The organism is Bradyrhizobium sp. HKCCYLRH3097 (assembly GCF_051167875.1).
Lineage (GTDB): Bacteria > Pseudomonadota > Alphaproteobacteria > Rhizobiales > Xanthobacteraceae > Bradyrhizobium.
Map to the genome: position 1 here is coordinate 457,417 of NZ_JBNPTX010000002.1, position 109,412 is coordinate 566,828.

A 109,412-nucleotide genomic window follows, 5' to 3' on the forward strand; every position below is an offset into this window, starting at 1 on the left:
AAGCTGTCATCGTCAGAGAAGCGGAGGCAGTATCATGGCCGACTCGCAAGCATCTCTCGTCCCATCCCACGACGCGCCCGATCCGCACCGTCAAATCGATTCAGCCGCTTGGGCCGTCTTCTTCATCTGGCTCGGCGTGGTCATGCTCGCAGGGCTTCCCTGGGGCTGGTTCCTGGTGGGCGTCGGCGTCCTCATCCTGGGCGCACAGATAATGCGGACGCAACGGAGCCTAAAGGTCGACAGGTTCGGCGTGGTCATCGGGGTCATCATTCTTGCGGCCGGCCTGTGGGATCTTCTTGCCTTGCCGTTGCCGCTCATGCCGATGATCCTGATCGTGCTGGGCGGATATCTGCTCTGGAAGACGCTCTCGACGACGGAATCCCCCTAAACGGCGCACGAAACATCAGCAGGCTCGGACGAGCGGGATAGCCCGTAGGGTACGGGCGGTTCGCAATGGTGGGCACGCGCCGCCTTGCGGCGGCGCTTTGCCCGCCCTGCGGCGCTACTTGAAACACACCGACGTGTCGTTCGGGTCGAACGAATTGCCCGGCATCGGCCGCAGCGGGGTCAGCTTGGGGTTGGCGTTGATCAGTCGCTTCGAATAGGCCCCCAGCGCGGCGTTCATCGTGTTCAGGCGGTCCTGGGCGTCGGTGCGTTGCAGCGGCAGGGTGACCACGCCAGAGTTGTAGACCTCCGCCCGCGACCATTGCTGGCCCTGCACGATGCGGCCGACGAGGCGCGACTTCAAATCGGCAGCGCTGTCACCGGCCGCGCTCTTGGCCCCGACGACATCAGGCGGCAGCAGACTGGGGTTGGCGATCCAGCCGCGCGGCTTGGCGACGGTGTTGCCGAACAGGATCAGCTCGTCGACGGTGTTGTTCAGCGCCACATAGTCGCGCAGCGGCAGGCTGGTGTCGCCCGTGCCGGTCTCCTGGACGTGGCTCGCCAGATGCGGCCCGGTGGCGCAATAGGTGCCGAAGCTGAGTTTGATGCTGCCGGAGCTCATGGCCATGTAGCTGCCGACGTCCGAGCCGCCCGGCGGCGACGGCGCGTCGTCGCCGCAGAAGGTGCCGTGCGACGAGGCATCCTGCAGGGAGTGCAGATAGAGCCCGATCCGGGCGATCTGCACCGGCACCGGCGGCTTCCTGGGGTCGTCGAACAGCACGCCGGTCGTCCGGCTCTTGTCGTCCAGCCAGGACTTGAGCTGGGTGTAGTCGACGACGCCGTTGCTGTTGTCGAGCACCTTCGGTCCCGAGGTGATGTTGATGGCCGGCCCGATGGCGTAGTTCTCCAGCAGCGGCACGTTGCCGCTGATCGGCACGTTCGCCAGGCATTGCGGGCCGCTGAAGTTCGAGGAGCCGTTCGGCACCGTGTATCCGGCGGTGCACAGCAGGCCCGGGCCGTCGTCGGGCTTCATCGCCCATTGCCGGAGATCGTACAGCGTGCCCTGATAGACGCTGTCGATGGTCACGGGATAGCCGGGGGGCGGATAGTGGAACGGATACACCGCCTGCACGCCGCTGGCGCCGTGCACGTCGGTGCCCTGCCCGTTCGGCGAGAAGTTCAGCAGGTAATGATACAGTGGCCCGTCGGTGGTGTTGTTGGTGCGCTGGAAGCCGTTGAACTTGGCGGTGATGTAGCTGGCGCCGGAATTGGTCGATGTCGCCTGCCCGCCGCACTGGTCGATCGGCGCATATTGTGCGTAGTCGGAATTCTCGTTGTAGGCGGCGATCCAATAGGCCACGTCGGCGCGATAGCCGAGCGCCTGGGCGATGAAATAGGTCGAGTCGGCGTGGATCATGCTGCGGCCGGGCGGAATGACGGCGAACTGCACCGCCTCGAGCAGGCAGCCCCGGTTGAGCGCTTCCGCCGGATTACGGCACGCGCTGGCCGGCGCGAGACAATTCCTCAAGCCGTCCTTCACGCGCGGGATACAGATGTCCTCCAGGAACGCCTGCGCGGGGTGCGGCGCGGTCAGGCCCCAGCCGAGAACGGACGATCCCACGACGACGGAGAGGGTCGACAATGCAAAGCCAATGCGCATGAAAAACTCCTTGGTGATTGAAATCCAGCCGGTCGGGAGCTGAACCATGGCCAAACGCCACGTCTCTCAAGCCACGCGAAACGCTGCGTGAGGCTTGCCTCGCGGATTCGGCGAGGATGATTTGTCCCCATCTCGATCAAAATATCAACCTATAGTTGTTATGACAAATGCATCGCCTTCGCAAAGATGCGCGCTGCTTGGCCCGCCGACGGCTCGCCGTTGACGCAGGTCTTTCAGACTCGCATCATCACGCCCTGATGTATCGCGATGTCACCGAGCCGCCGTCGGAGGTGCGCTATCGCTGCCCGTGCTGCCGCTTCCTCACCCTTGGGTGAGCGCGGCGGGTTCGAGATCTGCCCGGTCTGCTATTGGGAGGACGACGGCCAGGACGACCACGATGCCGACCTCGTCCGTGGTGGTCCCAATGGAGCGCTGTCGCTGACCGAGGCACGCGCCAATTTCAAGACCCTCGGCGCCTCGGAGGCGGCGCATCGTGCGTGCGTCCGTCTCCCCCGGCGGACGGCGGACGGCGAACGCTAGCTCGTCGCACGATGCGGGACCGTCATCGGCCCGACGGGAGACGCCGGATGTTGTCATCGCTGGATGCCACCACGCCAGCATAGCGATCGCAGGCGAGCACCAAGCGCTAGCGTCATGTCGCAGGGAACGAGCCGTTCAGCTCGCTCCGTCTCGTTTGCCATGAGCGTCGTTCTTCTCGCGCTGAGGAGAGATCTTCCAGTCGCGACCTGCCTTACGGTGGTCCCAATCGATGCCGGGTCCCATCCGATGCAGCGTGTGCTGCTTCTGACGTTCGCTGGTCGACTGCCCCTTCTCTCTTGCCGGCACGCCTGAACTCGCTTTGGTCTCCGCGGGATTGGGGGAAGGTTTTCCTTGCCCCTGAGCGAACAAGGGATTGAGGCTGACTGACGCCAGCAAGACGATCATGAAGGCAAAAGTACGCATGGAACGGCTCTCCCTTTGCATGTCACATCGACCATCCGGCCGCGACCTCGACAGGAGCACTCTGAAGGTCGCGGGCGGCTGCGGATTGATCTGGATCAGATATCCCGCGGGACCAGGCAATCGCGGCTCGCCGGAGCGGATCGACCAGCGATGGATGGAACATGCCTTTGCCTGAGCCGTTCCTGGCTGAAGTGCGGATCGCGGCTGTTTACAGAGCAGACAGATGACCAAGTTTGCGAAGGGCGACCACGTCTCCTGGAACTCGGAGGCCGGCCGCGTGACCGGACGCATCGTCGCGGTGCATGTGCGCGACTTCGACTACAAGGGCTATCGTCACCGCGCCAGCAAGGACTCTCCGCAATACGAGATCAAGAGCGACAAGAGCGAGCACATCGCCGCTCACAAGGAGAGCGCCTTGACCAGGGTGAGCGGCGATGAGGCTCGCGGTTCGCAGGGATGACCGAGCACTCACCCGCCAAGACCGCAATGACACGGGCGCGCGACGCGCTTCCCGTCTTCACCATCGGGCACTCCACGCGGACGATCGCCGAGTTCGTCACGCTGTTGCGGGCCGGCGAGGTTCAGCTCGTCGTCGATATCAGGCGCATCCCGCGCTCGCGGACCAACCCGCAGTACAATTCGGAGGTGCTGCCGGCCGAGCTCGCGCGCCATCAGATCGGCCATCTGCGCATTGCCGAGCTCGGCGGCCTGCGCAAGACGAGCGGCATTTCACCGGACACGAACGGCTTCTGGACCAACAAGAGCTTCCATCATTACGCTGACTACGCCCTGTCCGATGACTTCCGGCGCGGCTTCGATCGCCTGCTGACCGTGTCGGCCGCGCAACGCACGGCCATCATGTGCGCGGAGGCGGTGTGGTGGCGCTGTCATCGTCGCATCGTCGCCGACTACCTGATCGATGCCGGCCGCGCCGTGTATCATCTCATGGGCCACGACGAGGTTCGTGCGGCGACGTTATCTGAGGGTGCGGTGCGAGCCGGCGACAGATTGACCTATCCCGGCTCGAACAACGAATGACACGCAACTCGCGGCGCAGCCGACGCGCTCCGCAGGCTAGGTCTCCTCCTCCATCGTCACCGCGACGGCGCCGATGGCCGACAGCCGCACCTTGTCGCCTTCGACCTCGGCGACGAGACCCTTGTCGATGAAGTGATGATGCCCCTTGTGGCTGCCCTCGCCGCTGTCCTTCCTGGTCAGCTTGATGCGGTTGCCGTCGACGCGGTCGACGGTGCCGACATGCGCGCCGTCGGCGCCGATGACTTCCATGTGTTCCCTGATGTCCTGCATGACGCGTCTCCTTCGTGGCTGATGATGGGTCTGAAACTGCCTCAACCGGCGGGGTGCCCGAACTGTTCCGTCCGCGTACCTAGGCGTCGGGCGGATCAGCGCAGCGTGATCCGCCATTCCTCCGCAGGCAGCGGTTACGGCTGCGCCAAACCCCGCCCTACGGACTCTCGTCATTGCGAGGAGCCGAAGGCGACGAAGCAATCCAGGGCGGCACGAGAATTCTGGAGTGCCGCGGATCCTGCCACGGGCTGGGCCTCGGCGCGGACCCGTCGGCTGACAATGACGCGAAAATCCGCCTGCGCCGACAGGCCATTTTCATCAGCGGCCTCAAGCTGATCTGGCCTGTCCAGTCCTTCGGTGAAAAATAAATCACTTTCGCTTTTTCAAAAATCATGATTGTCTACGCCCATCCCGGCCCGCCGAGAGGGGCGTATCGCGATCGTCACGAGACGTGGGCCGGAGATGCGGTGGCTGTGAGTGTGCCGCAGCGGGCTTGAGGCCCGCCGACGAACGGCACGCTTGCGGACGTGAAGACGCGTGGTCCTGGCGCCCCGAAGCTGGCGCCAAGTGCGGTGGTGATGATGATCGCGCCGCGCGACGGTGGCTAACAAGCCGGACACCGGGGAGATCGCGACATAAGCGTGAAAACCATCGCGCGGGGAATGCCGGGATGCCTCGGCTGAACCTGTGGTGACTGCCGCCTGCTTATCTTCTGCAGGCGGGCCATGGGTGCGGCCAGCGCCCGGCATTCCCCGCGCCCTCTCCCTTCAGAGGGCCAACGACCGGCAAGGCTCGGGCGCCATCTGCGTCGCGGGATCGCGCCCGCTTGGCGATGCTACGCCTTGCGCACGGTGCCGAGGAAGCCCTCCACCGCCACGCGGAAACGATCGGCATCCGTCGACATGCGGCGGACGGAGTCGACCATCGCCGCGCCCGCATTGCCGGTCTGGCGGTTGAGCGCTGCGACCGAGCCGATCGTGTCGGTCACGGCGCGGGTGCCCTGGGCGGCATGCTGGAAGTTGCGCGAGATCTCGGTGGTGGCGGCGCGCTGCTCTTCGACCGCCGCGGCGATCGCCGTCATCTTCTCGTCGATGCTGGAGATGTTGTGGCTGATGGCGCGGATCGCCTCGACCGACTCGCCGGTGGCGGCCTGGATCTCGGCGATCTGGCGGGTGATGTCGTCGGTGGCGGTCGCCGTCTGCGCCGCGAGGTTCTTGACCTCGCCGGCGACCACGGCGAAGCCGCGGCCGGCTTCGCCGGCGCGCGCCGCCTCGATGGTCGCGTTGAGCGCCAGCAGGTTGGTCTGCGCGGCGATCGCGGTGATCATCTTGACCACCTCGCCGATGCGGTTGGCGGCGCGGTCGAGCATCTCGACGGTGGCGTTGGTCTGCGCCGCCTTCTCCACCGCCTGGCGCGCATCGGCCGCCGAGGCCTGCACCTGGGCCGCGATCTCGGAGACCGACGCGGTCAGCTCCTCGGTGGCGGCGGCGATGGTCTCGAGATTGGTGGTCGCGGTCTCCGCGGCGCTGGCGACCGCGGCCGTCTGCTCGGTGGACTCATCGACCAGCTTGCGGACCTCGCCGGCGCTGGAATCGAGCTGGCCGGTCGAGTTGCCCATGCTGACGATGACCGCCTGCACGGTGTCGTCGAAGCTCTTGCAGGCGCTGTCGATCGCCTGCGAGCGCTCCAGCCGGCGGCCCTGGTCGAGCTCGCGCTCGCGCGACAGCTGCTCGGCGGTGGCGGCGCTCTCGCGCAGGCCCTCGAGGGCGGCAGCCATGGCGCCGAACTCGTCGGCATGAGCGAACTGCGGCACCGGCGTCTGGTAGTCGCGCTGGCCGATGCGCTGGATCGCCTGCATCAGGACGCCGACCGGGCGCATCAGGCGGACGCGCACCGCGCGCAGCGCCAGGCCGGCCACCACGAGCGCGGTGATGAAGGCGAGCGACTGGACGATCAGGCTGCTCAGCGCCGCGGTCTTGATCTCCTCGGCGCGCGCGATCGAGCCGTCGAGCGCGGTCATGCCGATGGCGATGATGCCGGCGAACGGGCCCTGGCAGAACGCGTTCCATTCCGGCGCCGGCATCGCCGGCTTGCCGCTGCCGTCAAACCCCTTGGCGAGCTGGTCCATGCGCTGATGCGCGGCATCGACCTCGGCGCGCGAGGTCTTCACGGCCCCGGCGAGCCCGGTGCTGCCGCCCCCCGCCAGGAGGTCGTCGAGCCCGGACCAGCCGGCCGCGACGGTGCCGCGCCATTGCGCGATCGCGCCCTTCTGGGTGTCGTCGAGCGGCTTGGAGGCGTTGATGTTGGGACGCAGCGCCGAGCATTGCAGGCCATAGCGGTCGCGGACCTGCCAGGCCAGCCGCCGCGCCTGCACCATCTTGGCGATCGCCGGATCGGTCATCCAGGCGCGGTTCGAGACGGCGAGCGAGGCAGCGTTGGCGACGTCCAGCGTCTTGGTCATTGCCTGGTACCAGGCCTGCGTACGCGCCAGCACGCGTTCGGAGCGCGGCTTCGCGGCTTCATCGAACAGCAGCTTGAACTGCGGAACCGTGGCGTCCCAGCTCGATTTCAACCCGGCCATGAGGTCGTCGCGCTCGGGCATGTCGACGCCGGCGAGCGCGGCGACGATGCCGTCATAGCCCTTGGCCTCGATGCCCTGATATTCGGTGAGCTTGGCGCGCGGATCGTCCTCGCTCAGCAGCACGCTCTGGATGTCGCCGCGGTGGGCGCGCATGACCAGGACGTTCTGGAAGATCGCCTTGTCGGCCGCGGTCAATTGCTCGGTCGCGACGCTCTCGCGATAGCGGCCCGCGGCGCCGCTCATCAGGATCGCCGTGGACACCAGGATGCCCGCCGCCAGCACCGACAACAGCACCATCAGCAGAGTACTGACCGATTTCTTCATCACGCCCCGCCCCACACCAGAAAGTGGCAGGATGACGCGATTGCGCAAATTCTTCCTTAACCATGGACCGGCACACCGGCGGCCGAGGTAATCAGTTGCCGAAATCCCTGCCCCACGCCAACAAAAAATGCGCAAGCCGCAACGCGGCAGCCGCTGGCGCGCGCTGCGGCGCGATGCGAAGCGAATCGCAGGGCGCGGTGCGCAGTGGCTGGGCCGGACGGTGGGCGCGGCGCCGCGATGGATCAAGATCGCCTGCGGCGCCTTGGTGCTGCTCGTGACCTTCGCGCTGGTCAATCTGGCCTATCACGTCCTGCGCAAGCCGACCGAGCTGTTCGTGGTGACGGGTCATTCGCTCGACAAGGAGCCGGAAGAGACTTGGCGCCAATATGGCGCGCTGTTCCGTGAGAGCTCGACACGATCGATCACGCCGGAGCTGCTCGCCGCCCTGGCGCAGACCGAGAGCTCGGGCAATCCGGTGGCGCGCACCTATTGGCGCTGGCGCTTCGCATGGAATCCGTTCGCGCTGTATCAGCCGGCGTCCAGCGCCGTCGGCTTGTTCCAGATGACCGACGGCGCCTTTGCCGACGCCGCACGGTTCTGCATCCGGGATCGCGAGGTGGTCAGCGACGGCTGTGGGTCGCCGAGCCTGTACGTCCGCGCATGGCCGGCGCATGCGGTGGCGCTCACGGTGATCTCGCTCGACCGCCAGGTCGCTGCCGTGCTCGCGCGGCAGCCTGCTGCCAAGCCGAGTGCGCAGCAGCGGCAGGATCTCGCGGCCGTCATTCATCTGTGCGGCGCCGGGCCGGCGGCCGGGTTCGCGCGCCGTGGCTTCAAGCCGGCGGATGGCGAGCGCTGCGGCGACCATTCGGTCGCCGGTTATCTCAGCCGCGTCAATGCGATGAAGAAGCAGTTTCAGAAGCTCTCGACGGCGGAGCAGAGCTAGCGCATGGCGCCCGCTCGGCAACATCGCAGCCCGCCCGGTTCCGCGTTAAGCACGTCGGATTCACTGATGTGGGCAAAGCGCGCCCGTTAAGACATTGGCAACGAACTGCCGCGCATTTTCTCCGTCCCATTAGTACAGGAGTCACCATGTCAGAGATCGGCATTCCCGGCGCGCGCATCCGGTCCTTCATCGAGCGGATCGAGCACCTCGATGGCGAATTGGCGGAGCTGAACGAGCAGAAGAAGGAAGTGTTCGCCGAGGCCAAGGGCGAAGGCTTCGACGTCAAGATCCTGAAGGAGATCATCAAGCTCAGGAAGCAGGACCAGGACGAGCGCGACGAGCACGAGACGCTGCTCGACACCTATCTCCGGGCGATGGAAGCGGCCGAGACCGGGCCGGCCAGCAAAACCCCCGAGCGCAAGGCGGCGTGACGCTGCCGACCGACGATGGCGGCGCGCAGCCCATCTGCGCCGCGCGCTGCCCTCCCCCGGGATTTTCCTTGCCCGGTTCCATCCGAGCCTCTAACGCTGCGCTACGCTTCTGCCCGCGCCCGAGGATGAGATGACCGACGCAATGACCTGCCCGCAATGCCGCTCCGAGCACGCCTATCAGGACGGCGCGCTATGGGTCTGTCCCGAATGCGGCCATGAATGGAGCGGCGACGCCGCCGTTGCGGCATCGGCCGGCGACGACGCCAGCATCCGCGACGCCAACGGCAACGTTCTGGCCGACGGTGACAGCGTCATCGTCATCAAGGACCTGAAAGTGAAGGGATCGTCGTCGGTGGTGAAGGGCGGCACCAAGGTGCGCAACATCCGCCTGCAGGAGGCGAGCGACGGCCACAACATCGCCTGCAAGATCGACGGCATCGGCCAGATGAACCTGAAGTCGGAGTTCGTGCGCAAGGCGTAGAGCCTAGTGCTCCCGGAACATTCGCGACGCCATGGCGTTCGGATCAACAACGGGAGGATGGCCATGCTGACGGACGACCAGATCGCGACGCTTTCGGATATCGGCCAGGCGATCGCCTTCTCGCCCGACCGGCAGGACGAACTCGATGGACTGATCCGCGAAGGTTATGTCGCCAAGGACGGCGACATCTACGAGCTGACGGCGAAGGGGCAGAAGATCCTGACCGATCGAGGTGCCGGATTGAACGAGGCCTGACGGACCGGAGGCTCGCAGCACCGGGCATCGGGGCGTCGGTATCAGCGCCACCGGAAAGTCTGGCATCCGGCCAAATATCATGCGGGGAATCGGCGGTTCGTCTGCAGACACCCTTGCGAATCGAACTCTGATTCACCCAATGAACGGCGATATTCCGCCCGAAGACCGAAAACAATGTCCGCGGGCGCCGCAGGACTGCGCAGGCGCTGCCTGTTATTTGACGCAACAGGTCCGGCTCAGGCCCGGCACTCAGGCCGAACAGCACAACACGGGCAAATCGCCAATTGATCGAGCAGCAAACGCAGGCCGGTTGCCCAACGCTGCGTGATCCAAGCAGTGAATCCGTCACGCTTCTGTGGTCATGAAGTGACACCCGTAGCAATCCGTTCCGTAGCAGCACGGCGTGGATTCATAACTTGGCATGAACTCTGCTTTCCCGATCCTGACCGGGTCCCACTCTTTGGAGGCAGAATCAACGTGCTCGTCACTCTCGTCGCAATGCTATGCAACGGCCAGCTCTGCATGGAGAAGGTCGTCACCAACAGCGAGATGTCCGGCATCACGATGACATCCTGCGCCGTCAGCGCGCAGATCGGAATCGCAGACTGGATGTCCAAGGGTCCCTATCACGAGTGGCATCTGCAGAGTTACAAGTGTGTCGCCGGCAAGTACGTGCCGAAGACCAACGCCTGATCCGCTTTGTCCGTCCGGCTGGCGCCCGGATATCCGGGGCCGGCCGGCCAGGCGGAAGAGCTCTGCACTGCTGTCGAATGTTCGACCCCAGTCGCGTCGCATTCGGGACATGCGCAGCAAAAAACGCTGCCGTCAGCGTGCAAACGCGCCCTGAATCGGCGAATTCGATGCGCAATGGCGCTGGCCCGCTTCGTGCAACGCCCCTCAGCGACAATGAGGGATGACGTCATGCCGTTCTACAGCTTCCATTGCGCAGCCTGCGCAGAGGATATCGAGTTGCTGATCGGGATTTCTGAAAGGCCGGTCTGTCCGACCTGCGGCAGTCGCAAGCTGACCCGCCTGCCCTCGCTACCGGCGCCGCCAGCGCGCAGCCCCGGCCTGATCAAGGCGGCGCGCAGCCAGGCAGCACGCGAGGGGCACCTCAGCAACTACAGCCGCGCCGAACGGAAGAAGCGCTGACCCGGCCGCGGCCGCCGGCCCTCGGCCTCAGTCCGATGTGATCTGCACCTCGGGCACGTCATCCTCGGGATCGTCGATGTCGAGGCCATCCTCCTCGTCCAGATCGATCCCGGAGAGGCAGATGTCACCGTCGTCGATCACGAGCTCGACCGGGGACAACGTCCGGCCCTGGCAGGGCCCGATGAAGCATTGTCCGGTATCGAGGTCGAACTGCGCACCATGCTCGCCACAAACGAGGAAATTGCCTTCCTCGTCCATGAACTCGCCCGGATGCTTGTCGAGGCGGGCGCCCTGATGCGGGCAGGCATTCTCGAAGCCATAGAAATTGTTGCCCTTGCGCGTGACCAGGATCGGCCAAGGCTTGGCGCTGCCGTCGGGCTCGCGGCGCTGGAGAACGAAGCCCCGCGCCGCGCCATCGTCCACCTCATAGGTCGCGCAGATCGCAAACAGCGTGCTCATCATCCGCCTCTTCTCGCCTCGCCCGGCGTTCTTGGCGCATCCGCGACATCACAGGCGCGCTGAAGAGGGTCGCAGCAAGCAGCATGCCAGCCAGTGCCTGACAGGCAGATCGCGGGCCTCAGACCGCTCGCATGCCGAGGCGGCCGATCCCGGGAAATTTCAGCGCCGGCCGACGCAGATCGACGCCGAGAACTCCCCCGAAGAAGTTCAGCTCGACGCCCTCGATCCACCCGACGGTGACACCGAGATAGCCGCCGAGCGATACGAACAGACCGGTCCCGGAGGCCGTGCGCCCCCACCAGCCGTCAAAGGAGAAGTCCTTGCCGATTGCGGTTGGCGGCAGCACGGCGTTCAGCTCAGGAACCGCGTTCAGCGCCGCCTGCACGAAGGTGTTCGAATTCGGCCCCGGCCAGGCGTTGTAGTCGCCATAGGCGCGGAAGCGGTAGTTCTCGATCACGCTGCGGATCCTCGGGATCACCCGCTCGGCTTCATCGCCGTCGACGGCCAGCACTGTCTCCGGCAATGCACCGAACCAGCGACCATCGGGCGCGAAGCCATCGACCCGGATCGGCTCACCCCACGCGGTGTAGTCGTAGCGGGTGTAGCGCGGGCCGCCCTTCTCCTTCACGACGATCCAGGTGTGGACCGCGAAGATGCCACGCCAACGCACCGTGCGCGCAGCGAATACGCGCACCATCGCGTCGGCATGCTGCGCCGGCGATGGCAGCAGGCCCGCGCTCGAACGGTCCGCAGTCTGCCAGCTGCCGCGACGATCGCCGCGCAGATAGTTCGCGGCCGACAGCGAGATGGGCACGAAGATGAGCAGGAGGAAAGCGAGCACGGGCTTTTTCACGATGGGCGAGAACAATGGAGGCACCGAGGAATGACAGCCATGTAGTCATCGCGCCCGCCGTCGCCAGCGCCGGCCGGCCCGCCACCTTCACAATCCGGACACCAGGGCAGCGCTGAAGACTCAGTGCCGGCGGAAACCACCGTCCGGGCCGGAACGCCCGCCGCCGCCGCGAGGGCCGCTGACGCCGACACGCGCAGCGCCCATGGCGGGGCCGCCCCCGATATGCGCCAAACCGATTTGCGGCGAAGTCCCGATCATGCGCATGCCGCCCATCTGCGCGCGGGCGCTCTGCGGCGCACCGCTGCTTCGGCTCATCAATGGCTGCACCATGGGTGGCGTTGCAGCTCGAGCGGGAGCACCAGCCACGACCGGAGGTGCGCCGGGGCCGGCGGCAGTCGCAGGCGGCACACGACCTTGCATGCCCGAAGGCGGTCCGGATCGTTGGCCCGTGCCGGCGACCGCGACCGCTCCGGCGCCAGGCTGGATCATCCCGCCGGGACCACGACCCGGCATCCCCGGGGTCATGCCAGGCTGAGGCGGATTTTGCGCCATGACCGGCGGATGGCGATGCCAGTAGCGGTTCCAGAACGCGTGCCGATGATACCAAGGCCGTCCGAAATAGAAGCTGCTCCAATAGGTGGTCAGCGTGAAGCCGACAGTCGGCACGTACTCGACATATTCGGGCAGGTAGACGTACTGCTCACGATACAGATAGGCGAGCGTCCGCGCCGCGACCCAGCCGCGTTCGCCTCCGAAGCTGACATCGCACCATGCGCCGCCTTGAATGCAGCCATGGATGGTGATCCTGGCACCGACTGGAATGCGCTCGACGACGGGAAAACCGGGGCCGGGTCCTGCGCGCATGGTGGCCGCGGTGCGCACCAGGCCCGGCGCGGCCACCGCCAGCGAGGCGGGCGTGACAATCAACAGCGCAGCAACAAGACACGGTCTGAGTTTCACCACGGGCGCCCTCCTGTCTGTTTGCCCGAGCGAGCTCGGGCGCGAGACTCTCGCGCCCCGCATGCGCGGCTCAGGCATCCGGTCCACGGGGATGGTTGCAGACTATCGCGGCAACCTCACGGCGCTCCGTTGTCGGAGAGGAGTTGCGCTGCTCCACCGAGAGCACGGCGAAATGCCTCGTCGAACGTCACGCCACGGAATTGCCACCGATCTTGCTTGCCAGCGCGATCGAGGCGCCATTGCGTGACCCAGCCCAGTTCGGCATCGTCCCAGGTGAGATCGCCAAAGAGCATGACATCAGCGCCGGGAAACCACGACGCAACCGCCGCGGGCTGGACATCGTTCAACTTGGTCCGCTCAATAGCGGCCTTCGAGACCTCGGAGGCGCTTGGCAGAGCGATCTCGAGTCCACGCTTGACGGCGGCTGCGCGCAGCGCGTCGCGCTGCAGATCGGACCTCCGGTCGTCGGATGCAACGAAGAAAGTACGACCGCCCGACGTCATCGCCACGATCACGGCAATCGACGGGCGCGGCGCCGGCCACGGCTTGATGTTCAAGCTCGCAAGCAACTGATCGATCCGCGCGCGATCGAATGACACAGTCAAGTCATACGGACGGTCGCGCGTGCCCTGCTCGTCGTGCTTCGGCTTGCCCGACATCTGATCGTGATAATCGAAGCCGGTGACGAACTCCGCTGCCCGCGCCTCGAGTGGCGCGAGCCTTGCGTCGTTCCTGAGCTGAAATGCACCGGACACCTTGATCAGCACGTCTTCCAGACATGCTGCAAATGCCGCCCGGCGATTGTCCTCGCCCTGACCGGTCACGACCGTCTGCGCCTGGTACAGGTCGGTCGGAGCCGCATTCGCAATAGTGCAGGCCCCGACGACCATCATCGCCCAGAGCCCGAGACGCCATACGCCCCAACCGCGGAGAGCACCGCACTGCCTCTGCCTCATCGCGCCCTCGATCCGGCTATGTCGGCTATTTCTGCCGGTCGAGCTTGACGATCGTCGGTGTGGCGGCGTCGGACGTCGAGAACGTCACGCGATCGCCGGCGTGGATGTTCTCGATCATGGCATTGTCCTTGATCTTGAACTCCTGGGCCGCTCCGGCCGTGTTGGCACCGACGGTCCCGTTGGGAACGCGCTTGATCGCGATCGTGCCGTTGAGACGGTTGATCCCCGTGACCATGCCCGCCGTGTCTTGCTCCGCTGCCAGAGCGGGCCAAGTCCCCGCAAACAGGGCGACCGTCGCCAGAGTAATGCCAACTGCTCTCATCGCTGTTCTCCTGCCTTGCTTCTCGCGGCAAACAAAACACCACGAATTCTTTGGTTCCCGGAACCTTCAGCTTCGTCGCTGACGACTTTGGGCCGTCTAACGCGCCACATCAATGCGCCGTGCAGCCCGTTTGTCGCCCCCAAGCACTACGCCTACATAAAACATGCTGATCGTCTCCGCCGCTGCGGACGACGCGCGCTCGACCGGGCGCAATCGCGAACCTTCTTCGACCGACACGGCTCGGCCACCCTCATGTAGTGATTTGCACGGATTTGTCATCAGACCAGCGCGTGATCAAAGTTTTCCTGCACTCGCAGTATCGACGCCCCGTAACGCCGAATTCATCAATGCGTCAGGATGCGCCTTGACAGCACAGGCAGCCGGGAGGACGATAACCGCGTCGTCCAATCTCGGTGGCCGTTCCTGACGACGCCGCGATGTCCGAACGACAACAAACCATCTGATTGCAGGGAGGTTCTATGACTCCACCTCCGTACCAGATCCGCTGAGTGCGACGGGACTCGCTTCGGACCATCGCATAGCGGAAAATCACGAACGGCACGCCGGGTCGCGGCTTAGTGGGCTGCATCAGCGAGGCATGGCCCCTTGCCCGCCCGGCGCTGTGCCGTCCATCTGGATCACTTCAGCGCGAGCTTTGTAGCTATCTGCGGCTCGAGGCCCGATACTCGGGTTGATACTGCGCAACGCGAACATTGGAACGTGTGATCAGTCGATCGCGTGCAGCAATCAGTTGACCAATGGCAGCCGAGATACCCGCTCGCGGCATCGCCGCATTCCCAATGTCCCCGACCAATGTCCCCGAAACGAAATCCTTCATCGCCTGATGCACGGCGGGTGCAGGCGTCACCCGCCGCCGACGCAATCTGCCGCAGCTACTTGCTGTAGTCGTAGAAGCCCTTGCCGGTCTTGCGGCCGAGCTGGCCTGCGGCCACCATCTCCTTCAGCAACGGCGCCGGCCGATACTTCGGATCGTTGAAGCCGTTGTAGAACACCTCCATCACCGACAGCATCGTGTCGAGACCGATCAGATCGGCCAGCGCCAGCGGACCGATGGGGTGATTGCAGCCGAGCTTCATGCCCTCGTCGATGTCGGCCGCGGTCGCAATGCCTTCCGAATACGCGAAGATCGCCTCGTTGATCATCGGGCACAGGATGCGGTTTACGGCAAAGCCCGGGCTGTTCTTCGCGGTGATCGCGACCTTGCCGATCCGCTTGGCGAAATCGGCGGCGGCCGCATGGGTCGCATCCGAGGTCTGCAGGCCGCGGATCAGTTCGAGCAGCGCCATCATCGGCACCGGATTGAAGAAGTGCATGCCGATAAAGCGGTCGGGCCGGTCGGTGGCGGTGGCCAGCTTGGTGATCGAGATCGAGGAGGTGTTGGTCGCGATCAGCGCCTCGGGTTTCAGACCGGCAGAGAGGTCCTTGAGGATCTTGAGCTTCAACTCCTCGTTCTCCGTGGCGGCCTCGATGACCAAGTCGCAGTTCGACAGCTTCGCCTTGTCGGCGGTGCCGGTGATGAGCGACAACGCCCTGTCCTTGTCGGCGGTCGTCATCTTCTCCTTCTTGACCAGGCGATCGAGGCTGGAGCCCACCGTCGCCAGCCCGCGCGCCACGGCCTGCTCCGAGATGTCGACCATGACGACCGGAACGCCCGCGGCGGCGCACACCTGCGCGATGCCGTTGCCCATGGTGCCTGCTCCGATGATGCCGACCGTCTGAATCATTGCCGCTTCCTCTCAATCTCGTATCCGCGGGGACCGCCCCGTCCTGCGCAGTTGCTTAACAGGCTATCGGCCGGCCGGGTAGACCCAAGGCGGCGGGCTGAGAAGGGGCCGGCTGCCCCGCGGTTCGACGGCACCGGGAGCGAACGGTCGCCCCGGGGTCCAAACCAAGAGCCGGCAGACAACTGGCACGGCGCCCAGCCAGAGCCAGCCGCCCGCACCCGCGCCGACGGCGCCGCGCAACGACGCGGCCGGCGACAGCGCGCGCGGCACCGGTCCGCTGAACAGGACCGCTGACCGACACGCCGGCACGGGCGCCCGGGCGGCGGCGGCCGTCGCGTGACGTTGCGTGAGCGCCACGCCAAATCCGTCGGTGTCATCGGAACACCTGTTGAGGCCGACGGTTCTCCACGCTGCAACAGGTCCAATCGAGGAGACGGCCGTGGCGACCGCCGAAACCACCCGACCATCCCCGGAGCCAACGGCGCAGATCGCACGGCATCCGATCCATCCGATGCTGGTGCCGTTCCCTATCGTCTGCTTCATCGGAGCGTTCGTCACCGACATCGCCTATTGGCGGACCGCTGAAATCATGTGGGCGGATATCTCCGCCTGGCTGCTGCTGGTCGGACTGATCATGGGCGTGCTGGCCGGCATCGCCGGGCTCATCGACTTCCTTGGCAATCGGCTGATCCGGTCGCAGGCACCGGCCTGGCCGCACATGGCCGGCAACCTCATCGCCCTGGTGCTGGCCTTCTTCAACAACTTGGTCCATTCACGCGATGCCTGGACCTCGGTCGTGCCGACCGGCCTCATCCTGTCGCTCGTCACGGTGCTGATCCTGCCCGTCACCGGCTGGCTCGGTTGGTCGCTCGTGTATCGTCACAGGGTGGGAGTCGCACGATGACGCCGTCCGGCTCCTCCCGCCTCGCGCCTCTGCTCACAGCCCTCCTGCTCGGAATATCCGCGCTTGCTCTCACCGCGTGCAACGAAGGCGGCGATCCGAACGCCGAGATCGGCGCCAACGTCAAGCTCCCCGCATTGACGCAATACCTGTTGCCGCCGATGAACGTCGCCACGGTGGTCGGCTGGAAACAGGGCGAGACTCCCAAAGTCGCGCCGGGCCTGAAGATCGAGGCGCTCGCGACCGGCCTGCAGCATCCGCGCTCGCTCTACACGCTGCCGGACGGCGACGTGCTGGTGGTGGAATCGAAAGCGCCGCCCCCGCCGCCGGCGAAACGGCCGAAGGACATCGTGATGGCTCTCGTCGAATCCTGGGCCACATCGGGCGGCGACACCGGAGCGAGCAACCGCGTCACATTGTTGCACGACGCCAATGGCGATGGCATTCCCGAGCAGCAGAGCCTGTTCATCGACCATCTCAATTCGCCGTTCGGGATCGCTCTGGTCGGCAACGATCTCTACATCGCCAACACCGACGCCATCGTTCGATATCCCTACACGCCGGGCGAAACCCAGATGAAGGACGCGGGCACGACGCTTGCCGCGCTGCCGGGCGGCCCGATCGATCATCACTGGACCAAGAGCCTGGTGGCGAGCCCCGACGGCCGGTTGCTCTATGTGGGCGTCGGCTCCAACAGCAACATCACCGAGAACGGCATCGAGACCGAGAAGAACCGTGCCGCCATTCTCGAGGTGGATCGCACCACGGGACGCTGGCGGGTATTCGCGAGCGGCCTGCGCAATCCGAACGGATTGAGCTTCGAGCCGCAGAGCGGCGCGCTGTGGACGGTCGTGAACGAGCGTGACGAGATCGGTCCGGACCTCGTGCCCGACTACATGACCTCGGTGAAGGACGGCGGCTTCTATGGCTGGCCATACAGCTATTACGGCCAGCATGTCGATCCCCGCGTGCAGCCGCAGCGGCCGGACCTGGTCGAAAAGGCCATCGTCCCGGACTACGCGCTCAGCTCGCATGTCGCGCCGCTCGGCATGACGTTCTACACCGCCAGCGCACTGCCGCAGGCCTATCGCGGCGGCGCGTTCGTCGGCGAGCACGGCAGCTGGAACCGCACGCCGTTGAACGGCTACAAGGTGGTCTACGTCCCCTTCGATGGCGGCAAGCCGAACGGCGAAGCCCAGGACGTCGTGACCGGCTTCCTCAATGATCGGAACGAGGCGCGCGGCCGGCCGGTCGGTCTCGCCGTGGACAAGACCGGCGCCCTGCTGATTGCCGACGATGTCGGCAATACGGTCTGGCGCGTCACGGCATCCGGCGGCTGACGGCCTTCAGCCCAATGACGCGAAGAATGGAGGACGATATGGGACTGGCTCAATACGCCATCGTTGCGGTCGGCGATCATTGGAGCGTGCTGCATGACGGCAACGCCCATGGCGACTACGCGACCAAAGAGGCTGCGTTCGAATCCGCTGCATCAGCTGCGACGCTGGCCATCAAGCAAGGCCACGAGGTGCATCTCAGCGTTCCGGGCAATGACCCCGATCGCTCGAACAACTAATCAGCACCACAACACTCATCGTGAGTTCCGACGGGACCTCCAGGGATAGTGAAGTGCACGCTAACGTGTGTTAGCGACAGCCCCTCGGCAGGGCAGCAGACTCATGTTCGGAGGATCAACAGGAGTTTCGCCATGAAGGTCACCCGGAACCGGCGCAAGCAGACAGTGTCGTTCCGCCAGCGGCTGCAGCAGGCTGCAGCCGCTGCCCGCGAGGCGGCAGCACGTCTTCCCGCAGGCCCCGAACGCGACATCATGCTGAAGAAGGCGATGCAGGCGGAGACGGCGGCGCATATCAACGAGCTGTTGAGCGCGCCGGTGCTGCACGCCGCGGAGCGCTAGACCACGCGCCGTATCGTCTGCTGCGGCTTTGAAAGGAACCCGAACGCCATCACGACGCTTTGCTTTCGAGGTCTTGTCTCGGCGAGAGGACGATGATGGCCCGGGTCGTGATAGGCACATCGGGATGGCACTACGAGTCCTGGCGCGGCGCGTTCTTTCCGCCGGGACTGCTGATCAGACATCGGCTGCCCTACTACGCCAGCCAGTTCGAGACCACCGAGCTGAATGGCGTGTTCTACAGGACACCGACGGAAGCTGCCGTCCGCGGCTGGCGCGATCAGACCGGGCCCGATTTCGTTTTCGCCTGGAAGGCCTCCAAGTTCATCACGCATTGGAAGCGCCTGTCTGCGCGCTCGGTCAACAGCATCGCGCTGATGGAGAGCCGGCTGTCGCTGCTCGGCGACAAGGCCGGCCCCGTGCTGTTCCAGCTGCCGCCGCAATTCGAAGCGAATCCAGAACGGCTCGAGTCGTTTCTGCCGCTGCTGCCGACGCACCGGCGCTACAGCTTCGAATTCCGTCACCCGAGCTGGTACACACCGGCCATCATGCGCCTGCTGAGGGATTCGAACATCTCGCTCTGCCTGTCGGACCATCACGACGCGCCGGCACCGTGGAGGCGCACGGCCGATTTCGTCTATGTGCGCGGCCATGGTCCGGGCGGCCGCTACAAGGACAACTATCCGGACGCGACACTCGAGGCCTGGGCCAAGCGCATGCGCGCCTGGGCGTCGCGCGGCATCGACGTCTACGTCTTTTTCGACAACGACCAGAAGAGCGCGGCACCCGCCGACGCTCTGCGGCTACGTCGGCTGCTCGCGGCGTCTTCTCACCGGGCAGGCCGCGCAGCGCGCGCCAGCTCGTCCGAACATCGTGCACATCTCTCGGTTTAGGTCTGCAACCAACGAGAGGAACGATCCGCGCGACGCACACTCATCACGCTCGGCTGCCTGGTGCTGGCGGGCCCTGCCCTCGCCCAATCCGTCGGCGAAAAGACCGGGGTGAATTCGGCGCTCGGCATTGCGCCGATCACCGAGGACTTCGTCAAGCAGGTCGCCATCAGCGACATGTTCGAACTGCAAATTGAACCAGTTCGGCGAGCAGAAGGGCAACGCGCAGGAGAAGAGCTTCGCCGCGCAGATCGTCAAGGATCACACCAAGACTTCGACCGGGCTGAAGAGCATGGTCGAGAGCGGCAAGGTCAAGGTCCAGCTGCCCGCCGTTCTCGACAGCGCGCATCAGAGCAAGCTCGACAAGCTGAAGGCAGCGAGCGGCAAGGACTTCAGCTCGGATTTCGACGACATGCAGGTCAGCGCCCACAAGAACGCGGTGTCGCTGTTCGAGCGTTATGCGAAGGGCGGCGACAATCCGGCGCTGAAGGAATGGGCCGGCAAAACCCTGCCGGCCCTGCAGCATCATCTCGAAATGGCGCAGAACCTCGACAAGGGCAAGCGAGCGAACGATATGAGCGCCGGTCCGAGCTGGCCCTCATGATGTTCGGATGCCGTGCCGTGCAGTCCCGTCGTCAGGCGGCGCGGACGGAGGATTGCCGAGTTGATCGATGCTCGACTCGATCCGTTCGCGATCGACCTCGATCCGGCCTTGCGGCGCGGTCGACCATCGTGCGCACGTCGGTGAGCTTTGCCTTGGCAGCGCTCAGTCCGTCGAAGATGGCTTGGCTGTCGGAGAGCGTCTCAACGGCCGCTTTCGCTTTGGCGAAGGCGGCGTCGGCCTGCTGCCCGGCCTTGTCGACGGACTTGATCGCTTCGGTTCTGCTCGCGTAGGCGCGATAGTGAGATACCAGCACCTCGCCCCCCGAGAACACAGGCAAGCGCCGTGACCGAGAGCATCGATGCCGCAAAGAGCTGACCGGCTCGCATTGATGCATTTCCAGTTGCTTGTTTTGATCAACCCAGAAGCCGGAACTAAGGGGGCCTTAACTACACAGGTTTCGCCGAGCGCCAGATCGCCGCGATCACGCATCGGGTCCCGTAATTTCACGGGCTTCGACGGTGATGCCGCATCAGATTTCATGAGAGTTCCACGACAGGGGCGCGAAGGACTGGTCGGACTCGCGCGATGTTGCCCAGCTCCGAGCATCGCTGAGGGCAGGAGCATCGCCAAGATGCCGCAGCAGTCCCCGGCTGCGGGCCGCACTTTGGTTCCGCGCGCAGGTGCAGAAAGATCAGCGGTCAACGCGGTATCATGCTAACATAAGTTATTGAAGTCGCACCGAATGGAACCCCAATAAACCAACTCGGGGGAACCACTCTTTGAGTCATCTGGTCCGCAAGCTCGAGAATTTCGTCCGCCTCTCTGCGGCCGACCGCCTGATGCTCAACCGCGCGGCGGCTCAACGGGTAAGGACCTTCGCGCCACGCACCGACATCGCGCGCGAAGGCGAGAAGCCCAAGGACGTGCATCTGATCCTGAACGGCTGGGCCTGCCGCTACAAGCAGCTCGAGGACGGCCGCCGCCAGATCGTCTCGTTCTTCCTGCCTGGCGATATCTGCGATCTCAACATCTTCATCCTGCGCGAGATGGACCATTCGATCGGCACCATCACGCCGGTGTCGATCGCCGACCTGCCGCGCGAGTTCTTCGACGAGATCAGCGCCGGCTATCCACGCATTGCGACGGCGTTCTGGTGGGAGACGCTGGTCAACGCCGCAATCCAGCGCGAATGGACCATGAATCTCGGGCAACGCACCGCGTCCGAACGCATGGCTCACCTGTTGTGCGAACTGTTCTTCCGGCTGCGGCTGGCGGGCCTGGCCGACGACAGCAGTTGCAGCTTCCCTCTCACCCAGGCAGATCTCGCCGAGGCGACAGGCCTGTCGAAGGTCCACGTCAACCGCACGCTGCAGGAACTGCGCGCCAGCAACCTGATCGTGCTCAAGGGCAAGATGCTGGTACTTCCGGACCTCGAGCGCCTGATGAGCGCCGGCCTGTTCAACGCGAATTACTTGCATTTGGACCGCGAAGGCCGTCAGCTCGACGCGAATGAGTGAGAGGTTCGGAGCGCTGGCGCTTGCGCTATGCTGACCGTGTCGGCACTCTGCCGGGGAAACGGCGATGGTCGAACAGCGCATGGTGGACGGACCCTTCGAGCAGGAGATCGTGCAGCGCCTCGGGCTGATGCCCAACCTGTTCAGGTCGGCGCCGTCGGCGCCTGAGGCGACCCGACAGCTCTGGCAGTTCGCCAAATGCGCCTATCTCGACACCCCGCTTCCGGCCCTTTTCAAGGAGCGGCTCGCCGTCCATCTGTCGCGCCTCAACCGCTCGCCTTATTGTCTGACCCGGCATTTCGGATTTCTGGTCGGATTGGGCAAGCCCGCGGGTGACTCGACGTCTCGCCCGGAGACGATCGATCGGGCGCGTCACCTGCTCGCGCGGCCGCTCGCGGATCCCGCGCGCGCCGCGGCGGCGCTCGACCGGCTTGAACTCGTCCAGCCCCCGCTCGACATCCCGGAGCCGGGCAGCGATGGTGAGGCGGACCTGTTCGAGGCCGCGTCGGTGCTGTTCATGCAGCGTGCTGATTCCGACCGCTCGCGGCGCGCAATCCGACATGCCTTCGGCAACACCAGGTTCGATCTGCTGGCGGCCTTCCTCGCCTATCTGCGCACAGCCCATTTCTGGGCCGATGTACACCTGCTTGCGATCGATTCGGACGTGCTTGCCCTCGCACAGACCGATCCCGAGCTTGCCGTCTGCCTCGGGTGCAGCGAGCTGCCGGAGGCAGGGCCGTCCGCACGGCAGCCGCATTCGAACGGCGGCGATGCCGGCGATCATCGGCTGCGCCGCCTCCTCGAGATCGATTCGGTCGGCGTGCTGTTCTTCGATCATGCAGCCGGCACCCTGATCGACGCCAACGAGGCCTTCTTGGCGATGACAGGCTATTCGCGCCAGGACATCGACAGCGGCGAGCTGACCTGGAAGAGCCTGACACCCCCGGAATGGATGCGCACATCGAGCGACCAGATCGAGCTGCTGCGGCAGACGGGCCGGATCGGTCCCTATGAGAAGCAGTATTTTCGCAAGGACGGGGAACGCGCCTGGATGATGTTCGCCGGCCGTGACCTCGGCGACGGCACCCTGGTCGGGCTCGCGATGAACATCGACGACCGCAAGCGCACCGAGGCCGCGCTGCGCGACAGCGAGGCGCGCTTCCGCCAGTTCGGCGAAGCATCCTCCGACGTCGTGTGGATCCGCGATGCCGAGACCCTCCGCTGGGAATATCTCAGCCCCGCATTCGAGACGATCTATGGCGTCCCGCGCAGCGCTGTGCTCCGCGGCGACCATCTGGCATCGTGGACCGAGCTCATGCTGCCGGAGGACCGGCCCCGCGCCATCGAGAGCCTCGAGCGCGCCCGGCGTGGCCAGCGCGACAGCCTGGATGTCCGTATCGTCAGCCAGCCGGACGACGTCACGCGCTGGCTGCGCATCCGTAGTTTTCCCATGGTCGACGAGCTGGGACGGGTGCAGCGCATCGGCGGCATCACCCAAGACATCACGGCGCTGGTCTCGGCCTCGGAGCACCAGAAGCTGCTGCTCGCCGAGCTGCAGCACCGCGTCCGCAACATGCTCGCCGTGATCCGCTCGATCATCCGCCGCACGGGCGACTCGAGCGACAGTGTCGAGGATTTCGCCAGTCACCTCGAAGGCCGCATCACAGCGCTGTCGCGCATCCAGGCGGTCGTCACGCGCGATCCCCTCGCCGGTTTCGATCTGGCCGAACTGATCGCCGATGAGCTGCGCGCCGGCGCCGCGCGCGAGGACAGGCAATTCTCGCTGTCGGGCCCCCAGGTGCGGCTGAAGCCGAAGGCGGCCGAGAGCATCGGGCTTGCCATGCACGAGCTCGCGACCAATGCACTGAAATACGGTGCGCTGACAGTGCCGCGGGGCTTCATCAGGATCGAATGGCGGCTCGATGAGCGCGACGCGGCCGACTGGCTGGTCATCGACTGGACCGAGACCGGCATGTCCGGCCGTCCGCTGGGTGCGCAGCGCCAGGGTTTTGGAACCGTGCTGCTGGAACAGATGCTGCCGTACGAGGTCGGTGCCCGCGTTGTCCGGCGCTTCGAACCGAGCGGCCTCTGCTGCGAGATCCGGGTGCCCACGGGCGACATTCTCAAGCGTTGACGGGCCGATCGACGCTTCATTTCGCGGCACCGGTCGGTAACAATGGCCAGGATCTCGCCGGCACGGCGAAACGCCGTCGGCATAGCCTTCGCGGTGCATTCGGGGTATGCTCCGCCTGCGGCCAGAGGTGGAGGTCGCATGGGTCGCGCAACCGCCATGTCTTCGCCTTGGTTGGGGCGGATATGACCAAGTGTCGATGAGAATGGGAATCAGCAGAGCGTCGGCGCGACGGAACGATGATGGGACGTTCCCGAGTATGCGGCTCTGGCCAAGATGGATCACCGTGAACATGCAGATGCGTGGGCACGAGGGACAACCGGTATCCAGGTTCTGTGCTGATGCGGCCGGAGAGGCCGAGCGTTTCGTGGCGCAGTCGTCATCCGACGTTGGTGTCACGAAGCGTCAGTACGATGCAGCGTGAGTACGCGAAGCGTGGGTGCACGAGGCGTTGGTAGGACGACGCATCGGAACAGAGCCGAGCGCCGCCTGCGAGGCGGACGACAACGGAGGACGGAGCGTCAATGCTTGCAACGACGACCAAGGACGGCGATCAGCAGCCTCATGCCGTGATCGATCCCGAGATCGTGCTGGCGGCCCGCGCCGATCGCACTGCCGCCGAAGCGGACAGGCGCAGCTCGCAACGGCCACCGGACGTGCCCTCGCCGAAGATCGACCCTGACTACAGGACGCAGGCGACCAGCGACTTCGCAGTCACCGGAGAGCGCAGCACGTTCGCCACCTGGGCCGTGCGCACCATTCTGGCGGTGCTGTTCGCGGTCGGCAGCGCCGTCGCCGCAGCCGCCTGGCAGAGCTATGGAGACCAGGCCCAGGAGATGATCGCGCATTGGATGCCGCGGATCTCGCTGGCTTCGAACGCCGACAAGGATGCCGCGGCACAGCCAGCCGCGACCGCGCCCCAGCAGGCGGCCGCAGAAGCGCCGGCCGAGGTGCAGGAGCACGCAACGAGCGCGGTTGGCGCGACCTCGCAGGAGCAGGCGCAGTTGCTGCAATCGATGGCCCACGACCTCGCTGCCTTGAGCCAGCAGATCGGCGAGCTGAAGACGAGCCTCGCACAGCTGAAGGCCGGGCAGGAGCAGATGGTCCGCGACATGGCGCGGGTCGCCGAGGCCAAGTCCAGCGACAGGCCCGCCGAGCGGCCGAGCGAGCGGACCGCGGAAGCACGGTCGTTCGATCCGCGCGCCATCGAGCAGACGATCCGGCCGCGCCCGGCCGCGCGCCCTGCAACGGCGGCCGTGACCCCGGCACAGCCTGGTGCGGCGGCACCGCACCGGCCGCGCATGCCGCCGCCGGCCGCAACCAGCATGGCCCCTCCGCCGCCCGCCCCGATGCCGCTGCCGTCGGCGCCGGTCGATCCGGATCAGCCCGTGGTGCGCCCGCCAATGCCGGTGCGCTGAAGGATCCGCACAGGCGCCCGCGCTGGTCCGCGCCGATCGGCGCGGCGGTGATCGATGTCGTCGATCCACTTGTGGCGACGCGGCTTTCCGAGCTAAGGAACTGCGCCTGACAATGCGCATCCCCGAGGGGTTCATGAGCCTGACCGATCCGACCGTCCTGTCCGCCTCCGACCTCGCAGACCGCATCGCGATCCTGCGCGACAACATCCGCCAGATCACCGAGCAGGCCGCCTCGCAGTCGGGTGCCGCGGACGAGGAGCGCAACGCCGACCGCCTCGCGCAGCAGAGCGAGGAGCTCGACGTTCTGCTCAAGGAGCAGGAGCGGCGGCTGAACAAGTAGCCGGCGCCCCCTTCGATCAATTCGCGCGTGCTGCACTGCGCTCGTTGTTGCCCGCGCTTCGCCCACAGGCTAGCCTCGCCGAAAACAAGCGGGAGGTAGCCAGAGAATGCGAAACGGTCTGCTTTACACGTCAACCCTTGCGGCATTGACCATTGCGGCATTGCTGGCGGCCCTGACACCGGGCAGCGCCGAGCCACGCCACATGTATACGACCATGGTGCTGGAGGCGTTCGCCACCAAGGTCGAATGTCCCGGTGTCGATGTCGTCTATCAGGATCTGGTCCAGAAGGCGCAGGACATGAAGATGCCTGACGGCACGACCGAGAAAGTGCGCAAGGCGATCGCCTATATGCACACCGGCGGCAAGATGGGCGAGAAGCAGGACGACGAGCTGATGGCGGAGGTCGCCGTCGCCACGCAGGCCATCGACATGGATCAGCGCCGCCTCGGCATGACGAACTGGTGCGAGGAGCAGAAGAAGACGCTGGCCGGCTTCATCCGTCCCAAGGGCTGACCCCGGAGCGGCCGCGAGGCTGGCGGAAAGACCTCGCGGCGCGTTGCCGGCAATGGCCGAATGACGCGCCGGTCGTCGACCAGCGCACCGCCATAGCGGGCACCGGCACAGCCCTGCGGCGGGCAGGAACCCGGATGGCCGCTGCCGCTTGGCCTTGAGCTGCTACGCAGCAGACATCCAGCCCGGAGCGAGCCATGTGCATCGAAACCGCCTTCCTGTTCGACCTCGACGGCACGCTGGTCGACAGCGTCTATCAGCACGTGCTCGCCTGGAAGACGGCGCTGGATGCCGAGAACATCGAGCTCTCGGTCTGGCGCATCCACCGCAAGATCGGCATGAGCGGCGGCCTGTTCACCAATCAGTTGCTGCGCGAGACAGGTTTTGCCATCGAGTCCGAGCGGATCGAGCGGCTGCGGAAAGCGCATGCGGCGGCCTATCAGAAGCTCGGAGGCCAGGTCCGGCCCCTGCCCGGCGCCCGCGAGCTGCTGGGTTTCCTGACCGATGCCGGCATCCCCTGGGCGATCGCGACCAGCGGCAGAATGGAAACGGCGGCCGTCAATCTCGCCGCGCTCGGCGTCGACCCCAAGACCAGCGCCGTCGTGACCCGCGACGAGGTCCGCTACGCCAAGCCTGATCCCGATCTGTTTCTCGCGGCCGCCGCCCGCCTCGACGCGCCGATCGAGCGCGCGGTCGTGATCGGCGACAGCATCTGGGACATGCTTGCCGCAACCCGCTGCCGGGCGCTCGGCGTCGGCCTGTTGAGCGGTGGCTATGGCTCGGAGGAATTGCGCCAGTCCGGCGCCATCCGCGTCTACGAGGACCCGGCCGACCTGCTCGACCACATCGACGAGGTCGGCGGCCGGCGTTGACTCCAGCCAGTCAACTCTGCGGGCCCGACAGCGAGATGTCGCGTTCGGCGCGGAACACGTTGGCATAGAGGTTGGCGATCCACTGGCGCCCCGTCGATGTCATGTTGAGATAGCGGATCTCGGTCTGGATGTGCGGGGCGACGCTGTTCCAATAAAACTGCGGATAACGATTGACGATGTCGGCCGGTGACTCATAGCCGAGCTGCCGGTTGATGCCGACCTCCTCGAACTCGTGATACAGCGCGTTGGCCTTGCGGATGTAGTTGGGGTCGCCGAGCTGGCCGATCAGGTCGGCGGCGCGCACGATCGACTGCTCCTCGTCGAACTGCTGGCCGGCGAGCGGCGGAAAGCGCGTGCCCTCGATGGCGCGGGCGATGCGGTCCTTGTCCAGCGGCGCCATGCCTTCGATGCGGTTGATCACGTACAGCTTCGAGCGGTCGACGTGATACGGCATCAGGCTGGCATCGGAGGAGCCGCGCGGCAGGCAGATCTTGCGGCCGCCGCGATCGACGACGAAGCCATTGACATCGTCTTCCCTGAACAAGCCGCGGACATAGCCGATGTCGTGAAGCAGGCAGGCCAGGATGACGTGGACGTAGTCGTCCGCCGTCATGTGGCTGTGCAGCGCACGGCCGCGCAGGATCTCGTGGCCGGCCAACGTCACCAGCAAGGTGTGCTCGACGTTGTGATACAGCGCATCGCTGTTGCCGATGCATTCCAGCGCAATGCGCGCAGCTGCCGGAAGCATCTCCGTCAACTGGGTATGAGACGATCCGAAACGGCGTCGCATATAGGAGCTGAGGAAACGCTCCAACGCCGCTGCCGCGAGCTCCGGTAAGGTCATCATCGCCGCTGCCCCGCCTCAGACAGCCCAAACACAACGTCAAAAGACATAACGCCCGAAAACACAATCACGATAACGCGGCTCGTGGCACGACTGAGACGTCACGATGATCCGGCTCGGGACGGCCAGCTTCGCACGGACACGCGCGAGATCGGCCTCCCGGAGGCGTCGAGCACCTTGGCCGACGAGCATAGCCCAGGTCGAGGATATCGGCCACACCCGGACGGGCACACACCGGAAAACTGCGGGCCGAGCGGCTGCACCTGAGCAGCTCAAATTCGATCGCCGCGGCCCGTTCACCTCACGTGACGAGAGAGGCGGAGCGCGACGTGCAGCGCGATCGCTAACGTCCCCGCACCGGCAGCGGCGGCCGCGGCGGTCGTGTCTCACCACGATGGGCCGGGCGCCGCGAAGGGGGACGGCGGGCCGGCGCGGCTGCCGGCGCATCGACCGACTGCAGATAGGTGCTCAAGGCCGACGCGGCGTCGTCGCTGCTGGTGTAGTGCTTCTGCAGGAACAGATAGAGCGTCAGGCGAAAGCGCCCCTTGGCGAGCCCACGTGCCGAGCGATGACAGGTGGCGCAGCTGTCCGCAAACAGCCGCGCACCGGATTTGCCGGCATCGAGATTTTCCGCCCGTGCAGCGCTGATGACAATCAGCAGCAGCACGGCCGATCCAACGAGCTTCAGCCGCGCTCCGGCGCGCCTGCGCGCTTGGACGCGCTCAGGCGACATCAGCCTGCGGGCTTTCCTCGGCCTGCGCACCCAGCGCATCGAGATCGACCAGCGCCGGATCGTCGGGCATCGGCTCGCTCTGCTGCTGTCCGCCGCCATGGACGTGCATCAGCGTCTGGACCCGGCGCGCGTTGAGATAGTCGACGTGCTGATGCGCCAGCGCCAGCGGCAACAGGGCCTTGGGCAGCGCCGTCATGGTGAACGCGGCGACGCGCTTCACCTCCTCGCCCTCGCGCCAGGTCAGCGGGCTCAGCGTATAGATCATCTGACGGTCGGTCTCGGGCGCGGGCAGTTGCCGCGTCTCGGGCGGCGCCAGCAGGGCCACGTTGATGTTGCCGGCCCGCGTGCGGCTTGCGGCGGCGCGCAGCTCCCAGCAGATCAGCTCCGCGGCGGAGAGCACCTCGCGGCGGATGTCGTCGACATCGGACGCGAAACGACTGGCCTCGCTCAGCGCCGCGCGGCCGCGCGTGACCGCATCGACGAGCGCCGCCGCACCGATTTCGAAGCGAGGAACCGCCTGCTCGATGGCGGTGGCGACGGCCTCGATGTCGTTGGCGGCGCGGTCGCGGTCGCGCTGCGCCACCGCGTCGGCGAAGGCGCGCTCCGCCAGGATGATCTGCTCGTCGCATTCGGCGACGGATGCGCGCAGCGCCTTGGCCTTCTGCTCGACGGCCTGCATCTTGGATTCGGCACGATCGAGCTGCCCGTTGCTGGCGCCGGCCTTGGCGAGCCGCTCCGCGACGACGCGCTTCTCGTCCAGCGCCGCCTCGGCCACGCGGAGACGGTCCGTCAGCCGCTGCCGCGCGGCCTGCTTGTCCTTCAGCGCACGCTCGAAGATCTCGACGGGGCTCAGCTCACGCTTGAAGAAGACCATGGCAATAATCCCTGGACGGCGGGCGCGCCGGCAACGTTGGTCAGCGGCGAATCCACTGCCGAATCATGTTGCCCGATTCTTGCGTGGAAAATGGGTCGGAAACCAGGATGAGATGCGGCACACGTTCCCTTGACGGAACGTATCCACCGCCGGCTGGTGCGGAGCAGAGTCGGCGGATCCGACGGACCGCGCGGCGATATTCGGTAAAATGGAATCCGATGTCAGCTCTGATGCGGACCGCGCATCATCCTCATGGCGTCCGCGATGTGGCGCCATTCGCGGGCCTCCTCGGCCTCGCCACTGGCTTCGCATTGCTGCGCCTTCTGCGCAGCCTGCGCGACGGCCGAGGCGCCGTGCATCTCGAGCATCTGCCGGGCGATCGCGTGGATCTGGACTTCAGACATCATGTCGAGCTCCTGTCGCCGGATCGAATGGTTCGCGACAACTTCCTCTGCGCCGATGCGTTCCGTGAGCTGGATCACTGCACGTCCGGTTCCACCGGCCCAGACTGCGCCCCGTAATTTACCTTACGTGATCAATCCGATTTCGCGCGCGCCGCCACGCTGTTACTTCTGACTGAGATTCGCCGGAGGGCGATTGAGGAGACGGACATGACGCAGGTCTTCTTCCACTGCTCCAATCCCGATGAGTTCCTCGTCGATCGGCGTGGAACCGCGGTCATCGATCTCGCCGAGGCCTGTGATCACGCCGAGCGCGTCATGCAGTCGCTGATCTCGTCCGAGAGCGAGGAGGATTGGCGCGACTGGGTGCTGCACATTTCCGACGATCTCGGCGAGGAAATCATCGCCATGCCATTCACGTCGGTGCTCGGCCCGATGCATTGAACGGAGCTGCGCACTGCGCCCTCCCCGGCGCTGAGACATTGTGTCCGCATTAGGGTTACCGGCTTCCTTACAGGTTCCGCTCCTCGCATTCTTCTCGCCACATTTGTCCGCCATTTCGGCGCTGTTGCGACGGAGGGGACATCTCATGACCAGACTGCTGACGGCCGCGGCCTTGGCGCTGACATTGACGGCATCGGCGGCGATGGCCGACGAGCACCGCGGCGGCGATGCCGCACTGGGCGCCTTGTCGGGCGCCGTCGTATTTGGACCGGTCGGGGCCGTTGCCGGCGCCGTCGTCGGCTATACCGCAGGTCCTTCGATCGCGCGCTCCTGGGGCTTCCGCCGCTCGCGTGCAGCCCGGTCGCAGCAGGTTCGGCGTCCGGTCAGGGACAGCCAGGCTGCGATGACCGAGTCTCAGCAGCAGCCGCAGGCCGCGCCGCGCAGCGCACCCCCGCCTGCACGGACCGTCGCTGTCGCTCCGCCGGCGCCGCGCGGCCCGGTCGCGCCGCCGGTGCAGACACTCGAGTAGACACGCTGGTAAATCAGTAGCCGCGGGCGCGATCGACGACGTTCCGCAACGGCTCTCCGCGCAGCAACCGCCGCGCATTCTCCGCGACCTGCTGCGCGATCACCTCCCAGGAGGCGATCGCCGCCATGTGCGGCGTCACCAGCACGCCCGGCTCGCGCCACAGCGCATCGTCCGCGGGCAACGGCTCATGTGCGAAGACATCGAGCACCGCGCCGCGCAGATGGCCGCTGCGAAGCAGCGCGACCAGATCCTCCGTCGCCAGGTGCTCGCCGCGGCTGCACAGGATCAGCGCGGCGCCCTTGGGCAGCCGGCCCAGGCGCCCGGCATCGAGCAGGCCCTCGGTCGAGGCCGTCAGCGGCAGCAAGCAGATCAGGATCTCCGTCTCGCCGAGGAAGGCGTCGAGCGCATCGGCGCCGCCATAGGTCCGCACACCGGCGAGCGCCTTGGGCGAGCGCGACCACGCGCTCACCGCGAACCCCAGCTCGACGAGACGGATCGCCGCCGCAAAGCCGAGCTCGCCGAGACCGAGAATGCCGACCCGGCGGTCCTTCGCGGCGCGCTGCTCGTAACGCCGCCACACGCCGTTGCGCGCATTGCTGACGACGCGATCGAAATCGCGGTGGAAATACAGCGTCCCCCACAGCACGAACTCGGTCATGGCCGCGGAGATATCGGGATCGACGATCCGGCACAGCGGCACGTCCGGCACGGTCGGATCGGACAGGATGTTGTCGACGCCCGCTGCGATCGAATGGATCAGCTTCAGCTTCGGCATCGCCGCCAGCGCGCCGGGCTCCGGCTTCCAGCACACGGCAAGGTCGGCGTCGCGTGCCGCCGACTCCGGCCATGACGCGACGGTCACGCCCGGCAGCTCGCGCGCGAGCAGCGCCTGCATCGGATCCATCAGTCCGGGACGGCTGAGGAGCGCGACCGTGATCATGCCGGCCGCAGTCCGCACCATTGCGCGACGAACATCGCGATCGACAGCGTGGTCTTGCGCACGCTGTCGAGATCGACACGCTCGTCGAACGCGTGCGGACCGATGCCATAGGGCCCGTAGCACAGCGCCGGGATGCCATAGTCGACCTGATAGTAGCGGGTGTCGTTGACCGCCGTAGAGAGCCGCACGTCGAGCGGCTTCTCGAATACCCGTGCATGTACCTCGGCCAGCGCCGCCTCGGCGGCGCTGCCGGGCTCGCACACCGCAGGATCGGCCTGGAAGCCGCTCCACACCAGCTCGACCGGATTCTCCGACAGGAAGCTGTCTGCGGCCTGCGCCTTCGCGAGACACTGCTCGATGCCGGCCATGGCCTGCGCCGGCGTCTCGCCCGGCAGCACGCCCAGCCGGCAATCGAGGTCGCACCAGGCCGGCGTCGAGCTCGCCCAGTCGCCGCCCTTGATGATGCCGACGTTGAACTTGATCGGATCCTTGACCGCAGCGAACCAGGCGTTCGACTTGGCACGCGCGTTGATCTCTTTCGTGTGCTCCTGGAAGGCGCGGATCAGATGCATCGCCGAGAGGATCGCATTGGTGCCGGTCTCGGCATAGGCAACGTGGACCGGCGTGCCGCGGACGCGCAGCCGGAACCAGATCGCGCCGACCTGCGCGCGGGTCAGCGTGTGGCCGGTCGGCTCCGGGATCAGGCAGGCATCCGCCGTGTAGCCGCGCATCAAGGTCGAGAGCGCGCCGTTGCCGGTGCTCTCCTCCTCGGTCACGGTCTCCAGGTGAATGCGTCCGTCCGGCACGAAGCCGGCGGCCTTGATCGCGTCGAGCGCGAAGATCATCGCGGAGACGCCGGCCTTCATGTCCTGCGCGCCGCGGCCGATCATCCAGCCGTCGCGCACGATCCCCTCATAGGGTGGATCGTCCCAGAGATCGGTCGGCCCTTCCGGCACGACGTCGATGTGGCCCTGCAGAATCAGGCTGCGGCCCTTGCCCGCGCCGTCGAGCGTCGCCACCACCTGCTGCGAGCCGTCGAGCGCGATGCTGTCCATCGGCGCCGCCTTGGGATGGCGCATCAGGTCGACATCCTCGAGGCTGAAGCGGTCGACCTGATAGCCGCGGGTCGCGAACTCGCGAGCCAGCCAGTCCTGCGCCGGCGCCTCCTCGCCACGCAGGCTGCGGAACTGGACGAGTTGCTGCAGGAAGGCGACCTGCTTGGCGAAGTTGGCATCGACAGCGGCGGCGAGCCGCTCCATCACGTCATTCGGCACAGCCGCCGCAGCGTCGGTCACGTCTCAAACCTCCAGCCTTCCAGTTCACCTCGGCCACGCGTCAGGCGGCCAGGCACTTCTCCAGGATCGCGAGCCCTTCGTCCACGATCTCGTCGGACGCGGTCAGCGGCACCAGGATGCGGATGGTGCTCGCGGTGACGCCGCAGGACAACAGGATCAGTCCGTTCTCGTGCGCCACGCGGGTCACGCGCTTGGTCATTTCGGAATCCGGCTCGTCGCTGCCGCGCTGCTTCAGGATATCGAATGCAACCATCGCGCCAGGACCGCGCGGCCCGGAAACCGGAACCAGGTTGTTGGCGCGCGAGAAGCGCTCGATCGCCGCGCGCAGCCGCTCGCCGATCGCATTGGCGCGGTCGAGCAGCTTCTCCTGCTCGAACACGTCGAGCACGGCGAGCGCCGCCGCGCAGGCCAGCGGATTGCCGCCATAGGTGCCGCCGAGGCCGCCCGGCTCCGCGGCGTCCATGATTGCGGCACGTCCGATCACGCCGGACAGCGGCATGCCGCCGGCGAGACTCTTGGCGACGCAGATCAGGTCCGGCTGCACGTCGTAGTGCTCCATCGCGAACATCTTGCCGGTTCGGCCGAAGCCGGTCTGCACCTCGTCGGCGATCAGCACGATGCCATTGCTGTCGCAGATGCGGCGCAGGCCGCGCATCAGGTCCGGCGGCGCCTGGTGGAAGCCGCCCTCGCCCTGCACCGGCTCGATGATGATGGCCGCGACCTGCGAGGCGTCGATGTCGGCCTTGAAGATGAAGTTGATGTAGGACAGCGTATCCTCGACCGTCACGTTGCTGCCGGAGATCGGGAACGGCGCGTGCCAGACGCCTGGCAGCGGCGGCCCGAAATGCTTCTTGTACGGCATCACCTTGCCGGTCATCGCATTGGCGAGCGCGGTGCGGCCGTGGAACGCGCCGGTGAAGGCGATGATGCCGCTGCGCCCCGTGGCCGCGCGCGCGATCTTGATGGCGTTCTCGGTCGCCTCCGCGCCGGTCGTCAGCAGGATCGACTTGGCCGGCCCCGAAATCGGCGCCAGCGCGTTGAGCCGCTCGCTCAGCCGCACATACGGCTCGTATTGCAGCACCTGGAAGCAGGTGTGGGTGAAGCGGTCGAGCTGCGCCCGGATCGCGGCAACGACATGCGGATGGCAGTGGCCGGTGTTGAGCACCGCGATGCCGCCGGCAAAGTCGACATAGCGCTTGCCCTCGACGTCCCACACCTCGCTGTTGAGGGCGCGGTCAGCAAACAACGGCGTCGCATAGCTCACGCCCCGGACGACGGCCTCGTGTCGTCGCGCCAGCAGGTCTTCGTTCGCAGCCGAATTCGCAACCATGGCTCAACTCCTCGTGGGAAAATCGAGCCGCAGGCTACGCCGAGAGCCGTCGCGATCAATCAGCTTGTTCCCGACGACAGGTGCCTGCAATGCACCGGACCCAGCGGGACGAGCGCGCAGCTACGCGGCGAGCACATTCTTCAGCCAAGCCCGCAGCGCGACGATCGCGGGCTCGTCCCAGCGCTCCCGCAGCGCGACGAGCTGATAGGCTCCCATGTGGAGTGCCGAGGGGATCACCTCGACCAGCGCACCGCTGCGCAGATCATCGGCGACCAACACCTCGTTGGCGAGCGCGACGCCCTGGCCGAAGCGGGCGGCTTCGATGGCGAGATGCGCGTGCCACAGCCGCTGACCGCGCAACGTGACCGGCTCCCGATACCCCGCCAGCTCGAACCATTGCTCCCATTGCGCGGTGGATTCCTCGTGGATCAGCGAGGCCCTGGCGAGGCCCGGGAGTGTCGCGATCGCCGGAAACCTTGCCAGATAGGCCGGGCTTGCGACCGGGAATACGCGTGGGCGCACCAGCTCCTCAGCGACCAGGCCGCCGCTCCGGTCGACCGCTTCGGCATAGACGATCTCCGCATCCGCTTCGCCGCGCTGCAAATCGGGGTGCGCCAGCGTCGGCTGCAGATTGATGTCCCAGTTGCGCGGCGGGCCGCTCAGCTCGGGCAGCCGCGCCAGCAGGCGGCGATTGGCGAGGCCCGGAATGCACCAGATGTTCAGGGTCGGACGCGCCACGGGCCGCACCGAGATTGTCGCGCGGGCGATGATGTCGAAGGCCTGGCTGACCTCGGCATGAAACTGACGTCCGGCCTCGGTCAGCGCGAGGCCCCGCCCCTCCGCCCGCACCAGCGCCACGCCCAGACTGCGCTGCAGATTTTGCAGATGGCGCGAGACCACGGTGTGGCTGACCGCGAGCTCGTCGCCGGCGGCGCGCACGCTGCCCTTGCGGCCGACGGCCTCGAAGGCACGCAGCGCGATCAGGGAGGGCAATCGGGGTCTCGTCATGCTCGCACAGTTCTCAGCCTGCGCGATCTCCCTCCCGCCCTGAAGCGGAACCGCCGCGATCCGTGATCGCGCGGCTGATGTCGGAGCGCCGGCTGCCATGGCGGCGTCCGTTGTCCGCACAAGGCGTTCCGGGCGGAGCGCCGCATCGCGGTCACGAGGGCGCTTGCGCGCGTCACGCCGCTCTTAGCGTCAGCATTGGCGCAACGCCAGCCCAGAGAAAGCCACGCGCGCGGCCGGGAGCTCCGCGGACGTCTTAACGAGGCAGGCCACGTCGCAAACGATCCTTAAGCCTCCCGCCATGGCAGGCGCCATTTGCCTAAAAGTTTCCACAATTCGACTTTGAATCGAGAGTGCTTCGAGCAGGAGAACCCCCAAGATGCGGATCAGCCAAATGATCTACGTCGGTTCGCTGGCAGCCCTCGTCGCGACGGCCGCCCCCGCACTGGCGAAAAGCTCCCAGACGCCCAAGCCGGATGATCAGACCACGTCGTCCCTGCCGTGCCGCGCCTACCAGCAGGCCCCCGACGGAACCTGGATGGAGCGGCCATGTCAGGGCCAGGGCGCAAGCGCCCCGGCGCGTCAGCGCGCGGTCACCAACGGGACCGGCAGCGCCGAACAACGTTAGCGGATCTGGTTCGCGGACGTGGCGCAAGAGCCGGAGCGCTTGCGCTCCGGCCTGCACTGATGCCCGCGCTCAGTAAGGTGGCGCCCGGCGCGCCCGCTGCTCCCTGCCCGCCTCGACCCACCACAAGAGATCGTCGGCAAAACGCGGAAACGCGCGTTCCAGCGACTGGCCGGAATCGCCGGTCGGCCTGCCGTCGGCGGACAGCGCCTGACCGATCGGGCCGACGGCAAGCGTGCTCGACACCACCACCATGCCCATCTCCGACAACGTGCCGTGCCACGCCGTGGCGGCCCGGGCCCCGGAGAGCCGGCCGGCGGAATAGCTCGCGATCGCCGCCGGACGCCAGAACCATTCCTCGAGAAAGTGGTCGGTGAGGTTCTTCAGTCCCGGCTGCATGCCCCAGTTATATTCGCCAGTGACGAACACGAAGCCGTCGGCGGCACGGATCTTGGCCGCAAGCTCGGCCATGGCCGCTGGCGCCTGGCCGGGCGGATATTCCTTGTACATGCGGTCGAGCATCGGCAGGCCGACCGCCTTGGCGTCGATCAGCTCGACGTCCTGGTCCTTGGCGCGCAACCCGTCCACGACGAATTGCGCGAGCCGGATGCCCATCCGGTCGGAGCGATAGGAGCCGTAGAGGACGAGGATGCGGAAGCTCATGGCGGGTCAACTCCTGGCCGGACGATCCGCGCCAGACTACCACGCCGTCATGTCATGGAGGTCATTATGGTCACGCCGCAGATCGATGGACCGGCGGCGCGTGGTTGCAGAAACGAGACGAGGCAGGCTCAGCGCGTCACCGTGGCCGAAGCGGAGCGCTCGGATGGCCGGCCGAACACGCTGCGGCAGCCGTCGCTGAGGCTGGCGCGCTGCTTCATCATGCAGGCAATGATGCGGTCGCGATCGGGAATCTCCGACGAGCACAGCCGGAACACGTCGCCCGTGCACAGCCGCCGCTGGTCGTCCTCCGTGAAGGCATGGCCCGCGCGCGGGCTGGCGACCATCGCCAGCGCAAGCCCTGCCATCGCCACATTCCAATTCCGCATCCTGAACAGATGAGTTCGCATCGCCGTCCCCAATTCGCCCGCTGTTTGTCCGGTTCACCCGCTGCTTTCGCTGATGTCGCGAAGCAGTTGCCGCCGCAGAATCAAATGATGACACGTCGCGGCGCGCCTTCAACAAGCGCTCTCGTTCCTGCACCACAATTTTGCGGCCTGTTGCATCTTCGACTCCTTTTGCGCTGCCGGAACCCGTGAGACGCCGCCAAATTGTCATTAGGCGAACGCAATCCGGCCCAGCCGCGCTCACACTCTCACGGCGTAGTGGCGGCGTCCTGATGGTGCTTCGGACCATCACGTGTCCCGAGTTCAGGTGTGGGAGTCAGGTTCATGGCGTACACGATGGTGGCTGAGCGGGAGCAGCAGACAATCCGCAAGCAGCGCGAAAGCGCCCTCATCGTTCTCGCCAACGCACAGGTGATGGAGGCGGAAGGCTGGCAGGTCGTCATCACCGACGAGGACGGCAACAGCATGCCGCTCGCCGAGTTCGAAGCTGGCATCTCGCAGAAATTTTCGTCCTGGTACAAGGCCAAGCAGCGGCCGGTGGTGCCCACCACCATTCCCGCCCCCAACCTGTTCTCGACGCCGGCCAATGACGACGCCGGGCCGGAGGCCGTCGTGGCCGCCGAACTCGCCGCCGAGCAGGTCGAGACGGCCGAGGTCCAGGAGGCTCCTGTCCAGGAGATCGCCGAGGACGATTTCGAAACGGCCGAGACCGCCAACGCTCCGACGGCCGAGAAGGCCGAGCGCGAGGAGATCGCGCTCGACGCCGCCGAGATGGCCGACTGACGCTGCGGCCGCGCCGCAGCATCAGCGAGAGTCACTCGCCGCCTTCGTAGAACAGCTCCAGCGGCAGCCCGGCCTGGGCCTCGCCGATCCATTCCCGTGCAATGATGTTGGACGGCCCAGCGCGTGCATCGCGGCATGCAGGCGAAGACCATCCCCGGTCGTTTCGCGTGGCGCGGATCGAGCGTGCTTCGGCCTGTCGTCGCTTCCTCGCGCGATCAGCGTGCGCCGGGCGACTAACAAACATGTTCGCCCCGCGGCTCTCGGTCGAACAACGATCATCGGAACGAAGCGACCATCTGCCCGTCGGGCAAATCAAGGCGCATTTCCATCTCGCGGCGTCACCTCCAGGGCCTGAATCGGCAGCAACGGCGGTGCGCGCGGAAACGATTTTCCGCAGGCCCATCAAGCTGATTTGGCCTGTCCAGTCCCGCCGCCAAAAATATTCTGCTTTTCCTAAATCTAATTCAGTGCTTTTGTCGCGCCATCTCCCGCTCGCAGGAGGGGCGGTTCGCGGTCGTCACGGACGTGGAGCGGGAGGAGCGGTGGACGCGATGGCAGCGCAGCGCATCTTTGCGCCGACGAACGCTGACGTCGCGTACGGTCAAGTCGCGTGGTCCTGGCATCCCGACGCTGATGCCCCCCACGGTGGCGCGCCCAAAGCGCGTTGTCGTGCACGGTGACCAGAACGCCCGGCGCACCGGGGAGCGCGCGAAGCAGCCGTTAAGATCATCGCGCGGGGAATGCCGGTTGCCCGGCTGAACCTGTGGTGACTGCCGCCTGCTTTTTTTCTGCAGGCGGGCCATGGGTTGCGGCCAGCATCCCGGCATTCCCCGCGCCCTCTGCTGTGCGGAGGGCAAGACGGATGGATCACTCGGGCGCATCAGCGCGGCGAGAACGCGAGGGCGTGCGTGAATGAGACTTCGCAGGACGGTGCTTCAAATCGCTCGGTGTCATTCCGGGGCGCGCGGAGCGCGAGCCTGGAATCCATACGCCGCAGCAGAACTGATGGAGCACGCTGGAGCGACACACCTGGCCGACACGCCCGCTCGTGGTTATGGATGCCGGGCTCGCGCATGCGCGCGCCCCGGCATGACGATGTTGAGAGACCGTGGCGCCACCCACCGCCGTCATGCCCCGCCCCCGGGTCTCGCCTTCGGCGAGCCCGAGGACAGGCTCCGGCGGGACATCCACTACGCCGCGGCCTCTCGATCAATCACGACTGCGGCGGCGTACTGGGTCGCCCGGTCCCGTCTTCGCCCGATGGGCTTCGACGCGGCAACGAGCGCCAGGGCGCGCCGCAGCTTTAGCGGAGGCGGCAAGCCGGGCGATGACACCGAATGTAAAGCAGGCATCAACACGAGCCAGAGGCCGCGGGTGCCCTGGGGGATGATCCAGTCTCACAACAGCTTCGCGCTCACGAACAGCGTTCGCACGGCGTTGGTGGCCTGCACTGTCATGATGGCGTTGTCGGCCGCGGCCTGCAGGGCGGCCATGGCCTGGTCGTGCAGCGACTTGAACTCCATCCACTCGACGGCGTTGAGGCTGGTGAGGAACTGATGGGCCTGCCCGACCGTCGAAATCACGACCGGCTTGCCGTTCACCTTGATGTTGAAGGTAGTACGCAGACGCGTTTCCGAGTTTGCGGGATCAATCATGGGGACCTTCCGGAAGATGCGACGGGCGTCACCGCCGAGGTCGCGCCGAGGCCCAGCAACAAAACGTCACTCGGTCTTTTGCGCGGTCCGCGTCGGGGTGCCAGCCTCGAGCCCGACGACGACAACGAGTCGGTTGAACTCGCCGTCATCATACGCCTTCAGGAAGCGATCGTAATTCTTGATCGAGACGCAGCCGTTCGAATCACCCTCCGGACCCAGCATATAGGGGTGGGTCAGCAATCCGCTCCGGCCGAGCGTCGATCCTTCCACCACGTTCATGCGCAGGGCGCGAACGCCGTGAAACGGTTTTTCGCGCGGCTTCAGGTCATAGGTGGCGGGCGGGGTCGCGCCAACCATGCGCTGATTGACGTGCTCGGGGTCGTCGCGCAGGCTGCCCATGCCGGAATGGGCCTCGAGCCCGATGCCGGACGGCAGATACACCATCTTGGCCTTGATGTCGTACACGGCGGTCTTGTCATAGCCGAGCGCACCGAGATCGATTCCGGATCGGACGATGCCGCTATCCGGACCGAGCGAGGCGAACTTGGTCGGGCTCGGCAACAGGTCGGACAGCTTCTGCAGGATGGAGCGATCGTCGACGCGTCCGACCGCTTCAGGCGCACTGGCCGAAACCAGGCTGGTCGGCAGGTTGGCGACGGACGGGCGCGGGCGCGGCAGCGGCACGCCCGGTGCAGGCATCGTGACGGTATTGCCCTCCGTCAACATCGGCCGCCAATCGCTGTTGCTGGGGTCGCGAGCGCCCGGATCACGCGCTTCCATGCCCTTCACCAGCGCGGCCCGGGCATCGAGCAATTGGCGGTCGATCGCGCCGCGAAGGGCGAAACGGTCGAGCGCGCGAACCGCGTCTTTTTCCGAATAGGCCGTGGCCGAGGCGGAGGCCGGCGCGAAACGTGTTTCGAAGGTCATGGACGGCGCGGCGGCGGCCGGAATCGCCGCGCTCGCAAGCGACGTCTCATCGCTGTTGGCTCCGACCCATGCGGCCGCGCCCGCTGCGACCGCAAGTGCTGCAAGCACGAGTGCGATCGCTTCGGAGCGCCCGAAGCGGCCTTGCGACAACAGAACGTCTACGCTTGCTTCACTGGAAGCCATCACGTCCCCGATATACCCCCCTTTTCGGACCACCCGGGAAAGGTGACCGACCCCAAGGGGTACGATTCGACCCGTCATGACATAGGATGGCAAGAGTGCGGCATAATCTAGACAAACGCCAGCCCGGAGTGATCCGGCGTGAACCGACGCCCAAGCCTGGCACGGGCTGCGCCGCGACCGTCCCAGAAAGCCGATTATATCGATGAATCAGCCGGTTGGAGGAATGTATGAACGCCGAATGGGATGATCTCGGCCGATTTGCCGACGCACAGGATTCGATTTATTCGCGCGTGACCGCCGAACTTGCGGCCGGCGCCAAGCAAAGCCACTGGATGTGGTTCATCTTTCCCCAGGTCGAGGGGCTCGGCAGCTCCGCCATGGCGCAGCGCTACGCGATCCGCTCCCGCGCCGAGGCCGAGGCCTATCTGGCGCATCCCCTGCTCGGCCCGCGACTCGTCGAATGCACCCGACTGGTGCTCGCAGTGCAGGGCAAGTCGCTGCGCGACATTCTGGGTGTTCCGGACGATGCCAAATTCCGCTCATGCATGACGCTGTTCGATTCGATCAGCCCGAACGGGATCTTCGCGCAGGCGCTCGATCGCTATTGCGACGGTGCGCGCGACCCGGCGACGCTCGCGTTTCTGCAGCACAGCACCGCATGAGCACACGGTTACCGCAGATGCGCATCTCGGCCTCATAGGGCTGACACGGTAATGAACCAACTCTGCCCTGCGGCCGGATTTCGGGTGACAAGCCCGAACAGGAAACTTGATCGCGCCAAGATTTGCGGGTCCCATCCGCCGCGTTGTTTGTCCCAAGGAGACACACTCATGAAGAAGTTTTTCCTGATTGCCGCGCTCGCGACCTTCGCCGCCGGATCTGCCTTCGCCCAAGACAGCTGCGAGACCAAGGCCGTCGGCAAGGACGGCAAGGCGCTCGCCGGCGCCGCCAAGACCTCGTTCATGAAGAAGTGCATGGCCGAGACGTGTGAGACCAAGGCGGTCGGCTCCGACGGCAAGAAGCTCGCCGGCGCGGCCAAGACCAGCTTCATGAAGAAGTGCGAGGCCGGCGGCTGACGCGCTGGCGGCTGACGACACTGGCGCCCCGCCATGATGCTTGGCGGGGCAAAGCCATGCCGGCGGGCTCCATCAGCGCGAAGCGTATCGGCAAGCTACGACGCGGGCGGCGGGCGCCTCGATGTCGAACGGCTTGGTCAGCAGGGCGCAGCACGCCGCCATAGAGCTCGACCCAGCCCTCGGCCGGCACCATCTCGCGGACCTTCTGCCCGATCACGTTCTGGATGCCCGCATGCAGGGCGTAGGCCGGGTTGGCTTCAACGTGGACGTAATCGCTCAGCGGGCCCTGCGGACCGTCGAAGAACTCGATGGGCGAGTGGTGGAGAGCTGAGGAGGACCGGCACACTGTTGAACCGAGGGGAACCCGCAGGACACCACTGCATGTCGCCCGCCCTGGCGGGCCCATGCGAGATCAACATGCTCACCGCATCCGCCCTGCTCTGGACCCGTGTCGCCGCCGGCATCTTCGGCTTTCTCGCCCTCAATTCCGGCTACGGACTCTGGCTTCAGCGCAAGAGGACCAGCGGCGGCCGCGCCTGGCCGGTCGTCGAGGGCGAGATCGTGGCCTCGGCGGTGTCTGTCGCGGCGACGCATCGGTCGGCAGATGACACCGATGCCAAGCCTGACATTCGCTACCGCTACGAGGTGTCGGGCAAGAGCTACGAAGGTCGCCGCATCCGTTTCGGCAGCCCGAGCCGCGTCACGCGCCTGCAAGCCGACGAACTCACCGGCAAATATCCGCAAGGCGCGAAGGTCCGCGTTTTTTACGATCCGAAACGCCCCTCGCAATCGGTGCTCGAGCCTACCAATGCCAGCGGCACGGCGGCGCTTGTGGCGCTGTTCGTCGTGCTGTCGGCCGTGACCGCCGTGTTGGTGGCGCATTCGCTCGCCGGCAAGGTGCTCACGACCGAGGCTGGCGTGCCGCTGTTCGCCTTCCTGATGCCGTTCGCTCTGTTCGGCTTCGGAGCCGTCGCACTCGCCTCCTACTGGAAGCTGCGACAGGAGCGCCTGGCGAGCCGCTCCTGGCCGACTACGCCGGGACGCATCACGCGCTCCGGCGTGACGATGGAGATCACACGACGTGAGGACGATCGCGGACGAGAAACGGAAGAGGAGCGTTTCCGGGTCACGATCGAATACAGCTACACGGTGGATGGTCGCTCTTTCCACAGCACGCATTGGAATTGGGGCTGGACCGCGCTGCATTCCGACAGGTCGAGCGCTGAAGCCGTCGCCGCCAAATATCCGGTCAACACCGACGTCACCGTCTACTACGATCCGCTACAACCCGAGACGGCCGTGCTCGATCCCACAAACAAGAGCGGCGTGGCGGCGCCGCTCTGGGCCGGCATCTTCCTGATCGCGATCGGCGCGCTGTTCCTGTTCGTCTTCACCCACGTCCAGATGAGCTAGCCGGGGATGATGCGAACAAAGGGCAAGCAGAGCACGAACGACGAGTATGGCCGCGTCGTCAGCTGCGCAGGCCCGGCGCTTCGTGGCCGCTGCGGGCGACATACTCGGTATAGCCGCCGCCATACTGATGGAGGCCGTCAGGGGTCAGCTCGAGCACGCGGTTGGAGAGCGCGGCGAGGAAATGACGATCGTGCGAGACGAACAGCATGGTGCCCTCGAAGTTCGACAGGGCCGCGATCAGCATCTCCTTGGTCGCCATGTCCAGATGGTTGGTCGGCTCGTCCAGCACCAGGAAGTTGGGCGGATCGTAGAGCATCTTGGCCATCACGAGCCGTGCCTTCTCGCCCCCCGACAGCACCCGACATCTCTTTTCGACGTCGTCGCCGGAGAATCCGAAGCAGCCCGCCAGGGCCCGCAACGAGCCTTGACCGGCTTGCGGAAACGAATGCTCGAGCGACTCGAACACGGTCTCGTCGCCGTCCAGCAGGTCCATCGCATGCTGCGCGAAGTAGCCCATCTTGACGCTGCCGCCGATCGTCACCGAACCGTCATCGGGCTCCGCGCTACCGGCGACGAGCTTCAACAGGGTCGACTTGCCAGCGCCATTGACGCCCATCACGCACCAGCGCTCGCGGCGCCGGATCATGAAGTCCAGCCCGTCGTAGATGCGGCGGCTGCCGTAGCTCTTGGACACGTTCTTCAGGGCTACCACATCCTCGCCCGAGCGCGGCGCGGGCAGAAAGTCGAACGCCACGGTCTGGCGCCGCTTCGGCGGCTCGACCCGCTCGATCTTGTCGAGCTTCTTGACCCGGCTCTGCACCTGCGCCGCGTGCGAGGCCCGCGCCTTGAAACGCTCGATGAACTTGATCTCCTTGGCGAGCATCGCCTGCTGGCGCTCATATTGCGCCTGCTGCTGCTTCTCGTTCAACGCCCGCTGCTGCTCGTAGAAATCGTAGTCGCCGGAATAGGTCGTGAGCTGGCCGGCGTCGATCTCGATCACCTTGTTGATGATGCGGTTGATGAATTCGCGGTCGTGCGAGGTCATCAGCAGCGCGCCCTCGTAGCCCTTGAGGAAATGCTCCAGCCAGATCAGGCTCTCGAGATCGAGATGGTTGGACGGCTCGTCGAGCAGCATCACGTCGGGGCGCATCAGGAGGATGCGCGCCAGCGCGACGCGCATCTTCCAGCCGCCGGACAACAGGCCGACGTCCTTGTCCATCATCTCCTCGGAGAAGCCGAGGCCGGCCAGCGCCTCGCGGGCGCGGCTGTCGAGCGCGTAGCCGTCGAGCTCCTCGAACTGCGCCAGCACCTCGCCATAGCGCGCGATGATCTCGTCCATCTCGTCGGCGCGGTCCGGATCGGCCATGGCGGCCTCGAGCTCCTTGAGCTCGGCGGCGACCGACGACACCGGCCCGGCGCCGTCCATCACCTCCGCCACCGCGCTGCGGCCGGACATCTCACCGACATCCTGGTTGAAATAACCGATCGAGACGCCGCGATCGATCGAGACCTGCCCCTCGTCGGGCTGCTCGCGGCCTGAGATCATCCGGAACAGCGTCGTCTTGCCGGCCCCGTTGGGGCCGACCAAGCCGATCTTTTCGCCGCGCTGGAGGGCGGCGGAGGCTTCGATGAAGAGAATCTGGTGGCCGACTTGCTTGCTGACGTTATCGAGGCGGATCATGAGGTCTCAGGACATGGACAGGTTGCCGCCGCTCTTAGTCGATGCGCGCCGCCGGTGGAAGGCGCAATTTGGGCGCCCTCCGCCGCTCTGTCCGCCCCGTCCCGGTCAGCGGCCCTGAGGCCGAAAATCCTGGTTGCCGAACGGTTTGTCGGTCGGGATGCGGATCGCGACGTAGCCCCGATCCATGGTCGCGTGGCAGGCGTTGCATCCCGACGTCAGCTCGGTCACGGCGGAAGCGAAACGCTTGCCATCCTTGGCAGCGATGGCGTCCGAGATCGACTGGATCGGCTGGCCGAGCGTGGTGACATTGTTCACCGGCAGGCCCGAATAGAAGACCGCGGCGTCAGTCAGGCTCTGCCTCAACTGGGCGAGCTCATAGGACGCGAGATCCCAATTCTTGGACTGTCCCGCGAACCAGAGCTTCGCGTGTCTGACCTGAATCAGATTCATGATGTCGCCGAGCCGCGGCAGATATTGTTCTGCACTGGACTGCGACTGCCCTGCAGCCAGGGAGATGGCCGAACAGGCGATCAGAACGCCTGAAACCCACTTGCGATAGCTCATTCCATGCCCCGCTTCCAAACAAACCGCTACGGAAAGACATACCGCTGCGATCGAAACCGGACTTGCGATTGATCAAGGCCAAGGCCGCCTCCGATCGTTCGAGCCCGCCAAACGAATGATCCGCCGAAGCGGCTGCTCCGGCGGATCATCATATCAGCCCCCGGCCCCGGGGTATTGTGGTCGGCGTCTTAGGCTGCGGCTTTCGCGCCGGTCGGAACCATCGCGATCGTCTTCAGGACCTGAGACGCGATCTGGTAGGGGTCGCCCTGGGAGTTCGGACGGCGGTCCTCCAGATAGCCCTTGTAGGCATTGTTCACGAAGGAATGCGGCACCCGAATCGAGGCGCCACGGTCGGCCACACCCCAGCTGAAGGTGTCGATCGAAGCGGTCTCGTGCTTGCCGGTCAGGCGCATGTGGTTGTCCGGACCGTACACAGCGATGTGGTCGGCGCGAGCTTCCTTGAAGGCGTCCATCAGCTTCTCGAAATACTCCTTGCCGCCGACTTCGCGCATGTACTTGGTCGAGAAGTTGCAGTGCATGCCCGAGCCGTTCCAGTCGGTGTCGCCGAGCGGCTTGCAGTGGAACTCGATGTCGATGCCATACTTTTCGGTCAGGCGCAGCATCAGGTAGCGGGCCATCCACATCTGGTCAGCAGCCGTGCGCGAGCCCTTGCCGAACACCTGGAATTCCCACTGGCCCTTCGCCACCTCGGCGTTGATGCCTTCGTGGTTGATGCCGGCCGCGAGGCAGAGGTCGAGATGCTCTTCGACGATCTTGCGGGCGACGTCGCCGACGTTCTTGAAGCCGACGCCCGTGTAGTACGGGCCCTGCGGCGCCGGATAGCCGTATTCCGGGAAGCCGAGCGGACGGCCGTCCTTGTAGAAGAAGTACTCCTGCTCGAAGCCGAACCACGCGTCTGGATCGTCCAGGATGGTGGCGCGGGCGTTCGACGGATGCGGGGTCTTGCCGTCCGGCATCATCACTTCGCACATCACCAGCACACCGTTGGTGCGGGCGGCGTCGGGATACACGGCGACCGGCTTCAACACGCAGTCGGAGCTATGGCCTTCGGCCTGCATCGTCGACGAGCCGTCGAAGCCCCAAAGAGGCAGCTGTTCCAGGGTCGGAAAAGAGGAAAATTCCTTGATCTGTGTCTTGCCGCGCAAATTCGGCACCGGCTTGTAGCCGTCGAGCCAGATGTACTCGAGCTTGTATTTCGTCATTGAGCCTCTCTGTCTTATCGAAAGGTGGGAGCCCAGCAATCGAAGGCTCCCCGCTTACCCGGCCACGATCGGCCAGCGCACTCTTAAGCATGGAATGTGCCAAGTCCCGCGACGTCCCGTCGCATGGACGAAGACCGATCGGGGCCGAGCTGCCGGCCGGTTTTGCACGTCAGGGGTGCGGCAAAGCAGCGCGACCGGGATTGCACGGAGCGCATGGCGGAGCGGAGAGCTTGTCGAAAACCCGCTTGATTCCTTGGCATTTGCGGCGACGCGCAAGAGAGGCCGAACAAGCCGTCAGCAGTTCCGGGACATTTTCGAAAAGAGTTGGAGCTCTGTCCGCAACCTTTGGTCCAGCCCAAGTGTTGGTCAGATGAACATTGCTGCTGGGGGAGCACATGCATAAATGCCTGCAAAACGCGCAACATGTGATTTCGTTTTGATCATGTTGCATTCCCTCCGGGCAGCACTGATATCGACGCTGGTAACCACAACGGAACGAGTCGGGCGCAACCTGATGTGTGGCCGACGGAAGGAGAATGAGGAATGGGCACCAATGTGGACGAGGGATCCGCAACGATCTACCAATTTCCGCGCGGAGGGCGAGCGGGTCTTGCACCTCGCCAGTCCGGATCGTCGCCTGAGCGGCCGATCGCGCCGTCGATCCAGCCGACGATCTACAGCGCGAGCTGGTATCATGACGAGGCGATCCAGGAAGCCAAGCCGGTGTGGGACCGCTGATGTCAGACTGTACCGTGACGCCAGCACGCCTTTGCTGAAGGGTCGGACCGACAAGGTTCCGGCCCTTTTTTCTTGCGCCGCTGTCTGCATGTCTCTCGCCGCTGCTGACGGCCGCCGGCGGGCTCGACGTGCCAGGGTCAAACAGGCCGCCGTCGTGACCCGTTTCATGGTCTTCCCTATCCTGTCGAAGGCTACGCATACGCGTCGCGTCGATGAAACGGCGTTTCACATCGAAGCCCGCATCCCCTAGAATGGGTTGATGTCTGCCCATCCGCTCCGCCATCTCGGCCTTCACGGTGCCAGCAATTTCAGAGATCTCGGCGGATATCCCAGCAGGGACGGCCGGCACGTGCGATGGCGGCAGCTGTTTCGGTCGAACCATCTCGGACAGCTGACCGAGCCCGACGTCGCGGTCCTGCGGGAGCTTGGCGTTCGGACGGCGTTCGATTTCCGCGGTCGCAACGAGCGCGCTGCCGGTCTCTGCACCATCGCCGAGATCACCGTGCATTCCGTGCCGATCGAGCCGAGCGTGGTGCCGGCGCTGCGGGCTCTGGCGACACGAGGACAGCTCACAACCGACCATGCCTTGGAGCTGATGCGCGAGTCCTACCGCAACTACGTCCGCAGCTACACGCCGCGCTTCCGCGCGCTATTCCAGCATGTTCTCAATGAGGACGCCCCGTTGGTGATCCATTGCACGGCCGGCAAGGATCGCACCGGTGTGGCCTGCGCGCTGGTCTTGCACGCGCTCGAGGTTCCGGATGACGCCATCTTGGAAGATTACCTGCTCACGAACCAGCTCTATCGTCGCGAGACTGCAGCTCACCCGGATCTTCCCGCTGATGTCGTCCAGACGATCGGGACAGTCCAGGCCTCGTTCCTGGCAGCTGCGTTCGACGCCATGCGTGATGATTTCGGCGACGTCGACACCTACCTGCGCGACGGTCTCGGCATCGACGGCGCGGCACGGAAGACAATACAGGAGCGCTATCTCACGCTGTGAGCCTGGGCGGCCCGAATACGCTTGAGCGATCAGGCCGCTTCGATATCGGCTGTCTCGGCGGCTTCCATCGCGTCGAGATCGGCAATCACCTCCTCGAATGCGGAAATCGCCTGTTGAACCGCCGCGATCTGCATCAATTCCCAGCCGGTCACCGGACCTGCACGGTTCTGCAAGGCGACCACCAGATCCCGCCGCTGCTCCTTCAGTTGCACCAGCGGCAAACCATGGTCCGGCAGATGTCTCATCATGTCAAAGCTCCAACGCCCCTCAAGCGGCATAGCGACAGGCTAGCGGGCCGCGCTGGTAATCCACTTACGAAAGTCCGGCTAATTTTATCGATCAGGCCAGCGCGACCGGCGCCGCCATGATGGCGCTGGCCAAAACGTCGCTGATCTTCGCGGTGGCGGCTTCGCTCACATGCAAGCGGTCGCCGTGCCCGTCGTCGAGCGCCGACAACGGAATCTGGCCGGCCTCATGCCAGCTCTTCATCAGATTCCAGCGCCTGAAGACATTGACGTCGGCCGCAGACGTGACCTTCTCGATGCGCCGCTGAATGTCCTCGGCACGCGCCAGCCTGCTGGGCACCGTCACGATGGCAGCCGTATATTGCAGGTCCATCACGATGGCATCGATGGCCAGCCCCGCCAGCCATCGAAGGCCGACGCGCAGCGCCGCCTCGACGTCATCGGGACTGTAGACCTCGGGCCTGTAGGCGGCGTTGGTGCCGACCTGCCAGATGACGAGCGAGGGCTGCTCCGCAATCACGTCGCATTCGAAACGCGAGAGCTCCTCCGGGGATTCCTGTCCGCCCACACCCCGATTGAGGACGTCGATCAGGCAGCCGAAATTGGTCTTGCGCAGCGACTGCTCGATCCGGGCCGGAAAAGCGACAATTCCGTTGGTGCCGGCGGTGGAAGATGAGCCAAGCGCCACGATCCGGGTCTTGCGCTGCGCATCCAGACTCTCCCTGAACCGTCTGATCGGACGAGGAAAACCGGTGGAAACGTCGGGAAATTCGAGAGAGCCTGTCGCGGTCATGGTCACCTCTGACGAACCACGCTTTCTGATTGCAATTGCATGCCCCGGCCGCCCGGCCATTGCAACTCATCGGCAGGGCCATAGTATAACGAGCGGCGCTGTGGGGCGCGTCAACGGAGACCAGGGACGGAATGAACGGAGCAGTGATTGTCATTACGGGTGCGCAAGGGGCGCTCGGACGCAGCGTGGCCGATCTCGCGCTCGCACGGGGCGCGCATGTGGCCGGGATCGATCATGCCCAGGCCGAAATCCCGGCGAGTGACGACCGCATCGAGCTCGGAGGCGTCGATCTCTCCGACCCCGAGCAGGCAAAGGTCGCGATCGACTCCGTCGCCGCCCACTTCGGCACTCTGGATGCGCTGATCAACATCGCCGGCGCGTTCGCGTTCGAGACGACTGCCGACGGCGACGATTCCGTCTGGGAGACGATGCATGCGCGAAACCTGATGACCGCGCTGCACGCATCGCGCGCGGCGATTCCGCATCTCGTCCGCTCCAGCACGGGCCGCATCGTCAACATCGGCGCCATGGGCGCGCTCCAGGCCAGTGCCGGCATGGGCCCGTATGCGGCCTCCAAGTCGGGAGTGCATCGCCTGACGGAAGCACTCGCGGCCGAATGGAAGGGCAAGATCACCGTCAACGCCGTCCTGCCGTCGACGATCGATACGCCGGCCAACCGCGCCAGCATGCCCAAGGCCGATTTCGACAAATGGGTGACGCCGCAGGAACTCGCGGAGGTCATTCTGTTTCTAGCCAGCGACGCCGCGAGCGGCGTGACCGGCGCGCTGCTACCGGTTGTCGGCCGGGTGTAGCGAAGCCAGCCGTTCACCCCGACTTGGCGCTGACATCACCGGACTCGGCGGGCTAGACTCGCGCGCGCTCTGAGTCGCACACATCGGACGGCCCCTTGGAAACCGCGCTCTACCTTCCCGTCAAACGCTTCCTCGAAAACCTCGGCTTCTCGGTCAAAGGGGAAATCGGCGGTTGCGACGTGGTGGCGCTCAAGGGCGACGACCCGCCGGTAGTCGTCGTCTGCGAGCTGAAGCAGGTCTTCAACCTGGAACTGCTGCTGCAGGCAGTCGATCGGGCCGGTGCCTGTGACGAGGTGTGGGTTGCGGCGAACCTGTCGGCACGCGGCAAGGGCCGCGAAAGCGACTCCCGCTACCGCAATCTGTGCCGCCGGCTCGGCTTCGGCATGCTGGCCGTGACCTCAGCCGGAGACATCGAAGTGCTGGTGCAGCCGCCCACTACGGCGCCGCGCAAGAACCCCAAGAAACGTTCGCGTCTCGTGATCGAGCATCAGCGGCGCAAGGGCGACCCCGTCGCTGGCGGCTCGACCCGTGCTCCCATCATGACGGCCTATCGGCAGCAGGCGCTGGCCTGCGCCTCGGCGCTGTCGGGCGGGCCGAAACGCGTCCGCGACCTCCGAGCGGACATTCCGGATGCGCCGAAGATCTTGCAGCGTAACGTCTATGGTTGGTTCGACCGCGCCGAGCGCGGCGTCTATGTCCTCACGAAAGCCGGGCTCGCGGCCTTGCGCCGCTGGCCCCAGGATATCCACATGACGCAGGCAGCGTTGCCCAATCGCGACATGGTGAACGCATAGCTGGGCTGTCCCGCGGAATATATATTGCAATGCAACAATTCTGCTTCTAGGTATCCCGGACGATTCACGAGGCCCCCATGAGCGAAGATTGGAACACCAAGTACGGTCCGCGTCGCGTCAGGCGTGATCCCCCGACACTGGAAGAAGCGATCTTCGCTGCGTCAGGCATCACCGACGACGTGCAGGCTCAGGCCGAGATCGCGTCGGCGCTGATGGGTCTGCCGCTCGAGCAGGTGCTCCCCGAGGTGAAGAAGGCAGTCCGCGTTGCCGCGCGCACCAACACGCGCGTCATCACGGCCGACCAGGGCACGCAGCAGCGTGCCGTCGTGGTCGAGCGCCGCACCGTGCGCCGCTTCAATTTCGACAAGCGCACCGGCACCTGAACGCCGCCCTCCGGGGCGCATCGGCAATGCAATCAAACGAAAAGGCGCGGCAGCGGTGATCGCTGTCGCGCCTTTATCGTCGCAGCAACGGCTCGGCTCAGGCGGCGCGCTTGTCGCCGTACATCCGGGTCACGAGCTTCCAGCAGGCGCGATTGAGGGTGAAGAACGCCCGCGCTGCCGCGATCGGCGCATCGATCACGAGCTTCGCCAGCTCATCCTGGGGCTGCTCGGTCAGATCGATCGTGCCGGTCGATTCGCCGTGACGGAACGCCAGATGCGCACCGAACTTGGCCGCCAGCGCCCGCATCGCATGGTTCTGCGATCCCGTCGTGACGCGGAGCTTGCGATAGCCCTTCCACCGCGCCTCCGAGATCACGCGCTGGAACAGCAGGCTGCCGACCCCGCGGCGACGCACGCAAGCCTCCACGCTGAACGCAATCTCCGGAAGCCCGTCCTCGGACTGCTCCGGCGGATGCAGCTCGGCGGCGCCGCGCACCATGCCATTTTCCATGTAGGCGACGACGATCGTGCCATCGGCCGCACAGCGGGCCGCATAGCGTTCGATGAAACTGTCATCGAGGAAGCCGTTGAATCGATCGTGCCGGCTTTCCGCATCGAGCCGCAACAGATGATCGCGCAGCAACGGCAGTTCTTCGTGCTGGCTGAGGGTCCGCACATAGCCGAAGCCCGGCCGGGGACGAAAAGTATCTACCTGTGACACTGCCTGAGACTCCTCTCGAGAGCCCTCGCACACAGACGTCTTTCCCTAGACAAGAGCTATATTGTGCATCGCAACATTCATTGCAAGCCCCGCGCTCTACGGAGAGAACATGCGGCCATGCAAGGATCGCGTGAGTTAACGATTCGTTTGTGTACGAATCATCACAGCACGAGCTGAGTCTGGGTCACGAGTGCGACCAGCCTGCCGTCGTCGGTCTCGATCCGGGTTTGCCACACCTGGGTGCGGCGGCCGCGATGCACGGGCGTGGCGGTTGCCGTCACCACCGTCCCCTCCTTGGCGCCGCCGATGAAGTTGGTCTTGCTCTCGATCGTCGTGGTGCCCTTGGCGTCCTGCGGCAGGTTGATCACGGTTGCGGCCGCGCCGACCGAATCCGCCAGCGCCATGACGGCGCCGCCATGAATGGTGTGATGCAGGGTGCAGAGATCCGGCCGCACCTGCATCTGCGCCACGACGCGATCGGCACTGGCCTCGGTGAAGGTCACACCCTTCAATTCCGCGAACGGCATCTTCATCGCATTGATCTTGTCGAGTGGCGTCATGCCTTCCCTCCCCCGTTGATCGGACGACCCGTCTTCGCGGGTCAGCGCCGCATCTGGATGCGCCCGGCTTCGAACCCGAAGCAATGACCTGAGAGGTCATTGCTTCGGTCCGATCGTGCCGCCGCTCAGACCTTCTCGATCCCGCACCACTCCGCGATGAACAGCGCCATGGTCTTGGTCACCTGGCGCAGCGAGTCGAGCTCGACATATTCGTTGAAGCCGTGCATGGCGGCGCCGGTCGCGCCGAAGCAGAGGCTGGGGATGTTGTAGTTGAGCCCGTAGAAGCGGGTATCCGTGAGCGCCGTGAAGACGAGATCCTGGACCTCGCCGCCGTAGACGGCGGTGAAGGCCTTGCCGAACGCCGCCTCCGGCTCGGCCGAATTGGTCAACTCGTAGCCTTCGGACAGGAAGCCCGACCACTCGACGACCGGCGGATTGTTGGAGAGAAAACGATGATCACGCGAAGCCGCGGCGACGCAGGCGAGGATCTCGTTCTGGCAGTCCTTGACCGACCAGCCCGGCAGGATGGCGATGCGGCAATCGACGTCGCACCAGGCCGGCACGCTCGAGGCCCAGTCGCCGCCTTTGATGATGCCCGGATTGAAGTTGATCGGATGCGTGAGCGTCCTGAAATGACGATCGCTCTTGGCGCGCTCGTTCCAGTCCGCCTCGAGCTTCTCCAGCGCATGGATCAGATGATAGCTCGCCTGGATCGCATTGGCGCCGACGCCGGCCTCGAACACATGCGCCGGGAAGCCGCGCACCTTCAGGCGGAACCAGATCACGCCCACCTGAGAACGCACCATCTTGCCGCTGGTCGGCTCCGGGATGAAGCAGGCATCCGCGCGGTAGCCGCGCTGCAGGGTCGACAGCGCGCCGACGCCGGTGCTCTCCTCCTCGATGACGGATTGGATGTGAATGCGCGCCGTCGGCTTGAAGCCGGCAGCCTTGATGGCATCGAGCGCATAGAGCGCGCCGATGGTACCGGACTTCATGTCGCAGGCGCCGCGGCCATACATCCGACCGTCGCGGATCACCGGCGAGAACGGCGGCGTCTCCCACATGTCGAGCGGACCGGCCGGCACCACGTCGCAATGGCCCTGCAGGATCAGCGATCGCCCGGCCGACGTCGCCGGCCGGTAGGTTCCGACCACGCTGCGTGCTCTCGAGAAGTCGTGCTCGATCGGGCCGTAGCCGCGCATCTCCTTGAGATCGTCGAGATCGATGTGCCAGTCGTCGACCTCGTAACCGCGCGCGCGCAGGAGATCGCTGAACATGTCCTGGCACGGACCTTCGGCGCCGCGGGTCGAGGGGATGGCGACGAAGTCGCTCGTGGTCGCAAGCTGCCGGTCGAAGTCGGCATCGACGGCGTCGACGATGCGCTGCGTAATGTCCTGGGTGATCATGCCTGTCGAGGTTCCAATTGCCGATGACTGCAGCAAATCACAATCTCATGCAGAGTTGCACCGGATTCGCCGCTGCTTTCAGAATCGCAAGGCCGCCCGTACATTCGCGCATACGAAAATGGCCGCAACATACTTTGGAATTTAACATGTCGGATCACCGCAATATCCTTTATTTCCTCCTCGGCATTCTCAGCGCGGCGATCATCGTGCTCGGCTACAATTTCTATCAGGCCAAGAAGCAGCCGGAGGGTGTCCAGATCAATATCGGGCCAAACGGACTGAAGATCGAAGGAAAGTGATGCGTTCTCAAATCTCCTCGTTCGCGAATGTCGCAGCGCGCCCTCTCGGCGTCCTCGGTGTCCTGCTTTTGGTTGCCGCACCCGCGCAGGCGCAATATGTCGGGCGCGAGCAGGACATCACCGATCTCCGGCTCGGCCAGCGCGTGCTGGTCGATGACGGCACCTGCCCCGCCGGCCAGGTGAAGGAGGTCTCCGGCTCCAAGATGGCTGAAACCGGTATTGTCCGCACCACGAAATGCGTGCCGCGCTTCGGGCCGAAGAAGAAGTAGCTGACCTCGTTCGATGCGGCTCTCGCCGCCGACCTCCGGCGCGTGACCTTCCGCACAGTCCCACAGCCGCGCATCGACGATGCTCCTGCCCGTGGACAAGCGGGGACGCAGCATGTCGATGTCAGCGGTGCAGGATCACGGCTTCTTCGAAGCGGCCGACCGGCCGCAGCCGGTCAAGGCCGATTTCAGCCGTTACGCCCTGCTCGGCTATCTGTCGATCGCGCTGGTGTTCGGCGGCTTCGGCGTGTGGGCGGCCTATGCGCCGCTCGATCGCGCGGCGATCGCACCGGGCACCGTGTCCGTCTCCGGCGATCACAAGGTGGTTCAGCACCGTGAGGGCGGAATCATCAGGGAGATCCTGGCCAAGGAAACTCACGCCGTGCATCGCGGCGACCTGCTGTTTCGGCTGCAGCCGACCGAGGCCCAGGCCAACACCGACCTCCTTCGCAAGCAGATGGACGCGTCGCTGGCCGAGGAGGCGCGCCTGCTCGCCGAGCGCGGAAATGCGCGGATGATCACGTTTCCCGACACGTTGCTCAACCGCCAGAACGTGCCGGAGGCGGCGCTTGCCATCGCCGACCAGCAGCGGCTGTTCGTCGAGCGCCGCAATGGCCTGATCAGCCAGATCAACATCCTCAACTCGCAGATCGCCCAGCAGCAGCAGGAGTTCGCCGGCCGTGACCGCCAGCGCGCCGCGCTCTCCGCGCAGCTCGCGAGCTTCGAGACGCAGATGAACAATGTGCGCCCGGCGGTCGCCGCAGGCTATTATCCGCGCAACAAGTTCCTCGAGCTGGAACGCGAGCGCGCCCGCGTCGAAGGCGATCTCGGCCAGGCGCAGGCCGACGTCGCGCGGCTGACGCAGACGGCCGCGCAGACGCGCCTGCAGATCGATCAGACGCTGCAGAAATATCTGACCGAAGTCGGCCAGCAGCTCGACGGCACCCGGGCCAAGCTGTCGGACCTGCGCGAGAAGCTGGTCATCGCCGAGGACGTGCTGCGCCGGGTCGACATCCGCGCCGAGCGCGACGGCATCGTCATGAACATGAAAGTCCACACCGTCGGCGCCGTCGTGAAGCCCGGTGATACGCTCGCCGAGATCGTTCCGGTCGGCGAAGGCGTCGACGTGATGGCGCACGTCTCGCCGCGCGACATCGAGAGCGTCGCCATCGGCCAGAGGGCCGAGGTGCGCTTCTCCAATTTCTCCTCGCGCACGACGCCGACGATCTTCGGCAAGGTCTCGAGCGTCTCGGCGGACGCGATGTCGGACGAGGCGACCAAGCAGAGCTACTATTCGGCGCGCGTCGTGATCGACTATTCGACCATCCCGCCCGAGATCGCCGAGAAGATCCTGCCGGGCATGCAGGCCGACGTCATCATCTCCACGGGAGAGCGCACCGTGCTCGAATATCTGGTCGGCCCGCTGCTCAACACGCTCGCCAAGACGTTCCGTGAGAAATGAGCCGAGACACCTATGCCGACGGCACCGGTGGCGCGCCCGCGACGACAGCAAGATCGCGGGCACGCCGCACGCCGATGGCGTCCAGCTCGCTGCCCTGTTCCGGATCGGCAAGCCTCTCACGTATCGCTCCATCCAGATCAGCAAGGCCGCCTGCTGCCGCCACGCCACCGGACATCGCGAGCTGCCAACCTCTGGTGTCCGCCAATTCAGCCAGAAGCGCCGGCCACTCCGTCCCGAGCCCGAGCACAGCCACCTGCGACGTGCGTCCAAGGGTCAGTTGCCCGACAACGATGTCGCCAAGGTGAGCACCAATCGCCAGCTCGACGGGCCGACCGATCTCCGCGGCGATCTTTTCGTTGACGCGGTCCATGACCACGTCCATGGCACCGATCGCCTGCAGCGCATCGCGGCAGCCTTGTTCTGCTCCCTGCTCCTCGCCGAAGACGGCGAGCACGCCATTGCCGAGGAAACGATCGATGCGCCCGGAATGGGCTTCGATCGCCCTGCCAATGGCGCCAAAGATCTCGTTCATCATGAACCCGAGGTCGGATGGCAGCCGGTCGCGCGCAATGGCCGCAAGCGGACGGACGCGGACGTGGACCAGGCATACCGCACGGCGCTCGGCGGTAAGGTGGTCGACGAGGGGCGCCCTCTCCGCTTGATCGCCGCCGAGGAGACGCGTGATCGTCAGCGGCGCCGCCGGACGGATCTGGCAGGCCAGGCGCACATTCGCCGGTGCCGCCAAGTCGGCGAGCATGACGCGCTCCGCGTGGCCGGGCGGTGCCAGCGTCTCCGCACCTTCATCAACGCGGACGCGACAAAGACCGCAGCGGGCACGGCCGCCGCAGTCGGATCGCTGCGAAAGATCGTTGCTGCCGATGATCTCCAGCAGCGTCGGACCGACCGCGGCCCGCACCGTCGCACCACCCGTGAAAGCAATGGCGATCTTCGGCGCCGCGAGGGACGCGACGTGACGGAACACGATGATCGTCACGCCTGCAACGAGCAGCGCGACGACCGCGATCTGCGCCGAAACCTGCAGCAGGGCGATCCACTTTCCGTCGAGTTCGCTCGGCCAATGGGTGACCTGGCGCATCTGCTCGGCCATACCGGGATTGCCGAGCAACGTGGCGACGGCGCGTCCGGACACCACGAACCCCATCAGCGCCGCCATCGGCACCGCGACGGCGAGAACAACCAGCAGCGGCTGGACGAGGCGGTACCAGCTCCGGAATTTCAGCCAATGATGCAGGCCGACGCAGCCGTGGATCCAGACCAGCAGCAGCAGCGCGGCCTGAATCCAGGCCGCCTTGGGCCACAGCAACGCCAGCGCATAGAGGTAGCCATCCTGAACGCCGAACATCGCATGAGCCATGTGGGTCTCGATGACATGCGGCAGCAACAGCAGCGGGATCGCAAATCCGGTGGCGATCTGAACAAACTCCCACGAGGACAGCCGCCACGTGCCGCGCTGAACCGTTTTGGCGAACGCCAGCACGACATGCGCGAGCAATGCCGCCGACAGCACGATCATTCCCGGCCACGATCGGGTGACGACCAGTCGCCATTCCTGCACCTCGTCCATCGCCTCGAGGCTGAACAGACCCACCGCATGGTTGAGAAAATGCGTCGCGGCGAACGCAAACAGGACGAGGCCGGACATGAGCCGGATGTTCTGGGACGTTACGGCAGGCATGAGCTCACTGTGATTCAGGCAAGCTGCGAAATCTGAGCACGGCTGAACCATCCGGTAGCGGCTGCCACCGGCCAACTCAAGCGCCGGCAGATCAGCCTCGAGCTATGTGAGGTCAGTCACGGTCGACGACGGGTGCCCCAGGCGAAGCTCCCAGCACCATCGCAAGGGGATCCGACATGACGAGCACCACCCGAAGCCCGCTGGGAACCGCGCTCCGCGCCTGCTTTCCCGCGCTCACCGCGACCTTCGTGCTCAGCCTCTTCATCAATGCGAGCATGCTCGCCTCGCCGCTCTATTCCATGCAGGTCTACGACCGCGTCCTCACCAGCCGCAATCTCGGCACGCTGGTCATGCTGACGCTCATCGTGGGTGTCTTCCTGGTGTTGTATGGCGTCCTCGAATTCGCCCGTTCCGGCGTTTTGGCCCGGGCCGGCGTGCAGTTCGAAGGCACGCTGCGCCACCCGCTGTTCGAGACGATGATGAAGGCGGAGCTGTCGCCGCGGCATCGCTTCGGCCAGCAGATCATCCGTGACGCCGAGACCATCCGCGACTGCATCTCCAGCGGCACCGCCGCCATCGCCTGCGATCTGCCGTGGACGCCGGTGTTCGTCGCGCTGTGCTTTCTGCAGCATGCCTATCTCGGCATCCTCTCGCTGCTCGGCGCGATCGTGCTGTTCTCGCTGGCGCTGCTCACCGAATTCTACACGCGCGCCAGCGTCGAGCGCACCAACGCGCTGGCCAACGAGGCCTCGCGCTTCGTCGCGGCGGCGCTGCGCAATGGCGAGGTCGTGCGCGGCCTCGGCATGGGCGACATTGTCATGGACCGCTGGAGCTGCCGGCAGTCGGCGATGGTCGATGCCCACAGCACCCTCGTCGAGCGGGGCGCGGCGATGCATTCCGTCACCAAGTTCGCGCGCATGGCGGTGCAGACCTCGCTGCTGTGCATCGGCGCCTGGCTCGCGATCGAGCAGCAGATCTCGCCCGGCGCGATGATGGCGACGTCGATCATCATGGGCCGCGCGCTGGCCCCGGTCGAGCAGGTCGTCGGGCAGTGGAAGCGCATCATCGCATTCCGCTCGGCCTACCGCAGGCTGGAGGAGCTGTTCCAGGCCTTGCCGGTCACGGCCGCCCCGACCGCGCTGCCGACGCCGCGCGGCGACATCGACGTCGAGAACGCCGTGGTGTGGCCGCCGGCGGCCGGCCGCCCCTCGGTCAAGGGCGTCAGCTTTTCGCTCAAGGCCGGCGAGAGTCTCGCGATCGTCGGCGCCTCCGCCAGCGGCAAGTCGAGCATGGCGCGCGCCATGGCCGGCGTCTGGCCGCTGCGCGAAGGCGTGATCCGCATCGACGGCGCCGCCTACAGCCAATGGGACCCAAACCGGCTCGGCAAGCATATCGGTTACCTGCCGCAGGACATCGAACTGTTCTCGGGCACCGTCGCCGACAACATCGCCCGGCTTGCGAAGGTCGACGAGGCCGCCGTTGTCGCTGCCGCCAAGGCCGCCGGCGCGCATGAGGTGATCCTGCGCCTGCCCAACGGCTACGACACGCCGATCGGTGAAGGCGGCGTGGCATTGTCCGGCGGCATGCGACAGCGCGTCGGCCTCGCCCGCGCGCTCTACGGCAATCCGCGGCTCCTGATCCTCGACGAGCCGAACTCGAACCTCGACGAGGACGGCGAGCGGGCGCTGGCGCAGGCCATGGCCCAGGCGAAGGCCGCCGGCCGAACCGTGATCGTCGTCACGCACCGCCCGCAGCTTCTGGCGCATGTTGACCGCATCATGGTGATGGCCTTCGGCAAGACGCTGGCATTCGGCCCACGCGACGAGGTCATCGCCAAGATGCGCGGCCAGCGTGTCGTCGTCGCCCACGACCGGGCGACGGCCAGCGCCGCGGCCTGAACGAACCCAGTGCAGATCTCACACCGCAAGGACCGGCCATGATCAAGTTCACATCGTCTACGAGGACCCTGCAGCTGGCCTTCGCGACCGCCGTCCTGTTGCCGATCTCGGCTTCGGCGGAGACGCCGATGACCGCGCGGCAGATGCTGGCCCACGCGCAAACTCAAGCCCTCAATGTCCCCAGCGATATCAGGAAGCCCGAGCTGGACCGCAGCGAAAAGATCACCAGCGAGGCCGCCTCCGCAGGCAATGCGGCCATCGCCGCCCCGCTTCCGGTGATCGAACCGCCGGCGCCGATCTCGCCGCCAGCCCCGGCGCTCACCGCACTGGCTGCGCCCGTCCCGGCGCCTGAGGCAGCTTCGTCGCAGACGCGTACCAACTCGCTCACGGCCGCCGCCCCCGTTGCTGAAGCTGCCAAGACGTCGAATCCAATGCTCGCGACACCGCCCGTGGCCGCCACCACCGAAACACGCCCGATGGCACCGGCCGCGACGCCGCCCGTCACGGCCGCAGCTTCACCGGCCCTCGTCCCCGCGACCGCTCCCGTTGCCGCGCCGCCCCAGTCCGGCCTGCCGGCCGCGGCGGCCACCCAGACCACGGGGACGCAACCGGCCGCCTCGTCGTCCGCCGAAAAGCCCGCTCCTGCGGGACATCAGCCAACCCGTGCAAGCGCGGCAGCGGCCCGCCCTGCGCCCAAGCCTACTGCGAGATCGTCGAGACACAGCGACGAGGATGCCATCAGTACCCGGATCTCGCGCATCATGCGCCGGCCGGACGTGCAGTCATTGATGTCGCAATATGGCCTGGATTGACGACGAGCACCGCGGACGATGGACGCTGATCGACATCGGTTCAGACAGCCGATCAGTTGGCCGGATCGAACATGCACTGCAGCGCGGGCTTCGCGATCTTGGTGAACGTGGGCCCGATCTCCGCTCGCTTCGGTGCGGGCACCCAATCGATCTCGATGGTCGGCACGCCGGTCTCACTGATCCCGCGCAGCAGCGCCTCACGCAAGTCGGCATCCTCCACCATCGCGGCCGCATGGTCATGCAGGCAGGAGCAGACAGCTTCAGGACGCGTCCACCGGTCGAGCATATGAGGCGCACATTGCCGTACGAACTCGCCGCGCAGATCTGGCAATCGGGTCGTCGTCCGCGCCTCGACGAAGGACCAGAAGAGGCACGGCAGCACGGCAAGCGCCGCAGCATCCAGTCGAAAACGCATGGTGGACCGCTGGTGTTTGTTTTTCGTCATGTCATCCACGCAGGCCGCGACGACACGATTCGCATGCCGCCCACGCTTTCATACCCGCTTCACGTTTCAAGCGGCCTGCGGCACGGGCACAAAATGGTTTCATGGGCCCGCCGCTCCGTTTCATCGCAACCCACCCGACGACACAAAATACAATCAAAACGAGAGTGATCTAAAGCGCCACCTGCTTTGGCCGAGCCAGCGCGATCCGGGGCGACCGTCAATCTGTCGATGGAGAGCTTCTTAACGACCTGGCGTTAACCGTGGCCGGCAGGGAGAACCTCCCAGATCGCTACGGCGACCCAGCAGCGCGGCGCGTTGGGGAACGACGTTGCTCCCTCAGGGTCACCATGGGCAGGCGCTTGCACACACCCAAACCGAAGGTATCTCGCCGCGGCTCGCCGGCTACGCCGATGGCGCAGCAGCGAACCGAGGGCTATGCCGGCTCGACGCCACAGAGCCTGGTCCGGCTGATCGGCTGCCACGATCCTGCCAAGCACAAATTGCCCAGCGAGGCTTTCGGCAGCCGATCGTCCCTTGGCAGGTCCCTTATTGAATGAAATCACCGCACTTCTGGACTGCGCCGTCATCGGATTTGCCCCAAGGCATGATCGGGACGGAGGAGGTCGAGTTCTTCGGTGAGCCCTCGATCAGCCTGTCCGAGTAAACCATGTAGACCAGCACGTTGCGCTTGGCATCGCAGCCACGAACGATCTGCATCTTCTTGAAGAACAGCGACCGCCGCTGCCGGAACATGTCGTCGGCCTGTTCGAGCTTGCGCTTGAACCTGATCGGGCCGATCTGCCGGCATGCGAGCGAGATGTCGGAGACCTCCTCGGCCAGGCCCAGCCAACCGACATAGCCGCCCTTCTGCGGCACCGTGAAGTGGCAGGCAACGCCCTCGACCTCTGGATCATCAACGCCATAGGTCGCGAGCTTGTCATTCGGGCTGAGCAATTTGAACACGGTCGACCGACGGAAGATCAGATCCGGCTCGTCCGCGGCGTATGCTGAGATCACAGGCGAGGACAATCCGATAAGCAGCAGGCAAGCGAGGGTTTTCAGCCACAGATCAAACCGTTTGGTGGCTCTGAACGACATGTCGGTCTCCGTTATACCGCCGATGCTCGGCATACCGCCCATGTAGGGACACAAATGCCTGCAAGGAAGGCGCTCCAGCCCGTGACCTTCCACTACCCGTTTAACGGGATGTGAGGCTTTTCTGCTACGATTGGAACGAAATCACGCAGGGCAGAAGCCCCAAGCTGGTGAACGCAGACTCCGTCTGCGACACTAAAGACCAGATGGTTCTTGAGGATTTGCCGGAATGCTCTGCGTTCGTGCAGCCGCCAGGGGGCGGTTCTATTGTGCAGCAATCGTTTCAGTTCCGCTTGCCATAGCAGCGACCTCACAGGCTGACGCAGCGTCATATTACTACTGGAACGACGCTCAGCCCGTCACCATTGCTCCGACCATACGCCCGGCCATGCCGCGCAAGCCCAAGGCGCGCCACCTCGACAAGCTGACAAAGACCGAGAAGGAGGCTGCCAAGCCGCAAGGACCGGTCACGATCGCGGTGTCGATCAACAAGCAGCAGCTCAAGGTCTACGACGCAAACGGTCTGTTCGCGGAAGCACCGGTCTCGACCGGCATGAAGGGACATTCCACGCCGTTGGGCGTGTTCAGCGTCATTCAGAAGCAGAAATTCCATCGCTCCAACATCTATAGCGGCGCCCCGATGCCGTTCATGCAGCGCATCACCTGGTCGGGCGTCGCGCTCCATGCGGGCGTGCTGCCCGGCTACCCAGCCTCGCATGGCTGCATCCGCATGCCGGCAAGCTTTGCAACCCGCTTCTATGGCTGGACGCGCATGGGATCCCGGGTCCTGGTCACGCCGAGCGAAGTGGCTCCTGCGAGTTTCTCGCATCCGATGCTCGCTGCCCTGAAGGCACCGCAGCCGAGCGCATCGGTGCAACCCGACGCGACTGCGCCGGCAGCGATCAAGTCGGACAAGGGCGCCGCCGTCACCACCGCGATCACAGTCGCGACGACGGATCTGCGCGCCACGATCGGTCATGCCGAGAGCCCGCGCTCCGGCGAAGGATCGCCCGCCGCGTCGCGCCAGGTGCGGACCGCCGATGCCAGCAACGCCAACGGACTCCCTCCGATGGTCTCGGACGCTTCCCCAAGCGCCGAACCATCGCGCTCGCTCCCGATGGAGGTTCAAAGCGATACTGCCGATCTGAGGCCCAGTGTCGCCGAGATCAAGATTGAGCCCGCGACCGCCGACGCAGAGGCAAGGTCTGCCCCCGGCGACGTGGCTCCGGCGAGCGAGCCCACGAATGTTGCGCAGGTGGCCGCTCCGGCTCTCGAGAAGCCGGCTGAGGCATCGGCGAATGCCGAAGCCACCGGTTCGACCGAACTCAAGCCTGCTGAATCCAAGTCGGTAGAGTCCAAGCCTGCCGACGCCCCGATCGCGGAGCAGCCTGCGTCGCCGCCCACACCGGCGGCAGAGGCACCGGCGAAGCCGGTCGATCCCAACGATCTCGCTAAGGATCAGTCGCGTGTTGCCGCACCGGACAAGCCGATTGCGCCCAAGCCCGAATTGAAGCGCAACAGCCAGATCGCGATCTTCATCAGCCGCAAGGATTCGAAGCTGTACGTGCGGCAGAACTTCGCTCCGGTGTTCAACACCCCGGTCACCATCGCACCGGGCGACAAGCCGCTCGGCACCCACGTGTTCACCGCGACGGCTGACAAGGCCGATCCGGCGACGATGCGCTGGTCCGTCGTCTCGCTGCCCTCCTCGGCGCGGAGCACCGCGGCGAACGATGGCACTGCCAGGGCGGTCCGGCGGGGTAAGAAGTCCGCGGGCGCCGATGCCGAGCCGAAACAGGTCGTTCAGCTGAGCAGCGCGGCCGAGGCGCTCGATCGCATCACCATTCCCGCCGATGTCATGGCGTGGCTCGGCGAAGCCCTGTCGACCGGAAGTTCGCTGATCGTGTCCGATCAAGGCATCAATCAGGGCGAAACCGGCGAGGGCACCGAGTTCATCCTTTCGCTGCGCTGACGACCGACGACGTCCCTCTTTCCGCCCCACGGCAGGGGTATCCCCATGCCGGAACGCAGTCTGATCCAGCGCAACGTGGCGGCCGTTGAAGCAGCGGCCGGTCGAGCGCGGGCACATTCATGCTGACGGGGCTGGCTCTGCTCAGGGAGATTCACATGATCGATCGCAGGATGGTTGTTCTCGGCATTGGCGCCTCGTTGTCGGGTGCGACGCTCACGTCGCAGGCTGCTCGTGCCGACAATGCAGCGAGCAAGATGACCGCCTATCGCTTCTCCTTCGCGGCGCTGGCCGGTGAGCCGATTCGGCTCGCCGATTTCGCGGGCAAACCGGTGCTGGTCGTCAACACGGCCTCCCAGTGCGGCTACACCCCGCAATACACCGGGCTCCAGAAGCTGTGGAGCGAGTTCCATGAGCGCGGGCTGACGATCATCGCCGTGCCGTCCAACGACTTCAACCAGGAGCTTGGGATCGCCGGCGACATCGCCGAGCAGGCCAACAAAGACTATGGCGTGACCTTCCCCATGACCGCAAAAGCGGTGGTCACCGGTTCCAACGCCCACCCATTCTACCGCTGGGCTGCCGAGGCGCGGCCCAAGGAGACGCCGCGCTGGAACTTTCACAAATATCTGATCGGTCGTGACGGCTACATCGCCGACGTGTTCGCCTCCTCGGTTGAGCCGACGGATACGCGGGTCAAGACCGCAGTTGCCCGGTTGCTGGCGAACGGCTGAGCAACACTCGGCAGGAATGCGGCGGAAGCTGGCAACTTCCCCGTGTTTTTGCCTTGTTTCCTTTTGGCGCCACTCCGGCTGCTGGGCTAGTATCCCGGCCGGATGACGGAGCGACTCTCGACGCTGGCGCTCCCGTTGCAACAACCCCGAGGAAACACGATGCGGATTGCAGCAGGATTGGTGTTCGCAAGCTCTTTGGCGGCTTCGCTGTTGACGTCTGGCGCGGCCTGGTCCCAGGCGCAGCGCACGGCGGCGGCGCCGACCCCGGCCGCTGCTGCTCCCGCACCGGCCCCTGTTCCCGCCGTCGCCGCCCAGACGCAGCCGCCGCGCGCGCCCTGCATGAACCCCGATGCGCTCGGCGTCGGCCGCACCGTAGAGATCGATACGACCGGAGGTCCGGGATTCGGCTTCGAGCACTTCAAGGACCTCGACTTCCTGAAGGATCACGAGGTCGTGCTGACCTTCGATGACGGTCCGTGGCCGGAGAACACGCCCAGCGTGCTCAAGGCGCTTGCCGACCAGTGCACCACCGGCATCTTCTTCATCATCGGCAAGCATGCGACCTATTATCCGGAGATCCTGAAGCAGGTCTACAATGCCGGCCATACGGTCGGCACGCACACCTGGTCGCATGCGACGCTGACCAACAAGAAGCTGACCGAGGATCAGCGCAAGGAAGAGATCGAACTCGGCATCAGCGCCGTGAAGTGGGCGCTCGGCGGCAATTCCCCGGCGCCGTTCTTCCGCTTCCCGGCATTGCAGCATCCGCCGGAGATCGTGACCTATCTCGGCACCCGCAACATCGGCATCTTCTCCTGCGATCTCGACTCGTTCGACTTCAAGGCGCGCAATGCCCAGGCGGTGATCGACGTCACCTTCAAGAAGCTCGACAAGCTCGGCAAGGGCATCATCCTGATGCACGACTTCCACAAGCATACCGCCGAGGCCCTGCCCGAGATGCTGCGCCGCCTCAAGGCCGGCGGCTACAAGGTGGTCGCGATGCGCGCCAAGGCGCCGGTGCAGTCGCTGCCGCAATATGACGAGCAGCTCGCCAAGGTCGCGAAGCTTCCGACGGTGAGCCAAAGGCCGGTGTCGAGCGTTGTGACGACAGTGTCCGAATGAGACGGGATTCCTTTCGTCAGTGACCAAGCTTCGTATCGAAGGTTACGTGATCGTGTCGGCCGACGGGATGTTGGCCGACGCGAGCAATGCGATGCCGCCCGCCCTGAAATTTCCCGGCGACGCCGCATTCTTTTCCCAGGCTCTCGATGGCGCCGATCTGATCGTCCACGGCCGCAACTCCTATGAGGACCAGCCGAACTCGCCGAAGCGCCGGCGCATCGTCGTGACCGGGAAGGTGGCGGGACTGGCGCCGGATCCGGAAAAGCCGCTCTCCACCCTTTGGAATCCGGCGGGGGCCTCCTTCGAAGCCGCCTGTGAAGCCGCGGGCGTCAGCTCTGGCACCGTGGCGGTGATCGGCGGTCCCGTCGTGTTCGAGATGTTCATGGACCGCTACGACACCTTCTTCCTGTCAATGGCCCCCCACGTCTCCCTGCCCGGCGGCGCACCGTGCTTTCCCGGCGTCGGTCCCGACCGTTCGCCGCAGCAGGTGCTGACGGCCCACGGCTACACGCCCGCCAATCAGCTGATGCTCGATCCTGCCCACGACGTCAGCGTGACCGCCTGGAAACGCACCGCTTAGAGCTCCCTCTAGATGTCTCCATACGCGCTCTGCTCGGGCGCTTTCGGACCCTTGCCATAGCCGAAGATCATGAACAGCGCGCCGATGATCGACAGGTTCTTCAGCGCGTCGATCAGGGTCTTGGCGTTGTCGGGCGGGGCCTGGTTCCAGAAGTCATGGAAGTAGAAGATGGTCGCGCCGACGAACACGATCATCAGAGCCGCGAAGAAACGTCCGAGAAGGTTGAGCGCGATCATCACGCCGGCGAGCACCTCGAACGCGCCGGCCGCGATCGCCAGGATCTGCGGCATCGGCATCTTGGCAGCGGCCTCGAGCTGCGCCGCATAGGGCGCGAGCATCGTGGGAATCGTGACCTTGGCGGCGATGAGATCGGCGGTGGCGGGAATGCCGAACAGCTTGGTCGCGCCCGTGTAGATGAAGATCACGGCGAACAGAACGCGCCCGAATGTAATGAAACCCGGCATTCTCGCCCTCACGGATCAACTTCAAACGATGTGTCGCCGGCCCACCGGGCCGGATATGTGACGTCGCGAACGCTTTTCAACAATAAAGGCGGGCGGAATACGACCGAAACCGGACGAATTCCGCCACACTTCGATCACGCCAGCAGCGTCACGCGAACAGCGTCGGCTGCGCCCTCCCCGCCCGTTCCTGGGCTTCGACCGCGGCCACCGCTGTCATGTTGAGAATGCCGCGCGCCGTCACCGACGGCGTCAGGATATGCGCCGGCCGCGCCGGACCGATCAGGATCGGCCCCACCGGCACCGCATCCGCCAGCACCTTGATCATCTGATAGGCGACGTTGGCGGCGTCGAGATTCGGCATGATCAGGACGTTGGCCGAGCCTTCGAGATCCGAATGCGGCAAAATCGCCTTGCGCGCGGTCGCCGACAGCGCGGTGTCGCCCTGCATCTCGCCGTCGGCCTCGAGGTCGGGACGATGCTGCTTCAGCAATGCCGTCGCCTGCCGCATCTTGCGCGACGAATCCGTGTCGTAGCCGCCGAAATCCGAGTGCGAGACGAAGGCGATCTTCGGCTTGATGTTGAAACGCGTGACGTGGTTGGCCGCCAGCGAGGCCATCTCTGCGAGTTCCTCGGCGGTGGGATCCGGCCGCACCTGGGTGTCGCCGATGAAATAGGCGCCCTTGCTGGTGATGGTGAGCGCCAGCGCCGCGTAGTCGCTGACCCCCGGCATGAAGCCGATGATCTCACGGACGTGGCGCAGATGGCTCATATAGCGTCCCTCGACGCCGCAGATCATCGCATCCGCCTCGCCCCTGACGACAGCGAGCGCCGCAATCACGGTGGCATTCGTGCGCACCACCGTGCGCGCCGCATCCGGCGTCACGCCGCGCCGTCCCGCGACCTCGATATAGCTCTGCACATAGGAGCGGTAGCGCGGATCGTCCTCGGGGTTGATCAGGTCGAAATCACGCCCGGCCTTGATCGACAGGCCGAAGCGCTTGATGCGGGCCTCGACCACGGAAGGACGGCCGACCAGGATCGGCCTCGCCAGCTTCTCCTCCAGTACCACCTGGGTGGCGCGCAACACGCGCTCGTCCTCGCCCTCGGCATAGATCACGCGGACCGGCTGCGTCTTTGCCTTGGCGAACACCGGCTTCATCACCAGGCCGGAGCGGAACGCGAAACGCTCCAGCAGCGCAGTGTACTCGTCGAAATTGGTGATCGGCCGCGTGGCGACGCCGGACTCCATCGCCGCCCTCGCCACCGCCGGCGCAATGCGCAGGATCAGGCGCGGATCGAATGGCGAGGGGATCAACGAACCCGGACCAAAGCCCTGGGTCTCGCCGGTGTCGAAGCCGCGGGACACCGCGTCCGACGGCGGGTCCTGGGCGAGCTGCGCGATCGCATCGACCGCGGCCTGCTTCATCGCCTCGTTGATCGCGGTGGCGCCGACGTCGAGCGCGCCGCGGAAGATGAACGGGAAGCACAGCACGTTGTTGACTTGGTTCGGGAAGTCCGAACGCCCCGTGCAGATCATCGCGTCCGGCCGTGCCGCGCGCGCCTCCTCCGGCATGATCTCCGGGTTGGGATTGGCGAGCGCCATGATCAGCGGTTTCTCGGCCATCTGCTTGAGCAGCTCCGGCTTCAGCACGCCGCCGGCGGACAGCCCGAGGAAGATGTCCGCGCCGCCGATCACCTCGGCCAGGGTCCGCTTGTCGGTCTTCTGCGCATAGACCGCCTTCCAGGGATCCATCAGCGTGTTGCGGCCCTCATGGACGACACCGTCGATGTCGCAGACCCAGATGTTCTTGCGCTGCGCGCCCATCGACACCAGCAGGTTGAGGCAGGCGATGGCGGCGGCGCCCGCGCCGGAGGTCACGATCTTGACCTCGGAGAGCTGCTTGCCCGCCAGCGACAGCGCATTCTTGATCGCGGCGCCGACGATGATCGCGGTGCCGTGCTGGTCGTCATGGAAGACCGGGATCTTCATGCGCTCCTTGAGCCGCGCCTCGATCTCGAAGCATTCCGGTCCCTTGATGTCCTCGAGGTTGATGCCGCCGAAGGTCGGCTCCAACGCCGCGACCGTCTCGACCACCCGGTCGATCGTGTCGGCCGCAATCTCGATGTCGAACACGTCGATCCCGGCGAATTTCTTGAACAGGACCGCCTTGCCCTCCATCACCGGCTTGGAGGCCAGCGGGCCAATATTGCCGAGCCCGAGCACGGCGGTCCCGTTGGAGACGACGGCCACCAGGTTGGCCCGCGCGGTCAGTGAGGCGGCCTCGGCCGGGTTGCTGGCGATCTCGGTGCACGCAGCGGCAACGCCCGGAGAATAGGCCAGCGCCAGGTCGCGCTGGTTGGCGAGCGGCTTGGTGGCCTGGATCTCCAGCTTGCCGGGCCGCGGCAGGCGGTGGTAGGCCAGGGCTGCGGAACGAAGATCTTCAGAATAGGACGACGACATACGTGCTCCAGCGTTTCCGACCCGGATTTTTGGTCTCTTGAGTCTCGGTCAGACGTCGGTTTTTCCGGCCGGTGGAAGCGCATGTGATGCACGTTGGGCGGCTTTCATGCAACATCCGAAACCATGCTCGCCGGCATCCCGGGCCAGCGATTCCCCAGTTCGCAGAAGCACATCCCTACTCCATCGATTTCATTGAGACCATCACCACTTGCTGCCTAAGCCTTGGGCGGAGCACATCAAATGACCCGTATCCTGATCGGAATTGTCACGGCCGTCGCGCTGGCCGTCGCCGGCTTCGTCGGCGTGCCCTGGTACGCCCAGGGCCGCGCCGAGCGCGAGGTCGAGGCAAACTTTGCCCAGATCCGGCAGAGCGGCGCCATGGCAACCCATGGCAAGGTCGCCTTCGACCTGTGGAGCCGCAAGTTGACAATCGCCGATGTCAAGCTCGAGTCGGCCACGCAGCCGCCGGCCAGCGTCACGTTCGGCACCATCACCGCGACCGGGCTGAGCCAGCATGATCCCGAGCATGTCACGGCCGCCAGCATCGAGATCAGCGACATCGCCATGGCCGGCCAGATCCCCGGCCCCTCGCCGCTCCGCCTGAACTACAAGCTGCCGCAACTGGTGGTGAAGGATTACGCCGGCCCCGCGCGGCTCGCCGCGATCCCGGCCGGTGCGGGTGCACTCGAGACCTCCCGCACCCTCGCCCAACAGCTCGCCACCATCAACGCCACCTCGGCCACGGTGCCGCGGGTCACCGGCACGATGGAAGGCGGCGCTTCGGTCGGGCCGACCGAGTTCGGCTATTCCGGGCTGGTGGTGGACGACATCAAGGGCGGCCGCATCGGTAACTACAAGATCCAGGAGGTCACTTTCAGCACGGCGGCGCAACCGCCGAACGGCAAGGTCGAGACGGTGCGGGGCCGCATGCTCGACATCGTGACCAAGGACATCGACGTCAACGCCATCGTCGCCCTGCTCGCGCCCGAGTCCGCCCACGACGATCGTGTCGTGCGCCTGAGCGGCGTCGCCGGGGCAGGTCTCTACGAGATCACGTCCGATCTCGGCATGCGCATCCACATCGACAGCCTGACGATGGACGAGTTCGGCGTGCGGCCGTCGCGCATCCAGCTTCCGGCGCTGGTCGCCGCCCTGACGCCGACCTCGCCGCGAACGAGCGCCATGACGCCCGACCTCATCGACAAGGTCGCCAGCATCTATGATGGCGTCCTGTTCAAGAACGTCGAGGTCAAAGGCCTGGCGGTCGAGACGCCCGACGGCCCGGTCAAGGTCGCGCTGACGCGGTTCGACCTCGACGACGGCAAGGGCGACGTCGCGTTCGAGGGCTTCGACGGACGGACCCCGAACGGCCCCGTCAAGCTCGGCCGCTTCGCGGTCAAGCGCTTCGACATGGGCGGTATGCTGCGCCAGACCGCCAAATTCGCCGTGCCCGGCGCCAAGCCCGGTGCGGCCGAAGCCATGGCGCTGTTCAAGCTGATCGGCGGCATCGAGCTGAAGGGGCTGACGACCTCCTACAAGGCGAGCACCAAGCCGGTGCAGATCGACAATTTCAGCCTCGACTGGGGCCAGTTCGTCGGTCCCATCCCGACCCAGGCGCACCTGGTGGCCAAGATGGCCGGTCCGCTGGATGCGTCCAATCCGGCGCTGCTGCCGCTCCTCATCGCCGGCATCGACACCGCCGCATTCGACGCCGATCTCGGCCTCGGCTGGACCGAGAGCTCGGGCGCGTTCGCGCTCCAGCCCTTCAAGCTCGAGGTCAGCAACCTCATCGCGGCCTCCGCCAGCGTCTCGCTGTCGCAGGTGCCGCGCGACGTCTTCACCATCGATCTGCAGCAGGCGACAACCGCAGCCGCACAGATCGAGGCTTCCGGGCTGGAATTGACCCTGCGCGATCTCGGCGCGGTCGACCTGCTCGTCGCCAACTACGCGCGCGGTCATGCGATCGCGCGGGATGCCGCGCGCAAGGCGCTGGTCGACAGCATCAAGGCGATCGGCGCCCAGGTCGCGGCCGACAACATCGATGTCGCCGGTGCGGTCGATGCAATCAGCCGCTTCATCGAGAAGCCACGCCAGACCCTTACGCTGAAGCTCTCGCCGCGCGCCAAGGTCCCGGCCCTGCAGCTCGCCCAGCTCATCGCGATCGACCCGCCGAGCGCGCTGGCGCAATTCAAGATCGAGGCGCAGACCGCGCCGTGATGTCTTTCCTGATCTAGGGAGAGAGAGAGAGGAGTCCGCACTCCTCTCCTCCGTCATTCCGGGGCGCGCACAGCGCGAGCCCGGAATCCATACTCCCGACAATGATTCGCGAAGGAGTCGACGGAGCAGGCATCTCGATCCTTCTCGCACGGTCGTGGTTATGGATTCCGGGCTCGCGCTGTGCGCGCCCCGGAATGACTCGCGGAGGGAGCGTGCTCGTAACCGCCGATGCTGCGCAATGGGACTCGCGCTACGCCATCCATGAACACGGCAAGTCCCGTTCACCCCAAGACGCGCGTCCTCAAGCCCGCGGCGCGATCGCCCGAGTTCGTCCGGTCGTTCGGCCCTCTCATCCGAAGAGGGCGCAGGGAATGCCGGGTGCTGGCCGCAACCCATGGCCCGCCTGCGAAAAAAATGCAGGCGGCAGGTACCACAGGTTCAGCCGATCATCCGGCATTCCCCGCGCGGTGGGCTTTTCGGCTGCTTCGCGCTCTCCTCGGGGACCGGCTTGTTTGCCCCCGTCATCCGCGCAATGCCGCAAGGCATCTTCCGCGAACTTGACACCAGCATCGGGGTGTCAGGACCACGCGACTTGACCGTCTGCACCGTGCCGTTCGTCGACGCGCACTATCAGCACGTTGCGAACACGGTGCAGCCACCGCCTCCCCGCCTCACGCCTCGTGACGACCGCGAACCGTCCCTCTTCATCGAGGCGGGATGGCCGGAAATGTGAAGGTGATTTGCCCGACGATGCAAGGGGGAAAGCTGCGGCAAACTAACACGACGGGCAATTAGCGCATGGCGGAGTTGCCGGGATTGCCTGTCGGGCAGAGTGCAACGTAGCTACTGCGATCATGTGAGAACCGTGAGAGATGTCGACGCGTATCGCAAGATGTAGGGCTTATGGGCCGGCCTCCCCGCCGGATGCCGTGATCCAAAGAACGCAACATAACAATCGTAGCCGCCGATCTCTTCCTCCAGCCAACAGTGCACGACGACGCCATATTCCGGGACACCATCCTCAACACCATCATAACGGACCGCCGTTCCCGGCAACAGATATCTGTCAGGAGTAGATTGATTGCTGGACATGCGAACTTGTTCTTCCTCAATGCAGTCGTCCGGGCGAACCCGGCCGGGCTTGCACCAAACGGGCTCCATACTCACGGGATTTGTTTGGAGGGCGCGCACTCGTCGCTCAAACCTTTCCTCACAAACCCGCTGAGGTGATGGGTCCTGGGTCGGCACCGCGCTGTCGCGCGGCACGGCTTGCACAGCACGACAGCGGAGGCAGGCCCCTACAGCCGTCTCTCGAAACACGCCGCCTCCTGTCTGAGTCCGCTTTGCCACGTCCGAAGGATTGCCCTACACATCTCCCCTCACCCAACAAAGAAATCCGATGCCCGACGTCCCGACCTTCCTTCTATTCCTCTCCGCCGCCCTCGTCATCGCGCTCACGCCCGGCCCCGGTATCTTCTACATCGTGGCGCGCACGTTGGCCGGCGGGCGAAGCGAGGGACTGGCGTCCAGCGTGGGGCTTGGGCTCGGCGGCCTGGTTCACGTCGTCGCCGGTGCGGTCGGCCTGTCGGCGCTGGTGATGGCGAGCGCGGAGGCGTTCACGGTGCTGAAGATCGCGGGCGCGTTCTATCTGATCTGGCTCGGCATGAAGACGTGGCGGGAGGCCCGGGTCGCCCAGCCGGCCGAGGTGACGACGAGAGGCAGCCGGCGCGCGTTTCGCGAGGGCATCATCGTCGAGGCGCTCAATCCGAAGACGGCGGCGTTCTTCCTCGCCTTCATCCCGCAATTCGTCGATCCCGCCGGCGACGTCGCCGCGCAGTTCGTCGTGCTTGGGCTGATCTCGGTGACGCTCAACACCAGCGTCGACCTGGTCGTGACGTTCTGGGCCGCCAAGGCGCGGCATCGTCTCGCCCGGCGGCCAAGCCTCGTGACGCGGATGCGGCAGGCGTCTGGCGCCGTCATGTGCAGCCTTGGCGGCGCGCTGTTGTTGGCGCGGCGCACGAGCTGACGACCAGACTGGCGCCAAGTCGTCACGTTCATACGCACATTTGCGCGGCGTGCCGGCAGCGCCATGCCGGCGCACACGAGCCGATGCTGCTTTGCGACCACCCCCGCTGAGCTAGTCGCGATAGCGGCAGAGCTCGTCGCCGTTCTCGTATTCGTAGCAGATCTTGACGCGCCGGTAGGGCCGATCCCCCTCGGAGCTGCGCGCGCGACGATCCATGTCGTCATCATCGCGCTGCATTCGCGCGTTTCGGCCCGTGGTGCGATGATCCATGTCCTGGTCCATCATGCGGCCCATGCGGTGCTGGCGCATCCGATCCATGTCCATGCGATCCATGCCCATGCGGTCGTCATCGCGCTGTTGTGTCGTCCAGTCGCGGTTCACCCGCGTGTCTTCGGCCCTCTGGCGCTCGCGTTCACGGGCCTGGTCCGACTGCTGGGGCGTGCGTTCCGGCTGCACGGGAACGGCCTGGGTCTGGCTGGTTCCCGGCGTGCTGTCGGCCTGCTGGGCCCACGCGCCTGCGGAGAGGAGACAAGAGGATAGTAACACGACGGTCGCTGCTGCTGGAACGCGCATGGTTCATCCTCCAAGGGAATGCTGTCTAACCGCGCGGGTCAGCGTTGGTTCAAACGACATCGCCTGTTTTGGTGCTGCGCCGCACAGATGACAGCCGGACGCAGAAGCGAGCTGGGCCGGGGCGGCCGCGGGCCGCTCTCTGGCGTCAGCCCGAGATCAGGTCGTGGTCGATTCCACGCCGGCGCCAATATCGCGCACGGAGCCGCGGTGCGATCTGCCACGAGACAATGGCTGACAGCACCACGCTCAGGGCAATCATGACCGGCATTGCGAGCATCGCGTGATTGCTGAGCGGCGTGAGAAGAATCGTCAGAACTCCCGCACCGAACAGCACGGCCTGAACCATCATGAAGACCATCGCCGAAATCTGTGTTCTCATGGACATTGCGGTCGCTCACGGTTGTTGCGCCTGCAAGTCAATGAAGCATCCGTCGAACAGTTCCGGCATGATCTCGAGGTCGGATCCGTGTCGCCCGGCCGCCCGCAAGCCGGCCGGGGGACGTTGTTTGCACTGCGGCGTTGACGGGGGGACGACAAGTTCGGCTGCGTCCCCCCGCCCGTCATTCCAGCTCGATCGCCTGGTAGGTGCCGGTCTCGTCGAGTGCGGTGCCCCAGATCTTGTGCGAGGCCTGGTGCTCAGCGCGTCCGAACGACAGCTTGCTGCCAAGGCCGAGGTCGATGCTCTGCATCGACTCCAGCGTGTCGACCAGCCGCTCGGTCTCAAGCGGCGTCGTCTGCTTCAGGGCCTGGATCAGGATGCTTGCCGAGATGAAGCCTTCGAGCGAGGTGTAATCCGGCGCTTCGCCGGGGAAGTACTTTTCCAGCGCGGTCTTGTAGTCGAGCACCAGGCTCGAATAGCCGGCGACCGAGGGAACGCCCTGCGTGACGATGACGCCGTTGGTGTATCTCGAGCCGAGCAGCTTCAGCTCGGCCGCGAGCGACGACGATCCGACCGCCGAGATGTTGGCATAGATCAGCCCTGGAACCGCCTCGTGGGTCTTCTCGATGAATTTCGCCGCCGCGCGGTCGGTCGCGATCATGATCACGGCCTTGATCGGCGGCTTGGTCTGCGCCTTCAGCTTGCCGACGGCCTCGTCGACGTCGAGCGTACCGCGCGGGAAACCATAGCGGATGACCGGATCGGTGATGCCGTTCGCGCGGAACGCCTTGGCGACACCGTTGGCGCCGTCGTCGCCATAGGCGTCGTTCTGCGCGAATACGGCGATCTGCTTCGCCGGAATGCGCTTGACCTTCATCAGATAGCGCACGATCGCGGCGGTCTCTTCGGCGTAGCTCGCACGATAGTTGAAGACGTAGCGGTCGGGCGGATCGCGGCGGACGACGGCGGAGCCGCTGTAGGGCGCAAAGAACAGCGCCCGGCGCTCCAGCGCGTAGGGAATCGCCACCGCGTTGTTGGCAGTGCCCATGTTGCCGATGTAGCCGAACACCTGGTCCTTCTCGTACAGCTGCGTCATCGCACCGAGCGTCCGCGTCGGATCATAGCCATCGTCGGCAGCGATCAGCCGCAGCTTGCGGCCGTTGATGCCACCGGCATCGTTGGCGCGGGCGAACGCGGTCTCGATGCCGAGTTTCATCTGGCGCGCGGACTCCTTGCGGACTCCGGAGAACGGGATGACGGTGCCGAACCGGATCTCGGTGTCGCTGACGCCGTGCGGAAGCGGAGGCGGCAGGTTGGCCGTGGGCTGCGTCGACGCGGCCGCGGTCGACGGCGCCAGCGCGAAGGACAGCGAGGGCGCCGCCGACTGCTGCTGGCTGAGTGACCGCTCAAGCTCTGCCAACTGGCGCTCTGCGGTCTGACAGTTCACCTGCGAGGACGTGACCCGGCCGCGACCCTCGGCGATATAGCTGTTGAAGGTGCGGATGAGCCCATCGCGCTCGCCGCCATTCGAAGAGCCCTGGCGGATCACTTCGCTGAATTGATCGATGATGGTCTGGACGCGCCCCTGGGCGATCTCACGGCACGTCGCGGCCTGGCCGACGACCGGTCCGACGCGGGCGGCGAGATCACGAACGACATCGGGGGAAATGGGGACAGCAGAGGCGGCAGGGACGAAGAGGCAAGTTCCGAGCAGGAGCGCACACCAGCGAACGGTCATTTTGAACTATCCGTCTTCTTGTGATTGGTTGGCTATGTTCACTACATGAGTCAGACAGGCTTCCTATTAAGGACAGGTTGCATGACACCGCAACCGCCATTCGACTGATCGGTGCCGCCTGGAACTCATAGCGGCCCACACCGCTCGATCGCGTTACGCGCCGCGTCGCGCAAGGTGCCGAACTAACAAGCGGCACGAACGATTAGTTCTCAGAATCAACGGTTTGCCGTAGGGGCACGATGACCGCTCTGGCCGGCCGCTCGACCACGTCAGCGCGATGCTCCCGATCGTCCGGCGCTGCCTGGACGCGACCGGAGACCCGGATGAAGTTGTTCGCAGTCTTAACCAGCATTAACGCGAGAACATCAAATGCAGAGCGACGCCTTTAAGGCCGGGTCATCTTGCGCCGCAGTCTCGAGTCACCGGCGACGACATGCCGCAGCTCAGCATCCGATAACGACGAGGTGAGACTGAATTGACGGGAGAAGCGTCCTGACCCGCCGGCCCATCGCTGGCTCGCTGCCGATTTTGGCGATAGCAGCAGATCGCAGCTCATAACAGTGGGAAGAGGTTCGTGATACCATGGAAGAATACGACGATGGAGTTCGGTGCGATCGCCAAGCTCTTCCACTGGACCGGCGCCGCGGCCTTCATCGCGGCCTATGCCGTCGTGTACTATGTCATCTGGTTCATGGACGACACTTCCCCGGACGCCTTGCCCGTGCTCAACGTCCATTGGGTGCTGGGCATGATCGTCGGCCTGTCCGTCCTGCCTCGCCTGCTGTGGCGGCTCGTCAACGTTCAGCCCGATCAGCCGCATGCATCAGATGCCGAGGCGTGGCTCGCGCACGCCGCGCATTGGGGATTGTACGTGCTGCTGATCCTGATGCCGCTGACCGGCTATATCGGCACCGATGCCGCCACCGACTTCGGAGCGTTCGCGCTGCCGAACTTCCGTGAGACGGCGCTGTTCGGCTGGATCGAGACGCGCTGGGGGATCACCTGGGAGGCGTTCGAGCCGCCGGTCGACGCAATCCACCATGTCGTCGGCAAATGGATCGCGTGGATCGTGGTGGCCCTGCACGTCGCGGCCGCGCTGTTTCATCACGTCGTCCGCCGCGACGGCGTCCTGACACGGATGCTGCCGGGCCGTTCGGCCGCGTGAACGATGCGCGACCCGTGACGACCGCTCTGCGATCCCCACACGATCGTCATTGCGAGGAGCCGCAGGCGACGAAGCAATCCAGAGACCTCGTGCCACCCTGGATTGCTTCGCTGCGCTCGCAATGACGAAGATTCGTGCATCACCCGCAGTCTGCCGAACTACTTGTTCGGCAGATTCGTCCTGATGTGCAGCTCGCGCAGCTGCTTCGTGCTGGCCTCCGACGGCGCGCCCATCAGCAGGTCCATGGCCTGCTGGTTCATCGGGAACAGCGAGATCTCGCGCAGGTTCGTGGTGCCACAGAGCAGCATCACGATGCGGTCGACGCCGGCGGCCATGCCGCCATGCGGCGGGGCGCCGTACTGGAAGGCGCGGTACATGCCGCCGAAGCGGTCGACCACCTCCTGCTCGCCGTAACCTGCGATCTCGAACGCCTTCACCATCGCCGCCGGCTTGTGGTTGCGGATGCCGCCGGAGGCGATCTCGTAGCCGTTGCAGGTGATGTCGTACTGGAACGCCTTGATGGTCAGCGGGTCCTGCGTCTGCAGCGCCTCCAGGCCGCCCTGCGGCATGGAGAACGGGTTGTGCGAGAAGTCGACCTTCTTGTCGTCCTCGTTGTACTCGTACATCGGGAAGTCGACGATCCAGGCCAGCTTGAACTGATCCTTGTCGGACAGGTTCAGCTCATCGGCGACCTTGTTGCGGGCGAGGCCTGCGAACTTCCAGAACTTGTCGGGATCGCCGGCGACGAAGAAGGCCGCGTCGCCCTCCTTGGTGCCGAGCTGGCTGCGGATCGCAGCCGTGCGCTCCGGACCGATGTTGTTCGCCAGGGGACCTGCGCCCTCGCCGCCCTCGCGCCACATGATGTAGCCGAGGCCGGGCTGGCCCTCACCCTGCGCCCACGAGTTCATGCGGTCGCAGAACGCGCGGCTGCCGCCGGATGGCGCCGGGATCGCCCAGACCTGGTTCTTGGGGTCCTCGAGCATGCGCGCGAACACCTTGAAGCCGGAGCCGCGGAAGTGCTCGGAGACGTCGGCCATCTCGATCGGGTTGCGCAGGTCGGGCTTGTCGGAGCCGTATTTGCGGATCGCCTCGGCGAACGGGATGCGCGGCCAGCCCTTGGTCACCGGCTTGCCCTTGGCGAAATCCTCGAACACGCCGGTGATGACCGGCTCCATCGCCGCGAACACATCCTCCTGCTCGACGAAGCTCATCTCGACGTCGAGCTGGTAGAACTCGCCGGGCAGGCGGTCGGCGCGCGGGTCCTCGTCGCGGAAGCACGGCGCGATCTGGAAGTAGCGGTCGAAGCCCGACATCATCAGCAGCTGCTTGTACTGCTGCGGCGCCTGCGGCAGCGCGTAGAACTTGCCGGGATGGATGCGCGACGGCACCAGGAAGTCGCGCGCGCCCTCCGGCGACGACGCGGTCAGGATCGGCGTCTGGAATTCGAAGAAGCCCTGCTCCTTCATGCGCCGGCGCATCGAATCGATGATCGCGCCGCGCGTCATGATGTTCTGGTGCAGCTTCTCGCGACGCAGGTCGAGGAAGCGGTATTTCAGCCGGATGTCCTCAGGATATTCCTGCTCGCCGAACACCGGCAGCGGCAGCTCGTCCGCGGGGCCGAGCACCTCGATCTCGGAGACGTACAGCTCGATCTTGCCGGTCGGCAGATCGTCGTTGTCGGTGCTCTTGTTGTCGGCGCCGGCCGGGCGGCGGCGCACCTTGCCCTCCATGCGCACGACCCATTCCGAGCGCAGCTTCTCGGCCAGGCTGAACGCCGGCGAGTCCGGATCGACGACGCATTGGGTGATGCCGTAATGGTCGCGCAGGTCGACGAACAGCACGCCGCCATGGTCGCGGATGCGATGGCACCAGCCGGACAGCCGGACCGTCTCTCCGATGTTGCTCTCGCGGAGCGCGCCGCAGGTGTGGGTCCGGTAGCGATGCATGGTCGTCCTGAATGGTCGTCGTGAGGAGAAGGAATCGGCGCAGCCCTTAAAGGCGCGCTCCGAATGCGCGCAGGGTTTAGCCGAGCCGCCCCGGCGCGGCAACCGCAGGAACGGGCCTTTTCGGCTTCGCGCCGGAAAAGGCCGCCCGCCCTGGGCCTCACTGCAACGTCGGCGCCGATGCCGAATTGAGCTGGCGCTGAAACGCTCATCCGACGGCCGTTTGGGCTCGAAAAACGGCCGCCCCGCGCCTATCTTGGAGCCATGACCGTGCATTTCCCCTTCCAGAACTCCTACGCCACGCTGCCGGACAATTTCTTTGCCCGGGTGGCGCCGACCCCCGTCGCAGCGCCTCGTCTGATCAAGCTGAACCGGCCTCTCGCCGCGGAGCTGGGGCTGAACCCGGCCGAGCTGGAGACGCCGGAGGGCGCCGAGATCCTGGCCGGCAAGACCGTGCCCGAGGGCGCCGAGCCGATCGCGATGGCCTATGCCGGCCACCAGTTCGGGCATTTCGTGCCGCAGCTCGGCGACGGCCGGGCGGTCCTGCTCGGCGAGGTCGTCGACCGCAACGGCGTCCGCCGCGACATCCAGCTGAAGGGCTCCGGCCCGACGCCATTTTCGCGCCGCGGCGATGGCCGCGCGGCGCTGGGGCCGGTCTTGCGCGAATACATCGTCAGCGAGGCGATGGCGGCCCTGGGCATTCCGACGACGCGCTCGCTGGCTGCGGTCGTGACCGGCGAGCAGGTCTATCGCGGCACCGCCCTGCCCGGCGCGGTTCTGACCCGTGTCGCCACCAGCCACATCCGGGTCGGCACGTTCCAGTATTTCGCCGCGCGCCAGGACACTGACGCCGTGCGCCGGCTCGCCGACCACGTCATCCACCGGCACTATCCGGATCTCGCCGGTACCGAGCGCCCCTACCACGCCCTGCTGGTTGCCGTGATCGCCCGCCAGGCCAAGCTGATCGCCGAGTGGCTGCTGGTCGGCTTCATCCATGGCGTCATGAACACCGACAATACCTCGGTGTCCGGCGAAACCATCGACTACGGCCCCTGCGCCTTCATGGACACCTACGATCCCAAGCAGGTGTTCTCCTCGATCGACGAGTTCGGCCGCTACGCCTTCGCGAACCAGCCGCGCATCGCGATGTGGAACCTGACCCGGCTTGCCGAGTGCCTGTTGCCGCTATTCGGCGACGACAAGGACCAGGCGATCAAGGAGGCCGAGGCTGCGCTCGACGGCTTCGCCACCCAGTTTACGGACGCGCACCAGGCGGGCCTGCGCCGCAAGCTCGGCCTGGCCACGCAGCGCGAGGGCGACCAGCCGCTGGCGCAGGCATTGTTCGACGCGATGGCGGCGGCCCGAGCCGATTTCACGCTGACGTTCCGCCGTCTCAGCGACGCCGCCGGCAGCGGCGATCTCAGCGAGGTCCGCGTCCTGTTCGAGGATCCCACCGGCTTCGACGAGTGGGCCCAGCGCTGGCGCCAGCGCCTGGCGGAGGAACCGCAGACGGCGGCGGAGCGGAGCGCGGCCATGCGCAAGGTCAATCCCGCCTTCATCCCGCGCAACCACCGCATCGAGGCGGTGATCACGGCAGCGGTCGAGAACGACGACTACGCGCCGTTCGAGGAGCTGCATGCGGTGCTGGCCCGGCCCTATGACGACCAGCCGGACCGGGCTGATTATGCCGATCCGCCGCAGCCGGAGGAGCAGGTGTTGCAGACCTTCTGCGGCACCTGACACGCGGTCTTAACCTCGCGTCCACCATCGCCCTGACAGCGCCCGGGCCCTTAAGAAACGATCAACGCAGCCCCGACAAGTTGAACCAACAAGTCGGGGAGGTCTGAGACGTGGACGCGCTGGTGTTCGAATTCATGGGTCTGGCAATGATCGCCTTGTGCCTGATCGTGCTCGCGGTGCCCTCGGCGCGCCGGCCTGCGGGCCGCGTCCGGCATCACTGACCGGCGCCGGACGCGCCCTATCATCAACCATAGAGCGATCAGCTCGCGTCGCGGTGCTTGCGTTCGGGGCGGATTGGGCCGACAAGCGGACACGAATTCGTCCCGTACCCTTTGCCGACACCCTTGACTTGTCAGCGTTTTCGGACGACGGCGTAAGAGCCTCGTCATGGATCGTTCATGGACTTGATCACCACCACCGCGGACCTCGCAGCCGCCTGCGCCCGCCTCGCCCGCCACCCGGTCGTCACCGTCGATACCGAGTTCCTGCGGGAAACCACCTACTATCCCCTGCTCTGCGTCGTGCAGATGGCGAGCCCGGACGAGGCCGTGGTGATCGATGCTCTGGCCGAGGGCCTCGATCTCAAAGCCTTCTTCGAGCTGATGGCGAACGAGAAGGTCCTCAAGGTCTTCCACGCCGCCCGCCAGGACATCGAGATCATCTGGCACCGCGCCGGCATCGTGCCGCATCCGATCTTCGACACCCAGGTCGCCGCGATGGTGCTGGGGTATGGCGACAGCATCGCCTATGACCAACTGGTCGAACGCATCACCGGCCATCGCCCCGACAAGACCCACCGCTTCACCGACTGGTCGCGCCGGCCGCTGACCAAGGAGCAGGCGCACTACGCCGAGGCCGACGTCACCCATCTGCGCGACGTGTTCGCCGCGCTCGATGCCGATCTGAAGAAGCGCGGGCGCAGTGACTGGGTCAGCGAGGAGATGGAGATCCTGACCTCGCCGAAGACCTACGACTTCCACCCCGAGCGCGCCTGGGAGCGGCTGAAGACCCGCGTCCGCAAGCCGAAGGAATTGGCCGTGTTGATCGAGGTCGCGGCCTGGCGCGAGCAGGAGGCGCAGAGCCGCGACGTGCCGCGCAGCCGCGTGATGAAGGACGACGCGGTCGGCGACATCGCCACCCATGCCCCGACAACGATCGAGAAGCTCGGCAATCTGCGCTCGCTGCCCAAGGGCTTCGAGCGCTCCAAATGGGGCTCCGACATCGTTGCCGCCGTGCAGCGCGGCCTAGCGCGCGATCTCGCCGCCCTGCCCAAGCTGGAAAAGCCGCGCAACAACTCCAACGGTGCTGCGATCGTCGAGCTGCTCAAGGTCCTGCTGCGCATGACCTCGGAACGCCACGCCGTGGCGAGCAAGGTCATCGCCACCGTCGACGATCTCGAGCAGATCGCCGCCGATGACAATGCCGACGTTGCTGCGCTGCAGGGCTGGCGCCGCGAGCTGTTCGGCGAGGCCGCGCTCGCGCTAAAGCACGGCAAGCTCGCACTCGCCATCGAGAAGGGCCGCGTCGTCCGGGTCGACCGGGCCTGATCGGCGTCGCAGCGGCTCTGGCCGGCTGCGTCTTCCCGAGTCTGCCAAGTTGATTGCAGCAGGCGGCACGGGTGGTCATGATGCCGCCCATCATTCGGCGCTGGTCTGCCCCCTCAACTCCGCCTCGATTGTCTGGGACACCTCAACCAGAGCCATCGAAAGGATGTAGGCGCTGGTCGGCAGATTGAGCTGGCGCGCCTTTGCGATGGCTGCCCGGAGGCTGCTCGCCAGCTCTTTGAGCTCTTCCTCTCGGGTCATGTCGTGGTCTCGGTCCTGGAGCTGCCGCGTGAGCAAAGACGATTGCGAACCGCCGGAACAGAGGCTGCTGCGGCTGCTCAGCGAGAATCCGGTCGACCTGCACGTCGTCGAGGCCCTTCGCCTCGTCGTCGCGTTCAACAAGATCAGCGATCCGGCCGATCGCCGTATGATTATCGATCTGGCCGAACGACTCGCCTCAGGATGATACCGCCAATAGCCGCCGCGGTCACACCGCGAGCCGGCCGCCGGCGCCGATAAGCTCGGCGCTGTCGAGGACGCCGGCAAAATTGCCGATCACCTTGGTTACAACCAGCTTGTACAACGCGGCGTCGCCGGCGCAGGCCTGCCGGCAGGCGACGGCGTCTCCGATCACCTGATAGCGGTGACTGCGGTGAAAGCCGTCCACCACCGTCGAGAGGATCGTCTCGTCCAGCGAGAAGCCGAGCAGCACGCAGCGCATGCTGCGCATGTTCGCCATGTACTCGGCGAACCGGGCCGAGCTATAGGCCGAGGGCAGTGGATGCTCGAACGCGAGCTCCCCCGGCGTTGGCTTGAAGTCCGGAAGCCAGTTCGTCAGGTTGGAGGCCGGGTTGAACCAGGCTGCCTGTGCGATCCGCTTGAGATGGACGACCGGCCACAGGTTGTCGCGCCAGAGCGCGATCAACTGCCGGCACAGCGCCATGACGACGTCGCCATCGGCGATCAGATGCCTGCGTCCCTCGGCGAGATATTCGCACTGCAGATCGGCGCAGACGAGAACAGGCGGATCCGCCTCGGTGGCACCGAACAGATCTCGGCCCGTCATCACGGTCTCGCTGCGGCGAAGTCGTGCAAGGGCGACGATGCCGGCCGGCCGGCCGAGAGATCGAGCACACCCGGCCGATCCCAGTCGCCTTCCGGACGAATGATCATGTAGGGATCGCTGTCGAGCGTGATCGCATCGTCGCACGGCTCGAGGTCCAGCACCATCTCCGTGTAGGAGAAGTCGGAGAATGTAAGCTTGCGATTATGGCCGAGCGGCTTGGCGCCGAAATGCGCCCAGAAATCGACGAGACGATCCTGCGCGTGGCCATAGGCCTTCTTGAAGCCCTTTCGCCTGCAATAGTCGAGAGCCTCGCGAACCAGCTTGAACGACAGCCGCGAACGCCGGTACTGATGGCGCACCGCCAGCCGCTCGACCTTGGCGAAGTCGCCGAAGAAGCGCACGCGTACGCATCCCGCCGGCTCCTTGCCGACGAAACCGAGGAAGTGGGCTGCAACCAGATCGTTGCCGTCGAACTCCTCCTCCATGGGACAATCCTGCTCGGTCAGGTAGACCGCCGAGCGGATCGCGGTAACGAGCATGAGGTCATTCGGATCGCGCGCGATGCGCACCGTGATCGCGCGGGGATTTGTCTTTGCCGCCCTGGCCGAACTAATGCTGTGCATCCGCAATGCTCCCTTGTTCGAAACCCTTCATCGACTGGATCGAAGGCGCGATCATCTCGGGCATCCGGTTCCACGGCCGCTGATACCACCAGAGATCGGGCTGAAAGCTCGGCACCGGCGTGAAGCCGAGCGCGCCGAGAAACGCGCGCCCTTCCGGACTCGATGGTTGCGCATAGTAATCGGCGGCGCGAAATCTCGCGCCTTGCAGCGCCTGCGCGACATTGCCGAGACCGATCGCTCCTCGCCCTTGCGCGACGAGCGCCCAGACATAGATGGCGGCTACGTCTTCATCCGGCCGCGCCAGAAATCTGCGCGGCGGATCATTCAAATTGAACTCATCCAGGAGCAACGCATCGAGGCCTGAGCAGTTGAGATAGAGGAAGGCGATGCCGCCGAGCAGGTTCCTGCCGCGGTAGAGCGCGAAGATCGAGTCCGGATCGTGCCGCAAGAACTCCGCAAGCTCGTGTTCTGAGGCACGAACGCCCGGTATTTCCCGGCGTGCGAGCGCCGTGAGCTCGCCGAGCCGATCGGGCGTGACCGCCTGAGCCGCGACCCGATCCGTCCGCGGCAGCGCGTCGAGCTGATGTCGCAGCGTGAATTCTGTGCTTCCGCGGTGAGGGTTCTGCATCTATGTTTCCAGCTTGGCTTTGATGACGTCATCATACTTGTCGGAGCTGGAGTGTATGCGGCAACATTTGCATCGGGGTGCTGCATCCACGCAGCGCAGGAAGTCTGACGAAACGCTTAACCCCTCATGGGAGGATTTGAGAGCATTTCTGCTCTGTACGCGTCACCGCAGCTTCCGAAACGCGGCGGATGTTCTCGGACTGACCGGCACAACCCTGATGCGCAAGATCGACCGGCTCGAGGAAGAGCTCGGATGCAAGCTCTTCATCCGTGATCAATCCGGCTTGTCGCTCAGTGACGAGGGACGATCGTTGCTGTTCGACGTCGAGCAGATGGAGCGGCTGAGCTTCAACATCTTCCGGCGCGCTTCGCTGTCGACCGACACTCAGGGGTCGGTGCGCGTCGCCGTGACCGAAGGCCCCGGCAATTTCTGGATCCTGCCGCGACTGATCGATTTCCAGAAGACCTATCGCAGGATCACCGTCGATCTGAGCTGCGCGATGCAGCAGGCCGACGTGTCGCGGCTGGAGGCTGACATCTCGATCCAGTTCGAACGGCCGACCAACCCTGACGTGATCGTTGCAAAGCTCGGCCGTCTGCACATCTACGGCTTCGTGTCGGAAGCCTATCGCGACGCGCATGGACTGCCGACATCGCTGGCGGAGCTCAAGGATCATCGCATCATCAAGCAGCACGGCGTGCAGCTCGACGAGACCGGCTATGCGCGCATCCTCGGCCTGGAGTCCCTCGAAGGCATCGTCGGCATCTCAACCAATTCGAGCGTTGCCGTGCTTTACGCGGTCGAGCGCGGCGCCGGCATCGGCTTTCTGCCGACCTCGGCGGTCGCGCTCGGGGCGCCGCTCGTTCCTGTCGATCTCGGCATCAACTACCACATGGATCTGTGGCTGACCTATCACAAGGAGTTTCGCAACTCCGACCGGCACAAGGTCGTCATCGACTGGTTGAAGCGCATCTTCGATCCGAAGGTCCATGCCTGCTTCCGGGACGAGTTCATCCATCCGCTGAATCTCGTGCCGCTGATGGCGCCCGCGCGGGATGTCGTCGGCTTCAACGGCTACGTCGCGCCGAAACCCGTATGAGGAGCTACCATTTGAACTCGACGCCGAGCGTGCCCTGATGCGATTGCAGCAGCGAGCGAAGCTTCGCATCGTAGTTGAGATAGAGGCGTGCCGTTCGATTCAGGGATAGCGACAGTGCCGCGCCGGCGTCGGCGCCGTAGCGGCCCTCGCCAAGGCCCTGCAGCGTGATGCTCTGCGGACCGAGGCTGACGGTCACCGCGCCGAGATTCTGGCTGAAATTGTCGACCAGCTTGCCATAGGCCGAGACGTCGAGGATCTTGCCGTCGACGATGAAGTAGCGGCCGAACTCGGCGCCGACGAGAACGCGGGCGCGCTCCAGCGAGGTACCGCTGACCGACAGCGGATCGAGCCCGCCCGCCTCCTGGAATGCCGCCGTCGTGGCGCGCGTGTATTCGAAGGCAAGCTTCGGAACGATCCGGCTCTCACCGATGCTCCAGTAGTAGTCAAGCTCGCTCAGCACGCCCGTGATGTGGGCGCCGTAGACCGACGTCGCCGTACCGAGGCTGGTGTCGCGCCGCGCACTGATCCCGCCGAAGCCATGGACGACCGCGATCGCCCAGGTCCAGGGTCCCTGGTCGACCGAGGCGTTGAACCCGAACTGTGTGAGATCGAGCGTCGCCGCTTGCAGCGCCAGCGGCAAATCGACCCAGGTCCGGCTCTGGTCGACGGATAGTCCGACATTCACGCCCGGCATGAGACGCATGCCGATACCGGCGACGCCGCCCCAAGTCGTCCTCTTGTCGCCGGCGAAGTCGCCTTGCGCATTGCTGCGGACGGTTACGCCATACATCTCGCCCCAGGTCCGGAACCGAGGCTGTTCCGAAGCCTCCGGCGCGCCGCCGCCGGGATTGCTCCGCTGCAGCCGGGTGACGCCCTGTGTGGCCTGAGTACCGAGGCGTTCGAGGAAGCTCGAGCCGAGATCGAGCACGGTTCGGTCGGCCGAGCGTTCGGAACTGATCGCGCCCGGTGCAGGACTGGGCAGCGGGCTCGGCGTTGGTGTCGGGCTTGCGGCGATGCTCGGCAGGCTGGCCTGCGCGGCGCACGGCGAAGAAGCGGCGACCAAACCGAGCCCGCCGATGAGCAGCATCGCCCCGGATGCGCCGCTGCGCATTCGCCAACCCAGCCTGGCCTGAGACGCCCCGCGCATCGATGCCCCGTTCGCCGCCCGCTCAAATTCGCTTCAATATTGCAGCGATGTTCTGCCCGCAGTTCCCGATCGCGGTCAATGAGGATTGCCATGTCGCGGCTGCCCTGCAAGGATTTGTGGTTCCAGCGCCACAAGCCACGCAGTTGCAGCAGCAGCCGGCGACGCGACGCCGCGACGCGTTCTCATCAGTCCGCCAACCTTGATATCGGCGGAAAATCGTGTTGCAATCTCCCGTACAATCGGATTGGCCGTTCGACTGTGCGTTTCGCGACTTCGGAAATTGAGCAGATCCCGGGAAGCCCGTTTGTGGCGTGGCACGCGCGAGCGTGGCCGCGTCTTTTTTTCGTCTAGACGAGGAGACAGCGATGCCGACCTACAAGGGCAGCGTGAAGTGGTTCAACCCGACCAAGGGATATGGCTTCATCAAACCGGCTGGCGGAGACAAGGACGTGTTCGTCCACATCTCGGCCGTGGAGCGTGCTGGACTGACCACGCTCAACGAGAACCAGACGATCGAATATGATCTGGTGGAGAGCCGCGGCAAGACGTCGGCAGAGAACCTGAAGCTCTCGTGAGCATCGTCCCGGCGGAGGGCGCCACAGCGCGGGTTCGTAAACCAACTCACGAGCTCCGCGTCACGCTCGCTCGCCGCGGATGATCAGACTTCGTCAGCCTTGATGTACCCCGGCCCCGCCGGGGATTTTTTTCGTCCGGCGACAGCTACCGGACGACGGGCCAGATCAGCGCGTGATCGCCCTGCTCCACGGACGACGTCCGGCAGAGATCGCCTTCGAGCCGCACTAGGCCCTTGGCCAGCAGCTTCAGCGCCTCGGGATAGATGCGATGCTCGACGCCGAGAATGCGCGTCGACAGGGTGTCCGGCGTATCGTCGTCCCTGACCACGACCGCGCCCTGCATCACGATCGGACCAGCATCCGTCTCCGGAATGACGAAATGCACGGTGGCGCCTGACAGCTTGACGCCGGCACGCAGCGCCTGGCCGTGCGGATCAAGGCCGGGGAACGACGGCAGCAGCGACGGATGAATGTTCAGCATCCTGCCATACCAGCGCTGCACGAACTCCGCCGTGAACAGGCGCATGAATCCGGCCAGGCAGATGATCTCGATGCCGCGTGCATCGAGCGCCTGCTGCAGTCTGGCTTCGAACCCTGCGCGGTCCTTGCCGAACGGCTTGCTCTCGATGATTTCGATCGCGACGCCGCTTTCCTGCGCTTTCTGCAGTCCGGCCGCATCGGCTCGGTTGGAGATCACGATGGCGACCTCGGCCGGAAAATCCGGCTGCGACGCCGCGTGGATCAGCGCGGCCATGTTCGACCCACGGCCCGAGATCAGGATGGCGACGCGGCGCTTCATCGGCTCACCCGTCTCACAGAGCCAGATCGAGGGCGCCGGTGTAGATCACCCGCTCGTCGCCTGTCGCAGCAACGACCTCGCCGAGCCGTGCGACGTGCTCGCCATTCGCGGTGAACACCTCGATGACGGCATCGACGGCCTCGGCCTTGACGATCGCGATCATGCCGATCCCGCAATTGAAGGTACGCAAGAGCTCGCGCTCTGCAATGCCACCCTGCTCCGCCAGCCATTTGAAGACCGGCAGCACCGGCAGGCCCGTCAGGTCAATCGAGACGCCGAGATGCTTCGGCAGCACGCGCGGAATGTTGTCGGTGAAGCCGCCGCCCGTGATGTGTGCGAGCCCCTTCACCGCACCGGTCTCGCGGATGGCGCGAAGGCACGACTTCACATAGAGCCGGGTCGGCGTCAGCAGCGCCGCGCCGAGAGTCAGGACCGGCGCGAACGGTGCCGGCGCATCGAAGCCGAGGCCGGACTGGGCGACGATCTTGCGCACCAGCGAATAGCCGTTGGAGTGGACGCCGGAGGATGCGAGCCCCAGCACCACGTCACCGGCCGCGATGTCGGGAGACGGCAGCAGCGTCCCACGTTCCGCCGCGCCGACCGCGAAACCGGCAAGATCGTAGTCGCCGTCCTTGTAGAGGCCCGGCATTTCCGCGGTCTCACCGCCGATCAGCGCGCAGCCGGATTCCCGGCAGCCTTCGGCGACACCGGCGACGATCGACGCCGTCGCCTCCGGGTCGAGCTTGCCGCACGCAAAGTAGTCGAGGAAGAACAGCGGCTCGGCACCCTGCACGACGAGATCGTTGACCGACATGGCGACCAGGTCGATGCCGATGCCGCCATGCAGCCCGGTCTCGATCGCGATCTTCACCTTGGTGCCGACGCCGTCGGTTGCCGCGACCAGCACCGGATCCTTGAATCCGGCGGCCTTGAGGTCGAACAGGCCGCCAAAGCCGCCGATCTCGGCATCCGCGCCGGCGCGGGCGGTTGCGCGCACCATGGGCTTGATCAGATCGACCAGACGGTTTCCGGCATCGATATCGACGCCCGAATCTGCATAAGTGAGCCCGTTCTTGCGCTCGGTCATGGTAAAAACCCCTAATCTGGCCGCTGGTTACGTCGGAATCCGGCCGCGCGCAATGGCTCGCAAGGGGCTCGTCCCCATACTATCTAGGAACGGACCGGTTCGCCCTGTTTCGGAATCGGATTGTCTTTTGATCGAGTCGTCGTCGGGACCCGCTGCGTGACCATTCCCCACAGTATCCCCAATCTGATCACGCTGGGTCGAATCCTGCTGGTTCCGATCGTCGTCTGGGCCATTGCGGCCGGCCAGATGGAGATCGCATTTCTGGTCTTCGTGGTCGCGGGGGTGAGCGACGCCGTGGACGGCTTCCTGGCCAAGCGCTTCAACCTGCGGTCCGAGTTGGGAGCGCTGCTCGATCCTCTCGCCGACAAGGCGCTGCTGGTCTCGATCTTCGTCACGCTTGGCATCTGGGGCGCGATCCCGCGTTGGATCGTGATCCTGGTGGTCTCGCGCGACATCATGATCGTCTCGGCGGTGATCGTGTCCTGGCTGTTCGACCGGCCGGTCGCGATGAAGCCATTGATGGTGTCCAAGCTGAACACGGTCGCCCAGGTGGGATTCGCGGCGCTCGTGCTGGCCTCGCTCAGCTTCGGCTTCGAGCCCCAGCCCTACGATGTGGTGCTGATGGTGCTGGTCACCGTCTTTACCCTCGTGTCGGTCGGGCTGTATCTCGTCGACTGGGTGCGCCACATGAGCACCATCGAGGTCCGGTGATCCTCCGCGGAGGGCCCGTCCCGACCTCACGCACCACACGATACGGAGCAATTCGATCTTGGCCGGCCATATCCCCCCTCGTCAGCTGGCCTTCGCGCTGCCGCATGCGGAGAGCCTGACGCGGGACAATTTCTTCGAAGGTCCAGGCAACGCGGCCGGGCTCGCTCTGGTCGACGCCTGGCCGGAATGGCCGGCGCGGACCATGTTCCTGGTCGGCCCCGACGGCTCTGGCAAGAGCCACCTCGCCGCGATCTGGGCCGAGCGGGCTGGCGCCCGATCCCTGTCCGCGCATGCCCTCGAGGCGAGCGTGGTCCCTGGGGCACTCGCCACCGGCGCGCTGGTGCTGGAGGATCTGACGGCCACCGATCTCGACGAGCGAGCGCTGTTTCACCTGCTGAACCTCGCCCGCCAGGACGAGGCCTTCGTGCTGATCACGGCGCGCGAGGCCCCGGCGGCCCTGCCCATCGCCCTGGCCGATCTGAGGTCGCGGCTGCGCGCCGTCCCGGTCGTCACGCTGCTGCCGCCCGACGACCAGCTGTTCCGCGCCTTGATCGTCAAGCTGGCCGCGGACCGGCAACTGGCGATCGACGAGACCGTGGTCAGCTATCTCGCAAGCCACATCGAACGGTCCTACGCGGCCGCCCGCCAGACCGTCGCACTGCTGGACGACGAGTCCCTGCGGCTCGGACGGCCGGTCACCCGGGCGCTGGCGGCGGAGCTGCTCCGCCCGCTGTGACCCGCGACCATCTTGACGGCGGACGGGCACGGAACCCCAATGGTGCCGGCAACGTCATCCCCTGGTTACCCAGATTGGGCTACGGTCGACCGTTCGCGACTGGTTCGCGACTGGATGGATATGGATCGAATTCCGATGGATACCGAGCAAGTTACTGAAATCTCAGAGAAAGAACCGGTCGCCGTGCCGTCCATCGAGATTGCCTCGAGCCCCGAGCGATTCATCAATCGGGAATTGTCCTGGCTTCACTTCAACCGCCGCGTTCTGGAGGAATCGGTCAATCCGCGGCATCCCGCCCTGGAGCGAGTGCGCTTTCTGTCGATTTCCGCCAACAACCTTGATGAATTCTTCATGGTGCGCGTCGCCGGCATCCGCGCCCAGGTCCGCGAGGGCATCGCCGAGCGCAGCCCCGACGGGCTGACGCCGACCGAGCAGCTGAAGCTGATCAACGAGACGGTGTCGCAGCTCGCGATCGACCAGCAGGCGATCTGGCGCGACCTGCGCAAGTTTCTCGGCGAACTCGGCATCGTGCTCGTCGACGGTCAGGACGTCACCAAGAGCGAGCGCGCCTGGATCGAGGACCACTTCCTCGCCAACATCTTCCCGCTGCTGACGCCACTCGCGATCGATCCGGCGCATCCGTTCCCGTTCATCCCGAGCCTCGGCTTCACAGTGGCGCTGCAGCTGATCCGCTCCGCCGACGGGCGCCCGATGAACGCCCTGATCCGCATGCCCGGCAAGATCGACCGCTTCATCCGCTTCCCCGGCTCCAAGGATGGCGTGATCCGCCTGATCACCCTGGAACAGGCGACCGGCCTGTTCATCGGCCGGCTGTTTCCGGGCTACACCGTGAAGGGCCAGGGCGCCTTCCGGATCATCCGCGACAGCGAGATCGAGATCGAGGAAGAGGCCGAAGACCTGGTGCGGCTGTTCGAAACCGCGCTGAAGCGGCGCCGTCGCGGCTCGGTGATCCGGCTCGAGATCGAGGCCAACATGCCGGAGGAGCTGCGCCGCTTCGTGCAGAATGCGCTCTCGACCACCGATGACGAGGTGTTCCTGGTCGACGGCGTGCTGGCGATGAACGAGCTGTCGCAACTGACGCGCGTCGACCGGCCCGACCTCGAATTCGCGCCCTATGTGCCGCGCCATCCCGAGCGTGTCCGCGACCATGGCGGCGACATCTTCGCCGCCATCCGGCAGAAGGACCTGATCGTCCATCACCCTTACGAGTCGTTCGACGTCGTCGTGCAGTTCCTGCAGCAGGCGGCGCGCGACCCGGACGTCGTCGCGATCAAGCAGACGCTGTACCGCACCTCCAACAACTCGCCGATCGTGCGCACGCTGGTGGAAGCTGCCGAAGCCGGCAAGTCGGTGACGGCGCTGGTCGAGCTCAAGGCGCGTTTCGACGAGGAGGCCAACATCCGCTGGGCCCGCGATCTGGAGCGCGCCGGCGTGCAGGTCGTCTACGGCTTTCTGGAGCTGAAGACGCATGCCAAGCTGTCGATGGTCGTGCGCCGCGAGGGCGGCAGCCTCACCACCTATGTCCACACCGGCACCGGCAACTATCATCCGGTGACGGCGCGCATCTACACCGACCTGTCCTACTTCACATCGGACCCGGTGATCGGCCGCGACGTCACGCGGGTGTTCAACTACATCACCGGCTATGCCGAGCCGATCGACATCGAGAAGATGGCGGTGTCGCCGCTCACGCTTCGCAAGCGCATGATCGAGCACATCCACGGCGAGACCAGCTTCGCCCGCCAGGGCAAGCCGGCCGTGATCTGGATGAAGATGAACTCGCTGGTCGATCCAGACATCATCGACGCGCTGTATGAGGCCTCGCAGGCCGGCGTCTCGATCGAGCTGATCGTGCGCGGCATCTGCTGCCTGCGTCCCGGCCTCCCCGGACTGTCGGAGAACATTCGCGTCAAATCGGTGATCGGCCGCTTCCTCGAGCATGGCCGCATCTACTGCTTTGGTATGGGTCAGGGCCTGCCGAGCGCCAAGGCCGCGGTCTACATCTCCTCGGCCGACATGATGCCGCGCAACCTCGACCGCCGCGTCGAGGTGCTGTGCCCGCTTCAGAACCCGACCGTGCATCAGCAGGTCCTGGAACAGATCATGGTCGCGAACCTCAAGGACACCGAGCAAAGCTGGCAATTGTTGCCGGATGGGTCGTCAACGCGTATGAAGGCAGCGAAGGGCGAGGAGCCGTTCAACCTGCACAATTACTTCATGACGAATCCGAGTCTGTCCGGCCGTGGAAAGTCGCTCAAGGAATCATCGCCGCGCCGGCTCACGCGCCGGAATGAACGCCCTCCTTCATAGGGGCTGTCTGCACCGGGGCCTTCTGCAACGGGACATGCCGTGGTGAAGCGGCCCGGCACGAGGGCCGCGAGCGTCGGTGTCATCGACATCGGCTCGAATTCGGTCCGTCTCGTCGTCTACCAGGCGATGGAACGCAGTCTCGTCACCGTGTTCAACGAGAAGGCGCTGTGCGGGCTCGGTCGCGAGGTCCAGACCACCGGCCTGCTCGCGGCCGATGCCGTCGACAAGGCGCTGACCGCGCTGAAGCGCTTCCGCGCGTTGTGCAAGGTGCAGCGGGTGGGGCAAGTGCATGCCATCGCGACCGCCGCCTGCCGCGATGCTTCGAACGGCGCTGATTTCATCGCCAAGGCCGAGAAGATCTGCGGCGTCCCGATTCAGATCCTCACCGGACCCGAAGAGGCGCGCTATTCGGCGCTCGGTGTCATTTCCGGCATTCACAAGCCCGACGGCATCGTCGGTGATCTCGGCGGCGGCTCACTTGAGCTGATCGACGTGCGCGGGCACCAGGTCCGCAGCGGCGTTACCCTGCCGCTCGGCAGCCTGGCGCTGCAGGATCTCGCCGAGAAATCGCTGAAGAAGGCGCAGCGGATCGCGAGCGAGGCGCTGACCGACCTGCCGCAACTGCTGGCCGGCCAGAACCGCACCTTCTATGCGGTCGGCGGCACCTGGCGCGCGCTGGCGCGCATCCACATCATCCAGAGCGGCTATCCGCTCGGGGTGATGCACGGCTATGCAATTCCGGCGGCCGATGCGCTGGCCTTCGTGCGCCGGCTGCGTCGTCTCGTCGCCGCCGACATGCTGGCCGACATCGAAGCGATCGCCGAGGCGCGGCGCCCGCTGCTTGCCTATGCTGCGCTGGTGCTCGAGCACATCATCCGCGTCGCCAGGCCGACGACCGTCGTGTTCTCGACCTTCGGCGTGCGCGAGGGCCTGCTCTACTCCAAGCTTCCCGACGCCGAGCGCGCCAAGGACGGGCTGCTGTGCGCGGCGCAGGGCCTCAACGAGCTGTTGTCGCGCTCGGCCCAGCATGCCCGCGAGCTGATCGACTGGACCGACCGCCTGTTCCGCGTGATGCACATCCGCGAGACCGAGGACGAGCGCCGGCTGCGGCACGCCGCCTGCCTGTTGTCCGACATCGGCTGGCGCATGCATCCGGACCACCGCGGCGAGCAGACCTACGGCATCGTTCTGAACGGCAATTTCGGCTCGATCAACCACGAGGGCCGCATCTTCGTCGCGCTGTCCGTGTTCTTCCGCTACGAGGGCCTGCGCGACGAGGCGGCGGCGCCTGCCCTTACCGAGCAGCTGAGCCCGGCCCAGATCGATCGTGCGCGCCTGCTCGGCACCGCGTTTCGCGTCGCGCATCTGATCTCGGCGGCGCGGCCTGGCGTGCTGCCCGCAACGCATTTCCGCACCCAGGACCGCAAGCTGATGCTGGTGTTCGAGCACCAGATGGTCGACCTCGTCGCCGACCGCGTCGGCGGACGCTTCAAGCAGCTCGCGCGTCTCGTCGGCCGCTCCGGCTCGATCGTGCGCAGCTAGATCCGGATCAGGGCCGCCGAGCGCCGACCGAAATTGCGATCATGCGCTTGGCGATGACGCCATAGACTTTGCGCCAGGCCTGCTCGACCTCATCATTCCAATGCGGACCAAGTCCTTTGGCGAGGCTCCACAATAGTGCTTCGCCGACCACCGGATAGTGCTCAGGCCGGACTCCATAGCGCGCATGATTGCGGCCGAGGATGTCGGTGCTCGACAACAGACCAGTCGTCTGATCGAGGCTGCCGACGAGGACCGCCAGGGTCGCGATGAAGTCCCGTTTCAGCACGTCCATGTCGGCGGGAAACATCGCCCGACATTCCGGCGCGAGCTCGAAGACGCGGTCATAGAACGTCGTCGTCATCCGTGTAGCATTGGCAAATACCAAGTCGAACGACGACTTGACGTGCGCAATCTCATCTGCAGTCAGCATGCGCAAGTCCAATTCGAAACAATTCCAATCATGGCCCGATCAGTGGAGCTCGACGTGGTGGTGTCGCGGCGGCGCGAACGGGTTCAAGATTATAAGAAACAGAGGACCGCGCCCTGCGGTACCTGGCAAAGGCGCGGCACCGTGCCGCATCGCTGTCGATTGGCTTGTGATCCTGCCGCGACGATGGCTGGCCGACTCAGTGATCGAAGACGGTAACGGCAACAAACACGACGGCCATCGTGCTTCTCACAGGCCATCGGAGGACGCCGACACGCCAGCCGCCGACCGGCGCCAAGGCCGACTGATCCGTTGGATCGCGCAGACGGCCGCCGATGCGAATGGCGGCCGTCCGCGTCAGCCGACGCCTGGCTCACACCGCGAGGTTCATCCAGACGGATTTCGGCTCCGTGAAGTTGTCCAGCGCGGCCGTGCCGTGCTCGCGGCCCAGTCCGGAGTCACGATCGCCACCCCAAGGCAGCCGCACATCGGTGTAGCCATAGGTGTTGATCCACACGGTGCCAGCGCGCAGGCGCTTGGCGAAGCGATGGACGCGCCCCATGTCGCGGCTCCAGACGCCGGCGGCCAGGCTGTAGGCCGTGCCGTTCGCCATCCGCAGCGCCTCGGCCTCGTCCCTGAACTTGATCACGCTGACCACGGGTCCGAAGATCTCCTCCTGCGAGATCCGCATGTCGTGCGTGACGCCGGCGAAGACGGCGGGGCTGACGAAATAGCCGCGGGCGGCCGCGCGCTGGCCGCCGGTGACGAGCGTGGCGCCTTCGTTGCGTCCGATGTCGACATAGTCGAGGATCGTCTTCATCTGCCGTTCGGAGATGACCGGTCCGAGCGAGGTTGCGCGATCGAGCGGATCGCCGATCCGCAGCGCCCGTGCGCGCTCGGTCAGGCGCTCGACCACCTCGTCATACACGCGCTCGTGCACCAGCACCCGCGATCCGGCCGAGCACACCTGCCCGGTGTTGAAGAAGATGCCGCTGGCCGCAGCCTTCGCGGCGGCCTCGATGTTCGCATCGTCGAAGATGATGTTGGCCGACTTGCCGCCGAGCTCGAGCGAGACGCGTTTGAAGTTGCCGGCCGCCGCCCTCATGATGCCGCGGCCGACGCCGGGCGAGCCGGTGAACGTGACCTTGTCGACGTCGGGGTGGTTGACCAGTGCCTCGCCGACGGTGCGCCCGGGGCCGGTCACGATGTTGAGAACACCGGGCGGCAGTCCGGCTTCGAGCGCGAGCTCCCCGATCCGCAGCGCCGACAGCGACGTCAGCTCGGCGGGCTTCATCACGACGGTGCAGCCGCAGGCCAGCGCCGGCGCGAGCTTCCACATCCCGATCATCAGCGGGAAATTCCACGGCACGATCGCCGCGACCACGCCGACCGGCTCGCGCACCGTATAGGTCAGCGCATCATCGCGCGTGGAGACGACTTCACCGCTGATCTTGTCGGCCCATCCGGCGTAATAGGTGAGCGTATCGATGGCGGCGGGAAGATCCTGGCGCAGGATCGCCGACACCGGCTTGCCGGCATCGAGGCTTTCGAGCTCGATGATCTCGTCGGCATGGTCGCGCAACAGCTGCGCCCATTTCAGAAGGATCGCGCCGCGCTCCGCCGCACGCATCGTTCGCCACGGCCCTTCGAAGGCCTTGCGGGCCGCGGCGACTGCGAGATCGACATCCTCGGCATTGCCCTCGGCGACCGTCGCAATCGCCTGCTCGGTTGCAGGATTGAGCGACGTGAAGGTGCGTCCCGAAACCGAGGGAACATGCCTGCCGCCGATCAGGAGCTGGAACGGCTTCGTCAGATAGGACGTCCCCCTCGAGCCGCGCTCGTAATCATATGCAATCGACATCATATTTCCTCCGTTTGTTGTATACCAATGAAGGTAAGAACAAATATCTGTTCGTAAATATGATATCTGTTGCCTATGGCCGGCGGTCATATGAAGCCGACTTCACAAGCGGGCACTGATGTTGCGGATCGCGATCGAACCTGTCTGGCGCTTCTACAAGGACGACGGCCCGCAGAGCATCGTCGTGATGCTCCGCGTGCTCAGTGAAATCGGGAGGACGGGTAAGATCACCAGCGCGGCCAGTGACGCGCATCTGTCCTATCGTCACGTCTGGAATCTGATCGAGCAGTGGTCTGAATTCTTCGGCGTACCGCTGGTCGAGACCCAGCGCGGCAAAGGATCGAAGCTCACGGCGTTCGGCGACAAGCTGGTCTGGGCCGGCGAGCGCATGCAGGCTCGCCTCGGCCCGCAGCTCGACAATCTGGCGCAGGAGCTGGTGACCGAGATCAAGCCATTCCTACAGCCGCATCCTGGCGTGATCCGCGTTCACGCCAGCCACGGCTTTGCGGTCGCCAAGCTGCGCGAGCTGTTGGATCGCGAGTCAGGCGTCGGGGTCGATGTCCGCTATGTCAGCAGTCAGCATTCGCTGGCCTCGCTGGCGCAAGGCGAATGCGACCTGTCGGGACTGCATCTGCCGCGCGGCGAGCTGCGTGCCCAGAACATCCAGGCCTGCCGGGATTGGCTCGATCCCAAGCAGGACTGCGTCATCAGCTTCGTGACCCGCGAGATGGGGCTGATGGTCAAGCGCGGCAATCCGCTGTCCATCCGTTCATTGGCCGATCTTGCCGACGGCAGGGCGCGCTTCGTCAATCGCGATCATGATTCCGGCACCCGCCTGTTGTTCGATCAGTTGCTCGCGTCACAAGGCATCGACGAAACCAGCATCAATGGCGCGCAGCAGATCGAGTTCACCCATGCAGCCGTCGCCGCCTATGTCGCGAGCGGCATGGCCGACGTCTGCTTCGGCGTCGAGGCAGCCGCGCGGCAGTTCGGGCTCGACTTCATCCGTATCCTCACCGAGGATTATTTCTTCGCCTGCCACAAATCGTTTCTGGAAACCGACCCGATGCGGCGGGTGCTCGAGGTGATGAAGGGCGACGAATTCCATCGCGCCGTCGCTGCCCTGCCCGGCTACCAGCCAGCCGCCACGGGATCGGTCCACACCGTCCGCGAATTCCTCGATCGGCTGGATGCGGAGTCCTGACGCCGCCCGGTCGGATGCGGCGCGTCCTGACGATCAGCTAAGGCAGATCGACGCCGCGCGCCGGCACCGGCTGCAGCTCGCTCTCGGCCTGACGCTGCAGCGCGCGGCCGCGCCAGATCGAGCCGGCGATCAGCACCACACCGGCGCCGATCAGCGACATCAGCGTCTCCATGACATCGACATGGCTCGCGAGATTGGTCTTGCCGGCGAACAGCGCCGAGGTCGCCTCGATGTTGATGAGGACGGTGCCGTCGAGCAGATGGTGCAGCATCGGCTCGATCGCGGGATCGGTCGCGATCACCTCGCCGGCCACCCAGCCGAGCAGCATCGCGCCGAGCCAGACCAGCAGCGGGACCCGATCGAGCACCAGCATGATCAGCGCGGCACCCGCGATGATCAGCGGGATGCTCATGGCAAGGCCGATGATCAGCAGCGACGCCTGGCCGTTGGCGGCCGCAGCCACCGCGATCACGTTGTCGAGGCTCATCACGAGGTCGGCGAGCGCGACGATGCGGACCGCATGCCACAGCGTCGTGCCGGCCGCGATCTCGTCGTTCTCGTCCTCGGGCACCAGCAGCTTGGCGGCGATCACGATCAGCGCCAGCCCGCCGATCAATTTCAGGTATGGCAGCGCCATCAGGGTGGCGACGATGCCGGTAAAGGCGATGCGCAGTGCGACGGCAATGCCGGAGCCGGCCACCATGCCCCAGAAGCGATGCTTGCCGTGCAGGCCGCGGCAGGCGAGCGCGATGACCAGCGCATTGTCGCCCGACAACAGCACGTTGATCCAGACGATCTTGCCGAGCGCGAGCCAGAAGCCCGGGCTCTGCAGGTCGGCCTCGAATTGAGCGAGCATATGGCCGAAGCTGGCGGAATCGGCGAGTTGCGATAGCCAGTTCACGGCCGGGCCTCTCAGATAAGTTCAGCGCAGAACACGAAGGTCGTGCGGCTGAGGAGGCCCTCAGCCGCACCAGGATCGATCAACCGACGATCTCGTTGCCGGAGAAGAACTGCGCGATCTCGATCGCTGCCGTTTCCGCCGCGTCGGAACCGTGCACCGAGTTCTCGCCGATCGACTTCGCATGCAGCTTGCGGATGGTACCGTCGGCCGCCTTCGACGGGTCGGTGGCGCCCATCACGTCGCGGTACTTCAGGATGGCGCCCTCGCCCTCCAGCACCTGGACCACGACCGGGCCGGAGATCATGAAATCGACCAGTTCGCCGAAGAATGGCCGCGCCTTGTGCACGGCATAGAAGGTCTCGGCCTGATCGCGGGTCATGCGGATGCGCTTCTGGGCCACGATCCGCAGGCCGGCCTTCTCGATCAGCGCGTTGATCGCGCCGGTGAGATTACGCTCGGTCGCGTCGGGCTTGATGATCGAAAAGGTGCGCTCAATCGCCATGATATCGTCCTTGGAGGTGCGGGATTTCGGTGAGTTGCGGGCTTATATCGACGCGATCGGCCGACGGCAAGCGACCGGGGCCCCTGCCGGAGCGCGACGCCTTACGACAATTTCACAATTCTGAACATAGTCTGAAGGCTCCGTGCCACCCGTGTTCAGCTCGAAGCTCCTAGGGTGTTGGCATCGGGCGAGGACGAGCCAGCAATACGACCGGTGGCCGCCCTCTCCCAGCCTCATCCGTCGGACAATTTCGGCGCCACCAGCGCTGTCATCCAGGAGACGATCATGTTGCGCAAACTCTCCCTCATCGCGGCGGCCACCGTTGCCCTCGGCGCAGCCGCCCTCGCCCCGACTGCCGCCTCGGCTCACTGGCATGGCGGCTGGCATGGGGGCGGTTGGCACGGAGGCTACGGCGGATGGCACCGTCCGTTCTACGGCCCGCGCTTCTTCGTCGGTGGCCCGGTCTACAGCTACGGCTATGGCGGCTGCTACGTGCGCCGCGTGGTTCCGACCCCGTGGGGACCGCGCTGGCGGTGGATCAACCGCTGCTATTGATACGAGCCTCGGCGCGGCACCCGCCCCCCGCCGCACCGAACTCGCATCGCCCCGGCGTCTCCCCCACGCCGGGGCTTTTTTTGTGCATTTTCAACCTCATTTCGGGGTCTTCCGGTCGGGAGCGGGAAACAAATCGAGCGGTCACGACTTGTTACGGCATCGTCCTGCAACTGCTCGTGGAACTCCCTCATGTCTGGCCGCACCGCCGATTTCAGCGAGGCGCTCGATCGCAAGACCAGCCGGTCGATCTGCGAGGCCGTCGGCGAACGCCTGCAACGCAGCCTGCCGCCGGACGGCTCTCGTCTGCCGGCTCAGCTTGCGGACCTGATGAACGAGTTGCGAAAGCGCGACGAGACCGGGATGAGCCTCTCCGGCCGCTGAGACCGCGACAAAGCGGTTGCCTTTGGCCGCGCGCGCGGTGACAAGGCGCGCATGCTTTCCATCACCGACATCTCCATCCGCCTCGCCGGACGGCTTCTCATCGACCAGAGCTCAGTGCAGATTCCGCCCGGCGCGCGCGTCGGACTGGTCGGCCGCAACGGCACCGGCAAGTCGACCCTGTTCAAGGCGATCCGCGGCGAACTGTCGCTGGAGACCGGCAGCATCACCGTGCCGCCGCGGTGGCGCATCGGCAGCCTGGCCCAGGAAGCCCCGAGCGGGCCCGAAAGCCTGATCGAGGTGGTTCTCCGGGCCGACCTCGAGCGGCATGCGCTGCTGCAGGAGGCCGAGACCGCCCATGACGCACACCGCATCGCCGAGATCCAGACCCGGCTCGTCGACATCGACGCGCATTCCGCCCCGGCGCGCGCGGCCGCTATTCTCAGCGGCCTTGGATTTTCCGCCGCGGATCAGGCGCGAGCCTGCGCCGAGTTCTCCGGCGGCTGGCGCATGCGGGTCGCCCTTGCGGCAACGCTGTTCGCCGCGCCCGACCTGCTCCTGCTGGACGAGCCGACCAACTATCTCGACCTCGAGGGCACGCTGTGGCTCGAGGATCATCTGGCGCATTATCCGCGCACGGTGATCGTGATCAGCCACGACCGCGATCTCCTGGAAACCTCCGTCGACCAGATCCTGCATCTCGACCGTTGCAAGCTCACGCTGTATCGCGGCAGCTACTCCTCCTACGAGGAACAGCGCGCCACCCGCGAGATGCTCGATGCCAAGGCGGTCAAGCGCCAGGAAGCGGAGCGCGCGCGGCTGCAGGCCTTCGTCGAGCGCTTCAAGGCCAAGGCCTCGAAGGCGCGCCAGGCGCAGTCCCGCGTCAAGATGCTGGAGCGGATGAAGCCGATCACCGCGCTCGTCACCCAGGACGTGCACGAGATCACCTTCCCCGCACCGGAGCGACTGCTGTCGCCGCCGATCATCGCGGTCGACAACGCCTCGGTCGGCTACGATCCCGCGCAACCGGTGCTCAACAGAGTCACCTTACGCATCGACAATGACGACCGCGTCGCATTGCTCGGCGCCAACGGCAATGGCAAGTCCACGCTGGTGAAGCTGCTCGCCGGCCGGCTCACACCGTTTTCCGGCAAGGTCACGCGCGCCGACAAGCTGTCGATCGCCTATTTCGCCCAGCACCAGCTCGATGAGCTGGACGAGACCGGATCGCCGTATAGTCACGTGCGCAAGCTGATGGGCGATGCGCCGGAATCGAAAGTGCGCGCGCGCGCCGGCGCGATCGGATTTTCCGGCAAGGCCGCCGACACGCTGGTGAAGAGCCTGTCGGGCGGCGAGAAGGCGCGGCTGCTGCTCGGGCTCGCGACCTTCTTCGGCCCCAACATGATCATCCTGGACGAGCCGACCAACCATCTCGACATCGACAGCCGCGCCGCGCTGGCCGAAGCGATCAACGAATTTCCCGGCGCCGTGATCATGGTGTCGCACGATCGCTATCTGATCGAGGCCTGCGCCGACCGCCTCTGGGTCGTCGCCGACCGCACCGTGAAGACCTATGATGGCGACCTCGATGACTACAGGCGCATGGTCTTGTCGACGCGCAGCACGCCGGCCCGCGACAACGAGCGCTCTCAGGTCGCCGAGAAGACCGAGCGGCCCCGCAGCGATAACAAGCGCAGCGGGCTGAAGCAGAAGATTGCGGCAGCCGAAGCCGAGATCGCCCGCATCACCGAGATCATCGCCAAGATCGACGGCGCGCTGTCGCTGCCCGACATCTTCACGCGCGACCCAAAGCAGGCCGCGCAATTGTCGAAGGCGCGGGCCAATGCCGCCGACGCGCTGGCGCGCGCCGAGGAGCAGTGGCTGGAAGCCAGCACGCTGCATGACGAGGCGGGGAGCTGAAGTGCCCCGAGCCTCGGATCGGCATTCGGCCGAAAGTCGCCGATAGCTCGGCTTTCAGCTGCTTCCAAGTCGAAAGCCTTCGCGGTCGGCGGCTAACACGGCTGAATGCGGGATCGGAGCGAGCGACCGGATCAATTGGTTCGCTGGAACAGGTCGGCACCCGGCAGATTGCCGAGATCACCGTTGGGCTGAATGTAGAAGAGATTCCAATTCGCCCGAAGTTGATTGCCGCCGACTTGGCCTCTCCAACGCGTGATGGAATTGCACTGGGCAAAAGTCACGACCAGCATAACGGCGCTGCCGGCGGATCTGCCGGATACCGGATAGGGAATACCCTGGCATGCGAACCCAGATGCGTTGTTGGTGAATTGCCCTCGCACCTGCCCATCGGTGACTGACCAGATCTCGAGAACCGAGCCTCGTTGATTGGTCCATCTCGACGGCGCCGGCAGGACGTCGGCACGCGCAGCAATCGACGAAACCACGACAATCATGCCTGCGAAAAGATACTTGCTGAAGAACCACTTCATGGCGCGCCTCGCTATGCCCAGAGCTAGAGGTAGCAACGATGACTACATACATCCATAAGATTGAAAGCGCCATTGTAGCAGAATCAAAATTACTCTACTTTTGGTAGCTGACGTTGATGTTTGAGGTTCGATTGAGGCGATTCAGGAGGACGAAACATGAACAAGCAGCTTTACGCTCGACTTGACGGCCTGCTCTACGACGTCTGCGTCAAGGCCGGTCAAAAGGTGAAGACCGGTGAGGTCCTCTACGTCATCGAGGCGGCCAAATCACAGCTGTCGGTGAAAGCTCCCTACTCCGGGACAATCAGTCAGGTCAGGCGCAAAGCGGGCGATACGTTGAACGCGACCGATGTCGTGATGGAGCTGGATGCGGAGGACGCGGCAGCTTAATCGTCGCCGAAGTTCGGAGTCCTCTGCAGATGGATCGGCGACGACGCGCCGTTGTAGACCGTCGCTCGATCCAGCACGCGCTCGGCCTCGGCGGACGGCCAGGATCTTTCGATCTTGGGCCGCTTTCTGTCGAAGGCGCATTGCAGCCCCTCCGGGAGATCCGACCAGAACGGCACGAAGGACAATACGATCAGGGCTCGGTCTTCGCTCGAATTGTTCGCATGGGATGCGTGAAGGAGCCTGCCGTCGCGAACGATGAGATCCCCCTTCCGAACAGCAACATCAACTTCGTCTGGCCTCGTGGAAACCAGCACGTCGTCGACATGCAGAACCCGATCGGGATGTGTCGGCCTGCCCTCGATCAATTCATGTAGATCGTTCTTGCGCCGATGACTGCCGGGAAGCACGCGCAAGCATCCGTTTGCAGCACTCGTGTCGGTCAAATAGTACATGAAATAGAGAATTGGAGGCGTGGCGCCGTAACTCACGGCGCTCGACCAGCCCCACCAATCCTGGTGCCAGTGCAGCCTCGGACACCCGGCCGGCTTGGAGATCAGAAATCCAGCAAAAAAGCGCGCATCCCGGTATCCGGCGCGCTCCAACAATTCATATTGTGCATCGAAGAGAATGATCGGCGCGAAATCGACCGAAAAGTTGACCGAGACAACAAGCCCGAGATGGGGCTCCGCTCTCGCCTCAAGACTGGCCCGAGACTTGATTCGATTGCCGGCCTCCAACAATTCGCGAGGAAGAAAATCACGGCGTACCGCATACCCGGCCTCCTCCAACTCGCGACGGAGGCCGGTTATTTGCATGGCCGCCTCCCGCCGTCAGCTCGTCCGCTTCTTCGCCTTCGGCTTCGCCACCTTCGGCGCCGGTCCCGGATCGGGCGCGCGCTCGACCGAGGTCAGGCGGCCGGAGCTGAACGTGTAGACGCCGGCGCGTGCGCCGCGCAGCCAGGTCACCGTGGCCACGCGCTCGCCGCCATTGCTCGAGATGTTGACGTTGTCGGGTGCACCGATGCCGCGCACCACGTCGCATTCGGTGTGGCCGAGTGCGACGGTGCCGCCGGCAGCCGGCGTCGCGGCGGCGGGATCATTCGCCAGCGCGTTCGCGCCCGCAGCATCGGCCGCAGGCGCCATGCCCGGGCATGCGCCTTCGGCGCTCACAAGATCCTCAGCCGTGACCGGCTTGTCCGGCGTCAGCGGCGGCGCGTCGATCGAGATGTTTCTGATGAACAGGCGCTGCGGCCGGTTGAACCACTCAGCGTCCTTGGACAGGAAATCGGGCGTGCTCGAGCATCCGGCGACGACCGGGGCAAGCACAAGGAACGCCAGAGCGCGCGTCAGCTGTTTGGTGTGGTCTCGCACGATGAACCTTGCTGAATTGCAACCTGTGGACACTCTAACGTGTTGTCCCAACATCACTTTGCGGCACGTTCGTGACTTTGCCAACGCTCTGCCGGTAAATCGGCAGATTATCATTAATCACGCGGCGCTGCCATCATCGGCGCTTCACGGGCCTCCGTATCATTGGCGGCGCTGCCAGCGCCCCCGCTCATCCGCCTGCCAGTAGGTGACCTCGAATCCCCGCGATTTGCAATCGGTCCACGCCGATCTCGCAGCCGCGAGCGCGTCCGCATCATCGCCGTTGAACACGAGCACCATGCGCTCGTAGCTGTGCGAGTCCGATGGCAGCGCCGCGTTATCCACCAGGAAACGGACGTTCGCGCCGTTGGGATTGCTTTCTTCCACCGCGAGCACGATCGGCTGGTCGGCCACATCGGCCACCCGCCAGGTGGCGTGCGGCAGAAACGAATCGTCGCGATAGGTCCACAGATGCGCATCGAGCGCATCCGCGCGCTCCTCCGATGTCGACTGCACCACGACGCGCCAACCGCGCTCGAGCGACTTCTCGAGCAGCGGCGGCAGCACGCCTTCCACGGTCATGTTCTGCAGGTGGTAGAACAGGACTTCGGTCATCGCCCCGCGTCACGCCTTGCCGCCGGATTTGGCTTCGGCTTTGGTGTCGGATCTGGATTCGTAGGAGTCCCACACCAGCCGATCGAGCAGCCGGACGCCATAGCCCGATCCCCAGCTCTGGTTGATCTCCGATTTCGGCGCGCCCATCGCGGTGCCGGCGATGTCGAGATGCGCCCACGGCGTGTCGTTGACGAAGCGCTGCAGGAATTGCGCGGCGGTGATCGAGCCGCCATGGCGTCCGCCGGTATTCTTCATGTCGGCGAACTGCGAATCGATCAGCTTGTCGTATTCGTGGCCGAGCGGCATGCGCCACACCTTCTCACCCGTCTCCTGCCCCGCCTTGAACAGCTTGTCGGCGAGATCATCATTGTTGGTGAAGAGACCGGCATGCTCGGTGCCGAGCGCGACCATGATCGCGCCGGTCAAGGTCGCCAGGTCGATCATGAATTTCGGCTTGAACTTGGTCGCGACGTACCACAGCACGTCGGCGAGCACGAGGCGGCCCTCCGCATCGGTGTTGATGATCTCGATGGTCTGGCCCGACATCGAGGTGACGATGTCGCCCGGACGCTGGGCGTTGCCGTCCGGCATGTTCTCGACCAGGCCGATGGCGCCGATCACGTTGGCCTTGGCCTTGCGTGCGGCGAGTGCATGCATCAGGCCGACCACGCAGGCCGCGCCGCCCATGTCGCCCTTCATGTCCTCCATCGAGCCGGCCGGCTTGATCGAGATGCCGCCGGTATCGAAGCACACGCCCTTGCCGATGAAGGCGACCGGCTGCTCGCCGCGCTTGCCGCCATTGTAGTGCATCACGACGGTGCGGCTCGGCCGTGCCGAGCCCTGGCCGACGCCGAGCAGCGCGCCCATGCCGAGTTTCTTCATCGCGGGCACGTCGAGGATCTCGACGGTGACGCCGAGCTTGCGCAAGGCGGCAGCGCGTTTGGCGAACTCTTCCGGGTAGAGCACGTTCGGCGGCTCGTTGACGAGATCGCGCGCCAGTATCACCCCGTCGGTCACGTGGGATCGCGGCGCGAAGGCCTTCTTGGCCGCCGCGACGTCCGCCACGGCGATCGAGACATTGGCGCTGACGGCGCCCTCCTCGTCCTTCTTCTTGGTCTTGTAACGGTCGAACCGATAGGCCCGCAGCCGGATCCCGGCGGCCAGCGAGCTGACCTGATCCGGCAACAGCGGTCCCGAAGGCAGCTCGGCGAGCACCGCCACCGCTTCAGTTCCGGCGTTCAGCTTTCCGGCTAAAGTCCCGCCGTATTTGAGGAAATCCTTGTCCTTGAGGTCCGAGCCCTTGCCGATGCCGATGACGATCAAGCGCTGAATCTTGATTCCCTCAGGAGCCAGCAGATCCAACACCGCGCCATCCTTGCCCTTGAACCGGGCTGCCCCGGCCGCGCGCTTGATCAGGTCCGAGGCCCCCCCGAGCGCCTTCTCGGTCGCAGCTCCAAGACGCAGGGTGTCATCGCAGAACGCCACCACGATGCCACGCGGGGCGGTCGACAGCGGGACGAAGCCGACCTTGACGGCGTCGGACATCAAGCAATCCTCCAAATTTCGACGTGATGAGCCGCCACGTCCGGCCGAAAACCTCAAGGGCCAGACGCGGATGGCGGCAGTTCGGAACCCAACTTGACAGCAGTATGGCCTGCCCGGACCGCGGCTGCCAAGCGCCGCGTGGCGGGCCAGTCACAATCATGAAATTTTGACCGTATTTTCGGGGCGCCACGCCACAGCCATTTTGTCGACGGATCAACGAGATGGTAATGATATTCACTGCTCTTGGAACGTCACGGCGACAGCGGCCTTGGGGGACCCGTTTCAAGGGGGGCTGCAGCGCTCGTTCCGGGACTGCTGATTGGGGATCGAGCGCAGACGATGGGGTCCATCGACAGGTACATCTTTCGCACGACGCTGGCGTCGTTCGCGCTGGTGTTGGTCAGCCTCACCGGCGTGATCTGGATTACGCAGGCGTTGCGCGGCATCGACCTGATGACCAGCCAGGGCCAGACGATCCTGACCTTCCTTGGCATCACCGGGCTCGTGATTCCCTCCCTGCTCGGCGTCATCGCGCCGATCGCGCTGATGATCGCGGTCTCGCACACGCTGAACAAGCTGGCGACCGATTCGGAGATCATCGTCATGAACGCCGCCGGCATGTCGCCGATCCGGCTGTTCGTGCCGTTCGCCTATGCCACCTGCGCGGTAGCCGTGCTGGTGACGGTGATCGCCGCCTTCTTCGCCCCCGATGGCCTGCGCCGGATCAAGCAGTGGGATGCCGAGATCACCGCCGACGTGCTCGCCAACATCCTACAGCCCGGGCGGTTCGCGCAGCTCGACCAGAACCTGACCATCCGGATCCGCGAGCGCCAGCCCGGCGGTGAGCTGTCCGGCATCCTGATCGACGACCGCCGCGACCCCAAGGAGCGAATCACGATCATCGCCGAGAAGGGCACCGTCGTGAAGAATGCCGACGGCTCGTTCCTGGTGCTGGAGGACGGCAATCTGGAACGCTTCGAGCTCGGCAAGCGCGAGCCGGCGATGGTCGCGTTCGCCCGCTACGCCTTCGACATGTCGAAGTTTTCGAACCAGGGCCGCGACGTCACGCTCGGCATCCGCGAGCGCTATCTGTGGGAACTGATGGCGCCCGCCGAAAACGATCCGATCTACAAGCAGATCCCGGGACAATTCCGCCAGGAATTGCACGACCGCTTCCTGGCGCCGATCTATCCGTTCGCCTTCGCTGCCCTCACCTTCGCATTCCTGGGCGCGCCGCGGACCACACGCCAGAGCCGCAACTTCTCGTTCGGCAGCGCCATTCTCGCCGTGTTCGGCGTCCGCATGGCGGGCTTCGCCTGCTCGGTCATGACCGTGAAGACGCCGATGGCGGCGCTGGTGCAGTACCTCATGCTGTTCGGCGTGCTCGGCCTCAGCATCTGGATCATCATCGGCGGCGTGGTGGTCGAGCCGCCGGCGCGGCTGATGGAAGCCATCAACCGCTCGAACGCGCGGATCGCACGCCTGTTCGGAAGGCCGGCCACCGCATGAGCATGGTCACCAACACGCTCGGGCGCTATTTCGCCGGCCGCTTCCTGGTCTCGGCGGTCGGCGTGTTCGCGAGCATCTTCATCCTGCTCGTGCTCGTCGACTACATCGAGATGGTGCGCAAGACCTCCGGGCTCGCCTCGGCCTCGGCGCTGATGGTGGCGGAGACGTCGCTGTTCCGGGTGCCGCAATTGCTCGAGAAGATGATGCCGTTCTGCGTCCTGATCGGCGCCATGACCTGCTATCTCGCGCTGTCGCGCCGACTCGAACTCGTGGTGGCGCGCGCGGCCGGGGTCTCCGCCTGGCAGTTCATCGCGCCGGCGCTGGCAAGCGCCATCGTGCTCGGGCTAATGGCGACGACCCTCTACAACCCGATGTCGGCAAATCTGCGCGAGCTCTCCAAGCGCATGGAGGCCGAGCTGTTCGGCGCCGCCCCGGGCGGCGGCGTGCAGGACGCGGCCGGCTTCTGGCTCAACCAGATCAACCCCGACGGCTCGGTCATCATCAATGCCGCGCGCAGCGAGCAGCAGGGCGTCCGCCTGACCGGACTGACCCTGTTCCGTTTTGATACGGACAAGCACTTCAAGGAACGAATCGAAGCGCGCGAGGCGACCCTGGAAGAAGGCCGGTGGGTCTTCCGGTCCGTGCGCCGATTCTCCCTCGATGCGCCGCCGGTCGACGAACCGACGTACATTCTTCCGACCAGCCTGACGCCGGCACAGGTCCGAAACAGCTTCTCCACCCCCGAAACTGTGTCGTTTTGGCAACTTCCGACATACATCCGCTCGTCGGAGAGCTCGGGCTTCGCGACCGCGGGGTACA

The 109,412-nt window shown here is 65.5% G+C and carries 118 protein-coding genes and 1 pseudogene (1 of these 119 running past the window's edge); 63 read left to right on the plus strand and 56 right to left on the minus strand.

Translation table 11 applies throughout. The annotated features are described in order from the left end of the window. Positions 1-34 precede the first annotated feature (34 nt). Positions 35-388 (plus strand): hypothetical protein, encoded by a 354-nt coding sequence (locus ACQR0U_RS07705; protein WP_434842981.1) that lies wholly within the window; start codon positions 35-37, stop codon positions 386-388. Positions 389-502: 114 nt separating this feature from the next. Here the strand turns inward: ACQR0U_RS07705 and ACQR0U_RS07710 are convergent, their stop codons facing one another. Continuing rightward, complete coding sequence (locus tag ACQR0U_RS07710) at positions 503-2,044, minus strand: hypothetical protein (RefSeq protein WP_434842980.1); 1,542 nt, start codon at positions 2,042-2,044, stop codon at positions 503-505. A gap of 327 nt (positions 2,045-2,371) precedes the next feature. Here ACQR0U_RS07710 and ACQR0U_RS07715 point away from each other — a divergent pair, with 327 nt between their 5' ends. Beyond that, entirely contained in the window at positions 2,372-2,584 is a 213-nt protein-coding gene (locus ACQR0U_RS07715; protein WP_315751723.1) for a CPCC family cysteine-rich protein, read from the plus strand. Between the two features lie 135 nt (positions 2,585-2,719). On the opposite strand, the gene ACQR0U_RS07720 is transcribed toward ACQR0U_RS07715, so the two are convergent. Next, complete coding sequence (locus ACQR0U_RS07720; protein ID WP_315826837.1) at positions 2,720-3,007, minus strand: hypothetical protein; 288 nt, start codon at positions 3,005-3,007, stop codon at positions 2,720-2,722. Between the two features lie 223 nt (positions 3,008-3,230). On the opposite strand from ACQR0U_RS07720, the gene ACQR0U_RS07725 reads away from it, so the two are divergent. After that, positions 3,231-3,467 (plus strand): DUF2945 domain-containing protein, encoded by a 237-nt coding sequence (locus tag ACQR0U_RS07725; RefSeq protein WP_315751725.1) that lies wholly within the window; start codon positions 3,231-3,233, stop codon positions 3,465-3,467. After that, positions 3,464-4,045, plus strand: a complete 582-nt coding sequence (locus ACQR0U_RS07730) for a DUF488 domain-containing protein (protein ID WP_316203562.1) — start codon at positions 3,464-3,466, stop codon at positions 4,043-4,045. The genes ACQR0U_RS07725 and ACQR0U_RS07730 overlap by 4 nt, the downstream gene beginning before the upstream one ends. A 36-nt stretch (positions 4,046-4,081) precedes the next feature. Here ACQR0U_RS07730 and ACQR0U_RS07735 read toward each other — a convergent pair whose 3' ends face one another. Together ACQR0U_RS07735 and ACQR0U_RS07740 are read right to left on the minus strand one after the other, a co-directional pair. Beyond that, complete coding sequence (locus ACQR0U_RS07735; RefSeq protein WP_434842979.1) at positions 4,082-4,315, minus strand: DUF2171 domain-containing protein; 234 nt, start codon at positions 4,313-4,315, stop codon at positions 4,082-4,084. A gap of 835 nt (positions 4,316-5,150) precedes the next feature. Then, a complete protein-coding gene (locus ACQR0U_RS07740; protein ID WP_434842978.1) occupies positions 5,151-7,220 on the minus strand; it encodes a methyl-accepting chemotaxis protein in 2,070 nt (689 codons plus the stop codon). Positions 7,221-7,347: 127 nt separating this feature from the next. On the opposite strand from ACQR0U_RS07740, the gene ACQR0U_RS07745 reads away from it, so the two are divergent. The 6 genes from ACQR0U_RS07745 (at position 7,348) to ACQR0U_RS07770 (ending at position 10,482) form a co-directional block, all read left to right on the plus strand. Further along, positions 7,348-8,163, plus strand: a complete 816-nt coding sequence (locus ACQR0U_RS07745; protein ID WP_410052597.1) for a transglycosylase SLT domain-containing protein — start codon at positions 7,348-7,350, stop codon at positions 8,161-8,163. A 146-nt stretch (positions 8,164-8,309) separates the two neighbouring features. Then, positions 8,310-8,594 carry a DUF2312 domain-containing protein gene (locus ACQR0U_RS07750; protein WP_315712263.1) on the plus strand — a complete coding sequence of 95 codons (285 nt, stop codon included), beginning with the start codon at positions 8,310-8,312 and terminating at the stop codon, positions 8,592-8,594. Between the two features lie 130 nt (positions 8,595-8,724). Next, positions 8,725-9,075: a zinc ribbon domain-containing protein YjdM gene (locus ACQR0U_RS07755; protein ID WP_315751729.1), complete on the plus strand. Its 351-nt coding sequence runs from the start codon at positions 8,725-8,727 to the stop codon at positions 9,073-9,075. 63 nt (positions 9,076-9,138) lie between these two features. Next, positions 9,139-9,330 carry a hypothetical protein gene (locus ACQR0U_RS07760; protein ID WP_315712266.1) on the plus strand — a complete coding sequence of 64 codons (192 nt, stop codon included), beginning with the start codon at positions 9,139-9,141 and terminating at the stop codon, positions 9,328-9,330. Between the two features lie 477 nt (positions 9,331-9,807). Next, complete coding sequence (locus ACQR0U_RS07765) at positions 9,808-10,023, plus strand: hypothetical protein (RefSeq protein WP_316170439.1); 216 nt, start codon at positions 9,808-9,810, stop codon at positions 10,021-10,023. 228 nt (positions 10,024-10,251) lie between these two features. Further along, positions 10,252-10,482, plus strand: coding sequence for an FmdB family zinc ribbon protein (locus ACQR0U_RS07770; protein WP_316170438.1), 231 nt, complete (start codon positions 10,252-10,254; stop codon positions 10,480-10,482). A 27-nt stretch (positions 10,483-10,509) separates the two neighbouring features. Here ACQR0U_RS07770 and ACQR0U_RS07775 read toward each other — a convergent pair whose 3' ends face one another. From ACQR0U_RS07775 to ACQR0U_RS07800, 6 genes are all read right to left on the minus strand, one after another. Beyond that, positions 10,510-10,944, minus strand: coding sequence for a Rieske (2Fe-2S) protein (locus ACQR0U_RS07775; RefSeq protein WP_315712272.1), 435 nt, complete (start codon positions 10,942-10,944; stop codon positions 10,510-10,512). A gap of 115 nt (positions 10,945-11,059) precedes the next feature. After that, positions 11,060-11,782, minus strand: a complete 723-nt coding sequence (locus tag ACQR0U_RS07780) for a DUF3750 domain-containing protein (RefSeq protein WP_434842977.1) — start codon at positions 11,780-11,782, stop codon at positions 11,060-11,062. A gap of 132 nt (positions 11,783-11,914) precedes the next feature. Beyond that, entirely contained in the window at positions 11,915-12,757 is an 843-nt protein-coding gene (locus tag ACQR0U_RS07785) for an SH3 domain-containing protein (protein WP_316194145.1), read from the minus strand. A gap of 113 nt (positions 12,758-12,870) precedes the next feature. Then, the gene (locus ACQR0U_RS07790; RefSeq protein ID WP_315712277.1) at positions 12,871-13,647 is read right to left on the minus strand and encodes a DUF2066 domain-containing protein; all 777 of its coding nucleotides are present in this window, start codon (positions 13,645-13,647) and stop codon (positions 12,871-12,873) included. 88 nt (positions 13,648-13,735) lie between these two features. Next, positions 13,736-14,032 (minus strand): copper-binding protein, encoded by a 297-nt coding sequence (locus tag ACQR0U_RS07795; protein WP_315712278.1) that lies wholly within the window; start codon positions 14,030-14,032, stop codon positions 13,736-13,738. A gap of 893 nt (positions 14,033-14,925) precedes the next feature. Beyond that, positions 14,926-15,777 (minus strand): 3-hydroxybutyryl-CoA dehydrogenase, encoded by an 852-nt coding sequence (locus tag ACQR0U_RS07800; protein WP_315751733.1) that lies wholly within the window; start codon positions 15,775-15,777, stop codon positions 14,926-14,928. Positions 15,778-16,216: 439 nt separating this feature from the next. Between ACQR0U_RS07800 and ACQR0U_RS07805 the strand changes: the two genes are divergently transcribed. From ACQR0U_RS07805 to ACQR0U_RS07830, 6 genes and pseudogenes are all read left to right on the plus strand, one after another. Continuing rightward, complete coding sequence (locus ACQR0U_RS07805; protein WP_315751734.1) at positions 16,217-16,681, plus strand: DUF2231 domain-containing protein; 465 nt, start codon at positions 16,217-16,219, stop codon at positions 16,679-16,681. Further along, positions 16,678-18,018, plus strand: coding sequence for a PQQ-dependent sugar dehydrogenase (locus ACQR0U_RS07810; RefSeq protein WP_434872111.1), 1,341 nt, complete (start codon positions 16,678-16,680; stop codon positions 18,016-18,018). The genes ACQR0U_RS07805 and ACQR0U_RS07810 overlap by 4 nt, the downstream gene beginning before the upstream one ends. A 38-nt stretch (positions 18,019-18,056) precedes the next feature. Further along, entirely contained in the window at positions 18,057-18,254 is a 198-nt protein-coding gene (locus tag ACQR0U_RS07815) for a hypothetical protein (protein WP_315712282.1), read from the plus strand. Positions 18,255-18,386: 132 nt separating this feature from the next. Beyond that, positions 18,387-18,593 (plus strand): hypothetical protein, encoded by a 207-nt coding sequence (locus tag ACQR0U_RS07820; protein WP_315712284.1) that lies wholly within the window; start codon positions 18,387-18,389, stop codon positions 18,591-18,593. Positions 18,594-18,688: 95 nt separating this feature from the next. Continuing rightward, the gene (locus ACQR0U_RS07825; RefSeq protein ID WP_434862992.1) at positions 18,689-19,483 is read left to right on the plus strand and encodes a DUF72 domain-containing protein; all 795 of its coding nucleotides are present in this window, start codon (positions 18,689-18,691) and stop codon (positions 19,481-19,483) included. Positions 19,484-19,525: 42 nt separating this feature from the next. Continuing rightward, a pseudogene (locus tag ACQR0U_RS07830) lies at positions 19,526-20,084 on the plus strand (DUF4142 domain-containing protein). A 31-nt stretch (positions 20,085-20,115) separates the two neighbouring features. Here ACQR0U_RS07830 and ACQR0U_RS07835 read toward each other — a convergent pair. After that, positions 20,116-20,421 (minus strand): hypothetical protein, encoded by a 306-nt coding sequence (locus ACQR0U_RS07835; protein WP_434862950.1) that lies wholly within the window; start codon positions 20,419-20,421, stop codon positions 20,116-20,118. A 442-nt stretch (positions 20,422-20,863) separates the two neighbouring features. On the opposite strand from ACQR0U_RS07835, the gene ACQR0U_RS07840 reads away from it, so the two are divergent. The 6 genes from ACQR0U_RS07840 (at position 20,864) to ACQR0U_RS07865 (ending at position 26,870) form a co-directional block, all read left to right on the plus strand. Continuing rightward, the gene (locus ACQR0U_RS07840) at positions 20,864-21,601 is read left to right on the plus strand and encodes a Crp/Fnr family transcriptional regulator (RefSeq protein WP_315712288.1); all 738 of its coding nucleotides are present in this window, start codon (positions 20,864-20,866) and stop codon (positions 21,599-21,601) included. Between the two features lie 64 nt (positions 21,602-21,665). Then, positions 21,666-23,732: a sensor histidine kinase gene (locus ACQR0U_RS07845; protein WP_315712289.1), complete on the plus strand. Its 2,067-nt coding sequence runs from the start codon at positions 21,666-21,668 to the stop codon at positions 23,730-23,732. 521 nt (positions 23,733-24,253) lie between these two features. After that, entirely contained in the window at positions 24,254-25,147 is an 894-nt protein-coding gene (locus tag ACQR0U_RS07850) for a hypothetical protein (RefSeq protein ID WP_315751739.1), read from the plus strand. A gap of 133 nt (positions 25,148-25,280) precedes the next feature. After that, positions 25,281-25,487 (plus strand): hypothetical protein, encoded by a 207-nt coding sequence (locus tag ACQR0U_RS07855; protein ID WP_315712292.1) that lies wholly within the window; start codon positions 25,281-25,283, stop codon positions 25,485-25,487. 106 nt (positions 25,488-25,593) lie between these two features. Beyond that, positions 25,594-26,001 carry a hypothetical protein gene (locus ACQR0U_RS07860; RefSeq protein WP_315826828.1) on the plus strand — a complete coding sequence of 136 codons (408 nt, stop codon included), beginning with the start codon at positions 25,594-25,596 and terminating at the stop codon, positions 25,999-26,001. Between the two features lie 194 nt (positions 26,002-26,195). Further along, the gene (locus ACQR0U_RS07865) at positions 26,196-26,870 is read left to right on the plus strand and encodes an HAD family hydrolase (protein ID WP_434872112.1); all 675 of its coding nucleotides are present in this window, start codon (positions 26,196-26,198) and stop codon (positions 26,868-26,870) included. A gap of 10 nt (positions 26,871-26,880) precedes the next feature. On the opposite strand, the gene ACQR0U_RS07870 is transcribed toward ACQR0U_RS07865, so the two are convergent. The 4 genes from ACQR0U_RS07870 to ACQR0U_RS07885 all read right to left on the minus strand — a co-directional run bounded on the left by ACQR0U_RS07870 (position 26,881) and on the right by ACQR0U_RS07885 (position 29,725). Further along, positions 26,881-27,717 (minus strand): HD domain-containing protein, encoded by an 837-nt coding sequence (locus ACQR0U_RS07870; protein ID WP_315712295.1) that lies wholly within the window; start codon positions 27,715-27,717, stop codon positions 26,881-26,883. 340 nt (positions 27,718-28,057) lie between these two features. Further along, positions 28,058-28,447: a cytochrome C gene (locus ACQR0U_RS07875; protein ID WP_316194141.1), complete on the minus strand. Its 390-nt coding sequence runs from the start codon at positions 28,445-28,447 to the stop codon at positions 28,058-28,060. Beyond that, positions 28,437-29,321 (minus strand): hypothetical protein, encoded by an 885-nt coding sequence (locus ACQR0U_RS07880; protein WP_315712299.1) that lies wholly within the window; start codon positions 29,319-29,321, stop codon positions 28,437-28,439. Before ACQR0U_RS07880 ends, ACQR0U_RS07875 begins: the two co-directional genes overlap by 11 nt. Positions 29,322-29,542: 221 nt before the next feature. After that, positions 29,543-29,725 (minus strand): hypothetical protein, encoded by a 183-nt coding sequence (locus tag ACQR0U_RS07885; protein WP_315712640.1) that lies wholly within the window; start codon positions 29,723-29,725, stop codon positions 29,543-29,545. 207 nt (positions 29,726-29,932) lie between these two features. Here ACQR0U_RS07885 and ACQR0U_RS07890 point away from each other — a divergent pair, with 207 nt between their 5' ends. Beyond that, positions 29,933-30,166, plus strand: coding sequence for a DUF6894 family protein (locus tag ACQR0U_RS07890; RefSeq protein ID WP_315712301.1), 234 nt, complete (start codon positions 29,933-29,935; stop codon positions 30,164-30,166). Between the two features lie 145 nt (positions 30,167-30,311). Beyond that, entirely contained in the window at positions 30,312-30,695 is a 384-nt protein-coding gene (locus ACQR0U_RS07895) for a hypothetical protein (RefSeq protein WP_315712303.1), read from the plus strand. Between the two features lie 13 nt (positions 30,696-30,708). Here the strand turns inward: ACQR0U_RS07895 and ACQR0U_RS07900 are convergent, their stop codons facing one another. The 4 genes from ACQR0U_RS07900 to ACQR0U_RS07915 form a co-directional block, all read right to left on the minus strand. After that, complete coding sequence (locus tag ACQR0U_RS07900) at positions 30,709-31,635, minus strand: 2-hydroxyacid dehydrogenase (protein WP_434872119.1); 927 nt, start codon at positions 31,633-31,635, stop codon at positions 30,709-30,711. Further along, positions 31,632-32,930, minus strand: coding sequence for an ArgE/DapE family deacylase (locus tag ACQR0U_RS07905; RefSeq protein ID WP_315751741.1), 1,299 nt, complete (start codon positions 32,928-32,930; stop codon positions 31,632-31,634). Before ACQR0U_RS07905 ends, ACQR0U_RS07900 begins: the two co-directional genes overlap by 4 nt. A gap of 40 nt (positions 32,931-32,970) precedes the next feature. Continuing rightward, positions 32,971-34,260 (minus strand): 4-aminobutyrate--2-oxoglutarate transaminase, encoded by a 1,290-nt coding sequence (gene gabT, locus ACQR0U_RS07910; RefSeq protein WP_316192638.1) that lies wholly within the window; start codon positions 34,258-34,260, stop codon positions 32,971-32,973. Between the two features lie 120 nt (positions 34,261-34,380). Then, the gene (locus tag ACQR0U_RS07915) at positions 34,381-35,268 is read right to left on the minus strand and encodes a LysR substrate-binding domain-containing protein (protein ID WP_315712307.1); all 888 of its coding nucleotides are present in this window, start codon (positions 35,266-35,268) and stop codon (positions 34,381-34,383) included. Between the two features lie 376 nt (positions 35,269-35,644). Here ACQR0U_RS07915 and ACQR0U_RS07920 point away from each other — a divergent pair, with 376 nt between their 5' ends. Beyond that, positions 35,645-35,893 (plus strand): hypothetical protein, encoded by a 249-nt coding sequence (locus tag ACQR0U_RS07920; RefSeq protein WP_315712308.1) that lies wholly within the window; start codon positions 35,645-35,647, stop codon positions 35,891-35,893. A 69-nt stretch (positions 35,894-35,962) separates the two neighbouring features. Here the strand turns inward: ACQR0U_RS07920 and ACQR0U_RS07925 are convergent, their stop codons facing one another. Together ACQR0U_RS07925 and ACQR0U_RS07930 are read right to left on the minus strand one after the other, a co-directional pair. Next, entirely contained in the window at positions 35,963-36,553 is a 591-nt protein-coding gene (locus tag ACQR0U_RS07925) for an NADPH-dependent FMN reductase (RefSeq protein ID WP_315826823.1), read from the minus strand. A 128-nt stretch (positions 36,554-36,681) separates the two neighbouring features. Beyond that, positions 36,682-36,918, minus strand: a complete 237-nt coding sequence (locus ACQR0U_RS07930) for a hypothetical protein (RefSeq protein WP_315712310.1) — start codon at positions 36,916-36,918, stop codon at positions 36,682-36,684. Positions 36,919-37,281: 363 nt separating this feature from the next. Here ACQR0U_RS07930 and ACQR0U_RS07935 point away from each other — a divergent pair, with 363 nt between their 5' ends. Continuing rightward, on the plus strand, positions 37,282-37,740 hold the full coding sequence (locus ACQR0U_RS07935) for a hypothetical protein (protein WP_315751744.1): 459 nt from the start codon (positions 37,282-37,284) through the stop codon (positions 37,738-37,740). A 1,397-nt stretch (positions 37,741-39,137) separates the two neighbouring features. Here ACQR0U_RS07935 and ACQR0U_RS07940 read toward each other — a convergent pair. Next, entirely contained in the window at positions 39,138-39,395 is a 258-nt protein-coding gene (locus ACQR0U_RS07940; RefSeq protein WP_315712312.1) for a hypothetical protein, read from the minus strand. Positions 39,396-39,461: 66 nt separating this feature from the next. After that, on the minus strand, positions 39,462-40,505 hold the full coding sequence (locus ACQR0U_RS07945) for a DUF2778 domain-containing protein (protein WP_315712643.1): 1,044 nt from the start codon (positions 40,503-40,505) through the stop codon (positions 39,462-39,464). Positions 40,506-40,732: 227 nt separating this feature from the next. On the opposite strand from ACQR0U_RS07945, the gene ACQR0U_RS07950 reads away from it, so the two are divergent. The 3 genes from ACQR0U_RS07950 (at position 40,733) to ACQR0U_RS07960 (ending at position 42,994) form a co-directional block, all read left to right on the plus strand. Further along, positions 40,733-41,167 (plus strand): DUF1810 domain-containing protein, encoded by a 435-nt coding sequence (locus tag ACQR0U_RS07950; protein WP_315712313.1) that lies wholly within the window; start codon positions 40,733-40,735, stop codon positions 41,165-41,167. A gap of 168 nt (positions 41,168-41,335) precedes the next feature. After that, positions 41,336-41,581, plus strand: coding sequence for a hypothetical protein (locus ACQR0U_RS07955; protein ID WP_315712314.1), 246 nt, complete (start codon positions 41,336-41,338; stop codon positions 41,579-41,581). A gap of 417 nt (positions 41,582-41,998) precedes the next feature. Continuing rightward, a complete protein-coding gene (locus ACQR0U_RS07960) occupies positions 41,999-42,994 on the plus strand; it encodes a DUF3592 domain-containing protein (protein ID WP_434842974.1) in 996 nt (331 codons plus the stop codon). A gap of 58 nt (positions 42,995-43,052) precedes the next feature. Here ACQR0U_RS07960 and ACQR0U_RS07965 read toward each other — a convergent pair whose 3' ends face one another. The 3 genes from ACQR0U_RS07965 to ACQR0U_RS07975 all read right to left on the minus strand — a co-directional run bounded on the left by ACQR0U_RS07965 (position 43,053) and on the right by ACQR0U_RS07975 (position 46,462). Beyond that, positions 43,053-44,675, minus strand: coding sequence for an ABC-F family ATP-binding cassette domain-containing protein (locus tag ACQR0U_RS07965; protein WP_315712317.1), 1,623 nt, complete (start codon positions 44,673-44,675; stop codon positions 43,053-43,055). Between the two features lie 105 nt (positions 44,676-44,780). Continuing rightward, positions 44,781-45,239, minus strand: a complete 459-nt coding sequence (locus ACQR0U_RS07970) for a hypothetical protein (protein WP_434842973.1) — start codon at positions 45,237-45,239, stop codon at positions 44,781-44,783. Between the two features lie 188 nt (positions 45,240-45,427). Beyond that, positions 45,428-46,462, minus strand: coding sequence for a glutamine synthetase beta-grasp domain-containing protein (locus ACQR0U_RS07975; protein WP_315712320.1), 1,035 nt, complete (start codon positions 46,460-46,462; stop codon positions 45,428-45,430). A gap of 543 nt (positions 46,463-47,005) precedes the next feature. Between ACQR0U_RS07975 and ACQR0U_RS07980 the strand changes: the two genes are divergently transcribed. Both ACQR0U_RS07980 and ACQR0U_RS07985 read left to right on the plus strand, forming a co-directional pair. Continuing rightward, on the plus strand, positions 47,006-47,200 hold the full coding sequence (locus ACQR0U_RS07980; RefSeq protein WP_315826819.1) for a DUF2735 domain-containing protein: 195 nt from the start codon (positions 47,006-47,008) through the stop codon (positions 47,198-47,200). Between the two features lie 259 nt (positions 47,201-47,459). Then, a complete protein-coding gene (locus tag ACQR0U_RS07985; RefSeq protein ID WP_316173788.1) occupies positions 47,460-48,203 on the plus strand; it encodes a tyrosine-protein phosphatase in 744 nt (247 codons plus the stop codon). Positions 48,204-48,232: 29 nt separating this feature from the next. On the opposite strand, the gene ACQR0U_RS07990 is transcribed toward ACQR0U_RS07985, so the two are convergent. Together ACQR0U_RS07990 and ACQR0U_RS07995 are read right to left on the minus strand one after the other, a co-directional pair. Further along, positions 48,233-48,451 (minus strand): hypothetical protein, encoded by a 219-nt coding sequence (locus ACQR0U_RS07990; protein ID WP_012044361.1) that lies wholly within the window; start codon positions 48,449-48,451, stop codon positions 48,233-48,235. 91 nt (positions 48,452-48,542) lie between these two features. After that, on the minus strand, positions 48,543-49,301 hold the full coding sequence (locus ACQR0U_RS07995) for an SGNH/GDSL hydrolase family protein (RefSeq protein ID WP_316173790.1): 759 nt from the start codon (positions 49,299-49,301) through the stop codon (positions 48,543-48,545). Between the two features lie 71 nt (positions 49,302-49,372). Here ACQR0U_RS07995 and ACQR0U_RS08000 point away from each other — a divergent pair, with 71 nt between their 5' ends. The 3 genes from ACQR0U_RS08000 (at position 49,373) to ACQR0U_RS08010 (ending at position 51,230) form a co-directional block, all read left to right on the plus strand. Continuing rightward, positions 49,373-50,053: an SDR family oxidoreductase gene (locus tag ACQR0U_RS08000; RefSeq protein ID WP_315749997.1), complete on the plus strand. Its 681-nt coding sequence runs from the start codon at positions 49,373-49,375 to the stop codon at positions 50,051-50,053. 95 nt (positions 50,054-50,148) lie between these two features. Continuing rightward, the gene (locus ACQR0U_RS08005; RefSeq protein ID WP_315712324.1) at positions 50,149-50,847 is read left to right on the plus strand and encodes a DUF2161 domain-containing phosphodiesterase; all 699 of its coding nucleotides are present in this window, start codon (positions 50,149-50,151) and stop codon (positions 50,845-50,847) included. A gap of 77 nt (positions 50,848-50,924) precedes the next feature. After that, on the plus strand, positions 50,925-51,230 hold the full coding sequence (locus ACQR0U_RS08010; protein WP_172109527.1) for a hypothetical protein: 306 nt from the start codon (positions 50,925-50,927) through the stop codon (positions 51,228-51,230). A gap of 97 nt (positions 51,231-51,327) precedes the next feature. On the opposite strand, the gene ACQR0U_RS08015 is transcribed toward ACQR0U_RS08010, so the two are convergent. From ACQR0U_RS08015 to ACQR0U_RS08025, 3 genes are all read right to left on the minus strand, one after another. Further along, positions 51,328-51,984: a GNAT family N-acetyltransferase gene (locus ACQR0U_RS08015; protein ID WP_409977870.1), complete on the minus strand. Its 657-nt coding sequence runs from the start codon at positions 51,982-51,984 to the stop codon at positions 51,328-51,330. A gap of 128 nt (positions 51,985-52,112) precedes the next feature. Then, the gene (locus ACQR0U_RS08020) at positions 52,113-52,511 is read right to left on the minus strand and encodes a PaaI family thioesterase (RefSeq protein ID WP_315712326.1); all 399 of its coding nucleotides are present in this window, start codon (positions 52,509-52,511) and stop codon (positions 52,113-52,115) included. A 125-nt stretch (positions 52,512-52,636) separates the two neighbouring features. Next, positions 52,637-53,917, minus strand: coding sequence for an ArgE/DapE family deacylase (locus tag ACQR0U_RS08025; RefSeq protein ID WP_315712327.1), 1,281 nt, complete (start codon positions 53,915-53,917; stop codon positions 52,637-52,639). A gap of 146 nt (positions 53,918-54,063) precedes the next feature. On the opposite strand from ACQR0U_RS08025, the gene ACQR0U_RS08030 reads away from it, so the two are divergent. The 3 genes from ACQR0U_RS08030 to ACQR0U_RS08040 all read left to right on the plus strand — a co-directional run bounded on the left by ACQR0U_RS08030 (position 54,064) and on the right by ACQR0U_RS08040 (position 55,944). Beyond that, positions 54,064-54,216 carry a hypothetical protein gene (locus tag ACQR0U_RS08030; protein WP_315712328.1) on the plus strand — a complete coding sequence of 51 codons (153 nt, stop codon included), beginning with the start codon at positions 54,064-54,066 and terminating at the stop codon, positions 54,214-54,216. After that, positions 54,216-54,485 (plus strand): DUF6719 family protein, encoded by a 270-nt coding sequence (locus tag ACQR0U_RS08035; protein WP_315712330.1) that lies wholly within the window; start codon positions 54,216-54,218, stop codon positions 54,483-54,485. The genes ACQR0U_RS08030 and ACQR0U_RS08035 overlap by 1 nt, the downstream gene beginning before the upstream one ends. 112 nt (positions 54,486-54,597) lie before the next feature. Further along, positions 54,598-55,944 carry an HlyD family type I secretion periplasmic adaptor subunit gene (locus ACQR0U_RS08040; protein ID WP_315712331.1) on the plus strand — a complete coding sequence of 449 codons (1,347 nt, stop codon included), beginning with the start codon at positions 54,598-54,600 and terminating at the stop codon, positions 55,942-55,944. Positions 55,945-55,954: 10 nt separating this feature from the next. Here ACQR0U_RS08040 and ACQR0U_RS08045 read toward each other — a convergent pair whose 3' ends face one another. Next, complete coding sequence (locus ACQR0U_RS08045) at positions 55,955-57,607, minus strand: 2Fe-2S iron-sulfur cluster-binding protein (protein ID WP_434842972.1); 1,653 nt, start codon at positions 57,605-57,607, stop codon at positions 55,955-55,957. A 209-nt stretch (positions 57,608-57,816) separates the two neighbouring features. Here ACQR0U_RS08045 and ACQR0U_RS08050 point away from each other — a divergent pair, with 209 nt between their 5' ends. Together ACQR0U_RS08050 and ACQR0U_RS08055 are read left to right on the plus strand one after the other, a co-directional pair. Then, positions 57,817-59,538, plus strand: coding sequence for a type I secretion system permease/ATPase (locus tag ACQR0U_RS08050; protein ID WP_315749991.1), 1,722 nt, complete (start codon positions 57,817-57,819; stop codon positions 59,536-59,538). Positions 59,539-59,576: 38 nt separating this feature from the next. After that, a complete protein-coding gene (locus ACQR0U_RS08055; RefSeq protein ID WP_315749989.1) occupies positions 59,577-60,350 on the plus strand; it encodes a hypothetical protein in 774 nt (257 codons plus the stop codon). 52 nt (positions 60,351-60,402) lie between these two features. Here ACQR0U_RS08055 and ACQR0U_RS08060 read toward each other — a convergent pair whose 3' ends face one another. Both ACQR0U_RS08060 and ACQR0U_RS08065 read right to left on the minus strand, forming a co-directional pair. Next, the gene (locus ACQR0U_RS08060) at positions 60,403-60,765 is read right to left on the minus strand and encodes a hypothetical protein (protein ID WP_315712645.1); all 363 of its coding nucleotides are present in this window, start codon (positions 60,763-60,765) and stop codon (positions 60,403-60,405) included. A 576-nt stretch (positions 60,766-61,341) separates the two neighbouring features. Continuing rightward, on the minus strand, positions 61,342-61,893 hold the full coding sequence (locus ACQR0U_RS08065; RefSeq protein WP_315826939.1) for a CreA family protein: 552 nt from the start codon (positions 61,891-61,893) through the stop codon (positions 61,342-61,344). 226 nt (positions 61,894-62,119) lie between these two features. Here ACQR0U_RS08065 and ACQR0U_RS08070 point away from each other — a divergent pair, with 226 nt between their 5' ends. The 4 genes from ACQR0U_RS08070 to ACQR0U_RS08085 all read left to right on the plus strand — a co-directional run bounded on the left by ACQR0U_RS08070 (position 62,120) and on the right by ACQR0U_RS08085 (position 66,295). Then, the gene (locus ACQR0U_RS08070) at positions 62,120-63,862 is read left to right on the plus strand and encodes a L,D-transpeptidase family protein (RefSeq protein ID WP_434842971.1); all 1,743 of its coding nucleotides are present in this window, start codon (positions 62,120-62,122) and stop codon (positions 63,860-63,862) included. Between the two features lie 155 nt (positions 63,863-64,017). After that, positions 64,018-64,593, plus strand: coding sequence for a glutathione peroxidase (locus tag ACQR0U_RS08075; protein ID WP_434842970.1), 576 nt, complete (start codon positions 64,018-64,020; stop codon positions 64,591-64,593). A 159-nt stretch (positions 64,594-64,752) separates the two neighbouring features. Continuing rightward, positions 64,753-65,715, plus strand: coding sequence for a polysaccharide deacetylase family protein (locus tag ACQR0U_RS08080; RefSeq protein WP_315712338.1), 963 nt, complete (start codon positions 64,753-64,755; stop codon positions 65,713-65,715). Positions 65,716-65,734: 19 nt separating this feature from the next. After that, positions 65,735-66,295: a dihydrofolate reductase family protein gene (locus ACQR0U_RS08085; RefSeq protein ID WP_315749985.1), complete on the plus strand. Its 561-nt coding sequence runs from the start codon at positions 65,735-65,737 to the stop codon at positions 66,293-66,295. Between the two features lie 8 nt (positions 66,296-66,303). Here the strand turns inward: ACQR0U_RS08085 and ACQR0U_RS08090 are convergent, their stop codons facing one another. Both ACQR0U_RS08090 and ACQR0U_RS08095 read right to left on the minus strand, forming a co-directional pair. Next, positions 66,304-66,759 (minus strand): DoxX family protein, encoded by a 456-nt coding sequence (locus tag ACQR0U_RS08090; RefSeq protein ID WP_315712340.1) that lies wholly within the window; start codon positions 66,757-66,759, stop codon positions 66,304-66,306. Between the two features lie 148 nt (positions 66,760-66,907). Then, complete coding sequence (locus ACQR0U_RS08095) at positions 66,908-69,220, minus strand: NADP-dependent malic enzyme (RefSeq protein WP_316173801.1); 2,313 nt, start codon at positions 69,218-69,220, stop codon at positions 66,908-66,910. A 240-nt stretch (positions 69,221-69,460) separates the two neighbouring features. Between ACQR0U_RS08095 and ACQR0U_RS08100 the strand changes: the two genes are divergently transcribed. The 3 genes from ACQR0U_RS08100 to ACQR0U_RS08110 all read left to right on the plus strand — a co-directional run bounded on the left by ACQR0U_RS08100 (position 69,461) and on the right by ACQR0U_RS08110 (position 73,463). Next, complete coding sequence (locus tag ACQR0U_RS08100) at positions 69,461-71,437, plus strand: hypothetical protein (protein ID WP_434842969.1); 1,977 nt, start codon at positions 69,461-69,463, stop codon at positions 71,435-71,437. Between the two features lie 394 nt (positions 71,438-71,831). Continuing rightward, positions 71,832-72,170 carry a hypothetical protein gene (locus ACQR0U_RS08105; RefSeq protein WP_315826812.1) on the plus strand — a complete coding sequence of 113 codons (339 nt, stop codon included), beginning with the start codon at positions 71,832-71,834 and terminating at the stop codon, positions 72,168-72,170. 666 nt (positions 72,171-72,836) lie between these two features. Then, positions 72,837-73,463 (plus strand): LysE family translocator, encoded by a 627-nt coding sequence (locus ACQR0U_RS08110; protein WP_315826811.1) that lies wholly within the window; start codon positions 72,837-72,839, stop codon positions 73,461-73,463. Positions 73,464-73,574: 111 nt separating this feature from the next. Here the strand turns inward: ACQR0U_RS08110 and ACQR0U_RS08115 are convergent, their stop codons facing one another. The 3 genes from ACQR0U_RS08115 to ACQR0U_RS08125 form a co-directional block, all read right to left on the minus strand. Continuing rightward, complete coding sequence (locus tag ACQR0U_RS08115) at positions 73,575-74,036, minus strand: hypothetical protein (protein ID WP_315826810.1); 462 nt, start codon at positions 74,034-74,036, stop codon at positions 73,575-73,577. A 145-nt stretch (positions 74,037-74,181) separates the two neighbouring features. Continuing rightward, positions 74,182-74,421: a hypothetical protein gene (locus ACQR0U_RS08120; RefSeq protein WP_315826809.1), complete on the minus strand. Its 240-nt coding sequence runs from the start codon at positions 74,419-74,421 to the stop codon at positions 74,182-74,184. 175 nt (positions 74,422-74,596) lie between these two features. After that, complete coding sequence (locus tag ACQR0U_RS08125) at positions 74,597-76,153, minus strand: ABC transporter substrate-binding protein (protein WP_315826808.1); 1,557 nt, start codon at positions 76,151-76,153, stop codon at positions 74,597-74,599. A 574-nt stretch (positions 76,154-76,727) separates the two neighbouring features. Here ACQR0U_RS08125 and ACQR0U_RS08130 point away from each other — a divergent pair. Beyond that, positions 76,728-77,318: a cytochrome b gene (locus ACQR0U_RS08130; protein WP_315826807.1), complete on the plus strand. Its 591-nt coding sequence runs from the start codon at positions 76,728-76,730 to the stop codon at positions 77,316-77,318. A gap of 158 nt (positions 77,319-77,476) precedes the next feature. On the opposite strand, the gene aspS is transcribed toward ACQR0U_RS08130, so the two are convergent. Beyond that, complete coding sequence (aspS, locus tag ACQR0U_RS08135) at positions 77,477-79,264, minus strand: aspartate--tRNA ligase (protein WP_315826806.1); 1,788 nt, start codon at positions 79,262-79,264, stop codon at positions 77,477-77,479. Positions 79,265-79,525: 261 nt separating this feature from the next. On the opposite strand from aspS, the gene ACQR0U_RS08140 reads away from it, so the two are divergent. Together ACQR0U_RS08140 and rnd are read left to right on the plus strand one after the other, a co-directional pair. After that, entirely contained in the window at positions 79,526-81,001 is a 1,476-nt protein-coding gene (locus tag ACQR0U_RS08140) for a protein adenylyltransferase SelO (protein ID WP_315826805.1), read from the plus strand. Between the two features lie 398 nt (positions 81,002-81,399). Then, a complete protein-coding gene (rnd, locus tag ACQR0U_RS08145) occupies positions 81,400-82,548 on the plus strand; it encodes a ribonuclease D (RefSeq protein ID WP_315712355.1) in 1,149 nt (382 codons plus the stop codon). Positions 82,549-82,638: 90 nt separating this feature from the next. Here the strand turns inward: rnd and ACQR0U_RS08150 are convergent, their stop codons facing one another. Next, positions 82,639-82,806 (minus strand): hypothetical protein, encoded by a 168-nt coding sequence (locus ACQR0U_RS08150; RefSeq protein ID WP_315712357.1) that lies wholly within the window; start codon positions 82,804-82,806, stop codon positions 82,639-82,641. A gap of 28 nt (positions 82,807-82,834) precedes the next feature. Between ACQR0U_RS08150 and ACQR0U_RS08155 the strand changes: the two genes are divergently transcribed. Further along, positions 82,835-83,011: a hypothetical protein gene (locus tag ACQR0U_RS08155; RefSeq protein WP_315712358.1), complete on the plus strand. Its 177-nt coding sequence runs from the start codon at positions 82,835-82,837 to the stop codon at positions 83,009-83,011. A gap of 21 nt (positions 83,012-83,032) precedes the next feature. Here the strand turns inward: ACQR0U_RS08155 and ACQR0U_RS08160 are convergent, their stop codons facing one another. From ACQR0U_RS08160 to ACQR0U_RS08170, 3 genes are read right to left on the minus strand one after another with little or no spacing between them, the layout of a single operon-like run. Then, positions 83,033-83,611 carry an isochorismatase family protein gene (locus ACQR0U_RS08160; protein WP_315712360.1) on the minus strand — a complete coding sequence of 193 codons (579 nt, stop codon included), beginning with the start codon at positions 83,609-83,611 and terminating at the stop codon, positions 83,033-83,035. Beyond that, positions 83,611-84,234 carry a GNAT family N-acetyltransferase gene (locus ACQR0U_RS08165; protein WP_315826804.1) on the minus strand — a complete coding sequence of 208 codons (624 nt, stop codon included), beginning with the start codon at positions 84,232-84,234 and terminating at the stop codon, positions 83,611-83,613. The genes ACQR0U_RS08160 and ACQR0U_RS08165 overlap by 1 nt, the downstream gene beginning before the upstream one ends. Then, positions 84,221-84,862 carry a hypothetical protein gene (locus tag ACQR0U_RS08170; RefSeq protein ID WP_315749974.1) on the minus strand — a complete coding sequence of 214 codons (642 nt, stop codon included), beginning with the start codon at positions 84,860-84,862 and terminating at the stop codon, positions 84,221-84,223. Before ACQR0U_RS08170 ends, ACQR0U_RS08165 begins: the two co-directional genes overlap by 14 nt. A gap of 55 nt (positions 84,863-84,917) precedes the next feature. On the opposite strand from ACQR0U_RS08170, the gene ACQR0U_RS08175 reads away from it, so the two are divergent. Then, positions 84,918-85,961: a LysR family transcriptional regulator gene (locus tag ACQR0U_RS08175; RefSeq protein ID WP_315749972.1), complete on the plus strand. Its 1,044-nt coding sequence runs from the start codon at positions 84,918-84,920 to the stop codon at positions 85,959-85,961. Between the two features lie 4 nt (positions 85,962-85,965). Here the strand turns inward: ACQR0U_RS08175 and ACQR0U_RS08180 are convergent, their stop codons facing one another. Continuing rightward, positions 85,966-87,108: an autotransporter outer membrane beta-barrel domain-containing protein gene (locus ACQR0U_RS08180; protein ID WP_434842968.1), complete on the minus strand. Its 1,143-nt coding sequence runs from the start codon at positions 87,106-87,108 to the stop codon at positions 85,966-85,968. Positions 87,109-87,473: 365 nt separating this feature from the next. Here ACQR0U_RS08180 and ACQR0U_RS08185 point away from each other — a divergent pair, with 365 nt between their 5' ends. Continuing rightward, positions 87,474-87,683 carry a cold-shock protein gene (locus tag ACQR0U_RS08185; protein WP_315712366.1) on the plus strand — a complete coding sequence of 70 codons (210 nt, stop codon included), beginning with the start codon at positions 87,474-87,476 and terminating at the stop codon, positions 87,681-87,683. A 145-nt stretch (positions 87,684-87,828) separates the two neighbouring features. Here ACQR0U_RS08185 and purN read toward each other — a convergent pair whose 3' ends face one another. Both purN and purM read right to left on the minus strand, forming a co-directional pair. Beyond that, complete coding sequence (gene purN, locus ACQR0U_RS08190; protein WP_315712367.1) at positions 87,829-88,482, minus strand: phosphoribosylglycinamide formyltransferase; 654 nt, start codon at positions 88,480-88,482, stop codon at positions 87,829-87,831. Between the two features lie 13 nt (positions 88,483-88,495). Beyond that, positions 88,496-89,569 carry a phosphoribosylformylglycinamidine cyclo-ligase gene (gene purM / locus ACQR0U_RS08195; RefSeq protein WP_315712369.1) on the minus strand — a complete coding sequence of 358 codons (1,074 nt, stop codon included), beginning with the start codon at positions 89,567-89,569 and terminating at the stop codon, positions 88,496-88,498. 156 nt (positions 89,570-89,725) lie between these two features. Here purM and ACQR0U_RS08200 point away from each other — a divergent pair, with 156 nt between their 5' ends. From ACQR0U_RS08200 to ppx, 4 genes are all read left to right on the plus strand, one after another. Next, positions 89,726-90,280: a CDP-alcohol phosphatidyltransferase family protein gene (locus tag ACQR0U_RS08200; protein WP_315712371.1), complete on the plus strand. Its 555-nt coding sequence runs from the start codon at positions 89,726-89,728 to the stop codon at positions 90,278-90,280. Positions 90,281-90,338: 58 nt separating this feature from the next. Next, positions 90,339-91,016 (plus strand): DnaA ATPase domain-containing protein, encoded by a 678-nt coding sequence (locus ACQR0U_RS08205; RefSeq protein WP_316164711.1) that lies wholly within the window; start codon positions 90,339-90,341, stop codon positions 91,014-91,016. A 135-nt stretch (positions 91,017-91,151) separates the two neighbouring features. After that, positions 91,152-93,347, plus strand: a complete 2,196-nt coding sequence (locus ACQR0U_RS08210; protein ID WP_316192646.1) for an RNA degradosome polyphosphate kinase — start codon at positions 91,152-91,154, stop codon at positions 93,345-93,347. 42 nt (positions 93,348-93,389) lie between these two features. Beyond that, positions 93,390-94,889, plus strand: coding sequence for an exopolyphosphatase (ppx, locus tag ACQR0U_RS08215; RefSeq protein WP_315750044.1), 1,500 nt, complete (start codon positions 93,390-93,392; stop codon positions 94,887-94,889). A gap of 7 nt (positions 94,890-94,896) precedes the next feature. Here the strand turns inward: ppx and ACQR0U_RS08220 are convergent, their stop codons facing one another. Both ACQR0U_RS08220 and ACQR0U_RS08225 read right to left on the minus strand, forming a co-directional pair. Beyond that, positions 94,897-95,319 carry a globin family protein gene (locus ACQR0U_RS08220; RefSeq protein ID WP_434842967.1) on the minus strand — a complete coding sequence of 141 codons (423 nt, stop codon included), beginning with the start codon at positions 95,317-95,319 and terminating at the stop codon, positions 94,897-94,899. 370 nt (positions 95,320-95,689) lie between these two features. Then, entirely contained in the window at positions 95,690-97,177 is a 1,488-nt protein-coding gene (locus ACQR0U_RS08225; protein ID WP_434842966.1) for an aldehyde dehydrogenase family protein, read from the minus strand. Positions 97,178-97,295: 118 nt separating this feature from the next. On the opposite strand from ACQR0U_RS08225, the gene ACQR0U_RS08230 reads away from it, so the two are divergent. Then, positions 97,296-98,381 carry a substrate-binding domain-containing protein gene (locus ACQR0U_RS08230; RefSeq protein WP_315749963.1) on the plus strand — a complete coding sequence of 362 codons (1,086 nt, stop codon included), beginning with the start codon at positions 97,296-97,298 and terminating at the stop codon, positions 98,379-98,381. A gap of 37 nt (positions 98,382-98,418) precedes the next feature. On the opposite strand, the gene ACQR0U_RS08235 is transcribed toward ACQR0U_RS08230, so the two are convergent. Together ACQR0U_RS08235 and ndk are read right to left on the minus strand one after the other, a co-directional pair. Then, positions 98,419-99,282: a TerC family protein gene (locus tag ACQR0U_RS08235; RefSeq protein WP_434842965.1), complete on the minus strand. Its 864-nt coding sequence runs from the start codon at positions 99,280-99,282 to the stop codon at positions 98,419-98,421. Between the two features lie 79 nt (positions 99,283-99,361). Then, positions 99,362-99,784: a nucleoside-diphosphate kinase gene (gene ndk, locus ACQR0U_RS08240; protein WP_315712380.1), complete on the minus strand. Its 423-nt coding sequence runs from the start codon at positions 99,782-99,784 to the stop codon at positions 99,362-99,364. A gap of 285 nt (positions 99,785-100,069) precedes the next feature. Here ndk and ACQR0U_RS08245 point away from each other — a divergent pair, with 285 nt between their 5' ends. The 3 genes from ACQR0U_RS08245 to ACQR0U_RS08255 all read left to right on the plus strand — a co-directional run bounded on the left by ACQR0U_RS08245 (position 100,070) and on the right by ACQR0U_RS08255 (position 102,637). Beyond that, positions 100,070-100,339 carry a sulfur globule protein precursor gene (locus ACQR0U_RS08245; protein WP_315712648.1) on the plus strand — a complete coding sequence of 90 codons (270 nt, stop codon included), beginning with the start codon at positions 100,070-100,072 and terminating at the stop codon, positions 100,337-100,339. A gap of 189 nt (positions 100,340-100,528) precedes the next feature. Beyond that, positions 100,529-100,720 (plus strand): hypothetical protein, encoded by a 192-nt coding sequence (locus tag ACQR0U_RS08250; RefSeq protein ID WP_315712381.1) that lies wholly within the window; start codon positions 100,529-100,531, stop codon positions 100,718-100,720. Positions 100,721-100,771: 51 nt separating this feature from the next. Continuing rightward, positions 100,772-102,637: an ABC-F family ATP-binding cassette domain-containing protein gene (locus tag ACQR0U_RS08255; protein ID WP_315826797.1), complete on the plus strand. Its 1,866-nt coding sequence runs from the start codon at positions 100,772-100,774 to the stop codon at positions 102,635-102,637. A gap of 131 nt (positions 102,638-102,768) precedes the next feature. Here the strand turns inward: ACQR0U_RS08255 and ACQR0U_RS08260 are convergent, their stop codons facing one another. Then, positions 102,769-103,167, minus strand: a complete 399-nt coding sequence (locus tag ACQR0U_RS08260; RefSeq protein ID WP_315712383.1) for an avidin/streptavidin family protein — start codon at positions 103,165-103,167, stop codon at positions 102,769-102,771. A gap of 156 nt (positions 103,168-103,323) precedes the next feature. On the opposite strand from ACQR0U_RS08260, the gene ACQR0U_RS08265 reads away from it, so the two are divergent. Then, entirely contained in the window at positions 103,324-103,557 is a 234-nt protein-coding gene (locus ACQR0U_RS08265) for an acetyl-CoA carboxylase biotin carboxyl carrier protein subunit (protein ID WP_315712384.1), read from the plus strand. Here the strand turns inward: ACQR0U_RS08265 and ACQR0U_RS08270 are convergent. The 4 genes from ACQR0U_RS08270 to ACQR0U_RS08285 all read right to left on the minus strand — a co-directional run bounded on the left by ACQR0U_RS08270 (position 103,554) and on the right by ACQR0U_RS08285 (position 107,084). After that, positions 103,554-104,372 (minus strand): phytanoyl-CoA dioxygenase family protein, encoded by an 819-nt coding sequence (locus tag ACQR0U_RS08270; RefSeq protein ID WP_315826796.1) that lies wholly within the window; start codon positions 104,370-104,372, stop codon positions 103,554-103,556. The genes ACQR0U_RS08265 and ACQR0U_RS08270 overlap by 4 nt on opposite strands. A gap of 15 nt (positions 104,373-104,387) precedes the next feature. Further along, a complete protein-coding gene (locus tag ACQR0U_RS08275; protein ID WP_315712649.1) occupies positions 104,388-104,882 on the minus strand; it encodes a hypothetical protein in 495 nt (164 codons plus the stop codon). 204 nt (positions 104,883-105,086) lie between these two features. Beyond that, on the minus strand, positions 105,087-105,539 hold the full coding sequence (locus ACQR0U_RS08280; RefSeq protein ID WP_315749957.1) for a DNA polymerase III subunit chi: 453 nt from the start codon (positions 105,537-105,539) through the stop codon (positions 105,087-105,089). 9 nt (positions 105,540-105,548) lie between these two features. Next, complete coding sequence (locus tag ACQR0U_RS08285) at positions 105,549-107,084, minus strand: leucyl aminopeptidase (RefSeq protein WP_316192647.1); 1,536 nt, start codon at positions 107,082-107,084, stop codon at positions 105,549-105,551. A gap of 339 nt (positions 107,085-107,423) precedes the next feature. Between ACQR0U_RS08285 and lptF the strand changes: the two genes are divergently transcribed. Then, positions 107,424-108,593, plus strand: a complete 1,170-nt coding sequence (gene lptF / locus ACQR0U_RS08290; RefSeq protein WP_315749956.1) for an LPS export ABC transporter permease LptF — start codon at positions 107,424-107,426, stop codon at positions 108,591-108,593. Continuing rightward, positions 108,590-109,412: the 5' portion of an LPS export ABC transporter permease LptG gene (gene lptG, locus ACQR0U_RS08295; RefSeq protein ID WP_315712392.1), read on the plus strand. 275 nt of this gene lie beyond the right edge of the window; the window shows 823 of its 1,098 coding nt (coding positions 1-823); the start codon lies at positions 108,590-108,592; the stop codon falls past the right edge of the window. The genes lptF and lptG overlap by 4 nt, the downstream gene beginning before the upstream one ends.

Bases quoted from the DNA above. Each gene is read 5' to 3' on its own strand.
- ACQR0U_RS07705 (WP_434842981.1), top strand. From the start codon at position 35: ATGGCCGACTCGCAAGCATCTCTCGTCCCATCCCACGACGCGCCCGAT.
- ACQR0U_RS07710 (WP_434842980.1), bottom strand. From the start codon at position 2,044: ATGCGCATTGGCTTTGCATTGTCGACCCTCTCCGTCGTCGTGGGATCG.
- ACQR0U_RS07720 (WP_315826837.1), bottom strand. From the start codon at position 3,007: ATGCGTACTTTTGCCTTCATGATCGTCTTGCTGGCGTCAGTCAGCCTC.
- ACQR0U_RS07725 (WP_315751725.1), top strand. From the start codon at position 3,231: ATGACCAAGTTTGCGAAGGGCGACCACGTCTCCTGGAACTCGGAGGCC.
- ACQR0U_RS07730 (WP_316203562.1), top strand. From the start codon at position 3,464: ATGACCGAGCACTCACCCGCCAAGACCGCAATGACACGGGCGCGCGAC.
- ACQR0U_RS07735 (WP_434842979.1), bottom strand. From the start codon at position 4,315: ATGCAGGACATCAGGGAACACATGGAAGTCATCGGCGCCGACGGCGCG.
- ACQR0U_RS07740 (WP_434842978.1), bottom strand. From the start codon at position 7,220: ATGAAGAAATCGGTCAGTACTCTGCTGATGGTGCTGTTGTCGGTGCTG.
- ACQR0U_RS07745 (WP_410052597.1), top strand. From the start codon at position 7,348: ATGCGCAAGCCGCAACGCGGCAGCCGCTGGCGCGCGCTGCGGCGCGAT.
- ACQR0U_RS07750 (WP_315712263.1), top strand. From the start codon at position 8,310: ATGTCAGAGATCGGCATTCCCGGCGCGCGCATCCGGTCCTTCATCGAG.
- ACQR0U_RS07755 (WP_315751729.1), top strand. From the start codon at position 8,725: ATGACCGACGCAATGACCTGCCCGCAATGCCGCTCCGAGCACGCCTAT.
- ACQR0U_RS07760 (WP_315712266.1), top strand. From the start codon at position 9,139: ATGCTGACGGACGACCAGATCGCGACGCTTTCGGATATCGGCCAGGCG.
- ACQR0U_RS07770 (WP_316170438.1), top strand. From the start codon at position 10,252: ATGCCGTTCTACAGCTTCCATTGCGCAGCCTGCGCAGAGGATATCGAG.
- ACQR0U_RS07775 (WP_315712272.1), bottom strand. From the start codon at position 10,944: ATGATGAGCACGCTGTTTGCGATCTGCGCGACCTATGAGGTGGACGAT.
- ACQR0U_RS07790 (WP_315712277.1), bottom strand. From the start codon at position 13,647: ATGATGGTCGTCGGGGCCTGCACTATTGCGAATGCGGCTCCGACCGAC.
- ACQR0U_RS07795 (WP_315712278.1), bottom strand. From the start codon at position 14,032: ATGAGAGCAGTTGGCATTACTCTGGCGACGGTCGCCCTGTTTGCGGGG.
- ACQR0U_RS07800 (WP_315751733.1), bottom strand. From the start codon at position 15,777: ATGATTCAGACGGTCGGCATCATCGGAGCAGGCACCATGGGCAACGGC.
- ACQR0U_RS07810 (WP_434872111.1), top strand. From the start codon at position 16,678: ATGACGCCGTCCGGCTCCTCCCGCCTCGCGCCTCTGCTCACAGCCCTC.
- ACQR0U_RS07815 (WP_315712282.1), top strand. From the start codon at position 18,057: ATGGGACTGGCTCAATACGCCATCGTTGCGGTCGGCGATCATTGGAGC.
- ACQR0U_RS07820 (WP_315712284.1), top strand. From the start codon at position 18,387: ATGAAGGTCACCCGGAACCGGCGCAAGCAGACAGTGTCGTTCCGCCAG.
- ACQR0U_RS07825 (WP_434862992.1), top strand. From the start codon at position 18,689: ATGGCCCGGGTCGTGATAGGCACATCGGGATGGCACTACGAGTCCTGG.
- ACQR0U_RS07845 (WP_315712289.1), top strand. From the start codon at position 21,666: ATGGTCGAACAGCGCATGGTGGACGGACCCTTCGAGCAGGAGATCGTG.
- ACQR0U_RS07850 (WP_315751739.1), top strand. From the start codon at position 24,254: ATGCTTGCAACGACGACCAAGGACGGCGATCAGCAGCCTCATGCCGTG.
- ACQR0U_RS07855 (WP_315712292.1), top strand. From the start codon at position 25,281: ATGAGCCTGACCGATCCGACCGTCCTGTCCGCCTCCGACCTCGCAGAC.
- ACQR0U_RS07860 (WP_315826828.1), top strand. From the start codon at position 25,594: ATGCGAAACGGTCTGCTTTACACGTCAACCCTTGCGGCATTGACCATT.
- ACQR0U_RS07865 (WP_434872112.1), top strand. From the start codon at position 26,196: ATGTGCATCGAAACCGCCTTCCTGTTCGACCTCGACGGCACGCTGGTC.
- ACQR0U_RS07870 (WP_315712295.1), bottom strand. From the start codon at position 27,717: ATGATGACCTTACCGGAGCTCGCGGCAGCGGCGTTGGAGCGTTTCCTC.
- ACQR0U_RS07875 (WP_316194141.1), bottom strand. From the start codon at position 28,447: ATGTCGCCTGAGCGCGTCCAAGCGCGCAGGCGCGCCGGAGCGCGGCTG.
- ACQR0U_RS07880 (WP_315712299.1), bottom strand. From the start codon at position 29,321: ATGGTCTTCTTCAAGCGTGAGCTGAGCCCCGTCGAGATCTTCGAGCGT.
- ACQR0U_RS07885 (WP_315712640.1), bottom strand. From the start codon at position 29,725: ATGTCTGAAGTCCAGATCCACGCGATCGCCCGGCAGATGCTCGAGATG.
- ACQR0U_RS07890 (WP_315712301.1), top strand. From the start codon at position 29,933: ATGACGCAGGTCTTCTTCCACTGCTCCAATCCCGATGAGTTCCTCGTC.
- ACQR0U_RS07895 (WP_315712303.1), top strand. From the start codon at position 30,312: ATGACCAGACTGCTGACGGCCGCGGCCTTGGCGCTGACATTGACGGCA.
- ACQR0U_RS07900 (WP_434872119.1), bottom strand. From the start codon at position 31,635: ATGATCACGGTCGCGCTCCTCAGCCGTCCCGGACTGATGGATCCGATG.
- gabT (WP_316192638.1), bottom strand. From the start codon at position 34,260: ATGGTTGCGAATTCGGCTGCGAACGAAGACCTGCTGGCGCGACGACAC.
- ACQR0U_RS07915 (WP_315712307.1), bottom strand. From the start codon at position 35,268: ATGACGAGACCCCGATTGCCCTCCCTGATCGCGCTGCGTGCCTTCGAG.
- ACQR0U_RS07920 (WP_315712308.1), top strand. From the start codon at position 35,645: ATGCGGATCAGCCAAATGATCTACGTCGGTTCGCTGGCAGCCCTCGTC.
- ACQR0U_RS07925 (WP_315826823.1), bottom strand. From the start codon at position 36,553: ATGAGCTTCCGCATCCTCGTCCTCTACGGCTCCTATCGCTCCGACCGG.
- ACQR0U_RS07930 (WP_315712310.1), bottom strand. From the start codon at position 36,918: ATGGCAGGGCTTGCGCTGGCGATGGTCGCCAGCCCGCGCGCGGGCCAT.
- ACQR0U_RS07935 (WP_315751744.1), top strand. From the start codon at position 37,282: ATGGCGTACACGATGGTGGCTGAGCGGGAGCAGCAGACAATCCGCAAG.
- ACQR0U_RS07940 (WP_315712312.1), bottom strand. From the start codon at position 39,395: ATGATTGATCCCGCAAACTCGGAAACGCGTCTGCGTACTACCTTCAAC.
- ACQR0U_RS07945 (WP_315712643.1), bottom strand. From the start codon at position 40,505: ATGGCTTCCAGTGAAGCAAGCGTAGACGTTCTGTTGTCGCAAGGCCGC.
- ACQR0U_RS07950 (WP_315712313.1), top strand. From the start codon at position 40,733: ATGAACGCCGAATGGGATGATCTCGGCCGATTTGCCGACGCACAGGAT.
- ACQR0U_RS07955 (WP_315712314.1), top strand. From the start codon at position 41,336: ATGAAGAAGTTTTTCCTGATTGCCGCGCTCGCGACCTTCGCCGCCGGA.
- ACQR0U_RS07960 (WP_434842974.1), top strand. From the start codon at position 41,999: ATGCTCACCGCATCCGCCCTGCTCTGGACCCGTGTCGCCGCCGGCATC.
- ACQR0U_RS07965 (WP_315712317.1), bottom strand. From the start codon at position 44,675: ATGATCCGCCTCGATAACGTCAGCAAGCAAGTCGGCCACCAGATTCTC.
- ACQR0U_RS07970 (WP_434842973.1), bottom strand. From the start codon at position 45,239: ATGAGCTATCGCAAGTGGGTTTCAGGCGTTCTGATCGCCTGTTCGGCC.
- ACQR0U_RS07975 (WP_315712320.1), bottom strand. From the start codon at position 46,462: ATGACGAAATACAAGCTCGAGTACATCTGGCTCGACGGCTACAAGCCG.
- ACQR0U_RS07980 (WP_315826819.1), top strand. From the start codon at position 47,006: ATGGGCACCAATGTGGACGAGGGATCCGCAACGATCTACCAATTTCCG.
- ACQR0U_RS07985 (WP_316173788.1), top strand. From the start codon at position 47,460: ATGTCTGCCCATCCGCTCCGCCATCTCGGCCTTCACGGTGCCAGCAAT.
- ACQR0U_RS07990 (WP_012044361.1), bottom strand. From the start codon at position 48,451: ATGATGAGACATCTGCCGGACCATGGTTTGCCGCTGGTGCAACTGAAG.
- ACQR0U_RS07995 (WP_316173790.1), bottom strand. From the start codon at position 49,301: ATGGCCGGGCGGCCGGGGCATGCAATTGCAATCAGAAAGCGTGGTTCG.
- ACQR0U_RS08000 (WP_315749997.1), top strand. From the start codon at position 49,373: ATGAACGGAGCAGTGATTGTCATTACGGGTGCGCAAGGGGCGCTCGGA.
- ACQR0U_RS08010 (WP_172109527.1), top strand. From the start codon at position 50,925: ATGAGCGAAGATTGGAACACCAAGTACGGTCCGCGTCGCGTCAGGCGT.
- ACQR0U_RS08020 (WP_315712326.1), bottom strand. From the start codon at position 52,511: ATGACGCCACTCGACAAGATCAATGCGATGAAGATGCCGTTCGCGGAA.
- ACQR0U_RS08025 (WP_315712327.1), bottom strand. From the start codon at position 53,917: ATGATCACCCAGGACATTACGCAGCGCATCGTCGACGCCGTCGATGCC.
- ACQR0U_RS08030 (WP_315712328.1), top strand. From the start codon at position 54,064: ATGTCGGATCACCGCAATATCCTTTATTTCCTCCTCGGCATTCTCAGC.
- ACQR0U_RS08035 (WP_315712330.1), top strand. From the start codon at position 54,216: ATGCGTTCTCAAATCTCCTCGTTCGCGAATGTCGCAGCGCGCCCTCTC.
- ACQR0U_RS08040 (WP_315712331.1), top strand. From the start codon at position 54,598: ATGTCGATGTCAGCGGTGCAGGATCACGGCTTCTTCGAAGCGGCCGAC.
- ACQR0U_RS08045 (WP_434842972.1), bottom strand. From the start codon at position 57,607: ATGTCCGGCCTCGTCCTGTTTGCGTTCGCCGCGACGCATTTTCTCAAC.
- ACQR0U_RS08050 (WP_315749991.1), top strand. From the start codon at position 57,817: ATGACGAGCACCACCCGAAGCCCGCTGGGAACCGCGCTCCGCGCCTGC.
- ACQR0U_RS08055 (WP_315749989.1), top strand. From the start codon at position 59,577: ATGATCAAGTTCACATCGTCTACGAGGACCCTGCAGCTGGCCTTCGCG.
- ACQR0U_RS08060 (WP_315712645.1), bottom strand. From the start codon at position 60,765: ATGCGTTTTCGACTGGATGCTGCGGCGCTTGCCGTGCTGCCGTGCCTC.
- ACQR0U_RS08065 (WP_315826939.1), bottom strand. From the start codon at position 61,893: ATGTCGTTCAGAGCCACCAAACGGTTTGATCTGTGGCTGAAAACCCTC.
- ACQR0U_RS08070 (WP_434842971.1), top strand. From the start codon at position 62,120: ATGCTCTGCGTTCGTGCAGCCGCCAGGGGGCGGTTCTATTGTGCAGCA.
- ACQR0U_RS08075 (WP_434842970.1), top strand. From the start codon at position 64,018: ATGATCGATCGCAGGATGGTTGTTCTCGGCATTGGCGCCTCGTTGTCG.
- ACQR0U_RS08080 (WP_315712338.1), top strand. From the start codon at position 64,753: ATGCGGATTGCAGCAGGATTGGTGTTCGCAAGCTCTTTGGCGGCTTCG.
- ACQR0U_RS08090 (WP_315712340.1), bottom strand. From the start codon at position 66,759: ATGCCGGGTTTCATTACATTCGGGCGCGTTCTGTTCGCCGTGATCTTC.
- ACQR0U_RS08095 (WP_316173801.1), bottom strand. From the start codon at position 69,220: ATGTCGTCGTCCTATTCTGAAGATCTTCGTTCCGCAGCCCTGGCCTAC.
- ACQR0U_RS08100 (WP_434842969.1), top strand. From the start codon at position 69,461: ATGACCCGTATCCTGATCGGAATTGTCACGGCCGTCGCGCTGGCCGTC.
- ACQR0U_RS08105 (WP_315826812.1), top strand. From the start codon at position 71,832: ATGGCCCGCCTGCGAAAAAAATGCAGGCGGCAGGTACCACAGGTTCAG.
- ACQR0U_RS08110 (WP_315826811.1), top strand. From the start codon at position 72,837: ATGCCCGACGTCCCGACCTTCCTTCTATTCCTCTCCGCCGCCCTCGTC.
- ACQR0U_RS08115 (WP_315826810.1), bottom strand. From the start codon at position 74,036: ATGCGCGTTCCAGCAGCAGCGACCGTCGTGTTACTATCCTCTTGTCTC.
- ACQR0U_RS08120 (WP_315826809.1), bottom strand. From the start codon at position 74,421: ATGTCCATGAGAACACAGATTTCGGCGATGGTCTTCATGATGGTTCAG.
- ACQR0U_RS08125 (WP_315826808.1), bottom strand. From the start codon at position 76,153: ATGACCGTTCGCTGGTGTGCGCTCCTGCTCGGAACTTGCCTCTTCGTC.
- aspS (WP_315826806.1), bottom strand. From the start codon at position 79,264: ATGCATCGCTACCGGACCCACACCTGCGGCGCGCTCCGCGAGAGCAAC.
- ACQR0U_RS08140 (WP_315826805.1), top strand. From the start codon at position 79,526: ATGACCGTGCATTTCCCCTTCCAGAACTCCTACGCCACGCTGCCGGAC.
- rnd (WP_315712355.1), top strand. From the start codon at position 81,400: ATGGACTTGATCACCACCACCGCGGACCTCGCAGCCGCCTGCGCCCGC.
- ACQR0U_RS08150 (WP_315712357.1), bottom strand. From the start codon at position 82,806: ATGACCCGAGAGGAAGAGCTCAAAGAGCTGGCGAGCAGCCTCCGGGCA.
- ACQR0U_RS08160 (WP_315712360.1), bottom strand. From the start codon at position 83,611: ATGACGGGCCGAGATCTGTTCGGTGCCACCGAGGCGGATCCGCCTGTT.
- ACQR0U_RS08165 (WP_315826804.1), bottom strand. From the start codon at position 84,234: ATGCACAGCATTAGTTCGGCCAGGGCGGCAAAGACAAATCCCCGCGCG.
- ACQR0U_RS08170 (WP_315749974.1), bottom strand. From the start codon at position 84,862: ATGCAGAACCCTCACCGCGGAAGCACAGAATTCACGCTGCGACATCAG.
- ACQR0U_RS08175 (WP_315749972.1), top strand. From the start codon at position 84,918: ATGCGGCAACATTTGCATCGGGGTGCTGCATCCACGCAGCGCAGGAAG.
- ACQR0U_RS08180 (WP_434842968.1), bottom strand. From the start codon at position 87,108: ATGCGCGGGGCGTCTCAGGCCAGGCTGGGTTGGCGAATGCGCAGCGGC.
- ACQR0U_RS08185 (WP_315712366.1), top strand. From the start codon at position 87,474: ATGCCGACCTACAAGGGCAGCGTGAAGTGGTTCAACCCGACCAAGGGA.
- purN (WP_315712367.1), bottom strand. From the start codon at position 88,482: ATGAAGCGCCGCGTCGCCATCCTGATCTCGGGCCGTGGGTCGAACATG.
- purM (WP_315712369.1), bottom strand. From the start codon at position 89,569: ATGACCGAGCGCAAGAACGGGCTCACTTATGCAGATTCGGGCGTCGAT.
- ACQR0U_RS08210 (WP_316192646.1), top strand. From the start codon at position 91,152: ATGGATACCGAGCAAGTTACTGAAATCTCAGAGAAAGAACCGGTCGCC.
- ACQR0U_RS08220 (WP_434842967.1), bottom strand. From the start codon at position 95,319: ATGCTGACTGCAGATGAGATTGCGCACGTCAAGTCGTCGTTCGACTTG.
- ACQR0U_RS08225 (WP_434842966.1), bottom strand. From the start codon at position 97,177: ATGTCGATTGCATATGATTACGAGCGCGGCTCGAGGGGGACGTCCTAT.
- ACQR0U_RS08230 (WP_315749963.1), top strand. From the start codon at position 97,296: ATGTTGCGGATCGCGATCGAACCTGTCTGGCGCTTCTACAAGGACGAC.
- ndk (WP_315712380.1), bottom strand. From the start codon at position 99,784: ATGGCGATTGAGCGCACCTTTTCGATCATCAAGCCCGACGCGACCGAG.
- ACQR0U_RS08245 (WP_315712648.1), top strand. From the start codon at position 100,070: ATGTTGCGCAAACTCTCCCTCATCGCGGCGGCCACCGTTGCCCTCGGC.
- ACQR0U_RS08250 (WP_315712381.1), top strand. From the start codon at position 100,529: ATGTCTGGCCGCACCGCCGATTTCAGCGAGGCGCTCGATCGCAAGACC.
- ACQR0U_RS08255 (WP_315826797.1), top strand. From the start codon at position 100,772: ATGCTTTCCATCACCGACATCTCCATCCGCCTCGCCGGACGGCTTCTC.
- ACQR0U_RS08260 (WP_315712383.1), bottom strand. From the start codon at position 103,167: ATGAAGTGGTTCTTCAGCAAGTATCTTTTCGCAGGCATGATTGTCGTG.
- ACQR0U_RS08265 (WP_315712384.1), top strand. From the start codon at position 103,324: ATGAACAAGCAGCTTTACGCTCGACTTGACGGCCTGCTCTACGACGTC.
- ACQR0U_RS08270 (WP_315826796.1), bottom strand. From the start codon at position 104,372: ATGCAAATAACCGGCCTCCGTCGCGAGTTGGAGGAGGCCGGGTATGCG.
- ACQR0U_RS08280 (WP_315749957.1), bottom strand. From the start codon at position 105,539: ATGACCGAAGTCCTGTTCTACCACCTGCAGAACATGACCGTGGAAGGC.
- ACQR0U_RS08285 (WP_316192647.1), bottom strand. From the start codon at position 107,084: ATGTCCGACGCCGTCAAGGTCGGCTTCGTCCCGCTGTCGACCGCCCCG.
- lptF (WP_315749956.1), top strand. From the start codon at position 107,424: ATGGGGTCCATCGACAGGTACATCTTTCGCACGACGCTGGCGTCGTTC.